Below are 111,593 nucleotides of genomic sequence, written 5' to 3'. Positions count from 1 at the left end.
TAGCTTCACGAAATATTCGGGAAGCCTATGGAACAAAAGGTCTTTGTTGCTCCCTGGTAACACGCGCTGAACAATCACAGCTGCGTCACCGCCATCGGGCAACCCAAATGCGGCCATGATGTTCACTAGATGTCGCAAACGAATAACGGGGACGTCCCATGAAACGCTTTTTTTTAAGTGCAGTGGCTTTGACCGCTTTGGCTGCCCCGGCGTTCGCCGCCGACATGCCCGCGCGCACCTACACCAAGGCGCCCATCTACACCCCGCCGCAGGCCATCTATAACTGGACCGGCTTCTATGTCGGCGGTCACCTCGGCGGCGCCTTCGCCGGCAACAACAGTCTCGAAGGCAACAGCGGTCGCTTCCTTGGTGGTGTCCAGGGCGGCTTCGACTACCAGTTCGCGCCGAACTGGGTGCTGGGCATCGAGGCCCAGTACAGCTGGATGGACCGCAACACGACCAATTTCGGCTTCCCCGGCGCAACCGTCGTGAGCTCCACCGGCGCCAACCAGCTCGGCTCCGTGACCGGCCGCCTCGGCTACACCTGGGGACCTGCTCTGGTCTACGCGAAGGGCGGTTATGCCTGGCGTGACGGCAATGGTCTCGGCGTGAGCGTCGCCGGCGTGCCTGCCGGCTTCACCACCAACGGCAACACCAAGGACGGCTACACGGTCGGCGCCGGCCTGGAATACATGTTCGCGCCGAGCTGGTCGGCCAAGGCCGAGTACCAGTACTACAATTTCGGCAATACCACCTTCACGGGTGGTCCGGCACCGGTCGTGGGCAGCCGCTTCAACAGCGACGAGCATACGGTCAAGGTCGGCGTGAACTATCGCTTTGGCTGGGGTGGTCCGGTCGCCAGCAAGTACTGACCCGGCAGGCGCCGATCTGACGCGCCGACCTGACGGTGGGCGCCCAATGCCGGCGAAGATCTGTTCAGACCAGAATTGGAAACCGCCCGCGCCCTCCGGCGCGGGCGTCTTGCTATCGGCTGGTCCTGGTCAATGTGGTTTCAGGTTGGCTCACGCAGTGCAAAAATATTTTCAAACCTTCGTGAAACTTTCGCCATCACTTGGTATTATGAGTTCGCCGGTTTGATGGATCATCCCACATGCGTATCTTGGTATCCGTGCTGTTGTTGTCCGCGGCTGTTTTGCCGTGCTCCGCCCAGACCATTCTGAAGTCCGAACCGTTGATGCTGGCCCCCTACGAGGTCGCGCTGGTGCAAACCGCGTTCTGCCCGTCGGGAAGGGTACTGAAGGTGACCGGTGCAATCCGCGGTGTCAGCCGCAAGCGCGCCTGTGTCGCACTTCCGTCCGAAACCGCATCGCTGGCGACGGCGACGCCGTAGAGAGCGGACTTCATGGCGACCATCCATGCGGACGGCTGCGGCTGCCCGCTGAGAGTGGTTCTGTCGCTCCGGGCGACCGTCTTAAAAGTTTCAGTTCGTGAACGTATCGATGCGGGCGGGCTCTCGCATCGATCGCCCGACTGTCCGGCGGTCTTAGCTCACGGCGGCCACGCCGATGCCAATCGCGAGGGAAGGGCGCAGCCTCGCCCGAACCATCAGGACGAGAACGGGATGTTGAAGTCCTGCTCGGCGTCGGCTCGATTGCGCCAGGGATCCTCCTCCGGCTCGGCGGAACAGGCCCTGATCTCATAATCATTGTCGAGCTGCAGATGGACCGACGACCGGCGTGCGCTGATCGTCACGTCCACCACCAACCCGCTCTGCCGCGCCAGCCTCCAGACGTCGGCCTCGGTCGGGTAGGCCTTGCTCAATTTGGCATCGTTGCAGAACAGGGCGTAGGGCATTCCAAACAGCTCCAGAGAAGCGAAGGATGAACCGAGGATGAACAGGGGTTGTAGCCGGACACAGGCGTGTTCTGGGCCGGAAAGCGACCTTTTTTGGCGCGGCCGAGTCGTAAACGAGTCCTAAATTTTTGGAAAAAGAATCCGTGGGACTCCGGTGCCAGAATCGCCGGATGGTTAAGCCATGGGAACCGATCTCAACATCTTCTGCGGTGGGATCCAGCTCACGCTCAGCGTGGGGTTGCTGCTCGCCTGCGTTGCAAATGTGGCGCTGCTGTGCGCCTGGATGTGAGGCTGCCGGCGAGTGGATTTTCGAATGTCCTGGTTCGTCTTGAAGCCAGATCGGCAAAGGCGCGCGGGCTGCGAGTGACTCACTCCTCTGGAGCGGCGAGCCCAGTTCCGGAAGCCTTCAGCCGGGCAAGTTCCGCACTGAAATATTCCTGGCGTTCACGGTTGAAGCGCTCCTGATGAGCGCGGAAGCGGGCGACGCGCGAGCGGATTTCCGCCTGCATGTCCCGCTGTAGATCGAGCTGTGAGGCGATGCTGGTGAAGCGTTCCGGCGCGACGGGGGCTGCCCGGGCTGGACCAGGCATCGAGAGCCCCGGCTGATGCGATCCTGCCCTGGCGGAGTCCGGCCGGACCGCGGTGCCCTGGAGTTCGCTAGCCTGCGGCTGCACGCGCTGACCCGCCGGGTCTGCGTGGGCCGCGGATGCACGCTCTGCTGCGTCGGACACTCCGCGCCCGGTCACGGCCTGCTGGGGCGCTACTGGGGTTGCGACCGGAACGACAGGCAAAGCGAACTGGGCGAAGTCGGCCGGCTTGCCGGTGACCGACTGCACGAAGGCCATGGTCTGCGCGATCAGCGCATCACGCTCTTCCTTCCACGTCATGGCGGTCGTCCCCCGGAATGCCTCAATTGCAACAAAAGCTCGTCCGGAAATCAAGTTGGAACACCAATAACTTCTGGGGATAGGCGCGAGTCGTGCATGAGATGTGACAATGTTGTTGCCACAGTTGAGGCGGCCGTGCTTCCCCACGCGCGCAAGGCGATACCTTCAATCGGATCGCGCGCAGATTGTTCCAGCGCATGGCAACATCACGACGTCTGCACGCGGCTTGACAGAGGAGGGTGCCTCTCGCCTATGAGGAGGGCATGGGCAGCCCCGGTGGCGGGGCCTCTCCTGCTCGCAACCCGATGCGCCGCCCGGCACCTCAAGTCTCCGATGGACAATCCTTCACGCTCCGAGCGGTCGCGCAAGGCGGCCGTCACCGCCGCCCTCACCATCATCGCCCGGGATGGTCCGGGGCGGTTGACGCTGGACGCCATCGCGCGCGAAAGCGGGCTCAGCAAAGGCGGGCTGATGCACCAGTTTCCCAACAAGGAAGCGGTGCTTAAGGCTCTGCTTGAACAGCAGTTTGCGCATTTCGAGGAATTCGCCAACAAATTCAGGGCTGAAGCTGGCGAAGCGGCGAGCCAGCCCGAACTCGCCACCCAGATCTCGATCTCGCGCGAGCTGATCGCTCAGCAATATTCCGTGGCGCAGGCGATGCTGGGGGCGCTCGCTCAGGAGCCTGGCCTGCTGGCGGATGCCCGCGGCAAGGACGCCGAGCGGGTGGCCGAGATCCGGGCCGAGGCCCGCGACGCCGATCTCGCGGTGCTGCGCTGGGCAGCGGCCCGTGGTCTTGCGCTGATGACCATGCTGCGCGTTTCGCCACTGCCGCAGCCGGACCTGGATAGGCTGTTCGCGCGGTTGCTCGACGACGATCAGTGGATGGCATTCGAGCAGCCCGGAGCGCCCCGCGACCGGTGACCTCCTCCCAGGCCCCCCTCGGGGCAGGGCGACCTTCGCCCTCCCTGAAGTGTGCTGTTGCGCCGCACCGCCGCCGTTAACCTCGTCTTGACCGAGCTTCTTTACAAGCCGTCTGGTCGGTTTTAATGCTAGGTCCGGTGGTTGTGCTTCGCAACAGCCCTGCGATGGAATGGAGGAGAAGGAGATGACGGTTCGATCCCGGGCGTCCGGACTTGCGGCAATTGCCGTGGCGGGCCTTTGCGGCGGCTGCAACACGATGACGCCGGTGGCCTATTCCGAGGTCGCATCGGCGCGCTACCTGGCGCCGAATGCGTCCGATTCATCGGGGCGCGTGCCCTACCGCTACGCCGCATCCGCGGACTGGCGCAGCTATGACAGGGCCATGCTCGACCCGGTCGTGATCTATCGCGGCCGCGATCACCAGTTCGGCGACATGTCCGAGCAGGACAAGGTGAAGCTCGCCGCCTACATGCGGTCGCGCTTTCTGGAAAGCCTTTCGGCGCGCTTCCAGCTCGTCAATCAGCGCGGCCCGAACACCCTGCGGGTGCGGCTTACCTTGACCGGCGCCGTCACCAACACGCCGGTGCTCGGCACGGCCTCGCGCTTCGATTTCGCGGGCGCCGTCTATAACGGCGTGCAGAGCGCGCGCGACGGCGAGGGGCTGCTGACCGGCTCGGTGTTCTACGCCGCGGAGATCTTCGATGCCGCGAACGGGCGGCTGCTGAACGCCTTCGTCAGCAAGCAGTATCCGACGCCCTACGACATCAAGGCCAGCGTCGGCGCGCTCGCGGCGGCTGAAGCCGGGATCGACAAGGGCGCCGACGCCCTGGTCGCACAGCTCCAGTGAGCGGCCGATGCGGACGGATGCTCCGATCCCGCCGGCCGCATCGTGTCGCGGCACCTTCGTTTGCGAACGTTGGGATCGAGGGCACGGGCAGGTGCCGGGAAGCCGCCGGCAACTTCAAGCGCGCCGCGCCAGTGCGTGGCTCGAGGCCCTGGAGACAACGAGGTTCCTGGACATGACATTGAGATTCGTGCTGCGCGTCAGCCTGCGCATCGTCGTCAGCCTGCTGCTGTCGATGGCGGAAAGCCGTGGCCACGCCGCCCCGGCCAGCGATCCGACCGGCACCTGGCTCACCGAAGACGGGCGCGCCCGTGTTCGCATCGAGCGCTGCGGCGCAATGCCCGATCGCCTCTGCGGCTACATCGTCTGGGCGAAGGAGGCGGCGGACGCTAGGGGACAGCCGTTTCGCGATCGGCTGAACCCGGATCCGGCCAAGCGCAGCCGGCTGCTGCTCGGCCACCAGATGCTGCTCGGCCTGAAGCCGAACCCGGACGGCCGCTATGCGGGCGAGGTCTACAATGCCGAGGACGGCAAGACCTACAGCGTCTCGATCTGGCGCGAGGGACCGAAGATGCTGGCCGTCAAAGGCTGCCTGCTCGGACTGTTCTGCGCCACCCAGGGCTGGGCGCAGGTGACGGATCTGGTGCCGGGCCAGCTGGTGGCCGCGACCGGCGAGGGCGGCGGGCCGGTGCCGGATCGGGAATGGGCCGCGCCGAAGCCGCCGGTGACGGCCGGGGCCGCCAAGCCGCCCCCGCCGGGGGCGATCAAGACGAAGGCGAATTGAGAAACGTCGCGCGTTGAAGCGATGGGTTGAAACGCAGCGGATCGAAACGCGACGGTCGGTGGTGCCGGCTGAGGGGATTGAACCCCCGACCTTCGGTTTACAAAACCGCTGCTCTACCGCTGAGCTAAGCCGGCGAATGCACCGTGGGTGGTGGAGCTCTCGTCCAGCCGTTGCGGCGAGGTTCTCCGAAGCGCGGTGTTCCTACCAGAGTTGATGCACTGAGGCTACTGGTGTCGTACACGCCCAGGACTTTCAGTCCAGAGCGCAAAAAGGGCGGCCTTGAGGCCGCCCCTGTCGAAACCAACCGCAGCGTCGGCTTACTGGCAGATGTGCATCAGGCCGTCGCTGCCCTTGAAGACGGAGCCGGGGCGGCAGACCAGACCGTTGCGCGTCGCGTAGCTGTTCCAGTCGCCATAGTAGCCGTTCGGGCCGCGATCATAGCCGGGCTGTTCGTAGCGGTAGGGACCGGGATCATAGGCATAGGCGTCCGCGGTGCGGAACGGTGCCGTGGCAATGGCGCCGGCCGTGCCGATGGCCGCGCCGGCGATGCCGGCAGCGGCGCCGACTGCGCCCGCTGCGACGTTCGCCGGCCAGAAGCCGCTGTTGCGTCGATCCCAGCCATTATTGTTCCAACCGGTGTTCCAGCCGGCGTCGGAGCGCTGCTGCATCATCGGCCCGCCCTGGCGGTCCATGTGCCCGTGCTGCATCATTCCTTCATGCTGGTGACCCATGTGGTGCCGGTGGTGCATGTCGCGCGCCATGGCAGGGCCGGCGAGCGCCGTTGCGAGAACTGCAGCCCCGAGAATTGCAAATCGTGTCATGGAATACTCCGTCGTTGCGCCCCACCTGCTAAGTGCAGGCTGGCCCTGTCGTTCCCCGCTCGCCGGAATGTTTTGGAACGAGTGATGCGGGCCGGCGAGGCGGATGCTGCGCCGGCTGGCCCGCGGCTTGCTCTGTCCCGGAAGACTGCTAGGCTGAAGACAGGGTAGGCGGGGTTGATGCTGGCAATATTGTCTCTGGGGTTTCTGTTGGGCTTGCAGCATGCGCTCGAGGCCGACCACATCGCGGCCGTGTCGAGCATTGCGGCCCGCCGCAGCGACGTCTCCGACATCGTCAAGCACGGCCTCACCTGGGGGCTCGGTCATACGCTGACGCTGTTCGCCTTTGCCGGCGCCGCGCTCCTGCTCGGCCATGTCATCCCGGAGGTGCTGTCGCGCCGGCTGGAGACCGCCGTCGGCATCATGCTGGTCGGGCTCGGCGTGCACGTGCTGTGGCGGCTGTGGCGCGACCGAATCCATTTCCACCGCCATAGCCACCGCGACGGCAGCGCCCATTTTCATGCCCACAGCCATGCCGGCGAACGGATGCCGCATGGTCGCGCGCCACACGATCATTCCCATCGGTTTCGCTGGCGAACCCTGCTCATCGGCCTGATGCACGGGATGGCCGGCTCGGCGGCGCTGCTGGTGCTGGCGGTCGCCGAGGCTCCGACGCCGGCCGCGGGCCTTGCCTACATCCTGCTGTTCGGCGTCGGCTCCATGATCGGCATGGGCGCGCTCTCGACCCTGATCGCGGTGCCGATCGCGATCTCCGCGCGCGGGCTCACCATGGCCAACCAGGTCCTGCAGGGCGGCGTCGGGCTGATCACGATGGCGATCGGCCTGCGCGCCATCCTTGTCACAACGCTCGGATGATGATCCGGCATTAACCCTCCCGCGCGAACCCGGCTTGCGGCATTAACCCCGGCGAATGGCCTGTGCGTTAGCCTTACCCGCAGATTGATGCGCGCGCTTAACCCATGGCGGCGCGCGTTGCGGTATTTGTAGCGTGGCAACCAGGGCGTGAATTCATGCGTTTTGCAACAGCTCTCGCGATTCTGATCGGGACGGGGTCCGCTTCGCTCGCCAGCGAAGGTTTCGAGATCGTCATCCCGCAACGGCCCGGCGTGCCCGTCGTCATCAACGGCATCGATGCCTCCTATGCCGTCGTCGAGGGCCAGGCCGGGCTCGGCAAGGGCAACTATATGCAGCCCTCGCTCTATGGCGGCCGGCCGGTCGAGCCGGAGCCGCCGGTCGGCCACTACTATCCGACCCTCGGAGCGAAGCCCGGCTACGGCCGGGTCGAGATCGAGCCGCCGGCCAATCGCAAGCTGCCGCAGCCGCCGGAAAGCTATTCCCGATCCTGGGGCGCTCAATCCAATATGCAGCCGGCGCAGCCGCCGGTGCCGATGGAGCCGCCGGCCGTGATCCTCGCGCCGCGCGAAGGCGGAGGCCCGCGCGACTACGCAGATCCGCCGGGCTATCGCCGCTAGTTCAGCGTGGGACTTGGACGAAATTCGAAAACAAGAAACAGATCAGACAGGAGAGAGTAATGCGTGGAACGATTTCAGGACTTGTCGCCATTGTCGGCCTCGCTTTCGCAGGCAGCGCGCCCGCAATGGCCTGCGGCTCGTCCGCCTGTGCGCCGTGCGGCTACGCGAGCCCGTGCGCACCGACCGTCACGGCCTACCCCTATCAGCCGGCTTATACCTATCATCCCGGCTACACCTACGGCTATGCGAGCGGCTATTCGGGCTGCGGCGCCTGCGGCGCCCGTTACGAGCGGCTGCCCGAGCCGACGCGGCAGTACTACTATGTGAACCAGGGCCCGACCTACAGCGGTCCCGGCGCGTTCGCGCCGTATCCCGCCTATCAGGAGAGCGCGATCCCGGTCTATCGCTATCACCATCGTCACCACGCCTATGAGGAGACGCTCGTCGCTCCGCCGGTGGTGTACGGCCATCCCCAGGGTGCCTATCGCTGGGGCGCCTCGTCCTACTATCATGGCCGGCGCGTGCTGCGCCGCTATTACTGACCGCCACAACCCGGTTCGTCGCCAACGCCCGCCCGCGGCCTGCGCGCGGGCGTTTCGTCATTTGGGCATCAACCCGAGCCGGCTCGCGCCGATATAGAGCGCGAGCACGGCGGCGTTGGAGACGTTGAGGCTCTTGATGGCGCCGGGCATGTCGAGCCGCGCCACCACGCTGCAGGTCTCCCGCGTCAATTGCCGCAGTCCCTTGCCCTCGGCGCCGAGCACGAGCGCCAAGGGCTCGCGCAGCGCGACCGCCGCGATGTCCTCGCCGCCGGCGCTGTCGAGGCCTACGGTCAGGAAGCCGCGCTCGTTGAGCCGGGTCAGCGCGCGGGCGAGATTCTGCACCGTGATGATCGGCACCAGCTCCAGCGCACCCGAGGCGGACTTGGCCAGCACGCCGGTCGCTTCCGGGCTGTGGCGCGCAGTGGTCACGATGGCCTTGACGTCGAACGCTGCCGCCGAGCGCAGGATGGCGCCGACATTGTGCGGATCAGTGATCTGGTCGAGCACCAGGATCATGCCCTCGGCCGCCAGCGTATCGATGTCCGGCGAGGGCAGGGGATCGGTTTCCGCGAGCAGGCCCTGGTGCACGGCGTCCGGACCGAGCCGCTGGTCGATCTGGCCGGGACGCACGATCTCCGGCGTCACGCGGGTCTCGATCCCTTCCTCGGCGAGCCGGCGCGCCGCATTCTCGGTCAGGTAAAGCTTGCGGATGGCGCGCCGGGGATTGCCGAGCGCCAGGGTCACGGTATGCCAGCCGTAGAGGATGACGGGGCCGTCACTGCCGGCCTCGCGCTCCCGCCATGGCTGCGGCCGGTCGAAACCGCGCGGTTTGCCGGGAAATTTACCGCCCGGGCGGCGGAAAGGGGGCTTTCGATCGCGTTCGCTCATGGGATGAGTTTCTGTCACGGCCTGCGGATTCTGGCAATTTGGCACCGCGGGCCGGGAAAATTCGTCGTCCCTTGGTTGACTTTACGGCCCCGCTGCGATCATAAGGGCCCCGGCCGCGCGCGCCCGTCATCCGGGCTCCGCGGTCTTACCGTCTCCATGGCGCTGATGGTCGCTCAACCGCTGTTCCGCGGCCGGCCTCAACTGCCATCGACACGGGGGAGTGTCCCGAGTGGCAAAGGGAGCTGACTGTAAATCAGCCGCCTCATGGCTTCGCAGGTTCGAGTCCTGCCTCCCCCACCATCCCTGCAGATAAGCTGTTGATTTGTGATGCCGAAAAACTCCCGCACCTTATCGGTGGGTGAGGGAATAGGGCGTCGGCCAGTCTGGCAATTATCTGTACAGTGTACAAATATCGGTACAATGTATGCTCGGGCACTGCAGGAGGAGGGTGCAAATGACTCACGTTTCTTACAGCGAGCTTCGGAATAACCTTGCAACCTACATGGACGCCGTTTGTGACGGTCGCGCTCCGCTCGTTGTCACGCGCCAGAATGCAAGAAGCGTCGTGCTGATGTCGGAGGAGGAGTATGAGGGTCTCATGGAGACCGTCCATCTCTTGAAGAGCCCGGCAAACGCCGCCCGTCTGCTGCGCTCGATCAAGGAGGCCGACGAAGCCAAGTTGACTGGGCACGAGCTGGTCGAGCCGACGAAGGCGGGTTGAGCGGTGGCATGATCACCGCGTGGACCGAAGACGCCTGGCAAGAATATCTCGGATGGCAGAAGGAGGACGAGAGAGTTCTCGAAGCGATCAACGCCCTGATCAAGGACATCAAGCGCGATCCGTTCAAGGGGCTCGGGAAGCCGGAGCCCCTTAAGCATGCCCTGCAAGGCTGGTGGTCTCGCCGGATCACCGGCGAACATAGGCTGGTCTATCGCGTCACTGGCAAGGGCGAGACGCAACAGCTCGAAATTGCTCAATGCAAATATCACTATTGAGCCTCCAAGAAGGTGTGGGGCGTCGCCGCATTTCCTCTTTCAACTCAATGTCCGCCATTTCCCCTCACTTTGACGTAAGATACTGAGACGACGATCGCATCGGCGTCGTGCGTTCCATCGGGCCAATTCCGCCGCGCCGTCGCCGGCCTGCCGTCATCGGATGGATCCGGTGACGTCATGACTGTTTCCCGTTGCTGCCATTCGTGTCTGAACATATCGTGCGCCGCAAAACGGGCGCGAGGTGGACGGAGTTGGATCGCAGTTATCGGGCGGACATCGATGGCCTCAGGGCGATCGCGGTCTGCATCGTCGTTCTGTTTCATCTGAGAGTTGGCGGCTTCGGTGGCGGCTTTGCCGGGGTCGATGTCTTCTTCGTCATCTCCGGCTATCTGATCACCGGTCATATCCTCCGCGACATCGAACTCGGCAGCTTTTCGTTCGCCGCATTCTATGCGCGCCGCGCGCGGCGTATTCTGCCTGCGCTGATCGTGACCATCATGCTGACCTTCGCCGTCGGCTGGCTGTGGCTGCCGCCGGACGCGTTGCGCCAGCTCGCCAAGGAGGCGACGCACGGTCTGCTGTCGATCGCCAACATTCAATATTGGCGGGAGGCCAACCAGTATTTCGCGCCGAGCGCGGATCAGCTCGGGCTGTTGCACCTGTGGTCGCTGTCGGCCGAAGAGCAGTTCTATCTCTTCAGCCCACTGTTCCTGGTGCTGCTCAGCCGGACGCGCCATGTGTTCGCGGGCATCGCGCTGGCCGGGCTGTTGTCGCTCGCGGCGGCGATCATCTGGCTCCCCAGAGATCCAGAGGCCGTGTTCTTCCTGACGCCGTTTCGCGTCTTCGAATTCGTGCTCGGCGCGTTGGCGATCGCGCTGGAGCGGCGCATCACGACCAGGCCGACGGCCCGAACCATGGCGGCGTGGGCCGGCTACATCGTGCTCGGCGGCAGCCTCCTGGTCATCGAGCGCTTCCAGCGGGACGCCGGGCTCGGTGCCTTGCCGCCGAGCATCGCGACGGCCGTCATCATTGCGGCCAACCGGCCGACGCGCCTGCTCGCAAATCGGGGCGTTCTGGCCATCGGCCGTTCATCCTACTCGCTCTATCTCGTGCACTGGCCGGTGATCTACTTCGCAAACTTCATTTTCGGAGAGCTGGCCGGCAGCACAACGGGCCTGATCGTGGAGTTGCTGATCATGGCGGCGCTGACCGCGGCCATGTTCTTTCTCGTCGAGCAGCCCATCCGTCGTCTCAGCACCGCGCAGTGGACGCAGGCGACCGCCTTTGCGGCGGTGATCGGCCTCTGTGCCGCCGCCGCTCACGCGACGTTCAAGGCCGACGGCGTGACATGGCGACTGCCGGCGGAGCAGCGCGCGCGGCTCGAGCTCCAGCGCTTCGGCATGAGCCCCTGCACGCGTTCGGGCGATCACTGCGAATTCGGCGCTTCCGTGGGCTCGCGCACGCTGGCGCTGCTCGGCGATTCCTACGTTCAGCAATACGTTGCCGCGTTGGACGAGCATCTCAAGGCGCGCGATATCCGCGGCGTGACCTCGACGGTCGGCGGCTGTCCGATGCTGATCGGCCTTGCTCCGCTCCCCCCGCGTGCAGCCGAATGCATGGCGCTGCGCGATCGCGAGCTGGCGCGCGTCAAGGCTTCGTCGGCCGATCTGGTTGTGATCGGGCAGGCCTGGCACCTCTATCTGACCGGCGATGGCGATCGCAATGAGCGAAGAGCGGCCGAGATCCGCGACGGCCTGCAGGCTCTGCTGCGCCTGCTCGATCGGCCGGGGCGTCGCTTCCTGATCATCGGCGGTCAGGTGAGGCCCGTGACGTGCAGCTTCGACCAGGTGCGGATGCAGCCTGGCCCGCTGTGGCATGCGCCGCCGGCGGACTGCGCGCCGTTCGCTGCAGCCAAGGCACGCGCCGCCACCAGCGAGATCGATGGCCTGTTGGAGTCCGTGGTGATGGAGCACCACAACGCCGTGCTGCTGCGGCCAGCCGAACTGTATTGCGACGAGGATTGTCCGGTCGTGCGCGGCGATGGCGTCTGGTTGTTTCTCGATCCGGGCCATTTCACCGTGGCCGGTGCGCGGCTGATGGGCCAGCGCGCGGCTGCCATGATCTCCCAGTTCTTGTCCGAACAGGCCAAGCCGTAGCGGGACGAAAGGTCCGCCGGCAAACTTGGCCACTCTGCGGCCCCGCCACAGCGCGGCCCGTTCTCCGACATCAGATGGGTCCGATGGCGTCATGCCTGTTTCCCGTTGCTGCCATTCGTGTCTGCGCATGTCTGTCGCCTCACGACAGGCGCGGAGTGGACCGAGTTGGAACGCAGTCACCGGGCGGACATCGACGGTCTCAGGGCGATCGCCGTCGTCATCGTCATCCTGTACCATCTGAAGATCGCCGGCTTCGAGGCGGGCTATGCCGGCGTCGACATCTTCTTCGTCATCTCCGGCTATCTCATCACGGGCCAGATCCTGCGCGATGTTGTTGCGCGACGCTTCTCGCTGTCCGACTTCTATCTGCGGCGGGCGCGGCGCATCCTGCCCGCGCTGATCATGACGATCGCAGCGAGCTTTGCCGTCGGCTGGCTGTTTCTGTCACCCGAATCCCTGCGCCAGCTGGCAAAGGAGGCGACCCACGGGCTGCTGTCGATCGCCAACATCCAGTACTGGCGCGAGGCAAGCGCCTATTTCGCTCCCACTGCGGATGAGCTGCCGCTGCTGCATCTGTGGTCGCTGTCGCTGGAGGTGCAGTTCTATACGCTGGCGCCGCTGCTGCTGATGTGGTTGGGCTGCAGCCGGCATCTGTTCCGCGCGATCGCCGCGGTCGCATTGTTGTCGCTCGCTGCCGCCGCAATCTGGCTGCCGCATGATGCGGACGCCGTGTTCTTCCTGACGCCGTTCCGGGTGTTCGAATTCGCGCTCGGCGCGCTCGCCATTCCGCTCGAAGCGCGTCTGTCGTCGTCGCCGCGCGTACGCGCCGTCGTGGCCGCATGCGGCGACGTCGTCCTGCTCGGCAGCCTTCTGCTCATCGGTCGCTACCAGGCCTATGCGGGCGTCGCCGCACTTCTGCCCTGCATTGCCACCGCCATCATCATCGCGGCCAACGCACCGACATCGCTGATGACGGCCGATCCGGTACTGGCCGTCGGCCGGGCGTCCTATTCGCTCTATCTGGTCCACTGGCCGGTGATCTTCTTTGCCCGTTTCGTCTTCGGCGAGGCCGCGCAGACGGCGGCCGGAGTGGCGATGCAGCTCGCGCTGATGGCCACGCTGACCACGCTCATGCTGATGCTGGTCGAGCAGCCGCTGCGCCGGCTGCCGTGGCCGCGCTGGACGCAGGCGGCAGGCTTCGCCACCGCGCTCATCGTCTGTGCCGGGCTCGCGCACGCGACGTTCCGCGCCAACGGCGTCGCCTCCCGGCTGCCGCGTGATCAGCTCGCGCTGTTCCAGCTGCAGGGCTTCGGCCTGAACAAATGCGAGCGCACCATCGGCCGGCTGTGCGCATTCGGCGATCTCGACGGCACGCGCGGGGTCGAGCTGCTCGGCGACTCCTATGTCCAGCAATATGTCGCGGCGCTCGATACGACCCTGAAGCGGCGCGGCATGATCGGGCACGTCTCGACCATGAGCGGCTGCCCGACGCTCGCCGGTCTGACCGCGCAAGAGCCTCGCACGCAGGTCTGTGCCGCGTTGCGCGACAGCGAGCTGCCGCGGATCAGGCAGTCGCAGGCCGATTTCGTCGTGATCGGGCAGGCCTGGCAGAACTATCTCGACCTCGGCGGCGGACCGCAGGCAGAGGCGCGCAACGCCGAGGTGGCCGCTCATCTCGCTGACACGATTCGCCTGCTCGACCGGCCGGGGCGGCACTTCCTCGTCATCGGCGGCCAGGTCAGGCCGGTGAACTGCGCCTTCGACCAGCTGCGCATGCTGCCCGGGCCGCGCTGGCATGCGCCGGCCAAGCCGTGCGACGCCGTGCCGAAGAGCGAGGCGGTCGCGACCAACCACGTCATCGATGCCGTGCTGGCGCAGGCGATCCGGCCATTCGCCAAGGTAGCGCTGCTGAAGCCCTCGGAGGTCTATTGCGACCAGGATTGTCCCGTGGTGCAGGATGGCGTGTGGCTGTTCCAGGATGCCGGCCATTTCACCGTCGCCGGCGCGCAGCGCATGGGCGAACGCGCCGCGCCGATGTTCGCGACATTCCTTTCGGACGACTGATAATTCGTCTCAGCGGGCGCTCAGCGGGTCCGGCGTGCCTGACAGCCGCTGGATCGACCGAATCAGCGGGATGATGTCGGCGTCCCATCGTGCGTCGCTGATAGCGATCGCGTTTCGATAGCTCAGCTCGCGAATGTCGGCGGGGAGCTCGGATTCCGCCGGCATCGTTGCGCCGCCGACCAGAACCGGAATCACGGTCTTGTTCTTCTGCAGCGCAGTCATGATCTCGAGCCGAACGATGTCGCTGGTGTCGGTCAGCCGACCCGACTGCGACCAGCCCGGCCCGATGACGACCAGCACCACATCCGACTGCGCAATCAGGTTGTCGGCGATCCGGCGCAAGTTGGCGCCGAGGGGAAGGGAGTCCCAGTCGAAGGTCAGGTTCTCTCGGCCGATGACACTTCTGAGCGCTTCGGCAAGACGGCCAGCCCTGGCGGCTTCGTCCCGGCGGAAGCTGACATAGACTGAGACGTTGCGCATTGGGCGCTTGTCGCCTGGATGCGCCAGAACCGGTTCCACGGTGTCGCGCAACCGCTCCAGCGCGTCCTCTTTGTCATAGGGCGCGAGCTTGAGTCTGAAAGCCTGGATGGCCCCGAAGACTTTGGACACATCGGCCATGAGCGTCGGTGCTCTTCCAAGGACCGCCGACTCGACGCTGAACAGCACGGTTGCTATCACCGATAGCGCCGCCACGACGGTGGACTTGCCTTCGAAGAGGGATGGCGCGAGCGCAAAGAAGGCCACGGCTGCACTTGCGATCGTGCCTGCAATTCTCGCTGCAAAGGAGCCGATCGTGAAGCGTCGTGCCCTTGTCCTCAGCTGATCCAGGGCCTGTTCCGCTTGACGGAGGTAGGCTGCGCTGGTCTGTTCTCTGATCCGCTCATACACGTTGGTGAGATCATCGACGTCCTCGGCCAAGGCCTCGCTCTCCGCTGGCGCAGTCGCCCAGGGGAGCTGACCGGCGGCGAGCATCGCGCTGAAGCGCTGAAAGCTGCGCGTCAGCGACAGCCGGTCGGCGGTGCCTTCGGCCAGAACCGCGATCTCCTCGCCATAGGCATATTTCGGCACGTGCTGGATCTGCACGTCGTCGAAATAGGTGCGAAGACTGCAGGAGGGGAGGTCGTAGATCTGCTTGAAGACGTCTTCGAACTCGCGCTGGAATCCCACGATCTCGGCGCTGGCATCGCCCATGCGCCACTGCTGCCGCAGCGTCGGCTCGGAGGCCTCGATGCGGGATGGCAAGGGATAGATGACGAGGGGCCTCAGGTCGTCGGAGCGGGCGCGATATCGCCCGGCTTCGCGAACCAGATTGATGACGCCTGCGAGGCTCTGGCGGTTGGGCGTGAAGACGGTAACCAGGATTTCCGGCAGCAGCATCGTGCAGATGCCGCTGGTGTCGGTGAGCCCGGTCCGGGAATCGATCAGCACATAGCGGTAGTCGGCGGCCAGGCGCGCCGCCAGATGTCGCAGCAGGGAGGGCGAACGGGCGTAGAGGCTGGTCCAGTTGAAGCTGCCGACCTTTTGGGGGTAGTCGCCGTCGAACTGGCCGGCCTTGATGAGGTCAAGGCCGGGAATGTCGGTGGTGATGATGTAGTCCTTGAGCGGAAGGCTCGCGATCAGTTCCGCCGCGCCTTGGTCGTCTTGCGGGAGCATCTCGTCGAGGCGCTGCTGGATCGCGATGAAGAGATCGATCAGGCCGGGCGTCTTGTCCTGGCGCTCTTCGCTGCCGTGAAAGGCGGCGAAGAAGTGCTTGCGGAAATAGCGATGCAGGCCGGGCGCCTCGAGGTCCCAGTCGATCATGAGCACCGGGCGTCCAGCGGTCTCCCGCGCGAGCAGACAGGCGATGTTGGCCATCGCCATGCTGCGGCCCGTGCCGCCCTTGAACGAGTAGAATGCAACGACCTTGCCGGGCTCGGCGACGTTTGCCATGGTCAGCCCGCCCGGAACGGAAACGGGCTGGTCGGCTGGATCATCTGATCCAGCCAGGGCTGGATTTCCGCCTCCGACGGCAGGTCGAAGGCATCGCAGTCGCAGGTGATGGCATCGGCGATCGGCACGAACAGCTGCCAGCGCGAATGAACCGCTGCCGCGATGTTCCTGATCTCGCGCTCGAAGGTCGCGTTGCGGGCGAGGCTGCGGGACGTCAGGGAGAAGCGCTCGAACGTATAGTAATGCCGGTTGTTCTTGATCGCACCGGGCATCAGATCTTCCCCACGCAGCACGATCGGGATGATGAGGCCGTGCTCGCGGTCGAGCCGTCGTTGAAGGCGCCCCAGCCGCAACTGCTCGAGCGCTTCCATCGCGCGATATTCGCGGGCGCAATAGGTATGCCGCTTGCTGAAATAGGTCGGCGTATAGACGACGATCATGCAGGCGCTTTGGCACAGCGCGCGCGCCAGCGCCGGATTGTACAGTGCGCCGGCACGCAGACCCTCGCGATCGACGAACAGATCCTCCTCGATCCTCAGCGCCAATTCGTTGCGCAACGCCTCGCACAGATCGGTAATGAACCGCTCCGCAATCTCGCTCTGGTCGTGATTGCGGTAGCTGATGAAACAGGGGTGCTGAAATGGCATAGATGGCCGCATGCTGCGACGGGACTATTCGCGCTAGAATTGCACTTGCGTTCGGCGCATGCAACCATTTCCATGCGCATGGCGCCGCCGCTACTCGCTCTTGCGCGGGGGCGTCGCGGGTGTGCTCAGCGTCGGTGACGCCGCGACGATACGCGAGACCGCGAGCTCCGAGCCCTGCGCGGTGAAATGGCCATCGTCCCAGGCGAGCGGCGCGCCGTCGGATGTCTGCAGCACGCAGTCGCTGCCGGTGCAGAGCAGGGTGAGCAGCGACACGTAGTCCGTCCGCGGCACGTCCTTCACTAGAGCGCGCAGGAACGCATCGACTTCGGCGAAGAAGGTCAGCATGTGGCCCTCGCTGGTGACGCCGAAGCGTGATGTTGCGATCAGCAGGTCCGGCAGCGGACGATCGAATTGCGGGCTGGGGCCGATCACCACCACTCTGCTGCCGGCCTCCGTGATCGCCTCGATCGTGGCAAGCAGGCTCGCCTGCGCCACCGGAGCCATCGCGGTGCGGGTCCAATTGCCCGAGAGGACGACGATGTCGGGCGCGAGATCGCGCGCCAGGCCAGGCAGCCGGCCATTGAACTCCGTGCAGGCCGCCGACTGGCCCGGTTCATCATAGGGCGTGCATTGCGCCATCGTGGCCCGCATCAGCGTCGCCTGCGGCAGCGCGCGCCTGAAGCCGTGGATGAGATGCGCGGCATGGCTGTCGCCCCACAGCAGGATGTTGGGGCCGGGGCCCTTCGCGAGGCAGGCCGGCTGCAATGCGTCGAATGTCTGATCCGGATTCAGGAAGCAACTGCCGTTCTCGTAGACGTTCTTGTGGTCGTAGCCGATGAAGTCGGCCATGGCCCGCTCCTGCGGCGAGAAGCGGTCGGGAAAACCGGACGACCAGATCATGATCGCCGCAGCCGACAGCGCAACTGCGCCCGTCGCCGCGAGCGTGCGTGCCGTGACCGGCCATGCGGCGCGGCGCGCCGGCTGCTCGACCAGGTAGAAGCTCGCCAGCGCCAGCGTCGTGCAGGCACCGAGCAGCGCGAGCTTGTCCATGACCGAGATCGGCGGCCCCCACACGGCGGTCGCAAACGAGACGACGGGCCAGTGCCAGAGGTAGAGCGAGTAGGACCACAGCCCGATCGCGATCATCGGCCGCGTTATCGTCAGCACGGTCCTGCTCAGCGCCGGCCGGCCCCAGATCACCGCGGCGGTGCCGAGGCACGGCATGAGCGCTGCGACGCCGGGATAGGGCGTGCGCGGCGAGAACAGATTGGTGGAGACGCCGAGCGCGATCCAACCCAATGTCGCCGCTGCGATCCTGAGCCACTGGTTGCGCAGCGGGGGGAATGCGTCGACCGCCAGCAGCGCGCCGAACGCAAGCTGCCAGGCGCGCGCCGGCAGCAGATAGAACGCGGCGGCCGGCTGGATCCGGGTCTGGATCACGCAGAGCAGGAACGAGGCTGCGCAGACCGCGACCAGGCTCGCGAGCATCAGCGAACGCCGCAGCGCGAACACGGCCAGCGTCAGCACCGGAAACAGCACGTAGTACTGCTCCTCGACGCCGAGTGACCAGGTGTGCAGCAGCGGCTTGGTGATGGCGGCCGCGTCGAAATAGCCCTGCTGCGACCAGAACAGGATGTTGGAGGAGAAGGTCAGCACCGCGAGCGCCTGCTGCGCCGCCGACACCGTTTCCTGCGGCAGCAGGATCACGCTCGCGCCGAGCAGGGTCGCGCACAGCATCGCGAAGGCGGCGGGCAGGATGCGCCGGGCGCGGCGCCGGTAGAAGGCCGCGAACGAGAACGTTCCGGCGAGCATCTCGGCATGAATGATCCGCGTGATCAGGAAGCCGGAGATGACGAAGAACACGTCGACGCCGATATAGCCGCTGCGAAACGGCGAGACGTCGTAGTGGAACGCGATCACCGACATGACCGCGAAGGCACGCAGACAATCGATGTCGGGACGATAATCGGTCGAACTCAAGATGACTGTCCGGGGGCTCGCATGCGGCTGCCGTGATGTCGCGGCCGGTTACCGCGCGGGGGCGCGACCCTGGCACGCTCCGATTGCAACCGCAATGCGGGATACCGTTCGGACCCGCACGATCGTGCAGGCAAGACACAATGCCACTGAATTGACATCGCCGTGAGGTCGGGCGGCTTGCCTTCACAGACTTGCCTCAATGCCGTGATGGCCTTGCAGAAGTTGGTAGGTCAAGCGAGCGTGTCATGCGTATGTTGGGGCTGAAGGCCGGCCGGGCTGGTTTGTTGTGTGGCGTATTTCTATTTCAGGTTGCAGCCGGCGTCACCGTTGCGCAAAGCGCTGAGCCGGGGGGCTCGCCGCCGTCCGCGGGCGAGGTGGCCGGGGATGCGGCCAAGGGCGGCGGGCCGTTCGGCGGGTGCGAGCCGATCGGGCTGACCGCGTCGGGCGAGCTGGTGTTTCCGCTCGAATGCAAGAAGGTCATCAAGAAGCCGGCCGAGGCTCCGGTCGCGGCCGACGACAAGACCGCAGCCGAGGACAAGACCGCGTCGACCGAGGCGAGGCCCGCCGTGCCGAACCAGTCTGCTGCCGCCGCCGACAAGCCGGCCGCCACCGACGCAAAGCCGGCGGCCAACGAGGCGGCTGCTGCAGCTGCAGCGTCCCCTGTGTCCGCCGAGCCGAAGCTCCCGGTGGGGGCCGACAAGCCCGCGTCGGTTCACAAGGCTGCCTCTCTCGATCCGGCGGCCGTCTCCAAGCCATCCATGGGCAAGCCGTCCATGAGCAAGGCTCCGGCGAGCAGGCCCGTCGCGGGCAATCCGGCCTCGACCAGGGCCGCCTCCGGCAAGCCGATGTCATTGAGCTCGGCGTCGAGCAAGACCGCATCGGGCAAGCCATCGTCGAGCAAGACGATGGTCGTCGCCGTCAAGGACCCGGCGCCCAAGAGCGGGCAGATCGAGCCCAGGACCGATCCGAAGGCTGCGAGCAAGGACGCGGGCAAGGACATCGGCAAGCCCACGGCGTTGTCGGCGATCAAATCGATGATCGTGATGGCGAGGCCCTCTGCGGCCGCAACGCCGGTCGCGGCCCGATCGGCGTCCGAGGACAGGCCGCGGCTGCGCACCGCCGGCATGTCCGCCTGCGTCCAGTTCCGCAGCTACAATCCGGCCACGCGCAGCTATCGGGGCTTCGACGGTCATATCTACGCCTGCCGATGAGCGGCAGGCGTAGACTGCGACGGAGGCGCGCAGTCGCGGCGGTGACGTGACGGCGCGCGCAGCGCCGTCTGTGGGCAGGCGCGGGTCACCGCGCCCAAGACCTGCTATAGATCTAAGATCTGCCATAGAGCGCGCGAGCCTTCACCCGCCTGCGTGCCCGCTTCCGAATTGACATGACCGAGCCTCAATCCGACCTGTTCGAGATGCGCCGGCTGGAATCGCTCTCCAACACCATCTTTGGTGTGGCGATGACGCTGCTGGCCTACGACCTGCCGAAGCCGAATTTCGCCGAGCTGCCCGGCTGGATCGACCTGGTCCACACCTATTCGGGTCGGCTGGCCGGGCTCGTGCTCAGCTTCATCATCGCCGGCGTGTTCTGGATCAGCCATCAACGGCGGCTGGCGCGGCAGCCGCTCGGCAGCCGAACCGTCGTGATGTTGAACCTGTTCTTCCTGCTGTCGATCGTGCTCCTGCCGGTGACCAACAGCCTCTACGGCAACTACCGGCTGAGCAGCGCGGTGGCCGTGCTCTATGGCCTGCATCTGACCATCATCGCGTCCTTGAACGCCGTGCTGTGGTGGCTCGCGACCGGCGGCGGCCGCCATGCCGAGATCGTCGGCGCGATCTTTCCCGTCGTCGTGTTCGTGCCGGGCGTCGTGATCGCGGCGCTGGCGCCGGAGTATGTCCAGTATTTCTGGATGCTCGGTTTCGGCGGGCTGGTGGCGCGCCGCTTCGTGCGCCCCAAGCCAATGCAGCCGCCGGTCGATCCGGCCCCCCGCGCATAAAAAAACGCGGCGGGCACGTGAGGCCCGCCGCGCTTCCGATCTTGAACTCGCTGGTCCAGGGCCGAGACCGCCCCGTATGCCGAGCTGCGATGCGTGATTCGAGACGCGAATCACAAGCTCAAACGTCGCTCAGCGGGCGATCCCAGCGAGGTGACAGCGCTTGGTGAAAGACACTGGATCACCTCCTTTCGTGGTTGTTGGGACCGTCAATATAGGTCCGCCCGGGGCGCGAGGATAGGGGGGACGATTACGGAACCCTAAGGGCCGCTCCGGGTCCTGCGGCGGGATGTCGTGGTCGTCCGGGCCGTTGGTTCGGGGGCCGTCGCCCCGCTGGGCCGATCCGCGCGCGCCCCTCATCCGCTGACGGACCTCCCCCGAAGAGGTTGAGACCCGCCACAGACCATGTTAGGGAACGGCGCGACGCGGGTGTAGCTCAATGGTAGAGCAGCAGCCTTCCAAGCTGAATACGAGGGTTCGATTCCCTTCACCCGCTCCAATGCTATTTCAAACACTTGTTGCATAGTCAGCTTTCCATTCGGACAAGAATGCTGGCGCTCATTCGGACAATTGGCCGTCTTTTCGCGACGCGCGACGTTTCTTGGCCCCGTTCATCACCTGTCGCGTCGTTCGGCAGCACCTTGGCCGTCGTATGCCGCCCTTGTGCCGGCATCTCGCGGTCGGTCAATTCGGCGTCGCCGCCCTCGGTGAATCCGCCGTGACGGAATGACGTGAAGGACAATTCATCCCGCAACTTGGCGCCGCGAATCACTTCTTCGACCTTGCGGCTTAGACGCGTGAAATCCGGTTGATCGGGCTTAGGCCAAGTCGGCCACGGACCACGGTCGCCCCAATCGCGGCACAGCATCAAGCCGCCGATGCGCTTGCGCTTGATGGCGTCGAGTTCGGCCATCAGTTCGGGATAGAGCGGCACGCCAACATCATCGATCAGCGGAATCCAGCTTTCCTGTTTGGTTTTTTCGTCCATCACGCGGACCATGTTCGGACGCTCTGTCGGTCGATAGTGCGACACGTCGAACGTGGCGAAGCTATCGGTTTCGCGTTGCAGCCATTCCCAAAGGTCCGAAACGAAAGCCGCGATGTTGGCGCGGGCGATCATGATCGTATCGTTGCCGAGCGCGTCTTGCTGCCGCAGGATGACGTTGCCCCGGTGAATCTCAATTGTGATTTCAGATTGCGCCGCAAAATTTTCGCCGAATGTCTGCGCAGATTGCGCAGCGCTTTGCCCGCGACAATCTTCAAACCGCCGCCGAGGACAAGACCAGGATCGGCGACGGCTCGCGGACCACGAAATGCGCCAGGGCGCCGATCAGAGTCGCGGTGTGGCCAATCCTCGCCGATTTCAGGACAGAGACGCGCTCTATCGCCGGGTCGCCGATCGCATCGCAAATTCCGCGCTGATAGCTGAAAAGCCGCATCAGCCTCGGCTTCGCCGTCGTCCCCCCGGGCAAGATGACGCTCGCCTCGATCCACTCGGGCAGCGATTGCGGGCGCTTGGCAATGACGCGGACTATTTTGCATTCCGCTGTTGGGCGCGCCCTGCCTAGAGTATTGGCGCACCGCAAGCTCTGCCAGTTCGTAATCTACTTCGTCTGCTCCGTGCACTCTGCGTCGTCTCGGTCGCACTTCGGGCAATTCGGAAATTCTGTATCGCTAGTCCAAGTGTGTCCGCAGTAAGGGCATCCGCAATCGTATTTTTTTGAATTGTCGCCGTCGCCATTGTCGTTGTCATCCTTGACGCATAATACTACGTCCTCTTTGCCGCAGGATGGGCATTTCGTTTCTTCGCCAGTATCACTGGTCCAAGTGGCCTTGCATTCAGCATTAGCGCACCCGCAAGTCCATTGTTCCTTCTTCGCCGACTTCTGTTTAGGCATCTGACGCTCTTCCTTGCGTACGCGTTGCACGAATATAATACTGCACGCTGCGCGGGTGTTGATTTGCGTCAAGGGCGGCCGAAGCCTTCATCGAAAGTCAAAATGCCTGCTGCTTTTGTGGCACATATCTCGGACCTCACACGATGTCCGACTTGAGTCCGCTGTGCGTGCCAAAGCGGACAACTTAGCAATGATCTTGCGTGGTCATTGAAATTCTGCGGCTTCTGCCCCCCCCCGCTTATAGCGTGGGCAGGAAGGACCCGCAGGCTCGCAGGCAGGTTAGTGTGGGTCCCATCGAAAATCGGCCAAGATCTTCTCTTCAGGATCAAGCAAATAGCGATGGAAACCGCAATTTATCAGGATTTCGTCCATGCGGCTCTTGTTGTCTGGCTTTACCTCGGCGAAGAGTGGCAATCCGTGATTCTTCTCGGCCTCGACTAATTGCCGGAAAACACCGTTCCCTTTTGCTTCGGCGGTCACGCCTGCGTAGGCCAAATAGATATACCGTAGTTCGTTAGCGGCGATCTTTTCCTGAGCCAACTGAAAGCCTACGATCACGCCATCAATGTCTACAGCGGCAACAGAGAAGCGATTGAGATAACAGTTGTTGATCTTCTCCCTCATCGCTTGAACATGCTCGCTCGTGCTCAGATCGATCGGAATCTGACAGGCGACCTTCCTGAATATTTGCAGGATTGTCTCAACGTCCGACGGGCGCAATGAGCGGATTTGCATTGGTTGCCTCGCCGGCCCTTTTGGTCCCGCCGCCCATAGATCGTCGATCCGGTCATTCAGCATCGGGTCGGTGGTCGGAGCAAAAGTGGGGGCGTCCCTACTTTTTGCCGCTGCCCTCGCTGCCCTTGCCTTGCGTCCATTGGGACGGCGCGTCGAACGTACGATGACCTCGGGGACGAACGCCTGCCGATGCCCGCATGATCTGCAGCGCAGTTGCCTTGCCGCCAGATCGGCGGTCGCGGCAATGATGGTGCCCCTGTGATGGCAGCGGGCACAGCGGACGCGCCAAGTATGGCCAAGCGGCAGAAGCATAGGCGTTACGTTACGCCGAGAGCGTTACGGTGTCATGTGTTACGGTCGATTCATTACGGTCTGTCACGGCGCGCGCCAAGTTTTAGACAGGCTCCGCCCTTTCTCCCGTGGATATGGCAGAGACCAGAGCACCAAACCCTCCTGATGTTCGCCAACCACGCTCCGGCATGAGGGGAGCGGCATTTGCGCCGCCGGATACTCAGTTGCCCTTCGCCTTCGGCGCACCGCCTTTTGGGCGGCGTCTTCGTCGCGCTTTTTTCGGCGCGCGACCAGCGCTTTTGTGCTCAAGGAGCCATGCCGTACTCCCGCGCTGCGTATCACCGAGCCGGGCTACTCACCCGGCGACCGTCGCACTTCTGCTTGGTCTCCACGGTCCGGGTCGCAAGTGGCACAGCGTTGCCCGGAATTGTTTGGTTCCGGGGATTGAGCGCCCCGGCGGCGCTGCGGTCATTCATCACGGCGCTTTCGCTACCGGCGGCGGGGTCATGGCCGATCTCGACCCGCCGCTATTCTCGCGGGCGCGGGCGGGATGTTGGGGAGCGAAGCGGGAGCCTCTGAGCGGACCTTCGCGCCAACAAACCAACCGCGCGGGCGCGGCTCGTTTTCAGTTGGCGCAGCCTCCCTGGCGATGGCGGCGGATACGTCGCGCGATCAGTGAGATTTCAGAATCGGTATAATCGAAACGCTGCACTGCGATGCTGCGAAACTCGGCTTCAATGATCGCGCCGCTCACGATGGCGTCGTAGAACGCGTTGAATTCGCCGATGGCGTTGGTCTTGTCATCGCCCCGATTGGGCGCATATGGCGTGCGTCGGCCATTTTCAATCTCCATTGGTGGTGGTTGACGGCATAGCAAATTGCCCGCGCACGGATGCCGCCGTTGCGCGGGTTTTCTTTTTGCGGGGATGGGTGAATGGGGGCCCGGTCGCCGTTCGGACAAGGCGGAAAAGCCGTTATGGCTCAGTGGCGGAATTTGGGCTGATTTGTCCGGATGGGCGTTGAAAGTATTCAGCCCGCGAAACCCTTCCAAGCTGAATACGAGGGTTCGATTCCCTTCACCCGCTCCAACCTCTTCCTGCCACGAGCAGCCCGTTTCGTCGGTCGGGCCGGGTGGGCCAGCTAGTCGCAAGAGACACGATTGCCAATTCGCCGGCAGGACCTGCCATCACTGAAGTAGGTCGTGTTCCCAATCGTCTGGGATGACGTGCCGTCGCTGAAATAGGTGTGATTGCCGATCTGCTGCGAGCTGGTGCCGTCGCTGCTGTAGGTGAAGCGCCCGACCTGCTGTGACGAGGAGCCGTCGCTCCAATAGGTGGTGTTGCCGATCCGCTGTCCGGACGTGCCATCATCGCACTGGATCTGATTGCCGATGCGCTGACAATTCTCAGCCTGCGCCGCGGTCGTTGCCCACAGGCTGAATGCGATCGCGAGAACCTTGCGCATGCCGGCCTCTCCTCATGCCGCAACATCCAATCGCAACCAGGGCGCGCGCGCAACCCAAAACGATCGGCGCGGACGCGGGCGCCGTCAGCGGTCGCCGGCACGCGCCCTTGTCTTGCTTGCCGCTTCCCACACCCTGAAAGCCCGCATCTGGCCGCTCAGGAAGCGCAGCAGGTGACCGGCGGCATGCGGCAGCTCGCGGCCGCGCCGGGTGATGACGCAGGCCTCACTCGACGCCAGCAGGCGGTTGTCGATGGGGACGGCGGCGAGCGAGCCGTCGGCAAGATCCGCGGCGATCGCGAACGCCGGTAGCAGCGTCAGCCCGAGGCCGCTCTTGACGAAATGCCGGAGCACATTGATCGAGCTGGTCGTGAGCTTCGGCGCCAGCGCGATGCGCTCGGCGGCTTCCGCCATCGCCACGATCTGTCGCGTGCCGTAGCTCGGGTGCATCAGGCCGAGCGGATGGTCGGCCAGTTCGCGCAGGCGTAAGGGGCGGCCGAGGCGCGCGAGCGCATGATCGAGCGGCACGATGGCGCACAGCGGCTGCCGGCTCGCGGTGGCGACGCGGATGCGCGGGTCGGCGCCGGGATTGAACACCAGCCCGATGTGGTAGCGGTCCTCGGCCACGGCGTTGACGACCTCATTGGTGCCGGCGAGATCGAACGACATCGTCAGATCTGGGTGGCGCTGCCAGAACCGGCCGAGCGGGCCCGACATCAGATCGCTGACAAAACCTTCGCCGAGCACGATGTCGACGTGGCCGCGCTTGAGGCCCACAAGCTCGCGCAGCTTGGCGACGGTGTCGGCCTGGTCGGCCTGCCATTGCCGGAAGCGCTCGACCAGCAGCGCGCCGGCGTCGGTGGCGCGGATGCCGCGGCTGAGCCGCTCGACCAGCGTCAGCCCGAGCTCCTTTTCCAGCAGCGCGATCTGCCGGCTGATCACCGAGGCGTTGATGTCGAGCGCTTCGGCGGCGGCGCGGACCGAGCCGAGCCGGATGGCCTCGTGCAGGTAATGCAGGCGGTGATGATCGAGCAGGGCGGCGGACACGGCGCAATCCAAGTGTTGACTTGAAGTCAACAGTAGCGACACAGCCCGCTGATGTCTGCCGCAAACTGAGGCGGTTACGTTTGCCGGGCAATCTTGGCAGGAGGCCTCGTGACCGCGGTCGGCATCATCGGACTTGGCAATATGGGGCGGGGCATGGCGCTGACGCTCAGGAGCGCGGGCTTTGCCGTCACCGGCTACGACGCGCTGCAAGCCACGCGCGACGCGCTGGCGGCCGAGGGCATCGCGGTCGCCGCCTCGATCGGCGCAGTCGTGGCCGCCGCCGACATCGTGATCCTGTCGCTGCCGACCGCCGAGATCGTGGCCCGCGTGGTGGAAGGCGCTGATGGCATTTTCGCGCATGCGCGGCCCGGCGTCGTCATCGTCGACACCTCGACGTCGCATCCCGAGACCTCGCGCCGGCTAGCTGCTCTCCTGAAGGCGCGCGGCATGGCGTTCATCGATGCGCCGGTCAGCGGCGGGCCAAAGGGCGCGGCGACGGGCACCATGACCATGGTGATCGGTGCCGAAGACGCAGACCTCGTGCGCGTCATGCCGGTGCTGGAGCGCATGAGCGCCAAGCGCGTGCATGTCGGCGGCGTCGGCGCCGGCAACGTCGCCAAGATCGTCAACAACCTGCTGTGCGCCGCGCATCTGCTCACCGCCGCGGAAGCGCTGCGTATCGCCGATGCCGCCGGCGTCGACGCCGAGCGGCTGCTCGAGGGACTGAACGCGGGCTCGGGGCGCTCCGGCGTGACGCTGGTCAACGTGCCGAACTGGATCCTGAACGGCGCGTTCGATTCCGGCTTCACGATGCAGCTGATGCGCAAGGACATCAGGCTCGCTTCGCAGCTCATCGGCGAGCTCGGCCTGGCGCTGCCGATCGCGGCCGACACCGCGCGCATCTGGGCCGAGAGCGCCGCGACCATAGGTGACAAAGAGGATTTCAATCGCATCGTCGAGCTGCAGCTCGGCCCGCTGTCGAAGCCATGAGAGGGACGCCATGACGCATTTCATCGATCCTCGGCTGCGCGCGGCGACCTTGCCGTTCTGGCCTGATTTCGAGATCATCGGCTCGCATGTCGGCGGTGAGCTCGTCATCGGCAACGGCGCGACCGTCACCGTGAACGATCCCGCGACCGGCAAGGTGCTGTTCAGCTATGCCGATGCCGGTGCCGATGTCGCCGCGAAGGCGGCGCAGGCCGCTGTCATCGGGCAGGCGGAGTGGGCGCGTTTCACGGCTGCTGGCCGCGGCCGCATCATGCAGGCGGTGGCGCGTGCGGTCCTCGCCAACGCCGAGCCGCTGGCGCAACTGGAGTCGCTTTCCGCCGGCAAGCCGATCCGCGACACACGTGGCGAGGTCGCCAAGGTCGCGGAGATGTTCGAGTACTACGCGGGCTGGGCCGACAAATTCCACGGCGACGTCATTCCGGTGCCTTCAAGCCATCTCAACTACACGCGCCGCGAGCCGATGGGCGTGGTGCTGCAGATCACGCCGTGGAATGCCCCGGTCTTCACGGCGGGATGGCAGATAGCGCCCGCGATCAGCATGGGCAATGCGGTGCTGCTGAAGCCGTCGGAGCTGACGCCTTTGACCTCGCTGGCGCTGGCGGTGATTGCGGAAGCCGCGGGCCTGCCGAAGGGCGTCGTCAACGTGCTCGCCGGCTACGGCCACACCACGGGGCAGGCGGCGCTGGCCCAGCCCGCGGTGAAGAAGGTGGTGTTCGTCGGCTCGGTGCCGACCGGGCGGCTGATCGGCGAGGCTGCGGCGCGGCGGCTGTTGCCCTCGGTGCTGGAGCTCGGCGGCAAGTCGGCCAACATTGTGTTCGCCGATGCCGATCTCGAACGCGCCGCTGTCGGCGCGCAGGCCGCGATCTTCGGCGGCGCCGGCCAGAGTTGTGTGGCGGGCTCGCGGCTGCTGGTGCAGAGCGCGGTGTATGACCGCTTCGTCGATCTGGTCGCGCAGGGCGCGGCGAAGATCAGATGCGGCGATCCGCTGTCGGCGGAGACCGAGATCGGTCCGATCAACAACGCCAGGCAATATGAGCACGTGCTGTCGCTGATCCGAGAGGGCGCGGCGGAGGGCGCCGAGATTATCACCGGCGCACATGGGGCGGCAAAGGACGGCGGCTATTTCGTCAGCCCCACGGTGTTGAAGAACGTCACCAACGCGATGGGCATCGCGCGCAAGGAAGTGTTCGGCCCTGTCGTCGCCGCGATCCGCTTCGAGACCGAGGAGGAGGCGATCCAAATCGCCAATGACAGCGAGTTCGGGCTGGCCGGTGCGGTGTGGACCAGGGACGTCGCGCGCGCGCATCGCGTTGCCGCACACGTCAAGGCCGGCACGTTCTGGATCAACGCCTACAAGACCATCAACGTGGCCTCGCCGTTCGGCGGCTACAACAACAGCGGCCATGGCCGCTCCTCCGGCGTCGAGGCGCTGTACGAATATACGCAGGTGAAGAGCGTCTGGGTCGAGACCGCGGCCGAGCCGGCCGTCGCCTTTGGTTACGCACCGGGCCTTCGTGAATGAAGGCTTCGCGAATGAGGCGCTTGCGCTGACAGGGCTGCATGGCATGATCAGTGCAGGAGCTGCGCGCCCACAGAACATCCACTCAGTTCCGAAATGAGGAACATGTCATGCCGCGCTTCGTCAACGTCGCCATCGGCCAGCTCGGGCCGATCGCCAAGAGCGAGGCGCGACCTTCCGTCGTCGCGCGCCTGATGGCGCTCATGCGCCAGGCCCACGCCAACGGCTGCGACCTGATCGTCTATCCCGAGCTCGCGCTGACGACCTTCTTCCCGCGCTGGTACATGGCCGATCAGGCCGAGATCGACACTTATTTCGAGCGCGAGATGCCGGGGCCGGAGACCCAAGCCTTGTTCGCATTGGCGAAGGATCTGCGCATCGGCTTCTGCCTCGGCTATGCCGAGCTCACGGTCGAAGACGGCATCGTGCACCGCTACAACACCGCCATTCTCGTCGACAAGACCGGCACGATCGTCTCGAAATACCGCAAGGTGCATCTGCCGGGGCATGCCGAGCACGAGCCGTGGCGCAAGTTCCAGCATCTGGAAAAGCGCTATTTCGAGCCGGGCAAGAAATTCGGCGTCGCAGCCGCGTTCGGTGGCGTCATCGGCATGGCGATCTGCAACGATCGCCGCTGGCCGGAGACCTATCGCGTCATGGGCCTGCAGGGCGTCGAGATGGTGCTGATCGGCTACAACACGCCGGTGCACAATCCGCCCGCGCCGGAGCATGACGACCTCTCGCTGTTCCACAACCGCCTCGTGATGCAGTCCGGTGCCTATCAGAATGGCACCTGGGTCATCGGCGTCGCCAAGGGCGGCATCGAGGAGGGCATCGACCACATCGCCGGCAGCTGCATCATCGCACCCTCGGGCGAGATCGTGGCGGCCTGCGCCACCAAGGGCGACGAGATCGCGCTGGCGCGCTGCGACCTCGATTTGTGCAAATCCTATAAGCAGACGATCTTCAATTTCGACGTCCACCGCCAGCCGCAGGCTTACGGCATGATCGTCGAACGCAAGGGCGAGACGCTGATGGCCGACGGTTCGCGCGTGCGAAAGCCGTGATATGGCCAAATGGCACGCTGCGTAGGGTGGGCAAAGGCGCAGCCGTGCTGCTTCCAAACGCGAGATCGCAATGGCGCCGTGCCCACCATCTTGCAGCGGAGTGTGCGGCGCGATGGTGGGCACGGCGCCACGGTGACCTCGGACGTGGAGAGATCATCGCATCGCCTTTGCCCACCCTACCGCACCTCGGCCCTTGCGCAGGGTGCCTCATTTGCGTTCAAATGAATCGCCTTCGCGCGCATGGCATGGGCCTTGCTTACAATTTCGGCAATTGAACTCAGGCAAGTTGCATCAGGAGCAGACATGGATCGCAGGACGGTATTGAAGGGGTTGGCGGGCGCGGGCGGCCTGGCGCTGACGGGTTTCGCGGCGCCGGCGATCGCGCAGGGCGCAGCGGCGCGCACCTTGCGCTTCGTGCCGCAGGCCAATCTCGCCAATTTCGATCCGATCTGGGGCACGCAATATGTCGTGCGCAACGCCGCCGCGATGGTGTGGGATACGCTGTACGGCATCGACGACCAGTTCGTGCCGCAGCGCCAGATGGTGGAATCCGAGGAGGTCTCGTCTGACGGCCTGACCTGGACCTTCAAGCTGCGTCCCGGCCTCAAATTCCATGACGGCGAGCCGGTGCTCGCCAAGGACGTCGTCGCCAGCCTGACGCGCTGGTCGGCGCGCGACCCGATGGGCCTGATGCTCAAGGCGATCCAGAGCGAGCTCGTGGCGGTCGACGACAAGACCTTCAAATGGGTGCTGAAGCAGCCTTATCCGAAGATGCTGTTCGCGCTCGGCAAGGGCAATGCGCCGTGCGCCTTCATCATGCCCGAGCGCCTCGCGCAGACCGATCCGTTCAAGCAGATCGCCGAATATGTCGGCTCCGGCCCGTTCAAGTTCGCCAAGAGCGAATGGGTGCCGGGCGCCAAGGCCGTGTTCGAGAAGTTCACCGACTACGTGCCGCGCCAGGAGAAGCCGGTCTGGCTCGCCGGCGGCAAGCAGGTGCTGATGGATCGCGTCGAATGGGTCATCATGCCCGATCCCGCGACTGCGGCAGCCGCGCTGCAGAACGGCGAGGTCGACTGGTGGGAGAACCCGATCACCGATCTCGTGCCGGTGCTGAAGGGCAACAAGAACATTGGCGTCGACATCGGCGATCCCCTCGGCAATGTCGGCTCGTTCCGCATGAATCACCTGCATGCCCCCTTCAACAACGTGAAGGCGCGCCAGGCGATCCTGATGGCGCTGAGCCAGGAAGACTACATGCGCGCGCTGGTCGGCGACGACAACTCGCTGTGGAAGCCGCTGCCCGGCTTCTTCACGCCGGACACGCCGCTCTACACCGAAGCGGGCGGCGACATCCTGAAAGGCAAGCGCGATTTCGCTGCCGCCAAGAAGCTGCTCGAGGAAGCCGGCTACAAGGGTGAGCCGATCACCTGCGTCGTCGCGCAGGACCAGCCGATCACCAAGGCGTTCGGCGACGTCACCGCGGATCTTCTCAAGAAGCTCGGCATGAATGTCGACTTCGTCGCCACCGACTGGGGCACCGTCGGCGCCCGCCGCGCCCAGAAGACGCCGCCGTCCCAGGGCGGCTGGCACGTGTTCCACACCTGGCACGCCGGTGCCGACTGCATCAACCCGGCCGCCTACACCGCGCTGCGCGCCAATGGCGACAAGGCCTGGTTCGGCTGGCCGACCAGCGAGCCGGTGGAAAAGGAGATCACCAACTGGTTCGCCGCCAAGTCGCTCGACGAGGAGAAGGCGGTCGCCGCGCGCATCAACAAGGCCGCGATCGACGACGTCGTGTTCGCGCCGACCGGCTTCTTCCTCGGCTACACCGCGTGGCGCAAGAACGTCGCCGGCGTGACCAAGGGGCCGATCCCGTTGTTCTGGGGCGTGTCGAAGACCGCATAGGGCACTGATATCTCATGCTCGCTTATGCGCTCCGACGAGTCCTGTCGACCTTGCCGGTGATGGCGTTCGTCGCGCTGTTCGTCTTCAGCCTGCTCTACATCGCGCCGGGCGATCCGGCCGTTGTGATCGCCGGCGATCAGGCGAGCCCTGCGGATGTCGAGCGCATCCGCGCCAATCTCGGGCTGGACCAGCCATTCCTGGTCCAGTTCGGCAGCTGGGTGTGGCGTCTGCTGCACTTTGATCTGGGCACTTCGATCTTCACCAATCTTCCGGTTGCGTCGATGATCGCCCAGCGCCTGGAGCCGACGCTGTCGCTGATGATGGTGACCTTGCTCCTCACCATCATCGTCGCGGTGCCGCTCGGCGTCATCGCGGCGTGGAAGGCGGGCACCTGGATCGACCGCATCATCATGGCGTTCGCCGTGTTCGGCTTCTCGGTGCCGGTGTTCGTGGTCGGCTACATCCTGGCCTATGTGTTCGCCCTGAAGTTCGATTGGCTGCCGGTGCAGGGCTACACGCCGCTGTCGCAAGGCGTCTGGCCGTGGCTGCAGAACCTGATCCTGCCCGCGGTCGCGCTCGGCTGCGTCTATATCGCGCTGATCGCGCGCATCACCCGTGCCGCCATGCTCGAGGTGCTGCAGCAGGACTATATCCGCACCGCGCGCGCCAAGGGGCTCGGGCAGGGCGGCATCCTGTTCATCCACGCGCTGAAGAATGCCGCGGTGCCGATCGTCACCGTGGTCGGCATCGGCATTGCGCTTCTGATCGGCGGCGCGGTCGTCACCGAGAGCGTGTTCGCGATCCCAGGTCTCGGCCGGCTGACCATCGATGCCATCCTGCGCCGTGACTATCCGGTGATCCAGGGCATCGTGCTGCTGTTCAGCTTCGTCTACGTGCTCGTCAATCTCCTGATCGACATCACCTACACCCTGGTCGACCCGAGGATCCGCTATTGACCGCAACGACCACAACATCGCCGCCGCCGGGCCTCGTCATCGCGCCTCGCCTGCCGGACTTGATGGCGGCGCCGAAGATCAGGCGCGGCGCCATCGGCTTCCTGCGCAATCATCCGACGGTCGCGATCGGCGGCGCGCTGCTGCTGCTGCTCGTCATCCTCGGCGTGTTCGCGCCGTTCTTCGGCACCGTCGATCCGACCGCGATCGCGCCGGCCAAGCGCACCCGGCTGCCGTCGGCCGATTTCTGGTTCGGCACCGACGCGCTCGGACGCGACATCTATTCGCGCGTGCTCTACGGCACCCGCGTCTCACTGACGGTCGGGCTCTCGGTGGCGCTCGCGGCCTCGGTGATCGGGCTCACGATCGGCCTCGTCGCCGGCTTCGTGCGCTGGGCCGACGGCGTCTTGATGCGCTGCATGGACGGGCTGATGTCGATCCCGCCGATTTTGCTGGCGGTGGCGCTGATGGCGCTGACGCGCGGCAGCGTCGGCAACGTCATCCTCGCCATCACCATCGCGGAGATTCCGCGTGTCGCACGGTTGGTGCGCGGCGTCGTGCTGAGCCTGCGCGAGCAGCCCTATGTCGATGGCGCCATAGCCTCCGGCACGCGCACGCCGATGGTGATCCTGCGCCACATCCTGCCGAACACGACCGCACCGATGCTGGTGCAAGCGACCTATATCTGCGCCAGCGCCATGATCACCGAGGCGATCCTCTCCTTCATCGGCGCCGGCACGCCGCCGACCATTCCGTCCTGGGGCAACATCATGGCCGAGGGCCGCGCGCTGTGGCAGGTCAAGCCCTATATCGTGTTCTTCCCGGCGGCGTTCCTGTCGGTGACGGTGCTCGCGGTGAATCTCGTCGGCGACGGCCTGCGCGACGCGCTCGATCCGCGCATGGCGAAGATGCCATGAGGGATGGCGTGATGAGGAGGATGTCCAGCGCACTCGCACCGTCCGCGTCAACACGCGCGCTGCGTCAGACGCGCTCAACTCTCTCCGCCCGTCATTCCGGGGCAGCCCGCAGGGCTGAGCCCGGAATCCATAACCACAGGCAGATGATGCAGGGTGAGATGCAACGACGTGTGTGCTTCACACGTCATTCCGGGATTATGGGTTCCGGGCTCGCGCTGACGCGCGCCCCGGAACGACGCATGGGGGGAGCGGAGCACGCGCCTGATTTAGTGACAACGAGCGAGCTCATCTGCGACAACGCATCCGCCGGCCAGGAGCTGAACTGATGCCGCTGCTCGAGGTCGAGAATCTTCAGGTCCATTTCCGCACTCCCACCGGCATTAACCGCGCCGTTGACGGCGTGTCGTTCGATGTCAATCCCGGCGAGACGCTCGCCATCGTCGGCGAATCCGGCTGCGGCAAGTCGGTGACCTCGATGTCGATGATGCGGCTGATCCCGGAGCCGCCCGGCAAGATCGCGGGCTCGATCCGGCTCGAGGGCAGGGAGCTCCTGAAGCTCTCCGACCGCGAGATGCGCCAGCTTCGCGGCAACGACATCTCGATGATCTTCCAGGAGCCGATGACGAGCCTCAATCCGGTGCTGACGGTCGGCCGCCAGATCGGCGAGACGCTGCGGCTGCATCAGGGGCTCGACCAGAAGCAGGCGGAGGCGCGCGCGGTGGAGATGCTGACGCTGGTCGGCATTCCCGAGCCGGCACGCCGCGTGCGCGAATATCCGCACCAGCTGTCGGGGGGCATGCGCCAGCGCGTGATGATCGCGATGGCGCTGGCCTGCAATCCGAAACTGCTGATCGCCGACGAGCCGACCACCGCGCTCGATGTCACGATCCAGGCGCAGATCCTCAAGCTGATGCTGGAGCTGAAGCAGCGCGTGGGTGCTGCGATCATCCTGATTACGCATGATCTCGGCGTCGTCGCCGAGGTCGCCGAGCGCGTGATGGTGATGTATGCGGGGCGTAAGGTCGAGGAGGCCCCGGTCAAGGAGCTGTTTCGTTCGCCAAGGCATCCCTACACGCAGGGCCTGCTCGGCGCGCTGCCCAAGCTCGGCTCCTCGTTGTCAGGCGCGGCGCGGCGGCTCGCCGAGATTCCGGGCCAGGTCCCGGACCTCAAGCAGCGCATCGAGGGCTGCGTGTTCGCCGGGCGCTGCGCGCTCGCCACCGACCTGTGCCGGCAATATGCGCCGGGGCTGGAGGAGAAGGCACCGCGCCACAGCGCCGCCTGCCATTTCGCTGCCAAGGAGCAGGCCGCCGCATGAGCGCTCCGCTGCTCCAGGTCAACGACCTCAAGAAGCATTTTCCGCTGAAGGGCGGCCTGTTCGGGCGCTCGACGGGCAAGGTGCACGCCGTCGACGGCGTGTCGTTCGAGATCGCGCACGGCGAGACCTTGTCGCTGGTCGGTGAATCCGGCTGCGGCAAGTCCACGGTCGGCCGCGCCATCCTGCGGCTGTTCGACATCACCGCCGGCCAGATCGTGCTCGACGGCAAGCGCATCGACGATCTCGGCCCGGGCAGCCTGCGCGAGATGCGCCGCCGCGTGCAGGTGGTGTTCCAGGATCCGTTCTCCAGTCTCAATCCGCGCATGCGGATCCGCGACATCCTGGCCGAGCCCATCAACAATTTCGGCCTCGCCAAGACTGCGGCCGAGCGCGATGCGCGCATCGCTGAGCTGATGGACATCGTGCGGCTGCCGCGCGACGCGGTGAGCCGACGGCCGCATGAATTCTCCGGCGGCCAGCGCCAGCGCATCGGCATCGCCCGCGCGCTCGCCGCCAAGCCCGACCTGATCGTCTGCGACGAGGCGGTGTCGGCGCTCGACGTCTCCGTCAAGGCGCAGATCGTCAATCTCCTGCAGGACCTGCAGCGCGAGTTCGGCCTCGCGCTGCTGTTCATCAGCCACGACCTCGCCATCGTCGAGCACATGACGCACCGCGTCGCGGTGATGTATCTCGGCAAGATCGTCGAGATGGCGCCAAGGCAGCAGATCTTCGCCTCGCCGGGTCATCCCTACACCAAGGCACTGCTGTCGGCCGTGCCGGTGCCCGAGCCCGGCGCGGCGCGCCATCCCATCATCCTCAAGGGCGACGTCCCGAGTCCGGTCAATCCGCCGAAAGGCTGCCGCTTCAACACCCGCTGTCCTCTGGTCTTCGACCGCTGCCGCAGCGAGGCGCCGGAGCTGAGGCTGAAGGGTGAGGACCAGTGGGTGGCGTGCCATCTGGAGAATGTGTAGTTGTCGTGGTGTAGGGTGGGCAAAGACGCTGCGCGGCGAAGCCGCGAAGCGACGTGCCCACCGTGCCAGGCCGATGACGGCTTGACCGAATTCAGTTCGACAACGACAACATGCTCCCATGACCGACCAATCGAAGGTTGAGCAATTCATCCAAGGAATCCTGGCTGGCGCCTCACAAGCGCAGCTCGAAATCGAGTCCAAGGAACTCGATTTGAACGACGTCGGTCTACACGGTCGAACTCCCCTTATGGTCTCCGCCGCTGAAGGTCTGCTTGCGACGGTGGAGACATTGGTGCGGAGCGGCGCCTCGGTGCATGCGACTGGTCGCTATGGAATGACGGCTTTGCATGAGGCCGCCGCAAATGGCCAGACGGCCGTCGCCAACTATCTTCTATCCGCAGGCGCAGACGCCAACGCCGACACGGCCGATGGCGTCACCCCGCTGATGTGCGCGGCGGCCTGGGGATACACCGATTGTGCAAGGCTATTGTTGGAGTACCATGCGGACCCGGCAAAGACTGATCGCAGTGGTGCAACGCCCGCCGATACGGCGCGCGAGAAAGGCGAGGACGATACCGCGGATATGATCCACGCATACGCGTCGCGGAGTGGCGCAGGTTAGCGTTTCTCCGAGCATGTGCTTCTCGCTCGTAGGCATGTGGGACGTGGGCTCGTAGGAAGCTGGAAAACAACTTGCTCACCAGCGCAGACGATGGACCGCGGTGGGCACGCCATCGCGCGGCATGCGCCGCGCGCTGTCTTTGCCCACCCTACGATATCGTGGCCGACACATGATCGGTATTCAGATTGAAAGAAATTGCTTTACGAATATCAGAAAATGTGCTCTATTGCCGCCATCCCGCCTCGACACGGAGGGGCGTAGCGCGCGATCGTCACGACACGCGGGGCGGGGAGCGATGGCCGCGAGGCTGCCGGCAGCGTAGCTTGCTACGCCGACGAACCGCAGGGCGCGGACGCGAAGTCGCAGCGTGCTGACACCCCGATGCTGGTGTTACGTTCGCGATGGCGCTTGAGGCGCCGTGCGGATCATGGTGGCCAACAAGCCCGGCGCACCAGGCAGACTGCGTATAAGCGTGAAGACCGTCGCGCAGGGAATGCCGGTTTGATCGGCTAAACCTGTGGTACCTGCCGCCTGCACTTTCTTCCGCAGGCGGGCCATGGGCGAGGCCATCGTCCGGCATTCCCTGCGCCCTCCGGCTTTTCGAGGGCGAGAGCGATCGGCAAAACCCGGGCATGCGTGCCGCGGGGATGCGATCGTTTGTCTGCAGCGTATGAGGGAGGTGTCATTGGAGCACGAGACGGCCGCCACATCCGTCATTGCGAGCGCAGCGAAGCAATCCAGAATCCTTCCGCGGCCCGAGTCTGGATTGCTTCGCTGCTGTTCAGCCCGGGGACATGGCTGACAGGTGTTCGGAGACATGGTTGACACGTCAAAATCGGCTCGATTCGTCAAGCAAAGGGGCGAGCGATGCCGTGGCGAGAGGTGTCTGTCATGGACCAACGACGAGAGTTTGTGATGCTTGCCAAGCAGGAGGGAGTGAACCGGCGGAAGCTGTGCCGGCAGTTCGGCATCAGCGCTCAGACCGGCTACAAGTGGATCCAGCGGCATGATGCCGGCGATACAACGCTGGCGGATCGGTCGCGGCGGCCTCATCGCAGTCCGGAGCGCACCGCAGCTGCGACTGAGCAGCAGATTGTCGCATTGCGCGATGCTCACCCAGCCTGGGGAGCGCGCAAGCTCGCGCGTCGTCTCGATCGCGACGGGCAAGCCGTTCCCGCGATATCGACGGTGCACAATATCCTGTGCCGTTACGATCGGGTGACGGAGCCTGCGGGCACGCCTGGGCAGCCCTACAAACGGTTCGAGAAGGATGCGCCCAATCAGCTTTGGCAAATGGACTTCAAGGGGCACAGCGCGCTGGAGAACGGCGTGTCCTGTCATCCGCTGACGGCGTTGGACGACCACTCGCGCTTTTCCTTGTGCCTGGCAGCTTGTGACAACGAACGAGGCTCGACGGTACGAGGACATCTGGAGACGACGTTCCACCGCTACGGACTGCCGGATGCGATGTTCGTCGACAACGGCGGCCCCTGGGGCTTCACCCTTGAAGATCCCTGGACCACGCTGACAGTATGGCTTCTGAAGCTCGGTATCCGAACGATCCACAGCCGCCCCTACCATCCCCAGAGCCGGGGCAAGAACGAACGCTTCCATCGCACCCTGAAGGCCGAGGTCTTTGCCTTCAGGCGCTACCGCGACCTTGACGATGTCCAGCGGGCACTCGACGAATGGCGAGCCGTCTACAATCTCGACCGGCCGCACGAGGCGTTGGACTTCGATGTGCCGGCAAGCCGCTATCGACCCAGCCAGCGCACGATGCCGGATCGCCTTCCAACGGTGGAGTACGACGAGGGCGAGGTCGTCCGTTCCGTTTCTACGACGAAGGCCTACGTCAGCTTCAAGGGACGTCTCTGGAAAGTGCCGCAAGCCTTTCGTGGCGAGCGGCTCGCCATTCGCCCGCTCAGTAGCGACGGGAAGTTCGGAATATTCTTTGCCGCAAATCAGATCGCAGCCATCGATTTGCGCGACCCGAAAAGTGTCAACTATGTCTCCGAACAGGTGTAAGCTATGTGCCCGGTCTGAACACTGCGCTCGCAATGACGGAGGAGAGGGTGCGATGCTCTCTACCACTTTTTCGCAGGATGCATTTCATTGTGCCGCGAGACTGCCGCAACAAGGCTCGGCGCGCCGTCGACCTCCACTGTCGTCCCGGGCAAGCCGCGACGGCGCGAAGCGGCCGCGGGACGCCGACCCGGGATCCATATCCCAGGCAGCAGTTGGCTTGCGCAAGTCCGGCCATCTCGCGCGACGATTCCGGCCGCTGGTTATGGGGGTCCTGCGTGCGCAGGGATGACAGCGGAGTGTGCGGGGAGTGCGCGGCTCTGCTGGGACGACGCCGAGACGATGGCCGAGCGTGTGGCACGTCCTGCGTCCCATCGGCCACACCGGCCTCGCCAATCGCCGGCATGGCGGGCCGTCCCCAAGGCGGTGCATTGTCACCGTCCGAGCCGGCGACTAGAAATTGATCCGGTTGAGGAATCTCAAGTCCAGGCCGTGCCGGGAACCACCACTCCCGCGCGGCGCGTCACGCGTTCGATGAGGCCGCCATGCATTTGTCCCACGATCCCACGGCACCGGCGGCAGCCCAGATCAGCTTCGACCAGTTCCTGAGCGTCGACATCCGCGTCGGCACCATCGTCGCCGCCGATCCCTATCCGGAGGCGCGCAAGCCCTCGCTCAAGCTCACCATCGATTTCGGCCCCGGCATCGGCACCAAGCGCTCCAGCGCCCAGATTGCGACGCTGTACGATCCCGCGACCCTGGTCGGCCGCCAGGTCGCAGGCGTCGTCAACTTCCCGCCGCGCCAGATCGGCAAGTTCATGTCCGAGGTGCTGACGCTCGGCTTCCCCGATGAGCAGGGGAACGTCGTGCTGTTCCAGCCCGACAAGGCCGTGCCGAACGGCGCGCGGCTGTTCTGAGTGAGACGGGGACGCTGACTGTCATGGATATGCTGCTCGAACCTGTTACGCTGCCGCCGTTCCCTGAAGGCATCAGGATTTCGCTGAGGCAGATGCATCTTCTCCAGGCACCCATGGGCGGCACCCTGGTGACCGGCGGCGCCACCTTCCGCGTGTTCGCGCCGCACGCCAAGGCCATCTACGTCTCCGGTCCGTTCAACGGCTGGGCGCAGGATGCGAGCTGCCGGCTCGCGCCGATCGGCAACGGCCATTGGGCGATCTTCGTGCCCGGCCTCAAGGACGGCGACGCCTACATGTATTTCGTCGAGGGCGAGGGCTCATCCGGCTACAAGCGCGATCCGCATGCGCGGCTCTTGACCGTCGATCCGCCGTTCCCGCAATCGCATTCCGTGCTGCGCAATCCCGGCGCGTTTCCCTGGCACGATACGGCGTTCACGCCGCTGCCCTTCAATGAGCTCGTGATCTATCAGCTCCATGTCGGCACCTTCGACATGAAGGCGGGCAATCCCGACGGCTGCTTCTTCGACGTCATCGAGCGCGTGCCGCACCTTGCCAAGCTCGGCATCAATGCCATCGAGCTGCTGCCGGTGCAGGAATTCCCGACAATGTTCAGCATGGGCTACAACGGCACCGACCTGTTCAGCCCGGAAACCGAATATGGCGAGGCCGAGGAGGCGCATCTCGCCGCCTATGTCGCGCGCACCAACGAAATCCTGATCGCTGCGGGCGCCGCGCCCTACACAGGCGTCGAGGTGCTGCGTCATTGCGACGACCAGTTGCGGGCGCTGATCGACGTCTGTCATATCCACGGCATCGCCGTGCTGTTCGACGTCGTCTACAACCATGGCGGCGGCGGCTTCGACGAGAACAGCATCTGGTTCTTCGACCGCCAGCCGTATGGCGATCCCAACAGGAGCGTGTATTTCACCGACCAGGGCTGGGCCGGCGGGCAGGTGTTCGCCTATTGGAACGCGGACGTGCGGCAATACCTGGTCGACAACGCGATCATGTTTTATCGCGAGTATCACGCCGACGGCCTGCGCTTCGACGAGGTCAGCGTGATGGACCGCTTCGGCGGCTGGGCGACCTGTCAGCAGCTCACCGAGGCGCTGCGCGCGGAGAAGCCGGATGCGATCCAGATCGCCGAATACTGGCCGGTCAATCCGTGGGTGGTGAGGGATATCGCGAAAGGCGGCGCCGGCTTCGATGCGACCTGGAGCGATGGCTTGCGGCTGTCGGTGCGCGGCGCGATCGCAACCGCGGCCGGCGGCGCAGGCGCTGTCGTTGCGATGCAGCCGATCGCGGCGGCGATCACCGATCTCAGCCTCGACAAGCGCTGGCGCGCGGTCAATTCGATCGAGAACCACGACATCGTCTATGCCGGTCGCGAGCCGCGCATTCCGCGCCTCGCCGATCCGGTCGACAGCCGCGGCTGGTATGCGCGCAGCCGCAGCCGCGTCGCCACCGGCTTGCTCCTGACCGCGCCGGGCATCCCGATGCTGTTCATGGGCCAGGAGCTGCTCGAGGACAAACCGTGGAGCGACACGCCGAACCCGGACACGACGATCTCCTGGGCGCTGCTCGACGGCGAGGACAAGGTCACGGCCGACGCCATGCGCTTCACGGCCGAGCTGATCGCGATCCGCCGCACCCATCCGGCGCTGACGGGCGAAGGCTGCGCCATCGTCCACGTTCATGACGGCAACCGCGTGCTCGCCTTCCATCGCTGGGACGGCGTCGGCGACGACGTCATCGTGATCGTGAGCCTGAGCGAAACGCCGTGGCGCGACTACGCGATCGGCTTCCCTGCCGCGGGGCAGTGGAAAGAGGTGTTCAACAGCGACGTCTACGACAATTGGGTCAATCCGGGTGTCGTCGGCAACAACGGGGCCGTGACTGCAGGCGGCCCGGCGCTGCACGGCCAGCCGTGCTCGGCCATGGTGACCATCCCGGCGAACGGCGTGCTGGTGTTTGCGCGGGCGTGATGGCCGTAGGGTGGGCAAAGGCGCAGCCGTGCTCGCTCCACGAACGAGATCGTTGTGGCGCTGTGCCCACCATCTTTGCTGATGAGCTCGCGGATCGGCGGTGGGCACGCTGCCGCCTTCGGCGGCTGCTTTGCCCACCCTACGGCAGCGTGCCCGCAGCCGGCGACACGTGGGACACGGACGCTCGGTCTCTCCACCGTCATTGCGAGCGCAGCGACGCAATCCAGGCTGTCTCTGCGGAAAGATTCTGGATTGCATCGCTGCGCTCGCAATGACGTGGTGAGAGCATGTCGTCACAGGAGCGCCATATACGGCGCCTGTCTAGACGATCAGCCGTCCCTGGCGCTCCGCGATGCCGATGACCGCCTCGGTCCCAGCATTGAAATCCAGGTGGTCGGCCTCGATGCCGTCGGAGAAGATCACGCCGTTCTCGGGCATCAGCGAGCGCAGGCGCAGGGTCTCGGTGCCGGTGAGACCGCCGCAGACCAGCGAGGTCTGCGAGGTCTTGCTCGGGAACGGCTCGCGCACGGCGAAACGCAAGCTCCGGGCGTCCCAGGGCAGGGCGGTGTAGTCGCCGCCGGTCGCGTGGCTGCCAAAGCTGCCGGCGATGGCGAGCGCGCCGGTGACGATGCTCTTGAACCAGGCGGTAGAGCCGAGCCCGGTCGCCACGATGAGGCCGCTGGAGGACTGCTGCTCATGGCCATCGCGCGTCGCGATCTCGTAACGTGCCGAGACATGCGTGCGCGCGCCGATGAAGAGGTCGTTGACCGCATGCAGCACCTGGCCATCGGGCAGGCTCGCGCGTACCATGGTCACCGCCTTGGCCGCGCGCTTGTCGGCAGCGACCTCCGGCAGGAGGCTCGCGAGGTCGGCCGGCTCGAACGGCAGCAGCACGCCGTCATGGCGCTGAGCGTCCGGGTTGAGTCCGAGCAGCGGCTGCCCGTCGAGATATTTCATGGTGTTGGCGACCAGCCCGTCCTGGCCGAGCGCGGCGACGATGTCGGCGGGGCCGAAGATGAAGTTCGGCAGGAAGCTGCGGTCGACGATCTGGTAGCGGCCCCAGCGCTCCAGGGTCTGCATGGTGGTGGCGCGCGCGGCCTGGTAGGCCGCGTGCTCGCGCTCATAGTCGGAGAAGTCGGCGCCGAGATGCTCGACGTAGAAGCGGGCCTGGTCAGCGGTGAGGAACTTTGCGATCAGCTCCTCGAGCCGCGTTCTCCTGACGACCAGGACCACCTTGCGGTCATTGCCGGACACGGGCGGCCTCCGCGGGCTTCTGCATCAGGCTGTTCAGCAGCTCCGGCGAGACGTTCAGCTGCCCGATTTTCTCGGCCTTCTCGGCGAGACCAGAGAACGCCTGCGCGATCAGCTGTCCCGGCTGCATGCCGGTCGCGGCCAACGCCTGGATCACGCGGGTGTCGACGCCCTCGAAGATCTTCATCAGTGCGCCGACGCGATAGGCTTCGGCATCCGCCAAGGTGCGGGTGTTCGATGCGTTCAGCGCGACGAAGTCCTTGCGCCTGGCCTCGAGCCCGATGTCGGCGACCATGCCGGCCTCGCGCAGCTCGTTCTTTTTGGCAGCGACGCTGGCCTCCGCATCCATCTGGGTCTCGCGGATCGAGCGCTTCTTCTGCTCGACCGCAATCTCCGTGTCGAGCTCGCTCTCGCGGATGGCCCGTTCGCGCTCGACCGCGAAATTGCGCCGGGCGAAGATCGCTTCATCCGCGGTCTTCAGGATCGCCTCGCGTGCTTCGGCCTCCAGCGCCTTGGCCGTCTCCGGCGTCGGCTTCACCGCGCGGACGGCGACGCCGAGAATCTCCAGCCCGAGCGCATCGATGTCGGCGCGGCGCTTCAATCCGATCGCAATCGCCTCGGCGATGCGGTCGGAGGCGCGCAGCGCTTCTTTCAGGGTCATGTCCTTGACCGCCTGCTGCGCCAGCACCTCGACCGCGCCGAGCACGCGCTGTGGCAGCTGTTCCGGGTCGTCGGACTCGTATGTCTTGCCGTCGCGCTTGAGGGTGAAGTTCAGCATGGCCGCCGCCTTCTTCGGCTCGCCGACGCGGTAGGTGACCTGGCCCTGGATCGTCAGCGTCTGAAAGTCGCGGGCGATCTGCTGGAAGATGAAGGCGGCATCGCGGCTGCCGATGGGGATCGCGACCAGCGAGGTCGCGGGCCCGTAATAGAAGGTGGAGAGCCCGGCGCCCTCGGCGACGACGCTGCCGGCGCGGTATTGGAGGAGATAAATGGTGGGTTGGGCCTTGATGAAGCGAATGCCGAACATGGCGGCCTCCTATAAGTGTGTTACGCCAACTAAGTAAGTTGGACAGTACAACTAAGTATGCTAGTGTCAAGCGGCAAAGTGGACGGGCAGGCGGCAAGGTGGGCGGTATGGCAGGACGGCAGGGGCAGGCCGGCGGGGCGCCGGTGAAGGGACAGAGCCGGGATGCGTCCGGCCTCGATTTCCCGCGGCCGCTGACGACGGTCGACATCGTCATCTTCACGATCCGTCTGGAGGCGCTGCACGTGCTGCTGGTGCGCCGCGGGCACGGCGAGGGGGAGCCGTTCCCGGACGCTCTCGCCTTGCCGGGCGGCTTCGTCGATGTCGACAAGGATGTCGATCTCGAAGCCTGCGCGCGGCGCAAGCTCGCCGAGAAGACCGGCGTCGTCAGTCCGTATCTGGAGCAGCTCGGCAGCTGGGGCAGCGCGAGCCGTGATCCGCGCGGCTGGTCGGCGACGCATGCCTATTTCGCGCTGATCCCGGCATCAGCGGCCGAGACCGCGCTCGCGGCGGACGCGCAGTGGTTTCCGCTCGCAGGCGTCGGCGTGAAGCCGAAGCTCGCGTTCGACCACGGCGAGATCCTCCAGGCGGCGGTGCAGCGGCTGCGCAACAAGGTCGAATACACCTCGCTGCCGGCCTATCTGATGGCGGAGGAGTTCACCTTGCCGGAGCTGCAGCGGACCTACGAGATCGTGCTGGACCGTCCGCTGGAAAAGAGCGCATTCCGCACCCGCATGCTGTCGGCCGACCTGATCGAGCCGGTCGCCAGAATGCGCAAGGGACCGAACCGGCCGGCGCAGCTCTATCGGCTGAAGAAGGCCGCGGCGCCGGTGTATTTCGCGCGGACCTTCAACGCGCCGGAATGAGTGGAGGAGAAAGCGAGCGTCCGGCCAGGGGCTGGGACAGCGTGCTGGCCGGACGCTGGTCGATGGCGGTGCAGGGGGCCACGCCGCCATCGATCATGGGGTGGCCGGTCTCAGGCCGAGAAGTCCACCACCAACGATTTGCTGGACGAACCCGACGAGCTCGTCCCGCTGGCGCTGTAGGAGGAATTCTTGCTGCTGTTCGAGCTCTGCAGCGCGTCGAGCAGCTTCTTCAGGAGCTCCTCGACGGTAGACGAACTGCTCGACGAGGACGATGACGTGCTCGACGTGGTGTCGGTGTCGGAATCGTTGCTCGACGAAGACGGCGGCGGACCGCCCGCGCCACCCGCGCCGCCCGGCCCGCCGGAAAACGCGCTGGCGAACACGGTCTTCAATTCGCTGGCCTGGTCGGAGGTGAGCTTGCCGCTGTCGACCTCGCTCTGGATGAGATCGTCGATCTTCGACTGCATCTCCTTGGGCGAGGGCGGCGTGCTGGAGCTCGACGAGGACGACGAGCTGCTGCCGCCGGCCTTCAGTGCGGAATCGATGTCGTCGAGCGCTGACGACAGCGCGGTCTGGTCGGTCGAGCTGACCTTGCCGGCCGAGACTTCCTTGGTCAGTTCCTGCTTGAGCAGGTCGAGCGGCGAATAACCGCTCATGGAGGATGCAGAGATCGATGTCATGGCGTGCTCCAGGGTTGAAACATCAAACCTGGGTCCAGGTGCGATTGTAACGCTTAACAGCTCCTTGTTCCGTGTTTCCGGACGTGTCTGGACTCGAGTCGCACACAAAACGAAGCAAGAAACTTGGCGAATCTCCGTGGATTTGCTGGGTTTTCCTCGCCGACGAACTCAAGAAACGACGCTCCCGCAGCCCGGATGAGCGCAGCCGCATCCGGCTTCTCCGGCACCGCTGGTGAAGACCCCCGGATGTCGCTGCGTTCTTCCGGCGACGTCTCTGGCGACCGCGTCGGGCCGGCAGGGCGGCATGCCTGCAGCGCAATGCTTCGGCGCGCGAAATGGTGTATCCGCAGGTGACGGCGGCGCCCTCGCCAGGGGATGTCCGCGACAAGAAATAAGCTCCCGGAGGAACATCCATGTCGGCCCTGCCGCTTTCTGGCATCAAGATTCTCGATCTGACGCGCGTGCTGGCCGGACCCTTGTCCGCCCAGATGCTGGCCGATCTCGGCGCCGAGGTGATCAAGATCGAGCGGCCCGGCACCGGCGACGACGCGCGCGCCTTCGGCCCGCCCTACCTCGAGGATCCCGACGGCAAGGCCAACAACAACAACTCGTTCTACATCTGCGCCAACCGCAACAAGAAGTCGGTCACGGTCAACATCGCAAGCCCAGAGGGCCAGGAGATCATCCGCGCGCTGGCGAAAGACTGCGACGTCTTCATGGAGAATTACAAGGTCGGCGATCTCAAGCGCTATGGCCTCGACTATGAGGCGATCCGCGCCGTCAATCCGGACGTGATCTACTGCTCCGTCACCGGCTTCGGCCAGACCGGGCCGTATGCGCCGCGCGCCGGCTATGACGCGATCTTCCAGGCGATGGGCGGGCTGATGAGCGTCACCGGTCACATGGACGGCGAGCCGGGGGCGGGGCCGATGAAGGTCGGCCCCTCGATCGTCGACTACATGACCGGCATGAACACCTCGACCGGGATTCTCGCCGCGCTGTATCACCGCGACGTCAATGGCGGCGGCGGCCAGCACATCGACGTCTGCCTGTTCGACACGGTGATTGCCTCACTGTCGCACTATGCCCAGATCTTCCTGGTCAACGGCAAATCGCCGCCGCGCCGCGGCACCTGGGGCAATGGCGGCATGCCCGCTGGCGTGTTCCGCTGCACCGACGGCGAATTGATGCTGGTGGTTGGCAACGATGCGCAGTTCGCGCGCACCTGCGCCGTGCTCGGCGCGCCGGAACTCGCCACCGACCCGAAATTCGTCAGGAACAACGACCGCGTCGTCAACGGCAAGGAGATCATGGTTGTCTATGCCGGGCTGTTCCTGAAGAACTCGGTCGCATATTGGCTGGAGGAGCTGGAGAAGGCGGGCGTGCCTTGCGGGCCCGTCAACGATTTCGCCCACGTCTTCGCCGATCCGCATGTCCGCTCGCGCGGCATGGAGGTGAAGGTCGAGCATCCGTTCGAGCCGCAGCTGTCGCTGATCCGCAATGCGCTGACCTTTTCGGGCACGCCGATCACGGACTATCGCGCGCCGCCGCTGCTCGGGGCCGACACGCAGGATGTGCTGTCGCAGCTCGGCTATGATGAAGCGAAGATCGTGGCGCTGAAGCAGCAGGGCGTGGTGTAGCGCATAGTTCGTCGTTCGTAGGGTGGGCAAAGGCGCAGCCGTGCTATCTCTCCATGCGAGATCGCAATGGCGCCGTGCCCACCATCTCGCCGCGGAACGCGCTGATCGACGGTGGGCACGCTGCCGCCTTCGGCGGCTGCTTTGCCCACCCTACGGCACCGTGCGCTCAATGCGCGTGGTGGTGCCGGTGCCGCTTCATCCTGGCCCTTGCCGGAGCAGGCGCCGGTTGCAGCTCGGGCGCTCCGAGCTGCTGCCGCGATTCCTGCAGGCGGCGCTGGTAGCCCGGCGAGTTCATCAGGTTGGCGGCGGCGCCGCGCGCCAGAACCGGCTCGCTCGCCATGATTGTCGTGAGCGCCGCGGCTGTGGCCGCCAGGATCCATCGCGAAACGATCGTCATGCTGCGTGTTCCCTCGCTGCCAGCGGCCTGTCGGGACCAGCGCTGATCAGCGCGTCTCCCTGGCCGACAATCTAGCCGGGGACTTGGCCGCCGTCTCGCTCGCCGTCAGGCCGAGAGCTGCGCTACGCACCACGCGCGCGATCACATCCTCGACATCGTCGAGATCGCAGCGGCCGTCGGACAGCTTGGTCAGGCGCTCGCTCTCGCGGATGGTGTGGTGCGCCATGGCGAGCGCGAAATGCAGCCCCCAGAACAGCTCGACCTCGGAGCGGTCGGGAAGTGCGCGCTTCATCGCCGCGGCGAATTTCCGTAAGTGATCGATCTCCTTGTTCTTGATGCGGCGGATCGGTGGCACCGATTCGATCGAGGCGCGGATCATGAAGCGCGCCACGGCGGAGCGCTGGTTCTCCGGCCCGAGGCAGCCGCGCAGGATCGGGCCGACCAGCGCGCGCAGAATGGCGTGGATGTCGGCGCGGCCGCCGCCCGAATCCTCGGCTGCGCGCAGATCGCGCAGGCGTTCGCGATTGAGCGCGATCGAGCGCGTCACGAACAGCTCGGCGATCAGCTCGTCCTTGGAGCCGAAATGATAGTTCACCGCGGCGAGGTTGACGTTCGCCTCCGCCACGATGTCGCGCAAGGTCACCTCGGAAAAGCCGCGATCGGCATAGAGCCGCTCGGCAGCGACGAGGATCGCAGTCCGGGTCTGGTCGCTCGCCATGGGGCAGGCTCGCCTGATGCGTCGGGGCCCGACGGAGTTGCGTTTCAAACAATTGTATGAAACTATTGTTTGAGACGGCCGGAATGTCAATCGCGGAGCTTCCGCGGGACGACATTTCGGCGCTGCAGCGAAAGCGCCGCGTGATCGTGCCGCGCAAGATCACTCTTGCGCTGACGCGGCGGGCGGACCGACACTGCGGTCAAACAATTTCGAGGAAACACCCAAGGAGAGTCCCATGGACTTCACGATGTCGGCGAAGCAGCAGGAATGGCTGGAGCGCGTGCGCAGCTTCATGACCAAGCATGTCCGCCCGGCGGTGCCGATCTACAAGCAGCAGGACGCCGAGGGCAATCGCTGGAAGGTGATCCCGATCCTGGAGGACCTCAAGGCCAAGGCGAAAGCCGAGGGCCTCTGGAACATGTTCATGCCGCCGTCGCCGCACGAGGATGACGAGTTCCGCGGCGCCGGCCTCACCAATCTCGAATACGCGCTGCTGTCGGAGGAGATGGGCCACATCTCCTGGGCCTCCGAGGTGTTCAACTGCTCGGCGCCCGACACCGGCAACATGGAGGTGTTCATCCGCTACGGCACCAAGGAGCAGAAGCGCAAATGGCTGCGCCCCCTGATGGACGGCGAGATCCGCTCCGCCTTCCTGATGACCGAGCCGGCGGTGGCGTCGTCCGACGCCACCAACATCGAGACCCGCATCGCGCGCGACGGCGATCACTACGTCATCAACGGCCGCAAATGGTGGTCGTCGGGCGTCGGCGATCCCCGCTGCAAGATCGCGATCCTGATGGGTAAGACCGATCCGTCGGCGGCCAAGCATCAGCAGCAGTCGCAGATCCTGGTGCCGCTCGACACCCCCGGCATCAAGGTCGAGAAGATGCTGCCGGTGTTCGGCTTCGACGACGCGCCGCATGGCCACGCCCAGGTGCTGCTCGAGAACGTCAAGGTGCCCAAAGAGAACATCCTGCTCGGCGAGGGCCGCGGCTTCGAGATCGCGCAGGGCCGTCTTGGTCCGGGCCGCATCCATCATTGCATGCGCACCATCGGCAAGGCCGAGGAGTCGCTGGAGAAGATGGTGCGCCGGCTGATGACGCGCAGCGCCTTCGGCAAGAAGATCATCGAGCATTCGGTGTGGGAGCAGCGCATCGGCGAGGCCCGCACCAACATCGAGATGACGCGGCTGCTCTGCCTCAAGGCCGCCGATATGATGGACAAGGTCGGCAACAAGACCGCGCAGGGCGAGATCGCGATGATCAAGGTCGCCGCCCCCAACATGGCGCTGAAGATCATCGACGACGCGATCCAGGCCTTCGGCGGCGCCGGCGTCTCCGACGAGGCGGGGCTGGCGAAGGATTACGCCGGCATCCGCACGCTGCGGCTCGCCGACGGTCCGGACGAGGTGCACAACCGCGCCATCGCCCGGCTCGAAATGAAGAAATACGCCAACGAGCCGCGCCATTGAGGTAGGTCTGGTAGGGACTTGTAGGGTGGGCAAAGCGTCCGGCTGGGCTCGAAGAGCGCAGCCGGACGCGTGCCCACCGTTCCAACCGCAGCGCGACACGGTGGGCACGGCGCATCGCGCCTTTGCCCACCCTACGTAGCAATCAAAGGAGCTTCGTCGTGGCCGACGGCGTGAGAAAAGACGAAGATTTCTCCGGCACCAAGCCGGTCGAGGAGCGGCATCGCTTCGACGAGGCCAAGCTCGCGGCCTGGATGGCGGAGCATGTCGAGGGCTATCAAGGCCCACTCACGGTCGCACAGTTCAAGGGCGGCCAGTCGAACCCGACCTATCGGCTGAACACGCCCGGCCGCTCCTACGTGCTGCGTCGAAAACCGTTCGGCAAGCTGCTGCCGTCGGCGCATGCGGTCGATCGCGAATTCCGCGTCATCGCGGCGCTCGGCAAGCAGGGCTTTCCGGTCGCCAAGGCTTACGCGCTGTGCACTGACGACAGCGTCATCGGCGCCGCCTTCTACATCATGTCGATGGAGGAGGGCCGGGTGTTCTGGGATCCGACCCTGCCGCATGTCGACGCGCCGCAGCGGCGCGCGATCTTCACCAGCAAGATCGAGACGCTGGCGAAGCTGCACACCTATGATCCCGCTACGATCGGCCTCGCCGACTTCGGCAAGCCCGGCAACTATTTCGCCCGCCAGGTCGACCGCTGGACCAAGCAGTACCGGGCGTCCGAGACCGAGCATCTGCCGGAGATGGAGAAGCTGATCGAATGGCTGCCGCGCACTTTGCCGGTGCAGGAGCGCGTCTCGATCGTTCATGGCGACTACCGGCTCGACAACATGATCTTCCATGCGACCGAGCCGCGCGTCACCGCCGTGCTCGACTGGGAGCTGTCGACGCTGGGCGATCCCATGGCCGACTTCACCTATCTCTTGATGCAGTGGATCATGCCCGGGCTCGACGGCGTCGACCTCAAGGCCTTGAACATTCCGACCATGGAGGAGGCGGCCGCGATCTATTGCGGTGTCACGGGTGTCAAGCTGCCCGACCTCAACTGGTACTTCGCCTACAATCTGTTCCGTCTCGCCGGCATTCTGCAGGGCATCGTCGGCCGCATCCGCGACGGCACCGCCGCCAACGACAAGGCGATCGAATCCGTCAAGCGCATGGTGCCGATGACCAAGCAGGCCTGGGCCTACGCGCAGAAGGCGGGGGCGGCGTAAGGCGCGGGCGATCCCCTCGTTCCGTAGCCCGCATGAGCGCAGCGACATGCGGGTTCACACGAGGCGCAAGTGAGACCCCGGATATCGCCGCGCTGATCCGGCCACCGGGGTTGAGATCGGAGAATTCTGCTCGCAATGACGGGGAGAGATCGTGCGTTCGTCGCGTGGATCGTGGTGCAGCGGGGAGCCCGCATGAGCGCAGCGACATGCGGGGTCATACGGGGCGCAGGTGAGACCCCGGATATTGCTGCGCTCATCCGGCCACCGCCGCGGCATGCGCTAGCGGCCGCCGCCACCGCCACCACCGCCGCCGCCGCCGCCACCGCCCCCACCGGCCGTGGTCATCGCGCTGCTGTAGCGCGGGTCGGTCTGCTTCATGTAGGTGGGCGAGGTGTCGCGGTTGCGCGACCGGGAGGCCTCTTGAAACGGCGTTTCGGGTGTGCCGCACGGGCCCCACGAGACCAGCTCACAGCGCGGCAACTGGACCTCGCGCGCGCTGGCGCTCGTTGCGGCCGCGCCGGCTGCCATGGCGCCGATCAAGGCGAGCAGGGGTAGTTTCGGTATCCTCGACATGTGATCCATCCTTCGGTTCGGCGAGGCCGGAATGGTCCGCTTGCGAGGTTCGACGGAGCCTCGGAGCAGCCGGTTCGAGAGGCGACTGGAAAAAATCGCCGCCAGTGCTGCCATCGGCGCTTGAACCAGACCGTCGCAAGTTGCGACATGACGCGGCCCCGTAGCCCGCATGAGCGCAGCGACATGCGGGTTCACACGAGGAGCACGTGAGACCCCGGATATCGCTGCGCTCATCCGGGCTACGCGTTCGGCCGCTGCCGCACACAAAGAGGAGGGCGGAAGCGACACGCAGGGACGAAACCTTGGTCGCGAAACATCAGCGGCGTACATTCGTTTGCAGGCTGCTGCGTCGCCCGTTGCTGGCGCGCGGCGGACTGTCTATCTGGCGCGAGGGAGAGCCGCCATGATCCATCAACTTCGCATCTACGAAATATTCGAGCACAACAAGGCGGCGTTTCATGCCCGCTTCCGCGACCACGCCGCGCGCATCATGCGGACGCGCTACGGTTTTCAGATCGTTGCGATGTGGGAGAGCCGGTTTGGCGACCGCACCGAGTTCATCTATGTGCTGGAATGGCCGGACGAGGCGGCGAAGACGGCAGGGTGGGCGGCTTTCATGGCCGACGCCGAATGGGCCGAGATCAAGCGCGTGACCCATGCCGAGCACGGTTTCATGGTCGGTCAGATCGAGGACCGGCTGCTCACGCCGGTCGATTATTCGCCGGCATGGGGGCGGAGCCTTGCGGCCGGCTGATGTCCTTGGCCCCGGGGGGATCACCGTGGCCGTTGCCCGACGGGCGACGCAGACCGGGTGACACGCGGTTCAGGTGCGGCGGCAAGCGCCGTCGAAGCTCGCGAACCGGATGCGCCGACCGCCGAAGTTTGTGCAGTCCTTCAACGGGATGAGCGCTGCCGGCCTCTCGTGCTTGAAGATTTTACTTTCGTTTTTTCGGAAACCGTGCTTTGATGCGCGCATCCCGCCTCACTCGAAGGGGCGTTGCGCGCGATCGTCACGACACGCGAGGCGGGGAGCGATGGCCGCGATGGAGCCGCAGCGTGTCCCTGGGATGCGCGGACGAACGGCTTTGCTGCGGACGTGAAGTCGCAGCGTGCTGACACCCCGATGCTGGTGTCCCGCGCAATGTGCTCAAAGCGCATTGTGCGCATGGTGGCCAACAAGCCCGGTGCACCAGGCAGACTGCGTATAAGCGTGAAGACCATCGCGCAGGGAAGGCCGGGCGTTCTCGGCTGCACCTGTGGTACCTGCCGCCTGCATTTTTTTCGCAGGCGGGCCGCAGGCGTCAGCCGACGCCTGGCCTTCCCTGCGCCCTTCGATTGAGAGGGCGGTGAATTCGGCAGCACTCGGGCGCAAGGGCGTCGCGGGAAGAATTGTGCATGATTACATTCCGTCATTGCGAGCGCAGCGAAGCAATCCAGAGTCCTGGTTGTTGCTCCTGGATTGCTCCGCTGCGCTCGCAATGACGGTTGCAACAAAGACTGTCGTCCCGGCCAAGCACTGATAGCGCGAATGCGCTGTCGGTGCGCCGAGCCGGGATCCATAACCACAGGCTGTCGTGTGATGGGCAACTGCCAGTTATGTCCTCGCGAGATTTCGCGGTATGGGTCCCCGCGTTCGCGGGGACGACACCGGTGTTTGTGGCGGCAGCTCGCCTAGATCGGCTTGCCCGCATACGGCATCGACGCGGTGAGGCCGCCGTCGACCGGGAAGGCCTGGCCGTTGACGTAGGACGCCTCGTCGCTGGCGAGGAACAGGGCCATGGCGGCGATCTCGTGCGGCTGGCCGGCGCGCTTCAGGGGATTGAGCTGGCCGATCTTGCCCTCGGTGCCGCGCTCCTTGGCGCCGTCGAAGATCGGCTTGGTCATGCCGGTCTCGATCAGGCCGGGACAGACCGCGTTGATACGCACGCCGGTGCCGGACAGCGAATAGGCCGTGGTCTGCACCAGGCTGATCACGCCGGCCTTGCTGGCGGCGTACGGATGGCCCGACGCGCCGGATTTCAATCCTGCGACCGAGGCGGTGCAGACGATGGCACCACGCTGCTGCCGCACCATGTGCGGCATCGCGTATTTGATCGCCAGGAACGGGCCGATCAAGTTGATGCGCAGGATCTCCTGCCAGTGCTCGACGGTCTGCTCGGCGATCGGTATCAAGCCGCCGGAGATGCCGGCATTGGCCCAGATCACGTCGAGCCGGCCGTAGGTCGCGACCGCGCGATCGATGAAGCCGCTCACGTCGGCCTCGGAGCCGGCGTCGGCCATCACAGCCTCCGCGATGCCGCCCTGCTGCTTGACGAGCTCGACCGTCTCCTTGACGCCCTCGCTGCGATCGACTGCGATCAGCCGCGCGCCTTCTTTCGTGAACAACAGCGACGCCGCGCGGCCGATACCGCTGCCGGCGCCGGTGATGATGACGGATTTTCCTTCGAGGCGGCCCATGTTTCCTCCTGCATGATTTGTGATCAGTTGCGTGCCGCGCAACGGAATTCAAACGCCGTTTCAAACATGCCGGCGTCACGACGCCGACGAACTGACTTGAGACGGGTTGGCTCATCACGTACAGCGAGAGGACAGCGGAGGGAAGGGTGAGCGATGTCCGATAACGGGAATAGTCCTTCTGTCGTCACCACGCGCTGGTGGTGGGTGCGTCACGCACCGGTGCGCAATGATGGCGGCAACATTTACGGTCAGTCCGACATTGCCTGCGACACCAGCGACCGCGACGTCTTCGAGGCCGTCGCCAAGATCCTGCCGCGCGGCGCGGTCTGGTATGCGAGCAATTTGATGCGCACGCATCAGACCGCCGAGGCGGTCTGGGCCGCCGGCTTTCCGCGGCCCGAGACGATGACCAAGGAAGCCGCCTTTGCCGAGCAGAATCTCGGCCAATGGCAGGGCATGAACCGCGCCGCCTTCCTGGCGAGCCAGCCTGCCGGGAGCAACTGGTTCGCCGGCATCGACCAGCCGGCGCCCGGCGGCGAGAGCTACATGGATCTCTACATCCGCGTGACCGCCGCCGTCGCGCGCATCACGGAGGCGGAAGCGGGCCGCGACGTCGTCGCGGTCGGCCATGGCGGGACGATCAAGGCCGCGGTCGGCTTTGCGCTGGGCGGCCTGGTCGAGAAGGGGCTCGCCTTCGACATCGACAACTGCTCGGTGACGCGGCTCGACCACATCGTGGGCGGCGAGACCAGCACATGGCGGCTGCCGATGGTCAATCAGCAGCCCTGGATCGCCGATGCCGCGCACAAGGCGATGCATCAGCCGGCCGGGCCGGAGGTAACGACGAGCAAGCTGGCGTGAGGGGATCACGAGTTGGATTTGCTCAATGTCCTGTTCACAGACACGATTTGAACCATGCGGCGTTCTCAACTCATCTCGCCACGCGGGCAGTGCACCCTCTCCCCTTGTGGGAGAGGGTGGCATGATCGCGCATAGCGCGATCATGCCGGGTGAGGGGTTTGCCTCCACAGAGACGATGCTTGTGGAGACAAACCCCTCACCCGAGTGAGTATGACGCTGGTGCCGGTGCTGCCCTCTCCCACAAGGGGAGAGGGCGCAGTCACTGGCACCGTAAAGAGGGTGCACCGAGTTCGCGGCCATCATTTTCGACCCACAACAACTAATAGGAGGACTCCCCATGACCCTGTTCGACATGACCGGCAAGGTCGCCGTCGTCACCGGCTCGACCCGCGGCATCGGGCTCGCCATCGCCGAGCGCATGGCCGAGCATGGCGCCAAGGTGGTGATCTCATCGCGCAAGGCCGATGTCTGCGAGGCCGTCGCGAAGGAGCTCAACGATCGGTTCGGCGCGGGCACCGCGGCTGCGGTCGCCGCCAACATCTCCAGCAAGGAGAATCTGCAGAATCTCGTCGACGAGGCCAACCGCATCTATGGCCAGATCGACGTGCTGGTCTGCAACGCCGCGTCGAACCCGTATTACGGGCCGCTCGCCGGCATTTCCGATGATCAGTTCCGCAAGATCCTCGACAACAACATCGTCGCCAACAACTGGCTGATCAGCATGGTCGTGCCGCAGATGATCGCGCGCAAGGACGGCTCGGTCATCATCGTGTCATCGATTGGCGGCCTCAAGGGCTCGACCATCCTCGGCGCCTACGCAATCTCCAAGGCCGCGGACATGCAGCTCGCGCGCAACCTCGCCTGCGAATACGGTCCGCACAACATCCGCGTGAACTGCATCGCGCCGGGCCTGATCAAGACCGACTTCGCGAAAGCGCTGTGGGACAATCCGGAGAATTTGAAGGCCTCGACCGCGCGCACGCCGCTGCTCCGCATCGGCATCCCCGACGAGATCGCGGGCGCGGCGGTGTTCCTGGGCTCTGCGGCCGGCAACTTCATGACCGGCCAGACCATGGTGATCGACGGCGGCGCCACGATCAGTTGAGGTCAATGCGAGCGTGGCGCGCGGTGCGGCCACGCTCTCCACTGTCGTCCCGGCGAACGCCGGGACCCATACCGCGTGATCTGTCGAGGGACGTCACTGCCAGTTGCCTGTCACATTCCCGGCGGTGGTTATGGGTCCCGGCGTTCGCCGGGACGACAGCTGCGGTTGTCGCGACACCACGGCAGACGATGGTCCTGCGTGGGCCGGGACGGCGAGGGGGCGCCGCCCTTACTCCACCGCCGCATACACCACGTCGCGCACCAGCGTGCGCAGGTAGTCGCGCTGGCCGGGACCTTGCGCCATGAACACCGCGAACAGCTCCTCCTTCGGGTCGATCCAGAAGAAGGTGCCGGCGATGCCGCTCCAGAAGAAGGTGCCGGCCGAGCCGGGGAAGGGGGCGATCCCGGCCTGTCTCCGCACCGCGAAGCCGAGGCCGAAGCCGTGGCCCGGCGACAGGATCGTGCCCTGGACCTCGACGTGCGGCCCGAGATGATCGGAGGCCATCAGCTCGAGCGTCTTGCGGCCGACCAGCCGCGTGCCATCGAGGCTGCCGCCATTGAGCAGCATCTGGCAGAAGCGGGCATAGTCCATCGTGGTGGACACCAGCCCGCCGCCGCCGGATTCCATCACCGGCTGCTCGGTCATGTTGAACAGGCTGACCGGCTCGCCGGTCCAGGGATCGCTGGCAAACGGCTCGGCCAGGCGGTTGGCGTTGGCCTCGGCCGTGAAGAAGCCGGTCTCGTTCATGCCGAGCGGCTTGAGGATGCGCTCGCCAAGGAAGGCGCCGAGCGGCTTGCCGGAAACGACCTCGATGACCCGACCGAGGATGTCGGTGGAGCGGCTATAGTTGAACGCCGCGCCGGGCTGGCAGATCAGCGGCAGGCCGGCCACGATCGCGGCATGCTCGGCATTGGTGATCTTGCGGCTGCGCACCCGCGACTGCTGGTAGAGCTGGTGCACCGGCGAGGTGCCGGTGTGCTCGTAGGCGATCCCGGAGGTGTGGCGCAGCAGGTCCTGGATCGTCATCGGCTGCGCGACCGGCACCAGCGTCAGCTGGCCGCCATTGTCGATGCCGAGCTTCTGGTCGGCGAATTCCGGGATGAACTTGGCCACGGGATCGCTGAGCAGCAGCTCACCGTCCTCGACCAGCATCATGATCCCGATCGAGACGATCGGCTTGGTCATCGAGAAGATGCGGAAGATCGAGTCGGGCCGCATCGGCGTGTCGGCGCCAGGGCCCTGGCGGCCGATCGCGTCGAACCAGCCGATCCGGCCGCGCCGGGCGACGAGCAAGGTCGCGCCGGGGATGGTTCCCTTGTCGACCTCGCGCTTGAAGGCGTCGGAGGCCCGCTGCAGCCGGACCGGCGACAGGCCGAGCGAGCCGGGCTTGGCGTCCGGCAGAGGCGGGGTCAGGGAACGGAGCGCGGCAAGAGGCACGCTGGGTGCGGCGGGTGGCGGGGTCATGGGCTCTCCCTGGAGGCGCGTTGTCGGTTTGCATCAAGTCTGGCGCGGAAGTTGTGGTCTGACCAGTCGATTTGCCCCATTGCACCCTTGCATTCGGGGGGAGGTCTATGCTTGAAACGGCGCGAACCGGCGACGCAGTCCCGGCTCGCTAGGAGTGTAGCTCAATTGGTAGAGCACCGGTCTCCAAAACCGGGGGTTGGGAGTTCGAGCCTCTCCACTCCTGCCAGCGAGATCAAGCACTTAAGCCGAAAATCGACAGAGATGGTTGGACCGGGGCCCGCGACACGCGAGCCCCGAATGCATTTTGGCAACCGCTTATTGCTTCACATAAGGACAGTTGCCGTCCTTGAGCGGCCGGAACGCCTGGTCGCCCGGCACCTCCGCCAGCACCTTGTAATAATCCCACGGCGCCTTCGATTCCTCGGGCTTCTTCACCTCGAACAGGAACATCGAGTGCACCATGCGGCCGTCCTCGCGGAGGACGCCGTTGTCGGTGAAGGCGTCGCGCACCGGGGTCTCGCGCATCTTGGCCAGCACCGGCTTGGTGTCGCGGGTGCCGGCGGCCTTGACCGCGTTGAGATAGTGCAGGGTGGCGCTGTAGGTCGCCGCCTGATTCATGGTCGGCATCCGCTTCATGCGCTCGAAGAACTTCTTGCCGAACGCCCGCGTGCGGTCGTTGAGATCCCAGTAATAGGCCTCGGTGATGATCAGGCCTTGCGCGAGCTTCAGGCCGAGGCTGTGGATGTCCGAGATGAACATCACGATGCCGGCGAGGTTCTGGCCGCCCGCGACAATGCCGAACTCGGCCGCCTGCTTGATGGTGTTGATGGTATCGCCACCGCCGTTGGCCATGCCGATGATCTTGGCCTTGGAGGCCTGGGCCTGCAGCAGGAAGGACGAGAAGTCCTGGTTGTTCAGGGGATGCCGGGCGCTGCCGACCACCGTGCCCCCGGCGGCGCGCACGACGTCGCCGGTGTCGCGCTCGATCGAGTGGCCGAACAGATAGTCGGCGGTGATGAAGAACCAGCTGGTGCCGCCGTTCTTGACGATGGCGCTGCCGACGGTGTGCGCGTTGCCGTAGGTGTCGTAGGTCCAGTGCACGGTGTAGGGCGAGCACGCCTTGCCGGTGATGTCGGAGCTCGCCGCGTCCGTCACGATCATCAGCTTCTCGAATTGCTTCGACATCTCCATGCCGGCGAGCGCGGTGGCCGAGGTCGGCATGTCGATGATCATGTCGACGCCTTCGTTCTCGTACCATTTGCGGGCGATCGAGGCGGCGATGTCGGCCTTGTTCTGCGGATCGGCGCTGATGACCTCGATCGGCTTGCCGAACATCGAGCCGCCGAACTCCTCGATCGCGAGCTTGGTCGCCTCGAGATTGCCCTGGCCGCCGATGTCCGAATAGACCGACGAGAAGTCGCTGAGCACGCCGATCTTGAGCGGGGCCTGGGCTCGAGCGGGAATGGCTGTGAGGCCGAGGCTGGCAAGGCCGATGGCCGCAAGGCTCATCAGTCCCTTGCGCGTGGCAAGAGTCATGGGCTTCCTCCGGATCATTGTGTTTATGAGCAGCAGCATGAGGGCACCGATTACGCCGGGCAAGCGTGGGCTTTGAATGAACCACGGCATTTCGTCGCGGCGAACGGTCGTTGTCCCATCGTGCGGAAAGACGCTCGTGGCGGCGGTACTCGGTGGCCAGCAATGCGGCGAGTCGCACCGGTTGACCCAGCCCGCGGGTTCTTGGCCCGGCGGGCGGTTTTTCCGCTGCCGCGAATCCCGCAAGACGCTAGACTCACGTTCAACCCAGCATCGATCTTGCGAAAGGGTTTGCGGGCATGAGGATTTTTTCTGCGGCGCTCGTGCGGGGCGGCATCGCCCTCGCTCTTGCTCACCTTCCTGCGTTGGTCCCACATGCGTCTGCGGAAAATAAGCCCGCGCAAGAGATCAAGCTCTCCTATTCGCCGTGGTCGAAAGCCTGTACGCGCGATGCCGACGTGGACGGCAAGCAGATCTGCTTCACGACCAAGACCGCGCGGGCCGTCGAGGGCGAAATGTCGGTTGTGGCTGTGCTCGTCGAGAAAGACGGAGACACCCGGAAGGTCTTGAGGGTCGTTCTCCCGCTCGGCATGCAAACCGTTCACGGGACACGGATCCTCGTCGACGCCGAAAAACCGATGCAGAGCCCTTATTTGTTCTGCGCAGCGGAGGGGTGTGTATCGGACTATAGCGCGACCCCTGAACTGATCGACATGCTCAAAAAGGGGAAAAGCCTGGTCGTTCAGGCCATCAATTCGAATGGCGCTCCACTGTCGTTTCCGCTTCCGCTCGCCGATCTCGAACAGGTTCTCGCTGCCAAGACTCTGAGCTGGAAAGCCGTCGACGAGCAGCAAAGGAAAATGCTCGTCGCCTTGTTCAAGATCAGGAACGACAAGAACCTCGCGATTTTGAAGCCCGATCTCGTCGCCATGCCGCCCTGGACCAAGTTCTGTCTGAAAGGCAAGGACGCCGATGCCAAGCAGGTCTGCTTTACGGGCAAGGATGCCAGGATAGACTCTGGACAACCGGTGGTCGCGGCCGTGGTCATCGAGCCGGAAGCCGATCCGAAGAAATTGCTGCGGCTGACACTGCCGCTGGGAATGGACATCGCCACGGGCACCCGCTTGCTGATCGGCGACGACGTGACGATGCAGAAGCCGTTCGTCATCTGCTTCAAGAACGGCTGCATGTCGGATTACGAATTCACGCCGGAGCTGCTCGGGAGCCTCCGGCGTGGGCAGGCCATGACCATTCAGGCGACCCTCAATACCGGTCGGGTGGTTTCCATGAGCCTCCCCTTGCGCGACTTCAACAAGGCATATGACGGGGCTCCGGTCGATCCGAAGGCGTATGAAGCCTATCAGAAGAAGCTGCAGCAGGAGATGGCGCAACGCGCGGGAGCGAAGCAGCAGGCCAACCGCAATGATGGGACAGGTTCTGAGGCTTCGCCCCCGGCCACGGAAAGCAAGCCGGCGCCGGTTGCGGCGTTGCTCGTGCCCCGTTCACCTGGCCGGCGGGTCGCACTGGTGATCGGCAATTCTGCCTATCAGAATGTTCCGGCGCTTCCCAATCCGGGGCGGGACGCGATCCTGGTGGCGGACGCGCTGCGCCGGGCCAATTTTCAGATGGTGACGCTCCAGAATGACCTGAACAGGGAGCAGCTCGTCGGCGCGCTACGGGAGTTCGCAAGACAGGCTGAGTCTGCAGATTGGGCCGTCGTCTACTACGCCGGGCACGGCATGGAGGTGGCCGGCGTCAACTATCTCGTTCCCGTCGATGCCAGGATCGGCAGCGATCGCGACGTCAGCCTCGAAGCGGTCTCGATCGATCAGGTGCTCAACTCTGCGGAACGCGCAAAACGCCTCCGCCTGGTGCTGCTGGATGCCTGTCGCGACAACCCGTTCGCAAGCCAGATGAAGCGAACGATGACCGTGGCCTCGCGGTCCGTCAGCCGCGGGTTGGCGCAGATGGAGCCAGATCCCGGGACCCTGGTCGTTTTTGCCGCGAAACACGGCGAAACCGCACTCGACGGTGATGCGGCAAATTCTCCCTTTGCGACTGCGTTCGTCAAGAACATGCAGGTGCCGGGTGTCGAGGTTCGCCGCCTGTTCGACAACGTACGGGACGATGTGATGGACATGACCGAGCGTCGGCAACAGCCATATACCTATGGCTCGGTGCCGGGGCGGGTCGATTTCTATTTTGCCACGTCCAAGTGATAACGGGGGGGCCGACGCATCCCGGGCGGATCGGGAGAGGGCCGAGCTGGGGTTTCACGGGTCCCGTAATCCCTTGCGGTATCTTGACCTTTGACCGGCCCGACAGTAAATATCCGAGCAACCTGCAGCCGGCCCGCGACAAAAGCGGATATCCGGCGCGGCTTTTCACTCCCCGAACAAGCGAGCCCGTGGATCGGCTCATCTCTCCGACAAGAGGGTGGGCCAAGGACGGCTGTTCGGTTTTCCCTGTAAACTCTTCAATCGTCTGATGACGGACGCGGACCCCTGACGATGGCTACCAGCCCGTTCAAATTCCTGCAGGAAGTGCGCTCGGAGACCGCCAAGGTCACCTGGCCGACCCGTCGCGAGGTCACGATCACCACGATCATGGTGTTCGTGATGGTGGCGCTGGCCTCGGTGTTCTTCTTCGCCGCCGATCAGATCATCCGTTATCTCATCACCCTCGTGCTGGGCATTCACTGATGGCAACCGCAACGCAATCGTCCGACAAGCGCTGGTACATCGTTCACGCCTATTCGAACTTCGAGAAGAAGGTCGCCGAGTCGATCCGCGAGCAGGCCAAGCAGCGCAATCTCGAGGACCTGTTCGAGCAGGTCCTGGTGCCGATCGAGAAGTTCACCGAGGTGCGTCGCGGCCGCAAGATCGATGCCGAGCGGAAGTTCTTCCCCGGCTACGTGCTGGTGAAGATGAAGCTGACCGACGAGGCGTTTCATCTGATCAAGAACACGCCCAAGGTGACCGGCTTCCTCGGCGCCGAGAACAAGCCGATGCCGATCTCCGAAGGCGAGGCGATGCGCATCCTGAACCAGATGCAGGAAGGCGTGGAGCGGCCGAAATCCTCGGTGTCGTTCGAGATCGGCGAGAACGTCCGCGTGGCCGATGGTCCGTTCGCCTCGTTCTCCGGCGTGGTCGAGGAGATCGACGAGGCGCGCTCGCGCGTCAAGGTCGCGGTGTCGATCTTCGGCCGTGCGACCCCGGTCGAGCTCGAGTTCAACCAGGTCGAGAAGGTCGTCGGCTGAGCCGGCCAGGCGCCGGAATGGCGTGGCGTTAACCCGTTAACACCCGCGCCGCCGGCGCGGGCGCTAGCTTCCTCCGACAAGTCCGCGCAGCGGACGCAAGCGGAGGAGGCCAAGCATGAGCGGCAAGCGCATTCTGATGATCGTCGGCGATTTCGGCGAGGACTATGAGATCATGGTCCCGTTCCAGGCGCTGCTCGCGGTCGGCCACACCGTCCACGCGGTGTGTCCGGACAAGACGGCGGGCGACAGCATCGCTACCTCGATCCACGACTTCGAGGGGCAGCAGACCTACTCCGAGAAGCGCGGCCACAATTTCGCGCTCAACGCGACCTTCGCCGAGGTCGATCCCGCCAGATATGATGCGCTGGTGATCCCCGGCGGGCGCGCCCCGGAGTATCTCCGGCTCAACGCCAAGGTCGTCGAGATCGTGCAGCACTTCTTCGCGCAGGCGAAGCCGGTGGCCGCGATCTGCCACGGCCCGCAGATCCTGGCCGGCGCCGGCGTGCTCAAGGGGCGAACCTGCGCAGCCTATCCGGCCTGCAAGCCCGAGGTCGAACTCGCCGGCGGCGTCTATGCCGACATTCCGATCGACGGTGCCGTGACCGACGGCAACCTGGTCAGCGCCCCGGCCTGGCCGGCGCATCCGGCCTGGATCGCGCAGTTCCTGAAGGTGCTGGGCACGTCGATCAGCCATTCCGAGCTGTCGAAGGCGGCCTGATTTCGGTCTGGCGGGGAAGGCCGATGCTGCCTAAGTTCGAGGGCATCGGCCGGCAGATCGGGGAGGGTGCCGTCATGTGCAGGCTCTTTATCAATGCGGATCCGCAGCTGTGGGAGACCCGGCTGCGCTCGGTGCGGATGGAGGGGTTCTCCACCAGCATCCGGCTCGAGAATCTCTATTGGGGCGTGCTGCAAGAGATCGCGGCGCGCGACCATATGACCCTGACGCAGCTGCTCGTGAAGCTGCATGGCGAGCTGCTGGAGGCCCATGGCCGGGTCGACAATTTCGCCTCTTTCCTGCGGGTGTGCTGCGGCCGCTATCTAATGCTTCAGCTCGCCGGAGACATCCCGCAGGATGGGGCCACGCCGATCCGTGGGCTCGATGCCGACGCGATCCTGGCGCGGGAAAGCCGGCGGCTCGGCAGGGCTGCACCCCTATCGTCGGTGGCCTGACGTCCGGCTCAGGCCGATTTCGCCGGCCGATAGACTTTCCTTTTCGCCCGATCTCGTGTATCGGGCGCGCTTCGCCTCCCTTGCGGGGGCGATTTCGTTCGTGGGAGGCACGGCCGGCCCTGCCAGCCGGATCCAGCGTGCCGTACCACGGTCCCAAACCACCGCCGCGGGTTTTGTCGCCCCTGGCGTGCGTTCGCAGATGGCAAGCTTGCGAACGCGTTGGAGAGTCATATGGCAAAGAAAGTAACCGGTTACCTGAAGCTTCAGGTCCCGGCCGGCGCGGCCAACCCGTCGCCGCCGATCGGCCCCGCGCTCGGTCAGCGCGGTCTCAACATCATGGAGTTCTGCAAGGCGTTCAACGCCCAGACCCAGAAGGAAGAGAAGAACACTCCGATCCCGGTCGTGATCACGATCTATGCGGACCGGTCCTTCACCTTCGAGATGAAGACCCCGCCGATGTCCTTCTTCCTCAAGCAGGCCGCCAAGATCCAGTCCGGCTCCAAGGCTCCGGGCCGCGACAAGGCGGGCGCGGTGACCAAGGCGCAGGTGCGCGAGATCGCCGAGAAGAAGATGAAGGACCTGAATTGCGACTCCATCGAAGCGGCCATGAAGATGGTCGAGGGCTCCGCCCGTTCGATGGGTCTGGAAGTTGCGGGGTAAGGCGCCATGGCTATCGGAAAGCGTTTGAAGAAGGCCCGCGAGGGTATCGACCGCACCAAGCTCTACCCGCTTGCTGACGCGATCAAGATGATCAAGGAACGGGCCGTCTCGAAGTTCGACGAGACCATCGAGGTCTCGATCAACCTCGGCGTCGATCCGCGTCACGCCGACCAGATGGTCCGTGGCGTCGTCATGCTGCCGAACGGCACCGGCCGGACGCTCCGTGTCGGCGTGTTCGCTCGTGGTGCCAAGGCCGACGAAGCCAGGGCCGCCGGTGCCGACGTGGTCGGCGCGGAGGACCTGGTCGAGAAGGTCCAGAACGGCAACATCGACTTCGATCGCTGTATCGCCACCCCCGACATGATGCCGCTGGTCGGCCGTCTCGGTAAGGTGCTCGGTCCGCGCGGCATGATGCCGAACCCGAAGATCGGCACGGTGACCATGGACGTCACCGGCGCCGTCAAGGGCGCCAAGGGCGGCTCGGTCGAGTTCCGCGTCGAGAAGGCCGGCATCATCCAGGCCGGCGTCGGCAAGGCCTCGTTCGCCGAGGACAAGCTGGTCGAGAACATCAAGGCGCTGGCGGATGCGGTCGTGAAGGCCAAGCCGGCAGGCGCCAAAGGCACCTATGTCCAGCGCGTCGCGGTGTCGTCGACGATGGGCCCGGGCGTCAAGGTCGAGCCGGGCACCTTGCTCGCGTAAAGCGGGTCAGGCGAAGTGAGATGAAGCAAAGCGGGATCGGGCAACCGGTCCCGCTTTTGCGTTGGTGACAGCCCGGCATTCGCGGCCCCGGTGGTGCGTCGCCCGGGAGAGCGAAGCGAGCCCGGGCCGGACATCGTCCCGCATATCGCTCCGCTCATGCTGGCTATGCGCCGTCATTCCGGGGCGCGCTCCGGAACGACGAAGAGGATAACGACGAAGGGGATAGAGTGGCATCATCACGCTATCCGATGAGAGAGTGCCCGCCGCGATGTCCGACAAGGTCCTGATCTATTCCCGCCTGCCGAAGTCACTGACGCAGCGTTTCGCCGATCGCTTCGAGCTGCTCGACAGCGGCGGCAAGCCGGCGCACGAGGTGTTGCCGGCGGACGAGGTTGCGCAGATCAGGGCGCTGATCACGGCCGGCGGCACGCCGCTGGGCGCTGACGACATGGACCGGCTGCCGGCGCTGGGCGCGATCGTCTGCTACGGCACCGGCTATGACGGCGTCGACCTGAAGGCGGCGGCTGTGCGCAACATCGCGGTCGGCCATAGCCCGGGTGCCAACGCTGCGGCTGTGGCGGACGTTGCGCTCATGCTGATGCTGGCGAGCGTGCGGCGGCTGATGGTCGCCGATCCCTATGTCCGCAACGGCGGCTGGGCCGAGGCCAAGCCGTCGCCGTTGATGAAGCCGCCGCCGAGCCTGTCGGGCTGCAAGATCGGCGTCTACGGCATGGGCGAGATCGGCCGCAAGATCGCCGCGCGCGTTGCCGCGTTCGAGACCGAAATCGGCTATTTCAACCGCACCCGCTACGACGATCTGCCGTATCAGTATTTCCCGAGCCTCGATGCGCTTGCCGAATGGTGCACCGTGCTGATGATCGCGGTCCGCGCCGGCGCCGACACCACGCACGTCGTCAATGCCGACATCCTCAAGAAGCTGGGTGCCGACGGCCACGTCATCAACATCTCGCGCGGCTCCGTCATCGACGAGGGGGCGCTGGTGGCGGCGCTGAAGGGTGGCACGATCGCCGGCGCCGGCCTCGACGTGTTCGAGACCGAGCCTCATGTGCCGGGTGAACTGACGTCGCTGCCCAACCTGGTGGTGACGCCGCATATCGGTGGCAACACCAGGGAGTCGCACGTCGCGATGCAGGCCTGCGTGGTGGCCAATCTCACGGCATTCTTCGCCGGGCAAAGGTTGCCCTATCAGGTGAAGTAGCTCGGGTCCCGCATGAGCGAAGCGACATGCGGGACCGGTGTTCCCCGGGGTCGCTTCGCTCGCCCGGGCTACGGGGCGTCATTCCGGGGAACGCATGCGCAAGCCGCCAAATTGTTCCTCCCCTGCGCAGAAATATTTAGATGCACTGCACATCTCTGTGAATTGCGAACCATTCTCGAACCCATCTAACTCGTCGTCTTCGGACGAAGGACAGAGAGAGCGGCAATGGCGACGTTCACCCTCAAAATCAATGGGCGCGAGCATCAGATCGATGTCGATCCCGGCACGCCCTTGCTGTGGGCCATCCGCGACAATGTCGGGCTGACCGGAACGAAATATGGCTGCGGCGTCGCCCAATGCGGGGCCTGCACCGTCTATCTCGATGGCCAGACCGTGCGCTCATGTTCGCTGCCCGTGTCGGCAGTCGGCAAGAGTGAGGTCACGACCATCGAGGGGCTGAACAGTAAGGAAGCCGCCGCGATTCAGAAGGCCTGGGCCGCGCACGACGTGCCCCAATGCGGCTATTGCCAGTCGGGACAGGTCATGAGCGCTGCCGCGCTGCTCGGTCTCAATCCCAAACCCACTGACCAGGACATCGACCTCGCGATGACCGGCAACATCTGCCGCTGCGCCACCTACGTCCGCATCCGCGCCGCGATCCATTCCGCGGCCAAGACGTTGGAGGGGTGATCATGAACGCGCATGTGAAGCCTGCCGCCCGCGCTGCGTCATTGTCCCGCCGCTCGCTATTGAAGGCGGGCGCCGGTCTGGTTCTCGCCACCTACGTCGCCCGCAACGGCATCGCTTACGCGCAGGACGCCGCGGCAGCGAAATCCGTGAACATTGCGCCGAACACGTTCCTGGTGATCGGCCCGGACGACACCGTCACGGTGCTGTGCAAGCACATCGAGTTCGGGCAGGGGCCGTTCACGGGCATGGCCACCCTGGTGGCCGAGGAACTCGATGCCGACTGGGCGCAGATGCGCGCCGATCACGCCCCATCCAACCCGGTCCTCTATAAGAATCTGCTGTTCGGTGTGCAAGGCACGGGCGGATCGAGCGCGATCGCCAATTCCTACGAGCAGATGCGCAAGGTGGGCGCCGCCGCGCGCGCGATGCTGGTGGCAGCCGCCGCTGACGAATGGAAGGTGCCGGCCGGGGAGATCACGGTCGAGAAAGGCATCATCCGGCATTCGTCCGGCAAGCAGAGTGGCTTCGGGGCGCTGGCCGCGAAGGCGATGCAGCAGCCGATGCCGGCGAACCCGCCGCTGAAGGATCCCGCTGCCTTCAAGCTGATCGGCAAGGAAGGCGTCGTGTCCCGTCTCGACAGCGTGGCGAAGTCGAATGGGTCGGCCGAGTATACGCTCGACATCAAGGATCCGGGCACGCTGACCGTGCTGGTGGCGCGCTCGCCGCGCTTTGGCGGCAAGGTCGCCTCGTTCGATGACTCAGCCGCGAAGGCGGTGCCGGGAATAGTCGACATCAAGGAGGTGCCGAACGGCGTTGCCGTCTATGCCGAAGGCTTCTGGCCGGCCAAGACCGCCCGCGACCTGCTCAAGATCAGCTGGGACGACAGCAAGGCGGAGACGCGCGGCACCGCGCAGCTGCTGGAGGAGTTCCGCGCGCGTGCGAAGAAGCAGGGCGCGTTGGTGAAGCAGGAGGGCGATGTCGATGCCGAGATCGCCAAGGGCGGCCGGCTGATCGAGACCGAGTTCGTCTTTCCCTATCTCGCCCATGCGCCGATGGAGCCGATCAACGCTTTCATCCATTGGAAGGGCGAGACCGCCTCGGCGCGCTACGGCAGTCAGTTTCCGACGCCTGACCATGCGGTGATCGCGCAGGTGCTGGGGCTCGACATCGCCAAGGTCGATCTCAAGACGATCCTGGCCGGCGGCAGCTTCGGCCGGCGCGCGCAGCAATCGACCCACGTCGCCCTGGAGTTGGCCCAGGTCGCCAAGGCGATCGGGCCGGGCCGTCCGGTCAAGCTGGTGTGGACCCGCGAGGACGACATGCGCGGCGGCTACTACCGGCCGTTCAGCCTGCATCGCATGCGCGGCGTGGTCCGCGACGGCAAGATCGTGGCGTGGTCGGATACGATCGTCGGCCAGTCGATCATGAAGGGCTCGCCGTTCGAGGCGATGACCCTGAAGAACGGCCTCGATTCGACCGCCTATGAGGGATCGAACGAGATCCCGTACCAGGTGCCGAACTTCCGTTGTGACCTGCATCAGGTCGATGTCGGCGTGCCCGTGCTGTGGTGGCGCTCGGTCGGCCACACCCATACCGGCTATGCGGTCGAGGCGTTCGTCGATCAGCTGCTCGAAGCTGCCGGCCAGGACCCGGTCGAGGGGCGGCTCGCAATGATGGCCGACAAGCCGCGCCATGCCGGCGTGCTCAAGGCGGTCGCCGAGCTTGCCAACTGGAAGGGCGCGAAGGTCGAAGCCGGCCGCGCCCGCGGCGTGGCGGTGGTCGAGAGCTTCAATACCTTCGTGGCCCAGGTGGTCGAGCTGTCGATGGGCGCCGATGGGCCGGTCGTGCACAAGGTGTGGTGTGCCGTCGACTGCGGCGTTGCGGTCAACCCGGACATCATCCGGGCGCAGATGGAGGGCGGCATCGGCTTTGCCCTCGGACACATCCTCTATGCCCAGCAGCCGCTCGACGAAGGCCGTCCGGTCTCCGGCAATTTCGATACCTACCGGTCGCTGCGCATCAACGAGATGCCGGAGATCGAGGTCGCCATCGTGTCGTCGACCGAAAAGCCATCGGGGGTCGGCGAGCCCGGCGTGCCGCCGCTCGGACCCGCCGTCGCCAATGCGATGGCCAAGCTCGGCCTGCCGCGACCGACACAATTGCCGATCCGGCCGGGAGACACGGCATGACGCTGGCAAAGCTTGGCGCTGCCGCGCTGCTCGCCGGCAGCCTTTCCGCGGCCGCCCTCGTCGTGTTCACTGCGCCCGAGCGCGCCGATGCCGCTCCCGAGCCGACTAGGCTCGCTGCGGACCTGAAGCCGGCGTCGGCTTTCACGGACATAAAAAGCCGCGACCTGCGCGCTGTGGCGCTGTTCGAGGAGGCCAGCAAGGTGTTGCAGTCGCCGCGCTGCATGAACTGCCATCCGGCCGGCGATCGGCCGACGCAGACCGATCGGATGATTCCGCATCAGCCGCTGGTGGTCCGTGGTGAGGCCGGCATGGGCGCTCCCAGCGGACTCGCCTGTACGACCTGTCACCACGAGGCCAACTTCGACGCGGCCCGTGTACCCGGCAATCCGAAGTGGCAGCTGGCGCCGATCGAGATGGCTTGGCAGGGCCGGTCGCTCGGCCAGATCTGCGCGCAGATCAAGGATCCCAAGCTCAACGGCGGCAAGACCATGGCCGAGCTGGTTCACCATATGGCTGAGGATGAGCTGGTCGGCTGGGGATGGAATCCGGGGGCGGGGCGAACGCCGGCGCCGGGCACTCAGAAGCAGTTCGGCGAGCTGATCAAGGCCTGGGTCGACGCTGGCGCCGCTTGCCCGAAGGGTTGACCGGATCGCGTTGCGGCGTCAGTCTGCTGAACGTCGGTCGGCTGCGCAACGCCGAGCGGTCCGGGCGCGCGGAATGAGCTGGCGATTTGCCAGCTCATGCGAACTGGTGCGATTTTTGCTCTTGGCAAGTCGCGATCGAGGGGTTAAAGAACCGTCCTCCGAGCGGGCTGGCTTTTGCTGGCACGCTCGTGCGTGCATTCCGAAAGTTGAGGGGAGCCACATTCCTTTTGAGGATATCCGCTTTGGATGACTCGGAAGGAAGGAGGACCTTTCTGCTCTCGAAAATGCCGCAGGGGAGATCGGTTCGCCGATCACTCCGATCCTGTCCGAGACTGCAGGCGCCGGCGCGGAAATCCAATTTCCTCAACGGCTTAATCATGCGGCCTGCATAGACGGGTGAAGACCGGATTTCGGCATCTCCGCAGCGCTCGTCGCGGTGGAATGCGTGTTTGGTTCGAACCTCGACACTCCCTGGGCCGAGAGGCCTTCGGAAGGGCAGGCTATTCATCGTCGCGCTGCCTGACGTGTCCTTGGGGTCATTGTGTCCAGAGGTCGGGTTTGGCGGGGCGGCGGGTTTAACCCGGCGGTCCCGCTTTCGGGCGAAGGCCGCCAACCGGAGAGAGCTTGCTGTGGAACGAGCGGCAAAGAAAGAGGCGGTCGAGGAGCTGCACGAGGTCTTCAAGACCACGGGCGTCGCGGTCGTCGCTCACTATTCCGGCCTCACCGTGGCCCAGATGCAGAAGCTGCGCACGCAGATGAGGCAGGCTGGTGCGACCGTGAAGGTCTCGAAGAACCGTCTCGCCAAAATTGCTCTTGAAGGCACGGACGTCGTCGGCATCGGTCCCCTGTTGAAGGGGCCGACCGTGATCGCAACTTCGAACGATCCTGTCGCGGCGCCCAAGGTTGCCATGGAATTCGCCAAGGCGAACGAAAAGTTCGTCATCCTCGGCGGTTCGATGGGTAAAACCGTCCTGAATGTCGACAGCGTCAAGGCGCTTGCCTCGCTGCCGTCGCTGGACGAACTGCGCGCCAAGCTCGTCGGCCTGATCCAGGCTCCGGCGACCAAGCTCGCTCAGCTCGCCAACGCACCCGCGGCCAAGGTCGCGCGCGTCATTCAGGCTCATGCCTCAAAGGGCGAAGCGGCCTGACGCCCTTCGCAAACACTCAAAACCTGGTTTCGAACCGAACCATCTTAAGGAAGTAGATCAATGGCTGACTTGCAGAAAATCGTCGACGACCTGTCCTCGCTCACCGTTCTCGAGGCCGCCGAGCTCGCGAAGCTCCTGGAAGAGAAGTGGGGCGTGTCCGCCGCTGCCGCCGTTGCGGTTGCTGGCCCGGCCGCTGCCGCCGCCGCTCCGGTGGAAGAGAAGACCGAGTTCACCGTTGTCCTGGCCGGCGCCGGCGACAAGAAGATCGAGGTCATCAAGGAAGTCCGCGCCATCACCGGCCTGGGCCTGAAGGAAGCCAAGGACCTGGTCGAGGGCGCGCCGAAGCCGGTCAAGGAAGGCGTCAACAAGGACGAGGCCGAGAAGATCAAGGGTCAGCTCGAGAAGGCTGGCGCCAAGGTCGAGCTCAAGTAATCGAAAGATTGCCTGAGAGGAACCCGCGGCAGCCGTGCGGCGAGCGTGTGGTTCCCAGAGAATATGGTGATCGGGCGGTAACATCGCCCGGTCATCGTCGAGGAGAGGAGTTTTGCAGGGGTGTCGGGCTCGGCCCGGAATTGCTGCAAAAGGCGTGCAACGGGACCGCCTGTTGTGGGTCGAACACGAAAAAGTGTGGAGATCGTGGGGCTTCCCCCTCGAATCTCGGTTGCGGTCGGCCCATATTGGGTCGGCAGCACGAAAAGCCGGTTGATCGGGGGAGTCGCGTCTCCGTCCGTGGCCGTTGGGAGATAGGCAATTTCGGGCTTTTGCAGTCCGTGACGAGATGGTTATGACGAGCGGGTGCGTCCTCGCGCCTCGCGCGTCGTTTTGCGTTTTGGCGGTTTGAAGAACAGATCTGGGACGTTTCCGTTCCGCGATTCGGGCTTCTGACCTTTGAGATGGATCGAAATTCAACCCGAAGGGGCGGTGGCAGCCGCTGTTTCGGAAGGTTCGCCCCTCCGGGCGACGAAATGAGAGGCCACGATGGCGCAGCAGACATTCACCGGTCGCAAACGCGTTCGCAAGTTCTTTGGACACATCAAGGAAGTCGCGGAGATGCCGAACCTCATCGAGGTTCAGAAGGCGTCATACGATCAGTTCTTGATGGTCGACGAACCTACGGGCGGGCGGGCCGATGAGGGCTTGCAGGCGGTGTTCCGCTCGGTGTTCCCGATTTCCGATTTTTCGGGCACCTCGATGCTGGAATTCGTCCGCTACGAGTTCGAGCCGCCGAAATACGACGTCGACGAGTGCCGCCAGCGCGGCATGACTTTCGCTGCGCCGCTCAAGGTGACGCTGCGCCTCATCGTGTTCGATATCGACGAGGAAACCGGCGCGAAGTCGGTCAAGGACATCAAGGAGCAGGACGTGTACATGGGCGACATTCCGCTCATGACCATGAACGGCACCTTCATCGTCAACGGCACCGAGCGCGTCATCGTTTCGCAGATGCACCGCTCGCCGGGCGTGTTCTTCGACCATGACAAGGGCAAGACCCACTCCTCGGGCAAGCTGCTGTTCGCCGCCCGCGTCATCCCGTATCGCGGCTCCTGGCTCGACATCGAGTTCGACGCCAAGGACATCGTGTTCGCGCGCATCGACCGTCGCCGCAAGCTGCCGGTGACGTCGCTGATGTTCGCGCTCGGCCTCGACGGCGAGCAGATCCTGTCGACCTTCTACAAGAAGCTGATCTACAAGCGCATCAAGGAAGGCTGGCGCGTTCCGTTCGACGCCAACCGTTTCCGCGGCTATTCGACCGTCAACGATCTGATCGATGCCGACACCGGCAAGGTCGTGCTCGAGGCCGGCAAGAAGCTCACCGTCCGCGTCGCCCGCCAGCTCCAGGAGAAGGGGCTGAAGGCGCTGCGCATGTCGGATGAGGAGTTGCTCGGCAACTACATCGCCGAGGATCTCGTCAATCCGAAGACCGGCGAGATCCACGCCGAGGCCGGCGAGGAGATCACCGACAAGCTGTTCAAGGTGCTGAACGAGCAGGGCTACAAGGACCTGCCGCTGCTCGACATCGACCACGTCAATGTCGGCCCCTACATCCGCAACACGCTGTCCGCCGACAAGAACATGACGCGTGAGGACGCGCTGTTTGACATCTACCGCGTGATGCGTCCGGGCGAGCCGCCGACGCTCGATTCCGCGCAGGCGATGTTCCAGTCGCTGTTCTTCGATGCCGAGCGCTACGACCTCTCCGCGGTCGGCCGCGTCAAGATGAACATGCGCCTCGAGCTCGATGCGCCCGACACCCAGCGCACGCTGCGCAAGGAAGACATCCTCTCCGTCATCAAGACACTGGTCGACCTGCGTGACGGCAAGGGCGAGATCGACGACATCGATCATCTCGGCAACCGCCGCGTCCGGTCGGTCGGCGAGCTGATGGAGAATCAGTATCGCATCGGCCTGCTGCGCATGGAGCGCGCCATCAAGGAGCGCATGTCGAGCGTCGACATCGACACCGTGATGCCGCAGGACCTGATCAACGCCAAGCCGGCGGCGGCCGCCGTGCGCGAGTTCTTCGGCTCGTCGCAGCTGTCGCAGTTCATGGACCAGACCAACCCGCTGTCGGAGATCACCCACAAGCGCCGTCTGTCGGCGCTCGGACCGGGCGGTCTGACCCGCGAGCGCGCCGGCTTCGAGGTGCGCGACGTGCATCCGACGCATTACGGCCGCATCTGCCCGATCGAGACGCCGGAAGGTCCGAACATCGGCCTGATCAACTCGCTCGCGACCTTCGCGCGCGTCAACAAGTATGGCTTCGTCGAGACGCCGTACCGCAAGGTCAAGGACGGCCGGGTCACCGACGAGGTGATCTACCTCTCGGCCATGGAGGAGGGGCGTTACCGCGTCGCTCAGGCCAACGTGCCGCTCGATGCCAAGGGCCGCTTCACCGAGGACCTGGTGGTCTGCCGTCATGCCGGCGAAGTGTTGCCGGTGACGCCGGACAAGGTCGACTACATGGACGTGTCGCCGAAGCAGCTGGTTTCGGTCGCCGCGGCGCTGATCCCGTTCCTCGAGAACGACGACGCCAACCGCGCGCTGATGGGCTCGAACATGCAGCGCCAGGCGGTGCCGCTGGTTCGCGCCGAGGCGCCGTTCGTCGGCACCGGCATGGAAGGCGTGGTCGCCCGTGACTCGGGTGCTGCGATCGCGGCGCGACGCTCCGGCGTGATCGACCAGATCGACGCCACCCGCGTCGTCATCCGCGCCACCGAGGATCTCGATCCGACCAAGTCGGGCGTCGATATCTACCGGCTGATGAAGTACCAGCGCTCGAACCAGTCGACCTGTATCAACCAGCGTCCGCTGGTGAAGGTCGGCGACATCGTCAAGAAGGGCGACATCATCGCTGACGGTCCGTCGACCGATCTCGGCGAGCTCGCGCTCGGCCGCAACGTGCTGGTCGCGTTCATGCCGTGGAACGGCTACAACTTCGAGGACTCCATCCTGCTGTCCGAGCGCATCGTGAAGGAGGACGTCTTCACCTCGATCCACATCGAGGAATTCGAGGTGATGGCCCGCGACACCAAGCTGGGGCCGGAGGAAATCACGCGCGACATTCCGAACGTGTCGGAAGAGGCGCTGAAGAACCTCGACGAAGCCGGCATCGTCTACATCGGCGCGGAAGTGCGTGCCGGCGACATCCTGGTCGGCAAGATCACGCCGAAGGGCGAAAGCCCGATGACGCCGGAAGAGAAGCTGCTGCGCGCCATCTTCGGCGAAAAGGCCTCCGACGTGCGCGACACCTCGTTGCGGGTGCCGCCGGGCGTGCAGGGCACGATCGTCGAGGTCCGCGTGTTCAACCGTCACGGCGTCGACAAGGACGAGCGTGCGCTGGCGATCGAGCGGGAAGAGATCGAGCGTCTGGCCAAGGACCGTGACGACGAGCAGGCGATCCTGGACCGCAACGTCTACAGCCGTCTCGCCGACATGCTGGACGGCCGCCAGGGCATCTCCGGCCCGAAGGGCTTCAAGAAGGACACCAAGATCACCCGTGCGGTGCTCGACGAGTATCCGAAGTCGCAGTGGTGGCTGTTCGCCTCGGCCAACGACAAGCTGATGGCCGAGATCGAGGCCATGCGGAAGCAGTACGACGAGTCGAAGAAGGGGCTGGAACAGCGCTTCCTCGACAAGGTCGAGAAGCTGCAGCGCGGCGACGAGCTGCCGCCCGGCGTGATGAAGATGGTCAAGGTCTTCGTCGCGGTGAAGCGCAAGATCCAGCCGGGCGACAAGATGGCCGGCCGTCACGGCAACAAGGGCGTCGTGTCCAAGATCGTGCCGATCGAGGACATGCCATTCCTGGAGGACGGCACCCACGCGGACATCGTGCTGAACCCGCTGGGCGTGCCCTCGCGCATGAACGTCGGCCAGATCCTCGAGACGCATCTCGGCTGGGCTTGCGCGGGTCTCGGCAAGCGCATCGCCCAGACGGTCGATGCCTATCTGTCGAAGCAGGACGTCAAGCCGCTGAAGGAGACCTTGAAGCGGATCTACGGCGAGGACGAGACGATCAAGTCGCTCAACGACAACGAGCTGATCGAGCTCGGTCACAATCTGAGCCGCGGCGTGCCGATCGCCACGCCGGTGTTCGACGGTGCCAAGGAAGCCGACATCGAAGAGATGCTGAAGCTCGCCGGTCTCGACGCCTCTGGTCAGTCGACCGTCTATGACGGCCGCACCGGCGACGCGTTCGATCGCAAGGTGACGGTGGGCTACATCTATATGCTGAAGCTGCACCATCTGGTCGACGACAAGATCCATGCGCGTTCGATCGGTCCGTACTCGCTGGTCACCCAGCAGCCGCTGGGCGGCAAGGCCCAGTTCGGCGGCCAGCGCTTCGGCGAAATGGAGGTGTGGGCGCTCGAAGCTTACGGCGCGGCCTACACGCTGCAGGAGATGCTGACGGTGAAGTCGGACGACGTCGCCGGCCGCACCAAGGTCTACGAGGCGATCGTGCGCGGCGACGACACGTTCGAGGCCGGTATTCCGGAATCGTTCAACGTGCTGGTCAAGGAAATGCGCTCGCTCGGCCTCAACGTCGACCTGCACAACTCCAAGCTCGGACCGGCGCCGACGTCGGAAGCCGCTGAGTAAGCCAAGACATCAGGCCCGGCCGTCACGGACGGCCGGGTGCCGGCGCCTTCTCCGCGGGTCAGGACAGGGCGTCGCCTGCAAGAGATCTTCGAATTTGCGGCCGACCCCCGATCGGCCTGCGAGGAGAATACGATGAACCAAGAAATTATGAATCTCTTCAATCCGACGACGCCGGCTCAGGTCTTCGACCAGATCCGGATCTCGATTGCGTCGCCAGAGAAGATTCTGTCATGGTCCTACGGCGAGATCAAGAAGCCGGAAACCATCAACTACCGCACCTTCAAGCCCGAGCGCGACGGCCTGTTCTGCGCCCGCATCTTCGGGCCGATCAAGGACTACGAGTGCTTGTGCGGCAAGTACAAGCGGATGAAGTACAAGGGCATCATCTGCGAGAAGTGCTCGGTCGAGGTCACGCTGTCGCGCGTCCGGCGCGAGCGCATGGGCCACATCGAGCTCGCAGCCCCCGTCGCGCACATCTGGTTCCTGAAGTCGCTGCCGTCGCGCATCGGCCTGCTGCTCGACATGACGCTGAAGGATCTCGAGCGGATCCTCTACTTCGAATACTACGTCGTCCTCGAGCCGGGCCTCACCGCGCTGAAGGACCGCCAGCTGCTGTCTGAAGACGAGTATCTGAAGGCGCAGGACGAGTACGGCCAGGACAGCTTCACCGCCATGATCGGCGCCGAGGCGATCCGCGAGCTGCTGCGCGGCCTCGAGTTGGAGAAGCTCGAGCAGACGCTGCGTGCCGACATGCAGGAGACCGACTCCGACATCAAGCACAAGAAGCTCGCCAAGCGCCTGAAGATCGTCGAGGCGTTCCGTCACTCCGGCAACAAGCCGGAATGGATGATCATGACCGTGGTCCCGGTGATCCCGCCGGATCTGCGGCCGCTGGTGCCGCTCGACGGTGGCCGCTTTGCGACCTCCGACCTCAACGATCTCTACCGCCGCGTCATCAACCGCAACAACCGCCTGAAGCGGCTGATGGAGCTGCGCGCGCCGGACATCATCATCCGCAACGAGAAGCGCATGCTGCAGGAGGCCGTCGACGCGCTGTTCGACAACGGCCGCCGTGGTCGCGTCATCACCGGCGCCAACAAGCGTCCGCTGAAGTCGCTCGCCGACATGCTGAAGGGCAAGCAGGGCCGCTTCCGCCAGAACCTGCTCGGCAAGCGCGTCGACTATTCCGGCCGCTCGGTGATCGTGGTCGGTCCGGAGCTGCGCCTGCATCAGTGCGGCCTGCCGAAGAAGATGGCGCTCGAGCTGTTCAAGCCGTTCATCTATTCGCGGCTCGACGCCAAGGGTCTGTCGACGACGGTCAAGCAGGCCAAGAAGCTGGTCGAGAAGGAGCGTCCCGAGGTCTGGGACATCCTGGACGAGGTCATCCGCGAGCATCCGGTGCTCCTGAACCGCGCGCCGACCCTGCACCGCCTCGGCATCCAGGCCTTCGAGCCGGTGCTGATCGAGGGCAAGGCGATCCAGCTGCACCCGCTGGTCTGCGCCGCCTTCAACGCCGACTTCGACGGCGACCAGATGGCCGTGCACGTCCCGCTGTCGCTCGAAGCGCAGCTGGAAGCGCGCGTGCTGATGATGTCGACCAACAACATCCTGCACCCGGCCAACGGTCAGCCGATCATCGTGCCGTCGCAGGACATCGTGCTCGGTCTGTACTATCTCTCGATCCTGCGCGAAGGCATGAACGGTGAGGGCATGAAGTTCGGCAACATGGCCGAGCTCGAGCATGCGCTGCACGCCAAGGTCATCCACCTCCACAGCAAGATCAAGTATCGCTGGGATGGCATGGATGAGACCGGCAAGGTCTCCAGGCGCTGGATCGAGACCACGGCGGGCCGCGTGATGCTCGGCAACGTGCTGCCGAAGCACACCCGCATTTCGTACGAGATCATCAACAAGCTGATGACCAAGCGCGAAATCTCCGGCGTGATCGATCAGGTCTACCGTCACTGCGGCCAGAAGGAGACGGTGATCTTCTGCGATCGCATCATGGCGCTCGGCTTCTACAACGCCTTCAAGGCAGGCATCTCGTTCGGCAAGGACGACATGGTCGTGCCGGCGGGCAAGTGGAAGATCGTCGACACGACCCGTACGCTGGCGAAGGATTTCGAGCAGCAGTACAATGACGGTCTGATCACCCATGGCGAGAAGTACAACAAGGTCGTCGACGCCTGGTCGAAGGCGACCGAGGAAATCGCCAAGGAGATGATGAAGGAGATCTCCTCGACCAAGAAGAACGCCAATGGCGCCGATGCGGACATCAACTCGATCTACATGATGGCCCATTCCGGTGCGCGTGGTTCGCCGGCCCAGATGCGTCAGCTCGCGGGCATGCGCGGCCTCATGGCCAAGCCGTCGGGCGAGATCATCGAGACGCCGATCATCTCGAACTTCAAGGAAGGCCTCTCGGTGCTCGAGTACTTCAACTCGACCCACGGCGCCCGCAAGGGCCTCGCGGACACGGCGTTGAAGACCGCGAACTCGGGTTATCTGACTCGCCGTCTGGTCGACGTCGCGCAGGACTGCATCATCACGCAGGACGATTGCGGCACCCATCTCGGCATCAAGATGCGCGCCATCATCGATGCCGGCACGGTCGTGGCCTCGCTCGGCTCGCGCATCCTGGGCCGCGTGCCCTGCGATGACGTGCGCGATCCCGCGACCAACAACGTGCTGGTCAAGGCCGGCACGCTGATGGAGGAGAGCCATGTCGACGCCATCCAGCAGGCCGGCGTCCAGGAGGTCAAGATCCGCTCGGCGCTGACCTGCGAGCTGGTCAACGGCATCTGCAAGATGTGCTACGGCCGCGACCTCGCGCGCGGCACGCCGGTCAACCACGGTGAGGCTGTCGGCGTCATCGCCGCGCAGTCGATCGGTGAGCCCGGCACCCAGCTGACGATGCGCACCTTCCACATCGGCGGTGCGGCGCAGCTGAACGAGCAGTCCTTCGTGGAATCGAACTTCGAAGGCAGGGTGGCCATCAAGAACAAGGCGATCTCCCGCAACAGCGAGGGGCACCTGGTCGCGATGGTCCGCAACATGGTCGTGTCGGTCGTCGACCCCGACGGCACCGAGCGTGCGACGCACCGTATCCAGTACGGTTCGCGCATGCATGTCGACGATGGCGACATGATCAAGCGCGGCCAGCGCATTGCCGAATGGGATCCGTACACCCGTCCGGTGCTGTCGGAGGCCGAGGGCACGATCGGGTTCGAGGATCTGGTCGAGGGCCAGTCGATCTCGGAAACGCTCGACGAGTCCACCGGTATTGCGAAACGCGTCGTCATCGACTGGCGCAGTTCGCGCGGTGGTGCCGATCTGCGCCCGGCGATCGTGGTCAAGGGCAAGGACGGCAAGGTGCTCAAGCTCGCCCGTGGCGGCGATGCCCGGTACATGTTGTCGGTCGATGCCATTCTGTCGGTCGATCTCGGGTCGACGATCAAGTCGGGCGACATTCTTGCTCGTATCTCGACCGAAAGCGCCAAGACACGCGACATCACCGGCGGTCTGCCGCGGGTGGCGGAGCTGTTCGAAGCGCGCAAGCCGAAGGATGCTGCGATCATCGCCGAGATCGCCGGCACCATCCGGTTCGGCCGCGACTACAAGAACAAGCGTCGCATCTCGATCGAGCCGGTCGACAAGACGGAGGAGGCGCGCGAGTACCTGATCCCGAAGGGCAAGCACATCCATCTGCAGGATGGCGATATCGTCGAGAAGGGTGACTTCATCGTCGAAGGTAACCCGGCGCCGCACGACATCCTGGCGATCAAGGGCATCGAGGAGCTCGCGGCCTATCTGGTCAACGAGATCCAGGAGGTCTACCGGCTGCAGGGCGTGCTCATCAACGACAAGCACATCGAGGTGATTGTCCGTCAGATGCTGCAGAAGATGGAGGTCACCGACCAGGGCGACACCGACATGATCTCGGGCGAACAGGTCGACAAGATCGAGTTCGACTTGCTCAACGCGAAGGCGAAGGAGGAGGGCAAGAAGCCCGCCACCGGCACCCCGGTTCTGCTCGGCATCACCAAGGCGAGCCTGCAGACCCGGTCGTTCTTCTCGGCGGCGTCGTTCCAGGAGACCACCCGCGTCCTCACCGAGGCGGCGGTCAACGGCAAGATCGACCCGCTCGAAGGCCTGAAGGAGAACGTCATCGTCGGTCGTCTGATCCCGGCCGGCACCGGCGCCTCGATGGCCCGTATCCGCGAAGTCGCGTTGAAGCGCGACAAGCTGATTCTGGACGAGCGCGAGAAGCAGACGCCGATCGTGCCGTCGCAGCCCGAGCCTCAGCCTCTGGCGCTGCCGCCGGCGGAGTAAACGGACGTCGACGGCGGACCCGGAACGGTGCCGGGGTCTGCCGTACGTTCATCGACCATAGAAAAGGCCGGCGCTTGCCGGCCTTTTTTTGACATTTTCTTCTCCTGTTGCCGCGCTGCAGCCCCGTTGTTCATCTTCCCTTCAGGGACAGAGGCGCTTTTGGGATGATCTGATACGCCGAAGTGATTTCCGTCGACGGCAATGATGATGCGCCGATTTGCTCGAGCGCAAACGCTGTGCGAACCGGTTACGCTATGGCCGATCGAGCCCCAGGGTGGCGGGACCCGTGACATGGAAGACCGGCGACGTCGTGGACGACCGGAGATAGCGGAACTTCGATGCTTGACCTTGCGATTGTTGGTGGCGGTCCCGGCGGCCTGATGAGCGCCTGGTATTTGAGGCGCAAACTCGGCGATCTCTGCAAGGTGACGATCTTCGAAGCGTCCGATCGGCTTGGCGGCAAGATCGTCACGCGCAAGTTCGACAGTGCACCGGCCATGTACGAGGCTGGCGTCGCCGAAATCTACGACTACTCGATGACCGGTCCCGATCCGCTGCGTGAGCTGATCCAGCATTTCGGCCTGCAGACCATTCCAATGGACGCGCTGCAGGTTCAGCTCGATGGCGAGCTACTCGACGACGTGCCCGGGCTGCGCCGCAAATACGGGCCGAAAACGGCGGCGGCGGTCGAGGCGTTTCGCAAGCGCTGCACCGAGGTGATGTCACCGGTCCAATACTATGAGGGTGTCGGCGCCCACGACAACGAGCACCCGTGGGCGTTCGTCACCTGCGAGGAACTGCTCGACAAGGAGGTCGAGGATCCCACGGCGAAGCGCTTCTTCAAGGTGATGTCACGCTCGGACCTCGCAACCGAGGCGCACAACACCAACGGGCTCAATGCGCTCAAGAACTTCGTGATGGATATCGACAACTATATCGGCCTGTACTCGATCCAGAACGGCAACGAGCAGCTGATCGAGTGCCTCCGCTCCGAGGTTGACGCCGACATCCAGCTCAATCATCGCGTGCTCCGCGTCGGCAAGACGGACTCCGGCCGCTACCGGCTCAACATGATGAACGGCAAGGGACCGGAGACGCGCGAGTTCGATCTCGTGCTGATCTGTCTGCCGCATTCCTGGTTGTCGACCGTCGGCTGGGAGGGCGAGGGCCTGCGCAAGTCGATGGTCAAGCACGTCGCCTATTTCGACCGTCCCGCGCACTACCTGCGCGTCTCGATCCTGTTCGACGCGCCGTTCTGGGGCGATAAGATTCCCGGCTCCTGGTTCATGTCCGAGGCCTTCGGCGGCTGCTGCATCTACAATGAGGGCTCGCGCCACGACGTCGGCAAGCATGGTGTGTTGAACTGGCTCATCGCCGGCTCCGACGCGCTGGCCTTTGCCAACCTCTCGGACGAGGAGCTGATCGAGGCCGCGCTGAAGTCGCTCCCCGCGGCGCTGGGCGATGCGCGGGCGCATTTCATGGAAGGCAGGATCCATCGCTGGCTGTCGTCGGTGAATGCGCTCCCTGGCGGATTGCCCGCGCGCGACGTGATGACGAATCACCGGCCCGAGCCCAAGGAGCATCCTGGGATCGTGGTGGTCGGCGACTATCTGTTCGATTCGACGCTGAACGGGCTACTCGATTCGTCCGATGCCGCGACCGACATCATCCTGACCGAGATGATGCGGCTGCGCCGTGCCCGTTCGCAGGCCGAGACGCCGCTGTCGGACAAGATCGATCGTGGCTATTTCGACAATTATCGCGGGCAGGGCCCCTACAGCGAGGCTTGGGCGCACTTCACGGACCCGGATTACCTGACAAATCTGATCAAGATCGTTTGGAACAAGGGCAAAGGCTACAAGTTGCTGGTGGCCGGCTCCGCCAGCGGCGAGCTGGTGGGCGCCTTGCGCGAGCGTGGAATCGACGCCTGGGGCATCGAGAACAACCGCTACATCCACGGCAAGACGCCCAAGGCGCTCAGGAAGTACAACAAGCTCGGCTCGATCATCGACATGCCGTTCAAGGCCGGCGAGTTCGACTTCGTTTTCGAGACCAGCCTCTGCCACCTCGGCGACAAACAGGTTGCGCGAGCGATTCGTGAGCTCAATCGCGTGGTCAAGACCGGCCTGGTGTTCGGCTCGATCACCTCTGACATGGCGCCGGCGCTCGTCGACCGCTACGACCTGCTGCGCGGTGTCAAGAAGCTCGGCACCTGGTGGGAGTGGTCGGAGCTGTTCTTCGGCAACGGCTTCGATCTCGCAATGCATCGCCGCGACTGTACCGACGAGGTATGGGCCGCGACGCTCGCGGCCAACAAGGGGCCGGGCCAGTGGTATGCGGACGCGGACAGCCTGCGCTACTCCTTCTTCGACAAGATCGAGGACGACGAGGACTAGGCGGGGACGGTGCGTCGTCGCTCCCAGTCGCGCTCCGAAACTCACCGACTGTGCTGATTGCGCGACAGCGGCGCGCCGTGGTCGGAGCCGGTGCGGCGCCGTGTCGCGAGAATGCTGGCGGCAGGCAGACACAGATGTTAAAGCCGGGCCGCTTTAATCCGTGACGGTCATGCTGGCCGTGCAGGATCGGTTCGTTGCATGGCGCCCAAATCTTCAGTGCCGGAAAATCGGAAGTCCGCTTCGGCAGTTGATCCTGCTGATGATCTGGACATGCGGCGGACGGGCCAGCCGGCGGCGGCCAAGCCCGCGGTTCCAAAACCCGGGACGACGAAGGCGCCAACCGCCGACAAGGCGCCAGCCGTCGATGATGAGGATGACGACGAGGAGGAGGACGGCGAAGAGGCCGACCTCGATCTCGACGATGATGACGACGACGAGGAACTCGTCGTCTATACGGCCCGCGAGGCCGCCGGCGCGCTTGCCACCATCTACGGCTTCGTCTCGCCGCTGCTTGCCAAATACAAGAAGATGATGGCTTTGGTGGCGATCGGCGTCCTGATCGAGACGCTGTTCAACGTCATCATGCCGCTCAGCCTGAAGTTCCTGATCGACGACGCGCTCGGCGAGGAGGATTTCGAGGCGCTCTATCGGATCCTCGGGGTGCTGGCCGCGGCCGGCATCTTCACCTCGATCGTTGCCGTCGTTTACGAGCGGTGGGACGCGCGCCTTGCGGCCTGCGTCATCTCCGACGTCCGCACGCGTCTGTTCGATCACGTGCAGAACCTGCCTGCGGCCTATTTCCAGCGCACCAAGCGCGGTGAGATCCTGTCGCGCTTCTCGGTCGACATGTCGGCCTTCGAGGGTGTGGTCAAGACCTTCGCCAACAGTGCCGCGCTGCCGCTCCTCGAGCTTATTGCCGGCATCATCCTGATGCTGTTCCTGAACTGGCAGCTCGCCGTGATCGCGCTCCTGGTGTTTCCGATCACCCTGATCGGCCCGCGCATCCTGACGCCGAAGGCGGTGCAGGCCAATTACGAGCAGAAGCTCAACGAGGCGTCGCTGCTCGGCGTCATCCAGGAGAACGTCGCGGCGCAGGCGGTCATCAAGGCCTTCAGCCTGCATCGCAAGGTGTTCGGCTGGTTCACCTTCCGCAACGACGAGGCGCGGCGGAAGATTGCGGACGCGATGTTCCTCTCGACCATGGTCGAACGCACCGTCACTATCGCCGTGCTGCTGCTGCACCTGGTCGTGCTCGCCCTCGGCGCCTATCTGGCCACCAAGGGCCAGATCACGATCGGCACCTTCGTGACCTTCGAGAGCGCGTTCTGGGAGGTGTCCTACAACATCGCCCACGTCATGCATTTCCTCCCGGTCTCGATCTCCTCGGCGGCCGCGATCCGCCACATGCAGGAGCTCCTGGACGAGCCGACCCGGGGCGCCGACAGGCCGGGCGCGCCGGATCTGCCACGCATCAGTCACGACATCACCTTCGAGCGCGTCAGCTTTCAGTATGAGGGCAGCGAGACGCCGGTGCTCGACAATCTCAGCCTCAGGCTGGACGTTGGCAAGCGGATCGCGATCGTCGGTCCCTCGGGCTCCGGCAAGAGCACGCTGCTCAACCTGATTCTGCGGCTGTATGTGCCCGACGATGGGCGGGTCACGATCGATGGCGTCGACATCCGGAAAGTGACGCGCGATTCGCTGCGCGGCAGCATGGCCGTGGTGTTCCAGGACAACATGCTGTTCAACATGTCGCTGCGCGAAAACATCCGGCTCGGCAAGGAGGGCGCGACCGACGCGGAGGTCGAGGAGGCCGCGAGGAAGGCCGAGATCCACCGCTACATCATGAGCCTGCCGCAGAAATACGACACGCTCGTCGGCGAGCGCGGTGACACGCTGTCCGGCGGCCAGCGCCAGCGCATCGCGATCGCGCGCGCCATCATCCGCAATCCGTCCGTGCTCCTGCTCGACGAGGCGACATCGGCGCTCGACCAGACCACGGAAGCCGCGATCAACCGCACGCTGCTCAAGGTTGCCAAGGGGCGCACCATGATCTGGTCGACCCACCGGCTGACGTCAGTGGTCGAGATGGACGAGATCATCGTCATCTCCGGGGGACGGGCGATCGAGCGCGGCAGCCACGCCGAGCTGCTGGCCAAGAATGGCGTCTATCGCAAGCTGTGGGACGACCAGGGCCGTCAGCCGAGCCGGCTCGATCAGGCGGACGACGACAGCGACGACGATGATGATGATGATGATGACGATGATGACGAGGAATAGGCGCTGAGCGGTCCGCTCGGCGCGGTCAGCCGGTGCCGCACGCCGCGCCCCAGCGAGACTGCAAACCGCGCCCAGCGCTGGCCCAGCCAATAGGGCCCGGTCTCGATCGAGACGGAGCGGAAATGCTGGGCGTTGTCGAGCGACCATGCATCGCAGGCGGTCTTGGCGGGATCGGCATAGAAGGCTCCGATCTTGGCCTCCGTCATACCTTCAGTCGCCAGCCAGCGCGGGATATGGACGTTGCAGAGGCGCTCGACGTCGGTGAACACCTTGTCGGAGCCGGTGCCGGTCACGGGGCAGGTGGTGCAGAACGCGTCACCGACGAGCACGACGCCCGGCATGCGGGTGCCGCTATTGATGATGAGGTCGGCCGGCCGCACCTTGACCTCGCCGCCGACCGTGTAGTCGCCGGTGATCCGCCTCAAGCCGGGTAGGGCCGCATCCAGCATCGCGACCGGGCTGCGGCGGATGGCGCGCAGCCATGGATCATCGACCTCGCGATAGGCGAACAGGTTGGCCCGCATTCGGTCCCCGATCGGGAACAGGGTGATGTAGGGAACGCGCGCGCTGGCCCGTTCCTGGAAGTAGGTCATGGCCGGGAACGGGAAGGCTGGACGGCCGATCGGCATCACATCGAAGCCGACCGAGATGGAATGGGCCGGGCTGATGATCTTGCGCGTGATTCCCAGCAGGTGGCGGAGCCCGACGTTCAGCCCGTTGGCGAGCACGACCAGACGGGCCGAGATCGTCTGCCCGCTGGAGAGCACGACCAGCTGGCGTTCCTCGCTCGGGCTGATGGCCACGGCCTTGGCTACGATTCGCGCGACGGAGCCGGGGATCTCTCCGCGTACGGCCGCCACCAGCGCGTCATAAGTGATGCCGTATTGCTGGACCGGTGCCCTGTCCAGGACATGACCGAATCGGGCGATCCAGTTCTCGCTGGCCAGCGTCGCCTGGCGCAGCGCCTGATCGGCAACGCCGGTGCGCCGGAATCGGGCGATCTGCTCGGCGCCCGAGATCTTTTCGATTCGAAAGTCGGGCGGGTAGACGGCGCGGGGATCGACGAGAATCGCAGAGATGCCGGCCTTTCCGAGCATGGCAGCCGTGATCGAGCCGGCCAGGCCGCCGCCAATGATCGCGATGTCGGTATATTGGGTCACTCGGGCGCCTCGTCAGCGCGCCATCCTTGGCCCCGAAACCCGAAAAAAGCCTTATCTTCAATGTTTCGGAACATTGTGCCGGGGCATAGAGGGGCGGTTTGCCGGGGTCCCACGCAAGGGCACGGTCTGCCGATACCTCGGGCGCGAGTCGTGGTCGGAGCGGAAACCGTAGCGGTCAGAAGCGCTTCTTTGCGCACCTGCGGCGTCGTTTTGCTTGACTTGGATATTTACCGCTTATAAAAGGCGGCCACTCAACGACAGGCGGTGAGCTTCGCTAGCGTCGGTACGGATCACCCAGACCACCCCGAAACGGGCGGGACGGGCACCAACCTCGACGAATGCCGCTCAAACGCTGTCGATTATAGCTAGGCACTGCCAGAACGATTTTAGATCTCTCGAGCTCGTTCTCTTGAGACCAAATTCGGATGCATGACCTCGGTGAGCCGACCTCCAGCGCAAGCTGACAGGTCGTGATCGCGGTCCTCTGTGGCGTCAAGCGCTTTCCGTTCAGTGATGAGCGGTTGGCGCGCTTTCGCTTTGCGCGACGTTTTTTCGCGCAGGGCGGACCGGTGAGGCGGGGAACCTCGAGCAGAATTTGCGGAAACCGGTCGCGGTTTCCGTTCGAACGTTGAGAAGGGTGAAGGCCAAGATGCCGACGATCAACCAGCTGATCGCAAATCCGCGCGAAGTGCAGAAGTCGCGCAAGAAGGTGCCGGCGCTGCAGCAGTCGCCGCAGAAGCGGGGCGTTTGCACGCGCGTCTACACCACGACCCCGAAGAAGCCGAACTCGGCGCTTCGTAAGGTCGCCAAGGTGCGCCTGACCAACGGCTTCGAGGTGATCGGCTACATCCCGGGTGAGGGCCATAACCTGCAGGAGCACTCGGTGGTGATGATCCGCGGCGGCCGCGTCAAGGACTTGCCGGGCGTGCGCTACCACATCCTCCGCGGCGTGCTGGATACCCAGGGCGTCAAGAACCGTAAGCAGCGCCGTTCGAAGTACGGCGCGAAGCGTCCGAAGTAAGACGTTCGAGATAAAGCGGGAACAGATCACATGTCGCGTCGCCATTCAGCCGAAAAGCGTGAAGTGCTTCCGGATCCGAAGTTCGGGAACATCATCGTCACCAAGTTCATGAATTCGGTGATGTACGCCGGCAAGAAGTCGGTCGCCGAAGGTATCGTCTACGGTGCGTTCGGTCTCATCGAGTCCAAGACCAAGCAGAGCCCGCTGACGGTGTTCGAGCAGGCGCTCGATAACGTCATGCCGACGATCGAAGTGCGCTCGCGCCGCGTCGGTGGTGCGACCTATCAGGTTCCGGTCGAAGTGCGCTCGACCCGCCGGCAGGCGCTCGGCATTCGCTGGCTGATCTCGGCTGCGCGCGACCGCAACGAGAAGACCATGACCGAGCGGCTTTCGGCGGAGCTGCTCGATGCCTCCAACAACCGGGGCAACGCCGTGAAGAAGCGTGAAGACGTGCATCGGATGGCGGAAGCCAACCGCGCCTTCTCGCACTATCGCTGGTAACGGCGAAACCGACGGAAATCAGGGAACAAGCCCATGCCCCGCCAACATGCCATCGAGGATTACCGTAATTTCGGTATCATGGCGCATATCGACGCCGGTAAGACCACGACCACCGAGCGCATCCTCTATTATACCGGCAAGAGCCACAAGATCGGCGAAGTGCACGAGGGTGCCGCGACGATGGACTGGATGGAGCAGGAGCAGGAGCGTGGCATCACGATCACCTCGGCTGCCACCACCGCGTTCTGGAACGGCAAGCGCCTGAACATCATCGACACGCCCGGCCACGTCGACTTCACCATCGAAGTCGAGCGTTCGCTTCGCGTGCTCGACGGCGCCGTCTGCGTGCTCGACTCCAACCAGGGTGTGGAGCCCCAGACCGAGACCGTCTGGCGCCAGGGCGACAAGTACAAAGTGCCGCGCATCGTCTTCGCCAACAAGATGGACAAGACCGGCGCCGACTTCTTCAAGTGCCTGGCCGACATCGTCGACCGCCTGGGCGCGAAGCCGATTGCGATCCAGCTGCCGATCGGTGCCGAGAACAACTTCAAGGGCTGCATCGATCTGGTGAAGATGGAAGCCATCGTCTGGAACGACGAGGCGCTCGGTGCGAAGTTCGACCATGTCGAGATTCCGGCTGATCTGGTCGATCAGGCCAAGGAGTATCGCGAGAAGCTGGTGGAAGCCGCCGTCGAGCTCGACGACGACGCTCTGGCTGCTTTCCTGGACGGCAACGAGCCGGACGAGGCGACCCTGAAGCGGCTGATCCGCAAGGCGGTGCTGACCGGCGCGTTCTACCCGGTGCTGTGCGGCTCGGCCTTCAAGAACAAGGGCGTGCAGCCTCTGCTCGACGCCGTCGTCGACTATCTGCCGTCGCCGCTCGACGTGCCCGCGATCAAGGGCACCGACGACCGCGGCAACGAGGTCGTGCGCAAGGCGGACGACAAGGAGCCGCTGGCTCTGCTCGCGTTCAAGATCATGGACGACCCGTTCGTCGGCACGATCACCTTCTGCCGCATCTATTCGGGCATCCTGAGCTCGGGCACGGGCGTCGTGAACTCGACGCGCGAGAAGAAGGAGCGTATCGGCCGCATGCTCCTGATGCATGCGAACAACCGCGAGGACATCAAGGAGGCCTATGCCGGCGACATCGTCGCTCTCGCTGGTCTCAAGGAAGCCCGCACCGGTGACACGCTGTGCGATCCGTCCCACCAGGTGATCCTGGAGAAGATGGAATTCCCGGAGCCGGTCATCGAGATCGCGATCGAGCCGAAGTCGAAGGCCGACCAGGAGAAGCTGGGCGTCGCGCTGGCGAAGCTCGCGGCGGAGGATCCGTCGTTCCGCGTGTCGACCGATCAGGAGTCCGGCCAGACCATTCTGAAGGGCATGGGCGAACTCCATCTCGACATCAAGGTCGACATTCTCCGGCGGACCTACAAGGTCGATGCCAATATCGGCGCGCCGCAGGTGGCGTTCCGCGAGCGGATCACCAAGAACGCCGAGGTCAAGTACACCCACAAGAAGCAGACCGGTGGTACCGGTCAGTTCGCTGAAGTGTCGATCATCGTCGAGCCGAACGAGCCGGGCGGTGGTTACGTGTTCGAATCCAAGATCGTCGGTGGTGCGGTTCCGAAGGAATACATCCCCGGCGTCGAAAAGGGCATCGAGAGCGTGCTGGGCGCGGGCGTCGTTGCCGGCTTCCCGGTGGTCGACGTCAAGGTGTCGCTGGTCGACGGCAAGTATCACGACGTCGACTCGTCGGCACTGGCCTTCGAAATCGCCTCTCGCGCGGCTTTCCGCGAGGCGCTGCAGAAGGGCAAGTCGGTTCTGCTCGAGCCGATCATGAAGGTCGAGGTGGTGACCCCGGAAGACTACACCGGTTCGGTCATCGGCGACCTGAACTCGCGTCGTGGCCAGATCCAGGGCCAGGACATGCGCGGCAATGCCAACGTGATCAACGCGATGGTGCCGCTCATGAACATGTTCGGTTACGTGAACAACCTGCGCTCCATGAGCCAGGGGCGCGCGACCTTCACGATGCAGTTCTCGCACTACGCGGAAGCGCCGGCCAACGTGTCGGCAGAAGTCCAGAAGAAGTTTGCCTGATTGTCGTTAGCTCAGCTTAGCGACTGAACGGAGAGTCAAATGGCCAAAGCAAAGTTTGAACGTAACAAACCGCACTGCAACATCGGCACGATCGGTCACGTCGACCACGGCAAGACCTCGCTGACCGCTGCAATCACCAAGATCCTGGCCGAGACGGGCGGTGCGACGTTCACTGCCTACGACCAGATCGACAAGGCGCCGGAAGAGAAGGCCCGCGGCATCACCATCTCGACCGCACACGTCGAGTACGAGACCAAGAACCGCCACTACGCGCACGTCGACTGCCCCGGCCACGCCGACTACGTGAAGAACATGATCACCGGCGCTGCCCAGATGGACGGCGCGATCCTGGTCGTGTCGGCCGCTGACGGCCCGATGCCGCAGACCCGTGAGCACATCCTGCTCGCCCGCCAGGTCGGCGTGCCGGCGCTGGTCGTGTTCCTCAACAAGTGCGACATGGTCGACGATCCGGAACTGCTCGAGCTCGTCGAGCTCGAGGTTCGCGAGCTGCTCTCGAAGTACGAATTCCCGGGCGACAAGATCCCGATCATCAAGGGCTCGGCGCTGGCCGCTCTGGAAGACTCGGACAAGAAGCTCGGTCACGACGCGATCCTCGAGCTGATGAAGAATGTCGACGAGTACATTCCGCAGCCGGAGCGTCCGATCGATCAGCCCTTCCTGATGCCGGTCGAAGACGTGTTCTCGATCTCGGGCCGCGGCACCGTGGTGACCGGCCGTGTCGAGCGCGGCATCGTGCGGGTCGGTGACGAAATCGAGATCGTCGGCATCCGTCCGACCCAGAAGACCACCGTCACCGGCGTCGAGATGTTCCGCAAGCTGCTCGATCAGGGCCAGGCGGGCGACAACATCGGCGCGCTGCTGCGCGGTACCAAGCGCGAGGACGTCGAGCGCGGCCAGGTGCTGTGCAAGCCGGGTTCGGTCAAGCCGCACACCAAGTTCAAGGCCGAGGCTTACATCCTCACCAAGGAAGAGGGCGGCCGTCACACCCCGTTCTTCACCAACTATCGTCCGCAGTTCTACTTCCGCACCACCGACGTGACCGGCGTCGTTCACCTGCCGGAAGGCACCGAGATGGTGATGCCGGGCGACAACATCGCCATGGAAGTGCATCTGATCGTGCCGATCGCGATGGAAGAGAAGCTGCGCTTCGCCATCCGTGAAGGCGGCCGCACCGTCGGCGCCGGCGTCGTCGCCTCGATCATCGAGTAACAACAGCGAATAGGGAATGGCGGGTGGCGAATGGAGAGATCCACTCGCCGTTCGCTACTCGCCACTCACTACTCAAAGAAAGATACGGCAATGAACGGCCAAAATATCCGCATCCGTCTCAAGGCGTTCGACCATCGGATCCTCGATACGTCGACGCGCGAGATCGTCAATACGGCGAAGCGGACCGGCGCGCAGGTTCGCGGACCCATTCCGCTGCCGACCCGCATCGAGAAGTTCACCGTGAACCGTTCGCCGCACGTCGACAAGAAGAGCCGCGAGCAGTTCGAGATGCGCACCCACAAGCGCCTGCTCGACATCGTCGATCCGACCCCCCAGACCGTCGATGCTCTCATGAAGCTCGATCTGGCCGCGGGCGTCGACGTCGAGATCAAGCTCTAAGTTTTTGGATTCACGTTCGCTCTTTCGCGGACATAGAGAAGAACAGGAAGCACGCCGATGCGCTCCGGAGTGATCGCACAAAAGGTCGGGATGACGCGGGTCTTCACGGAGGCCGGCGAACATATCCCTGTGACCGTGCTGAAGCTCGGCAATTGCCAGGTGGTTGGTCACCGTACCACTGAGAAGAACGGCTACGTCGCGCTGCAGCTCGGCGCCGGCAGCCGCAAGACGGTCTACTTGCCGAAGGCTGAGCGCGGTCAGTTCGCCGTCGCCAAGGTCGAGCCCAAGCGCAAGGTCGCCGAGTTCCGGGTCAGCGAAGACTCGCTGATTCCGGTCGGTGCCGAGATCCTGGCCGACCACTTCGTCGTCGGCCAGTTCGTCGATGTCACCGGCACCTCGATCGGTAAGGGGTTCGCCGGCGGTATGAAGCGCTGGAACTTCGGCGGTCTGCGCGCCACCCACGGTGTGTCAGTCTCGCATCGTTCGATCGGCTCGACCGGTGGTCGTCAGGACCCCGGCAAGACCTGGAAGAACAAGAAGATGCCTGGTCACATGGGCGTCGATCGCATCACCACGCTGAACCTGCGTGTGGTGCAGACGGACGTCGAGCGCGGCCTGATCCTGGTGGAAGGCGCGGTGCCCGGCTCCAAGGGTGGCTGGATCTCGGTGCGCGACGCCGTGAAGAAGCCGCTGCCGAAGGAAGCGCCGAAGCCCGGCAAGTTCAAGGTCGCGGGTGAGCAGGCTGCCGAAGCGCCGGCCGTGCAGGAGGGCGCATAAATGGAACTGAAAGTCACAACCCTCGAGGGCAAGGACGCCGGTTCGGTCCAGCTGTCCGACGCCATCTTCGGTCTGGAGCCGCGCGCCGATATCATCCAGCGCTGCGTCCAGTGGCAGCTGAACAAGCGTCAGGCCGGCACCCACAAGGCCAAGGGCCGCGCCGAGATCTGGCGCACCGGCAAGAAGATGTACAAGCAGAAGGGCACCGGCGGCGCCCGTCACGGGTCGGCCCGCGTGCCGCAGTTCCGCGGCGGTGGTCGTGCCTTCGGTCCGGTCGTGCGCTCGCACGCCACCGACCTGCCGAAGAAGGTTCGGGCGATGGCGCTGAAGCATGCGCTGTCCGCCAAGGCCAAGGACGGCGACCTCGTTGTGCTGGAGAACGCCGCGCTCGAGGCCGCGAAGACCAAGGCGCTGATCGGTCATTTCTCGGGTCTCGGCCTGACCAATGCGCTGATCATCGACGGCGCCGAGCTGCACACCGGCTTCGCCAATGCGGCCCGCAACATTCCGAACATGGACGTGCTGCCGATCCAGGGCATCAACGTCTACGACATCCTGCGCCGCCAGAAGCTCGTGCTGACCAAGGCGGCGATCGATGCGCTGGAGGCGCGCTTCAAATGAAGACCATCGATCCGCGCCACTACGACATCATCATCGCGCCGGTGGTGACCGAGAAGGCGACGTTCGCGTCGGAGCACAACAAGGTTCTGTTCAAGGTGGCCGCCAAGGCGACCAAGCCGCAGATCAAAGAGGCGATCGAGAAGCTGTTCGACGTCAAGGTCAAGAGCGTCAATACGCTCGTCCGCAAGGGCAAGACCAAGGTGTTCCGCGGCCATTTCGGTTCGCAATCGGACAGCAAGCGGGCGATCGTGACCCTCGAAGAGGGCCACCGGATCGACGTCACCACCGGACTGTAAGGCTGAGCTGCCATGGCATTGAAGACATTCAACCCCACGACGCCGGGCCAGCGCCAGCTGGTGATGGTCGATCGTTCGGCCCTCTACAAGGGCAAGCCGGTCAAGGCGCTGACCGAGGGCAAGCAGTCGAGCGGCGGCCGCAACAACACCGGCCGCATCACGGTTCGCTTCCTCGGCGGCGGCCACAAGCAGTCGTACCGCACGGTCGATTTCAAGCGCGACAAGGTCGACGTTCCGGCCACCGTCGAGCGGCTGGAATATGATCCGAACCGCACGGCCTTCATCGCCCTGGTCAAGTATCAGGACGGCGAGCTTGCCTACATTCTGGCGCCGCAGCGGCTCGCGGTCGGCGATACGATCATCGCCGGCAACTATGTCGACGTGAAGCCGGGCAATGTCATGCCGCTCGGCAACATGCCGGTCGGCACGATCGTGCACAACATCGAGGTCAAGATCGGCAAGGGCGGCCAGCTCGCGCGTTCGGCCGGCACCTATGCCCAGCTCGTCGGTCGCGACCACGACTACGTCATCGTGCGCCTGAACTCGGGCGAGCAGCGCCTGGTGCACGGCCGTTGCCGCGGCACCATCGGTGCGGTGTCGAACCCGGACCACATGAACACCTCGATTGGCAAGGCCGGTCGCACGCGTTGGCTGGGTCGTCGCCCGCACAACCGCGGCGTCTCGATGAACCCGATCGACCATCCGCACGGCGGCGGCGAAGGCCGTACTTCGGGCGGTCGTCACCCGGTCACTCCGTGGGGCAAGCCTACCAAGGGCAAGAAGACCCGCACGAACAAGTCGACCGACAAATTCATTCTCTTGAGCCGCCACAAGCGGAAGAAGTAAGGAACGACGGACATGGTTCGTTCAGTCTGGAAAGGCCCGTTCGTCGAGGCGTCGCTGCTCAAGAAGGCAGATGCGTCGCGCGCGTCCGGCCGTCACGACGTCATCAAGATCTGGAGCCGCCGCTCGACCATCCTGCCGCAGTTCGTCGGCCTGACGTTCGGCGTCTACAATGGCCAGAAGCATGTGCCGGTGGCGATCAACGAGGAGATGGTCGGCCACAAGTTCGGCGAGTTCTCGCCGACCCGGACCTTCCACGGCCATTCGGGCGATAAGAAAGCCAAGAAGGGTTGAGGATTAAGCGATGAGCAAACCAAAGCGCGAACGGAGCCTCCCGGACAACGAGGCCAAGGCCGTCGCCCGGATGCTTCGGGTGAGCCCGCAGAAGCTGAACCTGGTGGCCCAGATGATCCGCGGCCGCAAGGCGTCTTCGGCCCTCGCCGACCTGCAGTTCTCGCGCAAGCGGATTGCAGTCGACGTCAAGAAGTGCCTGGAATCGGCGATCGCCAATGCCGAGAACAACCACGACCTCGAGGTCGACGATCTCGTCGTCACGCAGGCCTTTGTCGGCAAGGGCATCGTGATGAAGCGTTTCTCGCCGCGCGGCCGTGGCCGTTCGGGCCGCATTTTCAAACCGTTTTCGCAGCTGACGATCATTGTTCGTCAGGTCGAGGCGAGCGCTTAAAGCAGGCGCTGGGAGAATACGATGGGTCAAAAGATCAATCCGATCGGTCTGCGTCTCGGCATCAACCGGACCTGGGATTCGCGCTGGTTCGCCGGCAAGGCCGAGTACGGCAAGCTGCTGCATGAAGACGTCAAGATCCGTGAGATCCTGCACAAGGAGCTCAAGCAGGCCGCCGTCGCCCGCATCGTGATCGAGCGTCCGCACAAGAAGTGCCGCGTCACGATCCACTCGGCGCGTCCGGGTGTCGTGATCGGCAAGAAGGGCGCCGACATCGACAAGCTGCGCAAGCGCGTCGCCGACATCACCTCGTCGGACGTCGTCATCAACATCGTCGAGATCCGCAAGCCGGAGCTCGATGCGACCCTGGTGGCCGAATCGATCGCGCAGCAGCTCGAGCGCCGCGTCGCGTTCCGCCGCGCCATGAAGCGCGCCGTGCAGTCGGCGATGCGCCTCGGCGCCGAGGGCATCCGCATCAACTGCTCGGGTCGTCTGGGCGGCGCGGAAATCGCCCGCATGGAGTGGTATCGCGAGGGCCGGGTGCCGCTGCACACGCTGCGCGCCGACATCGACTACGGTGTGGCCACCGCATTCACGACTTTCGGTACCTGCGGCGTGAAGGTCTGGATCTTCAAGGGCGAGATCCTCGAGCACGATCCGATGGCGCAGGACAAGCGGATGGCCGAGGGCGACACCGGTGGTGGCGGCGGCGACCGTGGTGGCCGTTCGCGCCGCGACGCGGCCTGATCGTTGGCCGCAAGACACAGGTTTGAGGGCTTACAGCCATGATGCAACCAAAGAAGACCAAGTTCCGAAAGGCGCATAAGGGCCGTATCCACGGCGTTGCGTCCTCGGGCGCGACGCTGGCCTTCGGCCAGTTCGGGCTGAAGGCGATGGAGCCGGATCGCGTCACCGCGAGGCAGATCGAGGCCGCCCGCCGCGCCTTGACCCGTCACATGAAGCGCGCCGGCCGCGTCTGGATCCGCGTGTTCCCGGACCTGCCGGTGTCGAAGAAGCCGGCCGAAGTCCGCATGGGCTCCGGCAAGGGCTCGCCGGAATTGTGGGTGGCCCGCGTCAAGCCGGGCCGGGTGATGTTCGAGATCGACGGCGTGAGCAACCAGATCGCGCGCGAGGCGCTGCTGCTGGCGGCCGCCAAGCTGCCGATCAAGACGCGCTTCGTCGAACGCATTGCGGAGTAATGGTCATGGCCGAGATGAAGATTGCCGACGTTCGCGCGATGAGCCCCGATCAGATGGACGACGCCATCGTCAATCTGAAGAAGGAGCGCTTCAACCTGCGCTTCCAGCGCGCCACCGGGCAGCTTGAGAACACTTCGCGCCTGCGTGAGGCGCGCCGCGACATCGCCCGTATCAAGACCATCGCCGCGCAGCAGCGCGCCAAGACGAAGTAAGAGGCTCGACATGCCGAAACGGACCCTCCAGGGCGTTGTCGTCAGCGACAAGCAGGCCAAGACTGTGGTCGTGCGCGTCGACCGGCGCTTCACCCACCCGATCTACAAGAAGACCATCCGCCGCTCGAAGAACTACCACGCCCACGACGAGAGCAACGAGTTCAAGCCGGGCGACATGGTGTGGATCGAGGAGAGCAAGCCGATCTCGAAGCTGAAGCGCTGGACCGTCGTCCGGGGCGAGCACAAGAAAACCGCCTGAGGCGCGCAACGCGGCCCTTCTCGAAGGGGCCGGTTTCGCTTTCGGGATCAAACAAGGCGCAGCTTTCCTGCGCAGCAGATGAAGAGGACGAGGTGCATCAATGATTCAGATGCAGACCAACCTCGACGTGGCCGATAATTCCGGCGCACGCCGTGTCATGTGTATCAAGGTGCTCGGCGGTTCGAAGCGCCGCTATGCCACCGTCGGCGACATCATCGTGGTGTCGATCAAGGAAGCCATTCCGCGCGGCAAGGTGAAGAAGGGCGACGTCATGAAAGCCGTCGTGGTGCGCGTCCGTAAGGACATCCGCCGCGCCGACGGCTCGGTGATCCGCTTCGACCGCAACGCCGCGGTGCTCATCAACAACCAGTCGGAGCCGGTCGGCACCCGTATCTTCGGGCCGGTGCCGCGCGAGCTGCGCGCCAAGAACCACATGAAGATCATCTCGCTTGCGCCGGAGGTGCTGTGATGGCTGCCAAGATCCGCAAGGGCGACAAGGTGATCGTCCTGACCGGACGCGACAAGGGTCGCACCGGCGAGGTGTTCGAGGTGCGTCCGACCGAGGGGACGGCGCTGGTGCGCGGCGTCAACCTGGTGAAGCGTCACCAGAAGCAGACCCAGAATCAGGAGGGCGGCATCATCTCGAAAGAGGCGCCGATCCAACTGTCGAACGTTGCGTATGTCGGCAAGGACGGCAAGCCGACGCGCGTTGGATTCAAAGTTCAGGCGGACGGCAAGAAGGTCCGCGTTGCCAAGAGCTCGGGAGCAGAGATCGATGGCTGAGACCGCTTACACGCCGCGCCTGCGCGCGGAATATGATCGCGACATCAAGAGCCAGCTGACCGAAAAGTTCGGCTACGCCAACGTCATGCAGGTGCCGCGGCTGGACAAGGTCGTGCTCAACATGGGCATCGGCGAGGCCGTCAACGACCGCAAGAAGGCGGAGACGGCGGCTGCCGACCTGTCGCTGATCGCCGGCCAGAAGGCGGTCGTGACCTATTCGCGCGTTGCGATCGCGACCTTCAAGCTGCGTGAGAACCAGCCGATCGGCTGCAAGGTCACGCTGCGCAAGACCAAGATGTACGAGTTCATCGATCGCCTGATCAACGTCGCGCTGCCGCGCGTCCGCGACTTCCGTGGCCTGAACCCGAAGAGCTTCGACGGTCGCGGCAACTATTCGCTCGGCATCAAGGAGCACATCATTTTCCCCGAGATCGACTTCGACAAGGCCGGGGAGAGCTGGGGCATGGACATCACGGTGTGCACCACTGCAGCCTCGGACGACGAGGCGCGTGCCCTTCTGACCGCATTCAATTTCCCGTTCCGGCAGTGAGCAGCTGATCTTTCAGCCTCTCAAACGCGGATACCCAGGAGCCAAGCATGGCAAAGAAGAGTTCAGTCGAGAAGAACAACCGGCGCAAGCGGATGAGCAAGAATGCCGCTCCGAAGCGCGCGCGGTTGAAGGCGATCATCGCCGACAAGACCAAGCCGATGGAGGAGCGCTTCGCCGCGACCCTGAAGCTTGCAGAGATGCCGCGCAATTCATCGGCGACCCGCATCCGCAACCGCTGCGAGCTGACGGGACGTCCCCGCTCGGTCTATCGCAAGAACAAGCTCAGCCGTATCGCGCTGCGCGAGCTTGGGTCCAAGGGCCTGATCCCGGGCCTCGTGAAGTCGAGCTGGTAAGGAGGGTCGCATCATGTCAACACACGATCCCATCAGCGATCTGATCACCCGCATCCGCAACGCGCAGATGCGCTCGAAGTCGAAGGTTTCGACCCCCGGCTCGAAGATGCGCGCCAGCGTGCTCGAGGTGCTGAAGTCCGAAGGCTACATCCGCGGCTACGCCACGGTGGAGCATCCGTCGGGCCGCAGCGAGCTCGAGATCGAACTGAAATATTTCGATGGCGAGCCCGTGATCCGGGAGATCGAGCGCGTCTCCAAGCCTGGCCGGCGTGTCTACACCTCGGTGAAGAACCTGCCGCGCGTGAACAACGGGCTCGGAATTTCAGTTTTGTCGACACCGAAGGGAATCATGGCCGATCATGACGCGCGAGACGCGAATGTCGGCGGTGAAGTCCTCTTCACGGTGTTCTAAGAAGGATTGAGCCATGTCACGTATTGGCAAGAAGCCTGTGACGGTGCCGTCCGGTGTGACCGCAACCGTCGACGGACAAACCGTCAAGATGAAGGGGCCGAAGGGCCAGCTTCAGTTCATCGTCCATGACGATGTGGACGTGAAGTTCGAGAGCGGCCAGGTCAAGGTCGCTCCGCGCGCCGAGACCAAGCGCGCCCGCGCGCTGTACGGCACCGCTCGCGCCCAGATCGCGAATCTGGTCGAAGGCGTCACCAAGGGCTTCGAGAGGAAGCTCGAGATCACCGGCGTCGGCTACCGCGCCGCGATGCAGGGCAAGAACCTGCAGCTCGCGCTCGGCTATAGCCACGACGTAGTCTATCAGATCCCGGAAGGCATCACGATCACCGTGGGCAAGCCGACCGAGATCACGGTCGCGGGAACGGATGCGCAGCGCGTCGGCCAGGTGGCCGCCGAGATCCGCGCCTACCGTCCGCCGGAGCCCTATAAGGGCAAGGGCGTGAAGTACGCGGGTGAATTCATCTTCCGCAAAGAAGGCAAGAAGAAGTAACGGAGCCGGACATGTCGAGAGCCAAGGTTACGAATGCCCGGCGCAAGCAGCGTGTGAGGCTGTCGCTGCGCCGCTCCGCCGGCGGCCGGCCGCGCCTGTCGGTGTTCCGCTCGTCGAAGCACATCTACGCGCAGGTCATCGACGATCAGAAGGGCGAGACGCTCGCCTCTGCCTCGTCGATGGAGAAAGAGATGCGCACGGCCGGCAACACCGGTGCCGACATCGATGCCGCGAAGGCGGTGGGCAAGCTGCTCGCCGAACGCGCGGTGAAGGCCGGCATCAAGGAAGTCGTGTTCGATCGCGGCGGCTATCTCTATCACGGTCGCGTCAAGGCCCTGGCCGATGCGGCGCGCGAGAGCGGGCTGAGCTTCTAACATCAATGGATTTGGGCGTCAGAGCCCCTCAGAAGATTGGATAGCACCATGGCAGGTGAACGCGAACGCGGCGGCCGCGAACGGAGCAGGGAGCGCGAGGAGCGCGACAGCGAGTTCGTCGACAAGCTCGTCCACATCAATCGTGTCGCGAAGGTCGTGAAGGGCGGTAAGCGCTTCGGTTTCGCGGCACTGGTCGTCATCGGCGACCAGAAGGGCCGGGTCGGTTTCGGTCACGGCAAGGCGCGCGAGGTGCCGGAGGCGATCCGCAAGGCCACCGACTCCGCCAAGCGCAACCTGACCCGTGTGGCGCTGCGCGAGGGCCGGACCCTGCATCACGACATCTTCGGCCGTCATGGTGCTGGCCGCGTCTATCTGCGTGCCGCCCCGGCCGGTACCGGTATCATTGCCGGCGGTCCGATGCGCGCCGTGTTCGAGACGCTCGGCATCCAGGACGTGGTGGCGAAGTCGATCGGCTCGTCGAACCCGTACAACATGGTCCGTGCGACCTTCGACGCGCTGAAGCACCAAGATTCGCCGCGCTCGGTTGCCGCGCGTCGCAACATCAAGGTGTCGACCCTGCAGGCCCGTCGGGTCGGCGGCGATGCCGAGGCCGCTGCCGACTGAGGTTGGGCCGACTAACGAACGCGCGCCGTCAACGCACGGCGCATCTCGGAGTGAAGACCAATGGCTAGCGCCAAGACGATCAAGATCGAGCAGATCGGCAGCCCGATCCGCCGGCATCACTCGCAGCGCGAAACGCTGATCGGGTTGAAGCTCAACAAGATCGGCCGGGTGACCGAGCTGCCGGATACCCCGTCGGTCCGCGGCATGATCACCAAGGTTCATCATCTCGTCCGCATCGTCGACGAGAAGTAAGGAGAAGGGCGATGAAGCTCAGCGATATCGCCGACAACGCCGGCGCGCGCAAGAAGCGAATGCGCGTCGGCCGCGGCATCGGCTCCGGCAAGGGCAAGACCTCGGGCCGCGGCGGCAAGGGCCAGACTGCGCGCTCGGGCGTGCGGATCAAGGGCTTCGAGGGCGGTCAGATGCCGATGCATCGCCGTCTGCCGAAGCGTGGTTTCACCAACGTGTTCCGCCTGGACTTCGTCGAGATCAATCTCGACCGGATCCAGCAGGCGATCGATGCCAAGAAGCTCGACGCCGGCAGCGTGATCAACGCCGAGTCCCTGGTGAAGTCCGGGGCGCTGCGCCGCGCCAAGGACGGCGTCCGGTTGCTCGGTCGTGGCGAGATCACCTCCAAGGTGACCATCGAGGTGCATGGCGCCTCGAAGGCGGCGATCGCAGCGGTCGAGAAGGCCGGCGGCTCCGTCAAGCTCCTGGCGCCTGCCAAGGACGAAGGCGAAGCGGCGTAACATCTGCGTCATCGCCCTGCCGTCGGCATGTGCCAGACCGGGCAGGGCGATGGACAGGACGCGCCTGCGCACCAAATAATATCCGACGTCTGCCCGGCCCCGCGAGCCCTCGCGGGGCGCATGCGGTGAAGGAAGGGCGGCGGGAGAAAGCCAAACATGGTCTCAGCAGCGGAACAACTGGCGGCAAACCTCAATTTCGGCGCGCTCGCGAAGGCCGATGAGCTGAAGAAGCGCATCTGGTTCACCCTCGGCGCGCTGCTGGTCTACCGCCTCGGGACCTATATTCCGCTGCCGGGTATCGATCCCAACATCTGGGAGCAGGTGTTCCGGACCCAGGCCGGCGGCATTCTCGGCATGTTCAACATGTTCGCCGGCGGCGGCATCCACCGCATGGCGATCTTCGCGCTGAACATCATGCCGTACATCTCGGCATCGATCATCATTCAGCTGCTGACCACCGTCTCGCCCCAGCTCGAAGCCCTCAAGAAGGAGGGCGAGTCGGGTCGCAAGATGCTGAACCAGTACACCCGCTATCTCACCGTGATTCTCGCCGCGGTGCAGTCCTACGGCATCGCCGTCGGTCTCGAGGGCGCGGGCAACGTGGTCGCCGATCCCGGCCTGTTCTTCCGCCTCTCGACCGCGATCACGCTGACCGGCGGGACCATGTTCCTGATGTGGCTGGGCGAACAGATCACCTCGCGCGGCATCGGCAACGGCATTTCGCTGATCATCCTGTCCGGCATCGTGGCGGAGCTGCCGTCGGCGCTCGCCAACATGCTCGAGCTCGGACGCCAGGGCGCGCTGTCGACCGGCCTGATCCTGGTCGTCATCGTGATGGCGGTCGCCGTGATCGCCTTCATCGTGTTCATGGAGCGCGCCCAGCGCCGGCTCCTGATCCAGTATCCGAAGCGCCAGGTCGGCAACAAGATGTTCGAGGGCCAGTCCTCGCATCTGCCGCTGAAGCTGAACACCTCGGGCGTGATCCCGCCGATCTTCGCCTCGTCGCTGCTGCTGCTGCCGACCACGGTCGCAAACTTCAACGCAGGCAAGGGACCGGAGTGGTTCCAGTGGATCACGACCCAGCTCGGGCACGGCCGTCCGCTGTTCCTGGTGCTCTATCTGGCCCTGATCCTGTTCTTCGCCTTCTTCTACACCGCGATCGTGTTCAACCCGACCGAGACCGCCGATAACCTGAAGAAGCATGGCGGCTTCATTCCGGGCATCAGGCCGGGCGAGCGCACTGCGGAATATATCGATTATGTGCTGTCGCGGATCACGGTGCTGGGCGCCGTCTACCTGGCGATCGTCTGTCTGATCCCCGAAATTCTCATTTCCTATGCTTCCGTCCCGTTCTACTTTGGTGGCACTTCGCTTCTGATCGTGGTCAGCGTTACGATGGACACCGTTGCGCAGGTTCAGGGTTATCTGCTCGCCCATCAGTATGAAGGGCTGATCAGGAAGTCGAAGTTGAGGGGGCGCCGTCGCGGTTAGCGGCGGGTCGCGGCCCGGGAACCAAGACGCAAAGAACAAGGTGCGCGGGAGGGTCGCCCACCGTGTGCCGGGGGGCGGAATTCGATGAGACTTATTCTTCTGGGACCGCCGGGGTCGGGCAAGGGAACGCAGGCGCAGCGCCTGGTCCAGCAGCACGGTATCGTCCAGCTGTCGACCGGTGACATGCTCCGCGCCGCCGTGGCCGCGCAGACGCCGATCGGGCTGAAGGCCAAGGACATCATGGCGGCAGGCGGTCTCGTTCCGGACGAGGTCGTGGTCGGCATCATTGCCGACCGAATCGAGCAGCCGGACGCCGTCAATGGCTTCATCCTGGATGGTTTCCCGCGCACCGTGCCCCAGGCCGAGGCGTTGGACGAGCTTCTGAAGAAGAAGCGGATGACGCTCGACGCAGTCATCGAGCTCAGGGTCAACGAAGGGGTGCTGCTGGAGCGCGTCGAGCGCCGGGCGGCAGAGACGCGGGCGCGCGGCGAGGCGGTCCGGCAGGATGATACTCCCGAGGTGCTGACCAAGCGCCTGGCGAGCTATCGCGACCAGACCGAACCCCTGATCCATTATTATTCCGATCATCGGATGCTCGCGACCGTCGACGGCATGATGCCGATCGAGCAGGTCACCGCGGAGATCAGCCGGATCCTGGCCGCCGTCGGCAAGGGCGGCACCAGCCGGGCGGCCAAGAAGCCGAGCCCCGCCAAGCGCAGCGCCAAAGCGCCGGCGAAATCCGCCAAGAAGGCCACCAAAAAGGCCGCCAAAGCGGTTGCGCCGGCCAAGAAGGCCGGAAAGACGGCCAAGAAGGCAGCAAAGTCCGTAAAGAAGGCGCCGAAGAAGGCTTCCAAGGCCGCCGCCAAGGCTTCCAAGGCGACCAAAGGAACCCGGAAAACCTCTGCAAAATCTGCAAAAAAGCATGCAAAGAGGTGACCGAATCCACCCGGGGCGGTTGACGGCCGCCCCATGAATCCATTAATAAGCCCGCATCCAAGTCGGATAGTTTTCAAAAAGATGCCGGGCCTCACGAATCGAGGGGTGGGCGTCTTGTTCGCGTTTGCGGACGTCTGCCCGAGATAGCGAGAACGAAGGCCGGTCTGCCCCGCAACCGGTGACAGGAGAGAAGTCCGTGGCCCGTATTGCCGGTGTCAATATCCCGACCAACAAGCGCGTCCTGATCGCGCTCCAGTACATCCATGGCATCGGCCCGAAGATCGCGGCCGACATCATAGAGAAGGTCAAGATTGCCGAGGAGCGCCGCGTCAATCAGCTGAGCGACCAGGAAGTCCTGCAGATCCGCGAAGTCATCGACCGCGACTACGTCGTCGAGGGCGACCTGCGGCGCGAGACCGGCATCAACATCAAGCGGCTGATGGACCTCGGCTGCTATCGCGGCCTGCGTCATCGCCGTGGTCTGCCGGTGCGCGGCCAGCGCACCCACACCAATGCGCGCACGCGCAAGGGGCCGGCCAAGGCGATTGCCGGCAAGAAGAAGTAATCTGGCGAACAGGAACTGGCGGGTAGCGAATAGGGGTGACCCCATTCGCTATTCGCCATTTACCATTCGCCCGTTTGGTGTAGCCGCTGGCATTACGGCGGCGTTGAGATCTCAAGAAAGGTACTTATATGGCCAAAGAAGCCACACGTGTCCGCCGTCGTGAGCGCAAGAACATCGCCTCCGGCGTCGCGCATGTGAACTCGTCGTTCAACAACACCACCATCACCATCACGGACGCGCAGGGCAACACCATTGCCTGGTCGTCCGCCGGTACGATGGGCTTCAAAGGGTCGCGCAAGTCGACTCCTTATGCTGCGCAGGTTGCGGCGGAGGACGTGTCCAAGAAGGCCCAGGAGCACGGCATGCGCACCCTCGAGGTCGAGGTTGCGGGTCCGGGCTCCGGCCGCGAATCGGCCCTGCGTGCGCTGCAGGCTGCGGGCTTCACCGTCACCTCGATCCGCGACGTGACGACGATCCCGCACAATGGCTGCCGACCGCGCAAGCGCCGGCGCGTCTGATGTGAAGATGTGAAAGAGGCGGACAGCATGTCCGCCTCGTCGTGCTTTTGAGACATTTCGATTGCCGCGGTCTGATGCGCGGTTCTCCAACGCCAGTCAGTCAGACCCGGCTAGACTGGCCCATGGGTGAAACAGTGACGATCCAGAAGAATTGGCAAGAATTGATTCGGCCGAACAAGCTCCAGGTCACGCCGGGCTCCGACGCGACCCGTTTCGCCACCGTGGTTGCCGAGCCGCTGGAGCGCGGCTTCGGCCAGACGTTGGGCAACGCGCTGCGCCGCATCCTGCTGTCGTCGCTGCAGGGCGCCGCCGTGCAGTCGGTGCACATCGACGGCGTGCTGCACGAGTTCTCCTCGATTGCCGGTGTCCGCGAGGACGTCACCGACATCGTGCTGAACATCAAAGACATCGCGATCAAGATGCAGGGCGAAGGCCCCAAGCGGATGGTCGTGAAGAAGCAGGGCCCCGGCGCCGTGGTGGCCGGCGACATCCAGACTGTCGGCGACGTCGTGGTGCTCAATCCCGACCTGCAGCTGTGCACGCTGGACGAGGGCGCCGAGATCCGCATGGAGTTCACGGTCGCGACCGGCAAGGGCTACGTCGCCGCCGATCGCAACCGGCCCGAGGACGCGCCGATCGGCCTGATCCCGGTCGACAGCCTGTTCTCGCCTGTCCGCAAGGTCTCCTACAAGGTCGAGAACACCCGCGAGGGCCAGATCCTCGACTACGACAAGCTGACCATGACGATCGAGACCAACGGCGCGATCTCGCCGGAGGACTCGGTGGCCTATGCCGCCCGCATCCTGCAGGATCAGCTCAACGTCTTCGTCAACTTCGAAGAGCCGCGCAAGGAAGTCACCCAGGAGATCATTCCGGATCTCGCCTTCAACCCGGCCTTCCTCAAGAAGGTGGACGAGCTCGAGCTTTCGGTGCGTTCGGCGAACTGCCTGAAGAACGACAACATCGTCTACATCGGCGACCTCGTGCAGAAGTCGGAAGCAGAGATGCTGCGCACCCCGAACTTCGGCCGCAAGTCGTTGAACGAGATCAAGGAAGTGCTGGCCCAGATGGGTCTGCATCTCGGCATGGAAGTGCCGGGCTGGCCGCCGGAGAACATCGACGAGCTCGCCAAGCGCTTCGAGGATCATTACTGAGATTTCGTCATTCCGGGGCGATGCGAAGCATCGAGCCCGGAATCTCGAGTTTCCGGGTTCGCGACGTCGTCGCGCCCCGGAATGACTGCCCGGGCGAACGCAGGCAGCCCACCTGAGCAACATGTCCGACGAACCGTCGCGGCAGATTGAATGAGAAAGATACGACAATGCGTCACGGCAAGGTTCATCGGAAGCTCAACCGCACGGCCGAGCATCGCAAGGCGATGTTCGCGAATATGTGCGCCGCGCTGATCAAGCACGAGCAGATCGTCACCACGCTGCCGAAGGCCAAGGAGCTGCGGCCGATCGTCGAGAAGCTGGTCACCCTCGGCAAGAAGGGCGGGCTGGCGCTGCGCCGCCAGGCCATCTCCGAGATGCGCGACATCGACCAGGTCAAGAAGCTGTTCGACGTGCTGGCGCCCCGCTACAAGGACCGCCAGGGCGGCTACACCCGCATCATCAAGGCCGGCTTCCGTTATGGCGACAACGCCGCGATGGCCGTGATCGAGTTCGTCGATCGCGACGTCGATGCCAAGGGCCTGGACTCGGGTCCGGTCCAGGAGACCTCGGAAGCCGCGTAAGCGGATCCGGTCAAGATTTTCAAAGCGGCGCCTTCGGGCGCCGTTTTCATTTGAGGAGCCGTAGCCCGGATGAGCGAAGCGACATCCGGGTTCAGCCGTACAGCTCGTGCGAACCCGGATATCGCTTCGCTCATCCGGGCTACGAGCCCTCACCGCGCCGCTCTGCCTGGAGCCTAACGAGAAAAAGGGATCAGCTCTGCGCGTAGCGCGTTGGGTGGCGGCGTGACGAGGCCCCACATCCGTTGCTTCAGCACAACGGAGAGCTGCTCATGCACATCGACCTTTCGGGAAAAACTGCGCTCGTCACCGGTTCCACCGCCGGCATCGGCTTCGCCATTGCCAAGGGATTGGCCGCCTCGGGCGCCGAGGTCGTCCTGAACGGTCGGAGCACGGACCGCGTCGACGCGGCTGTCGCGAAGCTGAAGCAGGCGGTTCCAGAGGCGAAGCTGCGCGGCGTCGCCGGCGATGTCGCCGATATCGAAGGCTGCAACGCCATCGTCGCCGCGCTCCCCGAGGTCGACATCCTCATCAACAATGCCGGCATCTTCGAGCCGAAGGACTTCTTCGAGATTCCCGACGAGGACTGGAGCCGCTTTTTCGAGGTCAACGTGATGTCCGGCGTGCGCATGGCGCGCGCCTACATGCAGGGGATGCTGAAGCGCAACTGGGGCCGCATCGTCTTCATCTCCTCGGAGTCGGCGATCAACATTCCGACCGAGATGATCCACTACGGCATGACCAAGACCGCGCAGCTTTCAGTCTCGCGTGGGCTCGCCAAGCTGACGCGCGGCACCGGCGTCACCGTCAATGCCGTGTTGCCGGGACCGACGATGTCGGAAGGCGTCGCGACCTTCGTCAAGGATCTCGCGCGGCAGAACGGCCAGTCGGAAGAGGAGGCGGCGTCCTCCTTCGTCAGGCAGCACCGGCCGGCCTCGCTGCTGCAGCGCTTCGCCAGCGTCGACGAGATTGCCAACCTCGTGGTCTATGCCGCCTCGAAGCAGGCCTCCGCGACCAACGGCGCGGCGCTGCGGGTCGAGGGCGGTATCCTCGACACCATCGCCTGAGGCCGCCATCGTCGCTTGCATCATCTCCGAGGTCGAGATTCGCGACGCCGAGGCGGCGGAGCGCTACCGCACTTGTGCGGCGCGCTCGATCGCGCAGTATGGCGGCCGCTATCTGGTCCGCGGCGGACTGTCGGCCAAGTCCCTCATCATCGTGGAGTTCGCGTCGATGGCGCGGCTCCGCCAATGGTATGCGTCGCCCGAATATGCCGAGGCCCTGGGCGAACGCCGGAAGGCGCTGGACCGCCGGCTGATTTTCGTCGAGGGTGCTGCACCTGCGTAATGATCGGACCGTGCCGCGCCCATGCTGAAGATCACCCCCCGCCGTAAGCGTTGGCTCAAGCTGACCTCGGCGCGGTGGCAGCGGCGGGTGCTGTTCGTGGCCGGCGGGCTTGTGGTCGGCGCCGCGGCGGTGGCGCTGGCGGAGCTCGCCGACCAGGCGCAGCTGGCCTTCAACTGGCTCTTGTCGAAATCGCGCTATGCCTCGCTGATCGTCACGCCGGCCGGTTTCGCGCTGTCGGTCTATCTGACCCAGCGCTTCTTCCCGAACGCGCAAGGCAGCGGCATTCCCCAAGCGATCGCCGCGCGCCACCTGACGGATACGCGGGCCCGCAGCCCGCTGGTGTCGCTGCGCGTCGCCCTCGGCAAGGTCATGTTGACCCTGCTCGGGCTGCTCTGCGGCGCATCGGTCGGCCGCGAGGGGCCGACGGTGCAGGTCGGCGCCTCGATCATGTTCGCGCTCGGCCGGCTGTCGCCGCGCCGCCAACCGGGATTGATCCTGGCCGGTGCCGCGGCCGGGGTGGCGGCTGCCTTCAACACGCCGCTCGCCGGCATCGTGTTCGGTATCGAGGAGATGAGCCGCGCCTTCGAGACCCGAACGTCGAGCCTCGTGATCGCCACCGTGATCGCTGCGGGCCTGACCTCGCTGGCCTTGATGGGCAACTACGCCTATTTTGGCTCGACCCCGATCGCGCTCGGCAAAGGTATCGATTGGCTCGCGGTGCCAGTCTGTGGGGTCATCGGCGGCGCCGCCGGCGGCCTGTTCAGCCGCATCCTGATCACGATGGCGCGCGGACTTCCCGGCGCGACCGGCCGCGTCATCAAGCGCCAGCGGCTGCCGTTCGCGGTCGTCTGCGGACTTGCCGTTGCGCTGTGCGGCCTCGCCTCGGGCGACACGATCTACGGCACCGGCTATGCTCAGGTGAAGGCGGCGCTGGAGACCGGCACTCCGTTGCCGCAAGATTTCGGCGTGCTGAAATTCCTGGCCACCACCTTCGCCGCGATCAGCGGCATTCCCGGCGGCATCTTCGCGCCGTCGCTCGCGGTCGGGGCCGGCATCGGCGCCAACGTCGCGAGCCTGTTCCAGCACACCCCGCTGGCGCCGATCATGCTGCTCGGCATGGTCGCCTATTTCGCCGGCGTGGTGCAGGCGCCGATCACCGCCTTCGTCATCGTCACCGAGATGACCGACAACCACGCCATGGTGGTGCCGCTGATGACGGCCTCGCTGATCGCCTACGGCACCTCGCGGCTGATCTGCGAGGAGGGTCTCTACCACGCGCTCGCCAAGGGCTTCGTGGCCAAAGCTGAGACGGCGCGCGAGCGGGAATCGCTCGCGACGCCTGCGTGAGACCGAGCTCATCCTCATGCTCTGCTGGACGTTTGGAACTGGCGAGCGTTCAAGGACTTGGGTGCAGCTTTTGAGACGTTGCGATCGGCTTGCCGTGCCATGCACGATCTTCGTTGACAGAGCACCGTCACTCCGGCGGCTTTGCCACTCTACGAGGCTGGAGCTTCGAACCGAACGATGAGCGTTGCGCCGCTATCACGAACAGGCACATCAATAGCGCCACGGGCGGTGCCGTAGGGTGGGCAAAGCGCCGCCGCAAGGCGGCGCGTGCCCACCGTCGATCAGCACGCGCATCGGCGAGATGGTGGGCACGGCGCCATCGCGATCTCCAACGTGGAGAGACCGCGGCAGCGCCTTTGCCCACCCTCATATGGGGTCTTGTGAGTCAAGTCTCGTTCGATAGGTCGAGTTTTTTTTCGAGGATGCCGTTCGTTTCCTTAGAGGTGGTGTGTTCGGCGGAGCAAAGCCGACGTCCGCGCGCTCTCGATTTTGCGCCGTAGCGGACGGCGGCTTTGCGGGTGGGCAGGGCGACGTCTGGCGCCACGAACCTGCGGTCTCGGTCGAGGACTGGCTTGCGAAGATTCTGCAGCTGTCCGCTGCATCACCTCATATCCGGTCGGATGAAGTCATCCGGGCCCATGTTCCGCATGCTTGCGGCGAGAAGCCAAAGAGGATGAGACCCATCTACAAGACGGCTGGTGGTACGGCCCTAGGGTGGCACGGTCATCATCCATCCTCGCAAGACCGCGGCGAACCGCGGGCCTGATCGCGAAGTTCGTTTACGCCTTCATCAGGGCCTCCTCGGGCACGAGGCCGGTCTCGAGATAGCGCCACAGCGCCACGACGAGCTTGCGCGCCAGCGCCACGATCGCAATGCGCCTGACACGCTTGCCGGTGTTGAGCGTGCGGGTCTGGAACCAGCGGCTGAGCGCGCTGTCCGGCTGATGGCGGACCCAGAGCCAAGCCAGCTCGATCGTCTTCAGGCGGACGTGCGGATTGCCCGCCTTGCTGATGCCCTGCTCACGATCGATGCCGCCGCTCTTCCATGGGCTCGGTGTCAGGCCGCAATAGCTGGCGACCTCGCGCCGGTTGCGGAAGTCCTTGTAGAACAGCTCGCCCGCCAATGTCGTGGCGAAGGCCGGCCCGAGCCCCTTGAGCCGCTGCAGCTGCTCCCGCCGCTTGGCCATCGCCTCCGGAACGACAGCCGCCTGCGCGGCCTCCTGGCTCTGCTCCAGCGCCGCGAGCTGCTCGCGCACCAGCATCAGACGCGCGTGCTCGCGCTTGACCTCGGCCAGAACGTGGGGCGGCAGCGGCTCACCCTGCCAGTCGCGTTGCTGCTCCAGCCAGGTGAGCCAGTTGCGGCGGCGCGGCGCGCCGACCTCCAGGCCGGACAGCCGCAGCAGCGCCTTGATCCGGTTGGTGTGGGCCGTCTGCTCCGTGACCAGCCGGTCGCGCTCGCGGCTGACCCGCCGGGCGTCCTCCTGCTCCACCGTCGGCACCCGGACGATCCGGACCACCCGGGGCTCGCCGCGCAAATAGGCCATCAGCGTGCGCAGCAACAGCTCGCCGTCGATCCGATCCGTCTTTGCCCGCCGTGCGCGCTGCTCGACCGCGATGCTTGCCGGATCGAACACCAGATTGTCGATTCCGTTCGCGACCAGCAACCGGTGCAGCCAGAAGCCGTCATAGCCGGCCTCGTAGCAGCTCGCCACGCGCGGCTCCGATCCGAGCTTCTGCGCCGCCCGGGCCCGCGTCTTGGCGATCAACGCCAGCAACCCGACCTGATCGACTCCGTCGAGCTTGTGCCGCGACATCCGTCCCTGATCGGGACTGTGCAACGTGATCAGCCAGCTCTTCTGGCTGAGTTCAATTGCAACGAAAATCGTGCCAGTATCTCCGGCGGTGAGCGTGCCTTGGGTCGAAGCTTGCATCTGACTCTCCGAGGGTTCGAGTGTGGAAACCCAAACCTATCGGAAGGGCTCGCTCACCGCTCCCCCATGGAATCTACGGTTCGTCGGCTGTTAGTCAGCCCCACCCCTCCAGCACGATCTTGCCGCGCGAGGTGTTGCTCTCGATCAGCGCGTGGGCGCGCTTGAGGTTGGCGGCGTTGATGGTGCCGTAGTTGTCGCCCAGGGTGGTGCGGATGACGCCCTTGTCGATGAGATCCGAAACGTCGTTGAGCAGATTGTGCTGCGCGATCATGTCGGGCGTCGTGAACATCGAGCGCGTGAACATCGATTCCCAGTGGATCGAGATCGCCTTGCCCTTGAAGGCTGCGAGCGAGAACTCGGCGGGATCGTCGATCAGGCCGAACTTGCCCTGCGGCGCCAGGAACTCGGCGATCGCCTTGTAGTGCTGGTCGCTGTGGGTGAGACTCGCCACCAAGGCCACCGGCGGCAGATTGAGCGCGTCGATCTGCTCTTTCATCGGCTTGCCGTGGTCGATCACCGCATGGGCGCCGAGCGCAAGGCACCAGTCGCGCGACTCCGGCCGCGTCGCGGTCGCGAGCACGGTCAGCCCGGTGAGGCGGCGCGCCAGCTGGATCAGGATCGAGCCGACGCCGCCGGCGGCGCCCGTGACGAGCAGCGTGCGGTCATCGAGGCTCTTGCCGGGGATGACGCCGAGCCGGTCGAACAGCAGCTCCCAGGCGGTGATCGAGGTCAGCGGCAAGGCTGCGGCCTCGGCGAACGACAGGCTCTTGGGCTTGCGGCCGACGATGCGCTCGTCGACCAGATGGAATTCGGCATTGGTGCCCTGGCGCAGGATCGAGCCGGCGTAGAACACCTCGTCGCCGACCTTGAACAGCGTCACGTCAGGGCCGACGGCCTCGACCACGCCGGCGGCGTCATAGCCGAGGATCTTGGTCTCGCCGGCCGGCGCGGCGGCGCGCTTGCGCACCTTGGTGTCGACGGGGTTGACCGAGACTGCCTTCACCGCGACGCGGATGTCGCGCCCTTTGGGCTCGGGTTTTGGAGCCTCGAAATCGAACAGCGCGTCCTTGTCCGCGATGGGCAGCGATGTCTGGTAACCGACGGCCTTCATGACAACCTCCTGGCTGGCCTCTGATGAGGGCCTACTTGTCCTGCTGGCGTCATAATCGCAAGTACTGTAAAAATGGGGAACTAGTCCCCGTTTGGATACTATTGGGCAAAACAGCGATGAAGCGGAAGAATTTCACCCGCCGTCCGGGCTGCGCGGTCGAAGCCACGCTCGACTTGATCGACGGGAAGTGGAAGGGCGTCATTCTGTATCACCTGCAGGGCGGCAGCCAGCGCTTCGGCGAGCTCAGGCGGCTGATGCCCGGCATCACCCAGCGCATGCTGACCAAGCAGCTGCGGGCGCTGGAGGAGGACGGGCTGGTCATCCGCAAGGTCTATGCTGAGGTGCCGCCGCGGGTGGACTACAGCCTGTCCGAGGTCGGGGAGAGCCTGCGGCCGGTGATCGAGGTCCTGAGGACGTGGGGCGAGCGGCACCAGGACCGGCTGTCCTGTGCCCCCATTGCCGACACCATCGAAACGCCGCATCCGTC

General features: G+C 64.8%; 111 protein-coding genes and 4 tRNA genes (1 of these 115 running past the window's edge). 89 read left to right on the top strand and 26 right to left on the bottom strand.

The genetic code is table 11. The annotated features are described in order from the left end of the window. Window positions 1-158 precede the first annotated feature (158 nt). The gene (locus LQG66_RS09630) at window positions 159-872 is read left to right on the top strand and encodes an outer membrane protein (protein WP_231325878.1); all 714 of its coding nucleotides are present in this window, start codon (window positions 159-161) and stop codon (window positions 870-872) included. Between the two features lie 239 nt (window positions 873-1,111). Next, window positions 1,112-1,351: a hypothetical protein gene (locus tag LQG66_RS09625; RefSeq protein WP_231325877.1), complete on the top strand. Its 240-nt coding sequence runs from the start codon at window positions 1,112-1,114 to the stop codon at window positions 1,349-1,351. Window positions 1,352-1,566: 215 nt separating this feature from the next. Here LQG66_RS09625 and LQG66_RS09620 read toward each other — a convergent pair whose 3' ends face one another. Next, window positions 1,567-1,815 (bottom strand): hypothetical protein, encoded by a 249-nt coding sequence (locus LQG66_RS09620; protein WP_231325876.1) that lies wholly within the window; start codon window positions 1,813-1,815, stop codon window positions 1,567-1,569. A gap of 181 nt (window positions 1,816-1,996) precedes the next feature. On the opposite strand from LQG66_RS09620, the gene LQG66_RS09615 reads away from it, so the two are divergent. Continuing rightward, window positions 1,997-2,104 carry a glucose transporter gene (locus tag LQG66_RS09615; RefSeq protein ID WP_231325875.1) on the top strand — a complete coding sequence of 36 codons (108 nt, stop codon included), beginning with the start codon at window positions 1,997-1,999 and terminating at the stop codon, window positions 2,102-2,104. A gap of 79 nt (window positions 2,105-2,183) precedes the next feature. Here LQG66_RS09615 and LQG66_RS09610 read toward each other — a convergent pair whose 3' ends face one another. Next, window positions 2,184-2,702 carry a hypothetical protein gene (locus tag LQG66_RS09610; RefSeq protein WP_231325874.1) on the bottom strand — a complete coding sequence of 173 codons (519 nt, stop codon included), beginning with the start codon at window positions 2,700-2,702 and terminating at the stop codon, window positions 2,184-2,186. Window positions 2,703-3,035: 333 nt separating this feature from the next. Between LQG66_RS09610 and LQG66_RS09605 the strand changes: the two genes are divergently transcribed. The 3 genes from LQG66_RS09605 to LQG66_RS09595 all read left to right on the top strand — a co-directional run bounded on the left by LQG66_RS09605 (window position 3,036) and on the right by LQG66_RS09595 (window position 5,251). Next, the gene (locus LQG66_RS09605; protein WP_425601334.1) at window positions 3,036-3,623 is read left to right on the top strand and encodes a TetR/AcrR family transcriptional regulator; all 588 of its coding nucleotides are present in this window, start codon (window positions 3,036-3,038) and stop codon (window positions 3,621-3,623) included. 184 nt (window positions 3,624-3,807) lie between these two features. After that, window positions 3,808-4,470, top strand: a complete 663-nt coding sequence (locus LQG66_RS09600) for a DUF3313 domain-containing protein (RefSeq protein WP_231325872.1) — start codon at window positions 3,808-3,810, stop codon at window positions 4,468-4,470. 172 nt (window positions 4,471-4,642) lie between these two features. Then, complete coding sequence (locus LQG66_RS09595; protein ID WP_231325871.1) at window positions 4,643-5,251, top strand: DUF2147 domain-containing protein; 609 nt, start codon at window positions 4,643-4,645, stop codon at window positions 5,249-5,251. A 59-nt stretch (window positions 5,252-5,310) separates the two neighbouring features. Here LQG66_RS09595 and LQG66_RS09590 read toward each other — a convergent pair. Next, window positions 5,311-5,385, bottom strand: a tRNA-Thr gene (locus LQG66_RS09590). A gap of 183 nt (window positions 5,386-5,568) precedes the next feature. Beyond that, window positions 5,569-6,072, bottom strand: coding sequence for a hypothetical protein (locus tag LQG66_RS09585; RefSeq protein ID WP_231325868.1), 504 nt, complete (start codon window positions 6,070-6,072; stop codon window positions 5,569-5,571). A gap of 177 nt (window positions 6,073-6,249) precedes the next feature. Between LQG66_RS09585 and LQG66_RS09580 the strand changes: the two genes are divergently transcribed. The 3 genes from LQG66_RS09580 (at window position 6,250) to LQG66_RS09570 (ending at window position 8,104) form a co-directional block, all read left to right on the top strand. Continuing rightward, window positions 6,250-6,945 carry a HoxN/HupN/NixA family nickel/cobalt transporter gene (locus LQG66_RS09580; RefSeq protein ID WP_231325866.1) on the top strand — a complete coding sequence of 232 codons (696 nt, stop codon included), beginning with the start codon at window positions 6,250-6,252 and terminating at the stop codon, window positions 6,943-6,945. 155 nt (window positions 6,946-7,100) lie between these two features. Beyond that, entirely contained in the window at window positions 7,101-7,562 is a 462-nt protein-coding gene (locus LQG66_RS09575) for a hypothetical protein (protein ID WP_231325864.1), read from the top strand. 59 nt (window positions 7,563-7,621) lie between these two features. Further along, window positions 7,622-8,104, top strand: coding sequence for a hypothetical protein (locus LQG66_RS09570; RefSeq protein ID WP_231325861.1), 483 nt, complete (start codon window positions 7,622-7,624; stop codon window positions 8,102-8,104). Between the two features lie 57 nt (window positions 8,105-8,161). On the opposite strand, the gene rlmB is transcribed toward LQG66_RS09570, so the two are convergent. Further along, window positions 8,162-8,992 (bottom strand): 23S rRNA (guanosine(2251)-2'-O)-methyltransferase RlmB, encoded by an 831-nt coding sequence (rlmB, locus tag LQG66_RS09565; RefSeq protein WP_231325859.1) that lies wholly within the window; start codon window positions 8,990-8,992, stop codon window positions 8,162-8,164. Window positions 8,993-9,206: 214 nt separating this feature from the next. Here rlmB and LQG66_RS09560 point away from each other — a divergent pair. The 5 genes from LQG66_RS09560 to LQG66_RS09540 all read left to right on the top strand — a co-directional run bounded on the left by LQG66_RS09560 (window position 9,207) and on the right by LQG66_RS09540 (window position 14,208). Continuing rightward, window positions 9,207-9,292 (top strand) — tRNA-Tyr (locus LQG66_RS09560). A gap of 154 nt (window positions 9,293-9,446) precedes the next feature. Next, window positions 9,447-9,713, top strand: coding sequence for a type II toxin-antitoxin system Phd/YefM family antitoxin (locus tag LQG66_RS09555; protein ID WP_231325857.1), 267 nt, complete (start codon window positions 9,447-9,449; stop codon window positions 9,711-9,713). An 8-nt stretch (window positions 9,714-9,721) separates the two neighbouring features. Beyond that, on the top strand, window positions 9,722-9,988 hold the full coding sequence (locus LQG66_RS09550) for a Txe/YoeB family addiction module toxin (RefSeq protein WP_231325854.1): 267 nt from the start codon (window positions 9,722-9,724) through the stop codon (window positions 9,986-9,988). A gap of 251 nt (window positions 9,989-10,239) precedes the next feature. After that, a complete protein-coding gene (locus LQG66_RS09545) occupies window positions 10,240-12,144 on the top strand; it encodes an acyltransferase family protein (protein ID WP_231325852.1) in 1,905 nt (634 codons plus the stop codon). 165 nt (window positions 12,145-12,309) lie between these two features. Then, window positions 12,310-14,208 carry an acyltransferase family protein gene (locus tag LQG66_RS09540; RefSeq protein WP_231325851.1) on the top strand — a complete coding sequence of 633 codons (1,899 nt, stop codon included), beginning with the start codon at window positions 12,310-12,312 and terminating at the stop codon, window positions 14,206-14,208. Between the two features lie 9 nt (window positions 14,209-14,217). On the opposite strand, the gene LQG66_RS09535 is transcribed toward LQG66_RS09540, so the two are convergent. The 3 genes from LQG66_RS09535 to LQG66_RS09525 form a co-directional block, all read right to left on the bottom strand. Continuing rightward, the gene (locus LQG66_RS09535) at window positions 14,218-16,137 is read right to left on the bottom strand and encodes a KGGVGR-motif variant AAA ATPase (protein WP_231325850.1); all 1,920 of its coding nucleotides are present in this window, start codon (window positions 16,135-16,137) and stop codon (window positions 14,218-14,220) included. A 2-nt stretch (window positions 16,138-16,139) separates the two neighbouring features. Next, entirely contained in the window at window positions 16,140-16,784 is a 645-nt protein-coding gene (locus tag LQG66_RS09530; protein ID WP_231325849.1) for a toll/interleukin-1 receptor domain-containing protein, read from the bottom strand. Between the two features lie 90 nt (window positions 16,785-16,874). Beyond that, window positions 16,875-18,764: an acyltransferase family protein gene (locus LQG66_RS09525; RefSeq protein ID WP_231325847.1), complete on the bottom strand. Its 1,890-nt coding sequence runs from the start codon at window positions 18,762-18,764 to the stop codon at window positions 16,875-16,877. Window positions 18,765-19,009: 245 nt separating this feature from the next. Between LQG66_RS09525 and LQG66_RS09520 the strand changes: the two genes are divergently transcribed. From LQG66_RS09520 to LQG66_RS09510, 3 genes are all read left to right on the top strand, one after another. Next, window positions 19,010-19,975, top strand: coding sequence for a BA14K family protein (locus tag LQG66_RS09520; RefSeq protein ID WP_231325845.1), 966 nt, complete (start codon window positions 19,010-19,012; stop codon window positions 19,973-19,975). Between the two features lie 173 nt (window positions 19,976-20,148). Continuing rightward, window positions 20,149-20,760 carry a TMEM175 family protein gene (locus LQG66_RS09515; RefSeq protein WP_231325843.1) on the top strand — a complete coding sequence of 204 codons (612 nt, stop codon included), beginning with the start codon at window positions 20,149-20,151 and terminating at the stop codon, window positions 20,758-20,760. 422 nt (window positions 20,761-21,182) lie between these two features. Continuing rightward, window positions 21,183-21,256 (top strand) — tRNA-Gly (locus LQG66_RS09510). Between the two features lie 27 nt (window positions 21,257-21,283). On the opposite strand, the gene LQG66_RS09505 is transcribed toward LQG66_RS09510, so the two are convergent. The 6 genes from LQG66_RS09505 to LQG66_RS09480 all read right to left on the bottom strand — a co-directional run bounded on the left by LQG66_RS09505 (window position 21,284) and on the right by LQG66_RS09480 (window position 26,189). After that, entirely contained in the window at window positions 21,284-21,877 is a 594-nt protein-coding gene (locus LQG66_RS09505) for a hypothetical protein (protein ID WP_231325833.1), read from the bottom strand. A 139-nt stretch (window positions 21,878-22,016) separates the two neighbouring features. Further along, on the bottom strand, window positions 22,017-22,196 hold the full coding sequence (locus LQG66_RS09500) for a phage terminase large subunit family protein (RefSeq protein WP_231325831.1): 180 nt from the start codon (window positions 22,194-22,196) through the stop codon (window positions 22,017-22,019). Window positions 22,197-22,934: 738 nt separating this feature from the next. Then, on the bottom strand, window positions 22,935-23,702 hold the full coding sequence (locus tag LQG66_RS09495) for a GNAT family N-acetyltransferase (protein ID WP_231325829.1): 768 nt from the start codon (window positions 23,700-23,702) through the stop codon (window positions 22,935-22,937). A gap of 604 nt (window positions 23,703-24,306) precedes the next feature. After that, on the bottom strand, window positions 24,307-24,732 hold the full coding sequence (locus LQG66_RS09490) for a hypothetical protein (protein WP_231325827.1): 426 nt from the start codon (window positions 24,730-24,732) through the stop codon (window positions 24,307-24,309). An 89-nt stretch (window positions 24,733-24,821) separates the two neighbouring features. Next, window positions 24,822-25,145: a hypothetical protein gene (locus LQG66_RS09485; protein ID WP_231325825.1), complete on the bottom strand. Its 324-nt coding sequence runs from the start codon at window positions 25,143-25,145 to the stop codon at window positions 24,822-24,824. Between the two features lie 84 nt (window positions 25,146-25,229). Further along, entirely contained in the window at window positions 25,230-26,189 is a 960-nt protein-coding gene (locus LQG66_RS09480; protein ID WP_231325823.1) for a LysR family transcriptional regulator, read from the bottom strand. 108 nt (window positions 26,190-26,297) lie between these two features. On the opposite strand from LQG66_RS09480, the gene LQG66_RS09475 reads away from it, so the two are divergent. The 12 genes from LQG66_RS09475 to LQG66_RS09420 all read left to right on the top strand — a co-directional run bounded on the left by LQG66_RS09475 (window position 26,298) and on the right by LQG66_RS09420 (window position 41,390). Further along, the gene (locus LQG66_RS09475; RefSeq protein WP_231325821.1) at window positions 26,298-27,179 is read left to right on the top strand and encodes an NAD(P)-dependent oxidoreductase; all 882 of its coding nucleotides are present in this window, start codon (window positions 26,298-26,300) and stop codon (window positions 27,177-27,179) included. 10 nt (window positions 27,180-27,189) lie between these two features. After that, a complete protein-coding gene (locus LQG66_RS09470; RefSeq protein WP_231325811.1) occupies window positions 27,190-28,719 on the top strand; it encodes an aldehyde dehydrogenase family protein in 1,530 nt (509 codons plus the stop codon). A gap of 107 nt (window positions 28,720-28,826) precedes the next feature. After that, complete coding sequence (locus tag LQG66_RS09465; protein WP_231325809.1) at window positions 28,827-29,783, top strand: N-carbamoyl-D-amino-acid hydrolase; 957 nt, start codon at window positions 28,827-28,829, stop codon at window positions 29,781-29,783. A gap of 303 nt (window positions 29,784-30,086) precedes the next feature. Then, window positions 30,087-31,688, top strand: coding sequence for an ABC transporter substrate-binding protein (locus LQG66_RS09460; RefSeq protein WP_231325807.1), 1,602 nt, complete (start codon window positions 30,087-30,089; stop codon window positions 31,686-31,688). 14 nt (window positions 31,689-31,702) lie between these two features. After that, on the top strand, window positions 31,703-32,644 hold the full coding sequence (locus LQG66_RS09455) for an ABC transporter permease (protein ID WP_231325804.1): 942 nt from the start codon (window positions 31,703-31,705) through the stop codon (window positions 32,642-32,644). Further along, the gene (locus LQG66_RS09450) at window positions 32,641-33,558 is read left to right on the top strand and encodes an ABC transporter permease (RefSeq protein ID WP_231325795.1); all 918 of its coding nucleotides are present in this window, start codon (window positions 32,641-32,643) and stop codon (window positions 33,556-33,558) included. The genes LQG66_RS09455 and LQG66_RS09450 overlap by 4 nt, the downstream gene beginning before the upstream one ends. Window positions 33,559-33,883: 325 nt before the next feature. Continuing rightward, on the top strand, window positions 33,884-34,873 hold the full coding sequence (locus tag LQG66_RS09445; RefSeq protein WP_231325793.1) for an ABC transporter ATP-binding protein: 990 nt from the start codon (window positions 33,884-33,886) through the stop codon (window positions 34,871-34,873). Next, on the top strand, window positions 34,870-35,844 hold the full coding sequence (locus LQG66_RS09440) for an ABC transporter ATP-binding protein (RefSeq protein WP_231325790.1): 975 nt from the start codon (window positions 34,870-34,872) through the stop codon (window positions 35,842-35,844). The genes LQG66_RS09445 and LQG66_RS09440 overlap by 4 nt, the downstream gene beginning before the upstream one ends. Window positions 35,845-35,962: 118 nt before the next feature. Beyond that, window positions 35,963-36,466, top strand: a complete 504-nt coding sequence (locus LQG66_RS09435) for an ankyrin repeat domain-containing protein (RefSeq protein ID WP_231325788.1) — start codon at window positions 35,963-35,965, stop codon at window positions 36,464-36,466. Window positions 36,467-37,333: 867 nt separating this feature from the next. Then, window positions 37,334-38,491: an IS481 family transposase gene (locus tag LQG66_RS09430; RefSeq protein WP_256460584.1), complete on the top strand. Its 1,158-nt coding sequence runs from the start codon at window positions 37,334-37,336 to the stop codon at window positions 38,489-38,491. A gap of 542 nt (window positions 38,492-39,033) precedes the next feature. Then, window positions 39,034-39,405, top strand: coding sequence for a tRNA-binding protein (locus tag LQG66_RS09425; protein WP_231325786.1), 372 nt, complete (start codon window positions 39,034-39,036; stop codon window positions 39,403-39,405). 23 nt (window positions 39,406-39,428) lie between these two features. Continuing rightward, entirely contained in the window at window positions 39,429-41,390 is a 1,962-nt protein-coding gene (locus tag LQG66_RS09420; RefSeq protein WP_231325784.1) for an alpha amylase C-terminal domain-containing protein, read from the top strand. A 321-nt stretch (window positions 41,391-41,711) separates the two neighbouring features. On the opposite strand, the gene LQG66_RS09415 is transcribed toward LQG66_RS09420, so the two are convergent. Then, window positions 41,712-42,644: a diacylglycerol kinase catalytic domain-containing protein gene (locus LQG66_RS09415; protein ID WP_231325752.1), complete on the bottom strand. Its 933-nt coding sequence runs from the start codon at window positions 42,642-42,644 to the stop codon at window positions 41,712-41,714. Next, window positions 42,631-43,668, bottom strand: coding sequence for an SPFH domain-containing protein (locus LQG66_RS09410; protein ID WP_231325750.1), 1,038 nt, complete (start codon window positions 43,666-43,668; stop codon window positions 42,631-42,633). The genes LQG66_RS09415 and LQG66_RS09410 overlap by 14 nt, the downstream gene beginning before the upstream one ends. Before the next feature lie 107 nt (window positions 43,669-43,775). On the opposite strand from LQG66_RS09410, the gene LQG66_RS09405 reads away from it, so the two are divergent. Further along, window positions 43,776-44,531, top strand: coding sequence for an NUDIX hydrolase (locus tag LQG66_RS09405; protein WP_231325743.1), 756 nt, complete (start codon window positions 43,776-43,778; stop codon window positions 44,529-44,531). Window positions 44,532-44,641: 110 nt separating this feature from the next. Here LQG66_RS09405 and LQG66_RS09400 read toward each other — a convergent pair whose 3' ends face one another. Further along, entirely contained in the window at window positions 44,642-45,211 is a 570-nt protein-coding gene (locus LQG66_RS09400; protein WP_231325741.1) for a hypothetical protein, read from the bottom strand. A 413-nt stretch (window positions 45,212-45,624) separates the two neighbouring features. Between LQG66_RS09400 and LQG66_RS09395 the strand changes: the two genes are divergently transcribed. Further along, a complete protein-coding gene (locus tag LQG66_RS09395; protein ID WP_231325739.1) occupies window positions 45,625-46,851 on the top strand; it encodes a CaiB/BaiF CoA transferase family protein in 1,227 nt (408 codons plus the stop codon). A 166-nt stretch (window positions 46,852-47,017) separates the two neighbouring features. Here the strand turns inward: LQG66_RS09395 and LQG66_RS09390 are convergent, their stop codons facing one another. Together LQG66_RS09390 and LQG66_RS09385 are read right to left on the bottom strand one after the other, a co-directional pair. Beyond that, on the bottom strand, window positions 47,018-47,248 hold the full coding sequence (locus LQG66_RS09390) for a hypothetical protein (RefSeq protein WP_231325737.1): 231 nt from the start codon (window positions 47,246-47,248) through the stop codon (window positions 47,018-47,020). Window positions 47,249-47,294: 46 nt separating this feature from the next. Continuing rightward, window positions 47,295-47,966, bottom strand: coding sequence for a TetR/AcrR family transcriptional regulator (locus LQG66_RS09385; RefSeq protein WP_231325730.1), 672 nt, complete (start codon window positions 47,964-47,966; stop codon window positions 47,295-47,297). Between the two features lie 235 nt (window positions 47,967-48,201). On the opposite strand from LQG66_RS09385, the gene LQG66_RS09380 reads away from it, so the two are divergent. Together LQG66_RS09380 and LQG66_RS09375 are read left to right on the top strand one after the other, a co-directional pair. Then, window positions 48,202-49,437, top strand: coding sequence for an acyl-CoA dehydrogenase family protein (locus LQG66_RS09380; RefSeq protein WP_231325727.1), 1,236 nt, complete (start codon window positions 48,202-48,204; stop codon window positions 49,435-49,437). Window positions 49,438-49,595: 158 nt separating this feature from the next. Next, the gene (locus LQG66_RS09375; RefSeq protein WP_231325716.1) at window positions 49,596-50,654 is read left to right on the top strand and encodes a phosphotransferase family protein; all 1,059 of its coding nucleotides are present in this window, start codon (window positions 49,596-49,598) and stop codon (window positions 50,652-50,654) included. Between the two features lie 279 nt (window positions 50,655-50,933). Here LQG66_RS09375 and LQG66_RS09370 read toward each other — a convergent pair whose 3' ends face one another. Further along, complete coding sequence (locus LQG66_RS09370; RefSeq protein WP_231325714.1) at window positions 50,934-51,227, bottom strand: hypothetical protein; 294 nt, start codon at window positions 51,225-51,227, stop codon at window positions 50,934-50,936. Between the two features lie 403 nt (window positions 51,228-51,630). Between LQG66_RS09370 and LQG66_RS09365 the strand changes: the two genes are divergently transcribed. Then, window positions 51,631-51,981, top strand: coding sequence for an NIPSNAP family protein (locus LQG66_RS09365; RefSeq protein ID WP_231325712.1), 351 nt, complete (start codon window positions 51,631-51,633; stop codon window positions 51,979-51,981). Between the two features lie 917 nt (window positions 51,982-52,898). Here LQG66_RS09365 and LQG66_RS09360 read toward each other — a convergent pair. Continuing rightward, the gene (locus tag LQG66_RS09360; protein WP_231325709.1) at window positions 52,899-53,684 is read right to left on the bottom strand and encodes an SDR family NAD(P)-dependent oxidoreductase; all 786 of its coding nucleotides are present in this window, start codon (window positions 53,682-53,684) and stop codon (window positions 52,899-52,901) included. Between the two features lie 153 nt (window positions 53,685-53,837). Between LQG66_RS09360 and LQG66_RS09355 the strand changes: the two genes are divergently transcribed. Together LQG66_RS09355 and LQG66_RS09350 are read left to right on the top strand one after the other, a co-directional pair. Continuing rightward, window positions 53,838-54,545 carry a histidine phosphatase family protein gene (locus LQG66_RS09355; protein WP_231325707.1) on the top strand — a complete coding sequence of 236 codons (708 nt, stop codon included), beginning with the start codon at window positions 53,838-53,840 and terminating at the stop codon, window positions 54,543-54,545. Between the two features lie 337 nt (window positions 54,546-54,882). Continuing rightward, the gene (locus tag LQG66_RS09350) at window positions 54,883-55,650 is read left to right on the top strand and encodes an SDR family NAD(P)-dependent oxidoreductase (protein ID WP_231325705.1); all 768 of its coding nucleotides are present in this window, start codon (window positions 54,883-54,885) and stop codon (window positions 55,648-55,650) included. Between the two features lie 228 nt (window positions 55,651-55,878). Here LQG66_RS09350 and LQG66_RS09345 read toward each other — a convergent pair whose 3' ends face one another. Further along, entirely contained in the window at window positions 55,879-57,114 is a 1,236-nt protein-coding gene (locus LQG66_RS09345) for a serine hydrolase domain-containing protein (RefSeq protein WP_231325702.1), read from the bottom strand. Between the two features lie 150 nt (window positions 57,115-57,264). Here LQG66_RS09345 and LQG66_RS09340 point away from each other — a divergent pair. Continuing rightward, window positions 57,265-57,340: transfer RNA gene (locus LQG66_RS09340), tRNA-Trp, on the top strand. Window positions 57,341-57,429: 89 nt separating this feature from the next. On the opposite strand, the gene LQG66_RS09335 is transcribed toward LQG66_RS09340, so the two are convergent. Continuing rightward, window positions 57,430-58,650: an ABC transporter substrate-binding protein gene (locus LQG66_RS09335; RefSeq protein WP_231325699.1), complete on the bottom strand. Its 1,221-nt coding sequence runs from the start codon at window positions 58,648-58,650 to the stop codon at window positions 57,430-57,432. Between the two features lie 296 nt (window positions 58,651-58,946). Between LQG66_RS09335 and LQG66_RS09330 the strand changes: the two genes are divergently transcribed. The 17 genes from LQG66_RS09330 (at window position 58,947) to LQG66_RS09250 (ending at window position 84,430) form a co-directional block, all read left to right on the top strand. After that, complete coding sequence (locus tag LQG66_RS09330; protein ID WP_231325696.1) at window positions 58,947-60,866, top strand: invasion associated locus B family protein; 1,920 nt, start codon at window positions 58,947-58,949, stop codon at window positions 60,864-60,866. Window positions 60,867-61,157: 291 nt separating this feature from the next. Then, a complete protein-coding gene (gene secE, locus LQG66_RS09325) occupies window positions 61,158-61,349 on the top strand; it encodes a preprotein translocase subunit SecE (RefSeq protein ID WP_231325694.1) in 192 nt (63 codons plus the stop codon). Further along, complete coding sequence (gene nusG / locus LQG66_RS09320; RefSeq protein ID WP_231325684.1) at window positions 61,349-61,906, top strand: transcription termination/antitermination protein NusG; 558 nt, start codon at window positions 61,349-61,351, stop codon at window positions 61,904-61,906. The genes secE and nusG overlap by 1 nt, the downstream gene beginning before the upstream one ends. Before the next feature lie 115 nt (window positions 61,907-62,021). After that, window positions 62,022-62,624: a DJ-1/PfpI family protein gene (locus LQG66_RS09315; protein ID WP_231325682.1), complete on the top strand. Its 603-nt coding sequence runs from the start codon at window positions 62,022-62,024 to the stop codon at window positions 62,622-62,624. A gap of 74 nt (window positions 62,625-62,698) precedes the next feature. Continuing rightward, window positions 62,699-63,076, top strand: a complete 378-nt coding sequence (locus LQG66_RS09310; RefSeq protein ID WP_231325680.1) for a ribbon-helix-helix domain-containing protein — start codon at window positions 62,699-62,701, stop codon at window positions 63,074-63,076. 231 nt (window positions 63,077-63,307) lie between these two features. Continuing rightward, window positions 63,308-63,736 carry a 50S ribosomal protein L11 gene (rplK, locus tag LQG66_RS09305; protein WP_018456444.1) on the top strand — a complete coding sequence of 143 codons (429 nt, stop codon included), beginning with the start codon at window positions 63,308-63,310 and terminating at the stop codon, window positions 63,734-63,736. 6 nt (window positions 63,737-63,742) lie between these two features. After that, the gene (rplA, locus tag LQG66_RS09300) at window positions 63,743-64,435 is read left to right on the top strand and encodes a 50S ribosomal protein L1 (RefSeq protein WP_231325678.1); all 693 of its coding nucleotides are present in this window, start codon (window positions 63,743-63,745) and stop codon (window positions 64,433-64,435) included. A 268-nt stretch (window positions 64,436-64,703) separates the two neighbouring features. Beyond that, window positions 64,704-65,654: a 2-hydroxyacid dehydrogenase gene (locus tag LQG66_RS09295; protein ID WP_231325676.1), complete on the top strand. Its 951-nt coding sequence runs from the start codon at window positions 64,704-64,706 to the stop codon at window positions 65,652-65,654. Window positions 65,655-65,879: 225 nt separating this feature from the next. Further along, window positions 65,880-66,344, top strand: coding sequence for a (2Fe-2S)-binding protein (locus LQG66_RS09290; protein ID WP_231325673.1), 465 nt, complete (start codon window positions 65,880-65,882; stop codon window positions 66,342-66,344). Between the two features lie 2 nt (window positions 66,345-66,346). Further along, on the top strand, window positions 66,347-68,533 hold the full coding sequence (locus tag LQG66_RS09285) for a xanthine dehydrogenase family protein molybdopterin-binding subunit (RefSeq protein ID WP_231325671.1): 2,187 nt from the start codon (window positions 66,347-66,349) through the stop codon (window positions 68,531-68,533). Then, on the top strand, window positions 68,530-69,177 hold the full coding sequence (locus LQG66_RS09280; protein ID WP_231325669.1) for an Isoquinoline 1-oxidoreductase subunit: 648 nt from the start codon (window positions 68,530-68,532) through the stop codon (window positions 69,175-69,177). The genes LQG66_RS09285 and LQG66_RS09280 overlap by 4 nt, the downstream gene beginning before the upstream one ends. A 629-nt stretch (window positions 69,178-69,806) precedes the next feature. After that, a complete protein-coding gene (rplJ, locus tag LQG66_RS09275; protein ID WP_231327734.1) occupies window positions 69,807-70,325 on the top strand; it encodes a 50S ribosomal protein L10 in 519 nt (172 codons plus the stop codon). A 60-nt stretch (window positions 70,326-70,385) separates the two neighbouring features. Next, window positions 70,386-70,757, top strand: coding sequence for a 50S ribosomal protein L7/L12 (gene rplL / locus LQG66_RS09270; RefSeq protein ID WP_231325667.1), 372 nt, complete (start codon window positions 70,386-70,388; stop codon window positions 70,755-70,757). Window positions 70,758-71,303: 546 nt separating this feature from the next. After that, the gene (gene rpoB, locus LQG66_RS09265) at window positions 71,304-75,422 is read left to right on the top strand and encodes a DNA-directed RNA polymerase subunit beta (RefSeq protein ID WP_231325664.1); all 4,119 of its coding nucleotides are present in this window, start codon (window positions 71,304-71,306) and stop codon (window positions 75,420-75,422) included. 132 nt (window positions 75,423-75,554) lie between these two features. Then, window positions 75,555-79,754: a DNA-directed RNA polymerase subunit beta' gene (rpoC, locus tag LQG66_RS09260; RefSeq protein WP_231325662.1), complete on the top strand. Its 4,200-nt coding sequence runs from the start codon at window positions 75,555-75,557 to the stop codon at window positions 79,752-79,754. A gap of 338 nt (window positions 79,755-80,092) precedes the next feature. Beyond that, a complete protein-coding gene (locus LQG66_RS09255) occupies window positions 80,093-82,150 on the top strand; it encodes an FAD-dependent oxidoreductase (protein ID WP_231325651.1) in 2,058 nt (685 codons plus the stop codon). A 270-nt stretch (window positions 82,151-82,420) separates the two neighbouring features. Further along, window positions 82,421-84,430 carry an ABC transporter ATP-binding protein gene (locus LQG66_RS09250; RefSeq protein ID WP_425601299.1) on the top strand — a complete coding sequence of 670 codons (2,010 nt, stop codon included), beginning with the start codon at window positions 82,421-82,423 and terminating at the stop codon, window positions 84,428-84,430. On the opposite strand, the gene LQG66_RS09245 is transcribed toward LQG66_RS09250, so the two are convergent. Beyond that, complete coding sequence (locus tag LQG66_RS09245) at window positions 84,367-85,590, bottom strand: FAD-dependent oxidoreductase (RefSeq protein ID WP_231325646.1); 1,224 nt, start codon at window positions 85,588-85,590, stop codon at window positions 84,367-84,369. The two genes, LQG66_RS09250 and LQG66_RS09245, sit on opposite strands and share 64 nt — an antisense overlap. A gap of 649 nt (window positions 85,591-86,239) precedes the next feature. On the opposite strand from LQG66_RS09245, the gene rpsL reads away from it, so the two are divergent. The 34 genes from rpsL to LQG66_RS09075 all read left to right on the top strand — a co-directional run bounded on the left by rpsL (window position 86,240) and on the right by LQG66_RS09075 (window position 108,064). Further along, window positions 86,240-86,611 (top strand): 30S ribosomal protein S12, encoded by a 372-nt coding sequence (rpsL, locus tag LQG66_RS09240; RefSeq protein WP_006611834.1) that lies wholly within the window; start codon window positions 86,240-86,242, stop codon window positions 86,609-86,611. Between the two features lie 30 nt (window positions 86,612-86,641). Next, a complete protein-coding gene (gene rpsG, locus LQG66_RS09235; RefSeq protein WP_231325644.1) occupies window positions 86,642-87,112 on the top strand; it encodes a 30S ribosomal protein S7 in 471 nt (156 codons plus the stop codon). A gap of 33 nt (window positions 87,113-87,145) precedes the next feature. After that, complete coding sequence (gene fusA, locus LQG66_RS09230; protein ID WP_231325642.1) at window positions 87,146-89,218, top strand: elongation factor G; 2,073 nt, start codon at window positions 87,146-87,148, stop codon at window positions 89,216-89,218. 39 nt (window positions 89,219-89,257) lie between these two features. Beyond that, window positions 89,258-90,448 carry an elongation factor Tu gene (tuf, locus tag LQG66_RS09225; protein ID WP_231325640.1) on the top strand — a complete coding sequence of 397 codons (1,191 nt, stop codon included), beginning with the start codon at window positions 89,258-89,260 and terminating at the stop codon, window positions 90,446-90,448. Between the two features lie 90 nt (window positions 90,449-90,538). Next, complete coding sequence (rpsJ, locus tag LQG66_RS09220) at window positions 90,539-90,847, top strand: 30S ribosomal protein S10 (protein WP_002712302.1); 309 nt, start codon at window positions 90,539-90,541, stop codon at window positions 90,845-90,847. Between the two features lie 57 nt (window positions 90,848-90,904). Next, entirely contained in the window at window positions 90,905-91,624 is a 720-nt protein-coding gene (rplC, locus tag LQG66_RS09215; protein ID WP_231325638.1) for a 50S ribosomal protein L3, read from the top strand. Next, the gene (gene rplD / locus LQG66_RS09210; protein ID WP_231325636.1) at window positions 91,625-92,245 is read left to right on the top strand and encodes a 50S ribosomal protein L4; all 621 of its coding nucleotides are present in this window, start codon (window positions 91,625-91,627) and stop codon (window positions 92,243-92,245) included. Continuing rightward, complete coding sequence (locus LQG66_RS09205; RefSeq protein ID WP_231325634.1) at window positions 92,242-92,541, top strand: 50S ribosomal protein L23; 300 nt, start codon at window positions 92,242-92,244, stop codon at window positions 92,539-92,541. The genes rplD and LQG66_RS09205 overlap by 4 nt, the downstream gene beginning before the upstream one ends. 12 nt (window positions 92,542-92,553) lie before the next feature. Further along, entirely contained in the window at window positions 92,554-93,387 is an 834-nt protein-coding gene (rplB, locus tag LQG66_RS09200) for a 50S ribosomal protein L2 (RefSeq protein ID WP_231325631.1), read from the top strand. A gap of 12 nt (window positions 93,388-93,399) precedes the next feature. Then, complete coding sequence (gene rpsS, locus LQG66_RS09195; protein WP_231325629.1) at window positions 93,400-93,678, top strand: 30S ribosomal protein S19; 279 nt, start codon at window positions 93,400-93,402, stop codon at window positions 93,676-93,678. Between the two features lie 10 nt (window positions 93,679-93,688). Beyond that, window positions 93,689-94,069 (top strand): 50S ribosomal protein L22, encoded by a 381-nt coding sequence (gene rplV, locus LQG66_RS09190; RefSeq protein WP_231325626.1) that lies wholly within the window; start codon window positions 93,689-93,691, stop codon window positions 94,067-94,069. A gap of 21 nt (window positions 94,070-94,090) precedes the next feature. After that, complete coding sequence (rpsC, locus tag LQG66_RS09185; protein WP_015667615.1) at window positions 94,091-94,813, top strand: 30S ribosomal protein S3; 723 nt, start codon at window positions 94,091-94,093, stop codon at window positions 94,811-94,813. A gap of 38 nt (window positions 94,814-94,851) precedes the next feature. After that, the gene (gene rplP, locus LQG66_RS09180) at window positions 94,852-95,265 is read left to right on the top strand and encodes a 50S ribosomal protein L16 (protein ID WP_008963467.1); all 414 of its coding nucleotides are present in this window, start codon (window positions 94,852-94,854) and stop codon (window positions 95,263-95,265) included. A 5-nt stretch (window positions 95,266-95,270) separates the two neighbouring features. Beyond that, complete coding sequence (gene rpmC / locus LQG66_RS09175) at window positions 95,271-95,477, top strand: 50S ribosomal protein L29 (RefSeq protein WP_231325624.1); 207 nt, start codon at window positions 95,271-95,273, stop codon at window positions 95,475-95,477. 10 nt (window positions 95,478-95,487) lie between these two features. Next, window positions 95,488-95,736: a 30S ribosomal protein S17 gene (gene rpsQ, locus LQG66_RS09170; RefSeq protein ID WP_006611847.1), complete on the top strand. Its 249-nt coding sequence runs from the start codon at window positions 95,488-95,490 to the stop codon at window positions 95,734-95,736. A 100-nt stretch (window positions 95,737-95,836) separates the two neighbouring features. Beyond that, on the top strand, window positions 95,837-96,205 hold the full coding sequence (gene rplN, locus LQG66_RS09165) for a 50S ribosomal protein L14 (RefSeq protein ID WP_006611848.1): 369 nt from the start codon (window positions 95,837-95,839) through the stop codon (window positions 96,203-96,205). Further along, window positions 96,205-96,519: a 50S ribosomal protein L24 gene (gene rplX, locus LQG66_RS09160; protein ID WP_231325621.1), complete on the top strand. Its 315-nt coding sequence runs from the start codon at window positions 96,205-96,207 to the stop codon at window positions 96,517-96,519. Before rplN ends, rplX begins: the two co-directional genes overlap by 1 nt. Next, window positions 96,512-97,069 carry a 50S ribosomal protein L5 gene (rplE, locus tag LQG66_RS09155; protein ID WP_231325619.1) on the top strand — a complete coding sequence of 186 codons (558 nt, stop codon included), beginning with the start codon at window positions 96,512-96,514 and terminating at the stop codon, window positions 97,067-97,069. The genes rplX and rplE overlap by 8 nt, the downstream gene beginning before the upstream one ends. A gap of 47 nt (window positions 97,070-97,116) precedes the next feature. Then, window positions 97,117-97,422 (top strand): 30S ribosomal protein S14, encoded by a 306-nt coding sequence (rpsN, locus tag LQG66_RS09150; protein ID WP_231325617.1) that lies wholly within the window; start codon window positions 97,117-97,119, stop codon window positions 97,420-97,422. Between the two features lie 13 nt (window positions 97,423-97,435). After that, a complete protein-coding gene (gene rpsH, locus LQG66_RS09145; RefSeq protein WP_231325613.1) occupies window positions 97,436-97,834 on the top strand; it encodes a 30S ribosomal protein S8 in 399 nt (132 codons plus the stop codon). Between the two features lie 13 nt (window positions 97,835-97,847). Next, complete coding sequence (rplF, locus tag LQG66_RS09140; RefSeq protein ID WP_231325610.1) at window positions 97,848-98,381, top strand: 50S ribosomal protein L6; 534 nt, start codon at window positions 97,848-97,850, stop codon at window positions 98,379-98,381. A gap of 11 nt (window positions 98,382-98,392) precedes the next feature. Next, window positions 98,393-98,755, top strand: a complete 363-nt coding sequence (gene rplR, locus LQG66_RS09135; protein WP_231325608.1) for a 50S ribosomal protein L18 — start codon at window positions 98,393-98,395, stop codon at window positions 98,753-98,755. A gap of 48 nt (window positions 98,756-98,803) precedes the next feature. Beyond that, entirely contained in the window at window positions 98,804-99,379 is a 576-nt protein-coding gene (gene rpsE, locus LQG66_RS09130) for a 30S ribosomal protein S5 (protein WP_231325606.1), read from the top strand. A gap of 60 nt (window positions 99,380-99,439) precedes the next feature. Further along, window positions 99,440-99,631: a 50S ribosomal protein L30 gene (gene rpmD / locus LQG66_RS09125; RefSeq protein WP_231325604.1), complete on the top strand. Its 192-nt coding sequence runs from the start codon at window positions 99,440-99,442 to the stop codon at window positions 99,629-99,631. An 11-nt stretch (window positions 99,632-99,642) separates the two neighbouring features. Then, window positions 99,643-100,128 (top strand): 50S ribosomal protein L15, encoded by a 486-nt coding sequence (rplO, locus tag LQG66_RS09120; RefSeq protein ID WP_231325601.1) that lies wholly within the window; start codon window positions 99,643-99,645, stop codon window positions 100,126-100,128. Between the two features lie 156 nt (window positions 100,129-100,284). Beyond that, on the top strand, window positions 100,285-101,619 hold the full coding sequence (gene secY, locus LQG66_RS09115; RefSeq protein ID WP_231325599.1) for a preprotein translocase subunit SecY: 1,335 nt from the start codon (window positions 100,285-100,287) through the stop codon (window positions 101,617-101,619). Window positions 101,620-101,703: 84 nt separating this feature from the next. Next, window positions 101,704-102,555, top strand: coding sequence for an adenylate kinase (locus tag LQG66_RS09110; protein WP_231325597.1), 852 nt, complete (start codon window positions 101,704-101,706; stop codon window positions 102,553-102,555). Between the two features lie 196 nt (window positions 102,556-102,751). Then, window positions 102,752-103,120, top strand: a complete 369-nt coding sequence (rpsM, locus tag LQG66_RS09105) for a 30S ribosomal protein S13 (protein WP_231325595.1) — start codon at window positions 102,752-102,754, stop codon at window positions 103,118-103,120. Between the two features lie 128 nt (window positions 103,121-103,248). Then, window positions 103,249-103,638 (top strand): 30S ribosomal protein S11, encoded by a 390-nt coding sequence (gene rpsK / locus LQG66_RS09100; protein ID WP_012045029.1) that lies wholly within the window; start codon window positions 103,249-103,251, stop codon window positions 103,636-103,638. Between the two features lie 122 nt (window positions 103,639-103,760). Continuing rightward, a complete protein-coding gene (locus tag LQG66_RS09095; protein ID WP_231325593.1) occupies window positions 103,761-104,792 on the top strand; it encodes a DNA-directed RNA polymerase subunit alpha in 1,032 nt (343 codons plus the stop codon). Window positions 104,793-104,959: 167 nt separating this feature from the next. Further along, window positions 104,960-105,373, top strand: coding sequence for a 50S ribosomal protein L17 (gene rplQ / locus LQG66_RS09090; protein ID WP_231325591.1), 414 nt, complete (start codon window positions 104,960-104,962; stop codon window positions 105,371-105,373). 269 nt (window positions 105,374-105,642) lie between these two features. Next, window positions 105,643-106,437: an SDR family NAD(P)-dependent oxidoreductase gene (locus LQG66_RS09085; protein ID WP_231325589.1), complete on the top strand. Its 795-nt coding sequence runs from the start codon at window positions 105,643-105,645 to the stop codon at window positions 106,435-106,437. Window positions 106,438-106,444: 7 nt separating this feature from the next. Then, a complete protein-coding gene (locus LQG66_RS09080; protein ID WP_231327733.1) occupies window positions 106,445-106,717 on the top strand; it encodes a DUF1330 domain-containing protein in 273 nt (90 codons plus the stop codon). 21 nt (window positions 106,718-106,738) lie between these two features. Then, window positions 106,739-108,064, top strand: coding sequence for a chloride channel protein (locus tag LQG66_RS09075; protein WP_231325587.1), 1,326 nt, complete (start codon window positions 106,739-106,741; stop codon window positions 108,062-108,064). 779 nt (window positions 108,065-108,843) lie between these two features. Here the strand turns inward: LQG66_RS09075 and LQG66_RS09070 are convergent. Together LQG66_RS09070 and LQG66_RS09065 are read right to left on the bottom strand one after the other, a co-directional pair. After that, window positions 108,844-109,995: an IS110 family RNA-guided transposase gene (locus tag LQG66_RS09070; RefSeq protein ID WP_231317924.1), complete on the bottom strand. Its 1,152-nt coding sequence runs from the start codon at window positions 109,993-109,995 to the stop codon at window positions 108,844-108,846. A gap of 94 nt (window positions 109,996-110,089) precedes the next feature. After that, window positions 110,090-111,106 carry a zinc-binding alcohol dehydrogenase family protein gene (locus LQG66_RS09065; protein ID WP_231325585.1) on the bottom strand — a complete coding sequence of 339 codons (1,017 nt, stop codon included), beginning with the start codon at window positions 111,104-111,106 and terminating at the stop codon, window positions 110,090-110,092. A gap of 116 nt (window positions 111,107-111,222) precedes the next feature. Here LQG66_RS09065 and LQG66_RS09060 point away from each other — a divergent pair, with 116 nt between their 5' ends. Next, a protein-coding gene (locus tag LQG66_RS09060; RefSeq protein ID WP_231325582.1) for a winged helix-turn-helix transcriptional regulator crosses the window boundary here: on the top strand, window positions 111,223-111,593 show its 5' portion. 7 nt of this gene lie beyond the right edge of the window; the window shows 371 of its 378 coding nt (coding positions 1-371); it begins with the start codon at window positions 111,223-111,225; its stop codon lies beyond the right edge, outside the window.

The organism is Bradyrhizobium ontarionense, from assembly GCF_021088345.1.
GTDB lineage: Bacteria > Pseudomonadota > Alphaproteobacteria > Rhizobiales > Xanthobacteraceae > Bradyrhizobium > Bradyrhizobium ontarionense.
Note: the sequence above shows the minus strand (reverse complement) of the source record. Positions and strands in the feature narration are given on the sequence as shown.

Excerpts from the sequence above, each read along its gene's own strand:
- LQG66_RS09630 (WP_231325878.1), top strand. The coding sequence starts at position 159 with ATGAAACGCTTTTTTTTAAGTGCAGTGGCTTTGACCGCTTTGGCTGCC.
- LQG66_RS09625 (WP_231325877.1), top strand. The coding sequence starts at position 1,112 with ATGCGTATCTTGGTATCCGTGCTGTTGTTGTCCGCGGCTGTTTTGCCG.
- LQG66_RS09620 (WP_231325876.1), bottom strand. The coding sequence starts at position 1,815 with ATGCCCTACGCCCTGTTCTGCAACGATGCCAAATTGAGCAAGGCCTAC.
- LQG66_RS09615 (WP_231325875.1), top strand. The coding sequence starts at position 1,997 with ATGGGAACCGATCTCAACATCTTCTGCGGTGGGATCCAGCTCACGCTC.
- LQG66_RS09610 (WP_231325874.1), bottom strand. The coding sequence starts at position 2,702 with ATGACGTGGAAGGAAGAGCGTGATGCGCTGATCGCGCAGACCATGGCC.
- LQG66_RS09605 (WP_425601334.1), top strand. The coding sequence starts at position 3,036 with ATGGACAATCCTTCACGCTCCGAGCGGTCGCGCAAGGCGGCCGTCACC.
- LQG66_RS09600 (WP_231325872.1), top strand. The coding sequence starts at position 3,808 with ATGACGGTTCGATCCCGGGCGTCCGGACTTGCGGCAATTGCCGTGGCG.
- LQG66_RS09595 (WP_231325871.1), top strand. The coding sequence starts at position 4,643 with ATGACATTGAGATTCGTGCTGCGCGTCAGCCTGCGCATCGTCGTCAGC.
- LQG66_RS09585 (WP_231325868.1), bottom strand. The coding sequence starts at position 6,072 with ATGACACGATTTGCAATTCTCGGGGCTGCAGTTCTCGCAACGGCGCTC.
- LQG66_RS09580 (WP_231325866.1), top strand. The coding sequence starts at position 6,250 with ATGCTGGCAATATTGTCTCTGGGGTTTCTGTTGGGCTTGCAGCATGCG.
- LQG66_RS09575 (WP_231325864.1), top strand. The coding sequence starts at position 7,101 with ATGCGTTTTGCAACAGCTCTCGCGATTCTGATCGGGACGGGGTCCGCT.
- LQG66_RS09570 (WP_231325861.1), top strand. The coding sequence starts at position 7,622 with ATGCGTGGAACGATTTCAGGACTTGTCGCCATTGTCGGCCTCGCTTTC.
- rlmB (WP_231325859.1), bottom strand. The coding sequence starts at position 8,992 with ATGAGCGAACGCGATCGAAAGCCCCCTTTCCGCCGCCCGGGCGGTAAA.
- LQG66_RS09555 (WP_231325857.1), top strand. The coding sequence starts at position 9,447 with ATGACTCACGTTTCTTACAGCGAGCTTCGGAATAACCTTGCAACCTAC.
- LQG66_RS09550 (WP_231325854.1), top strand. The coding sequence starts at position 9,722 with ATGATCACCGCGTGGACCGAAGACGCCTGGCAAGAATATCTCGGATGG.
- LQG66_RS09535 (WP_231325850.1), bottom strand. The coding sequence starts at position 16,137 with ATGGCAAACGTCGCCGAGCCCGGCAAGGTCGTTGCATTCTACTCGTTC.
- LQG66_RS09530 (WP_231325849.1), bottom strand. The coding sequence starts at position 16,784 with ATGCCATTTCAGCACCCCTGTTTCATCAGCTACCGCAATCACGACCAG.
- LQG66_RS09520 (WP_231325845.1), top strand. The coding sequence starts at position 19,010 with ATGCGTATGTTGGGGCTGAAGGCCGGCCGGGCTGGTTTGTTGTGTGGC.
- LQG66_RS09515 (WP_231325843.1), top strand. The coding sequence starts at position 20,149 with ATGACCGAGCCTCAATCCGACCTGTTCGAGATGCGCCGGCTGGAATCG.
- LQG66_RS09505 (WP_231325833.1), bottom strand. The coding sequence starts at position 21,877 with ATGATCGCCCGCGCCAACATCGCGGCTTTCGTTTCGGACCTTTGGGAA.
- LQG66_RS09500 (WP_231325831.1), bottom strand. The coding sequence starts at position 22,196 with ATGCGGCTTTTCAGCTATCAGCGCGGAATTTGCGATGCGATCGGCGAC.
- LQG66_RS09495 (WP_231325829.1), bottom strand. The coding sequence starts at position 23,702 with ATGCTTCTGCCGCTTGGCCATACTTGGCGCGTCCGCTGTGCCCGCTGC.
- LQG66_RS09485 (WP_231325825.1), bottom strand. The coding sequence starts at position 25,145 with ATGCGCAAGGTTCTCGCGATCGCATTCAGCCTGTGGGCAACGACCGCG.
- LQG66_RS09470 (WP_231325811.1), top strand. The coding sequence starts at position 27,190 with ATGACGCATTTCATCGATCCTCGGCTGCGCGCGGCGACCTTGCCGTTC.
- LQG66_RS09465 (WP_231325809.1), top strand. The coding sequence starts at position 28,827 with ATGCCGCGCTTCGTCAACGTCGCCATCGGCCAGCTCGGGCCGATCGCC.
- LQG66_RS09460 (WP_231325807.1), top strand. The coding sequence starts at position 30,087 with ATGGATCGCAGGACGGTATTGAAGGGGTTGGCGGGCGCGGGCGGCCTG.
- LQG66_RS09455 (WP_231325804.1), top strand. The coding sequence starts at position 31,703 with ATGCTCGCTTATGCGCTCCGACGAGTCCTGTCGACCTTGCCGGTGATG.
- LQG66_RS09445 (WP_231325793.1), top strand. The coding sequence starts at position 33,884 with ATGCCGCTGCTCGAGGTCGAGAATCTTCAGGTCCATTTCCGCACTCCC.
- LQG66_RS09440 (WP_231325790.1), top strand. The coding sequence starts at position 34,870 with ATGAGCGCTCCGCTGCTCCAGGTCAACGACCTCAAGAAGCATTTTCCG.
- LQG66_RS09435 (WP_231325788.1), top strand. The coding sequence starts at position 35,963 with ATGACCGACCAATCGAAGGTTGAGCAATTCATCCAAGGAATCCTGGCT.
- LQG66_RS09430 (WP_256460584.1), top strand. The coding sequence starts at position 37,334 with ATGCCGTGGCGAGAGGTGTCTGTCATGGACCAACGACGAGAGTTTGTG.
- LQG66_RS09425 (WP_231325786.1), top strand. The coding sequence starts at position 39,034 with ATGCATTTGTCCCACGATCCCACGGCACCGGCGGCAGCCCAGATCAGC.
- LQG66_RS09420 (WP_231325784.1), top strand. The coding sequence starts at position 39,429 with ATGGATATGCTGCTCGAACCTGTTACGCTGCCGCCGTTCCCTGAAGGC.
- LQG66_RS09410 (WP_231325750.1), bottom strand. The coding sequence starts at position 43,668 with ATGTTCGGCATTCGCTTCATCAAGGCCCAACCCACCATTTATCTCCTC.
- LQG66_RS09405 (WP_231325743.1), top strand. The coding sequence starts at position 43,776 with ATGGCAGGACGGCAGGGGCAGGCCGGCGGGGCGCCGGTGAAGGGACAG.
- LQG66_RS09400 (WP_231325741.1), bottom strand. The coding sequence starts at position 45,211 with ATGACATCGATCTCTGCATCCTCCATGAGCGGTTATTCGCCGCTCGAC.
- LQG66_RS09395 (WP_231325739.1), top strand. The coding sequence starts at position 45,625 with ATGTCGGCCCTGCCGCTTTCTGGCATCAAGATTCTCGATCTGACGCGC.
- LQG66_RS09390 (WP_231325737.1), bottom strand. The coding sequence starts at position 47,248 with ATGACGATCGTTTCGCGATGGATCCTGGCGGCCACAGCCGCGGCGCTC.
- LQG66_RS09385 (WP_231325730.1), bottom strand. The coding sequence starts at position 47,966 with ATGGCGAGCGACCAGACCCGGACTGCGATCCTCGTCGCTGCCGAGCGG.
- LQG66_RS09380 (WP_231325727.1), top strand. The coding sequence starts at position 48,202 with ATGGACTTCACGATGTCGGCGAAGCAGCAGGAATGGCTGGAGCGCGTG.
- LQG66_RS09370 (WP_231325714.1), bottom strand. The coding sequence starts at position 51,227 with ATGTCGAGGATACCGAAACTACCCCTGCTCGCCTTGATCGGCGCCATG.
- LQG66_RS09365 (WP_231325712.1), top strand. The coding sequence starts at position 51,631 with ATGATCCATCAACTTCGCATCTACGAAATATTCGAGCACAACAAGGCG.
- LQG66_RS09360 (WP_231325709.1), bottom strand. The coding sequence starts at position 53,684 with ATGGGCCGCCTCGAAGGAAAATCCGTCATCATCACCGGCGCCGGCAGC.
- LQG66_RS09355 (WP_231325707.1), top strand. The coding sequence starts at position 53,838 with ATGTCCGATAACGGGAATAGTCCTTCTGTCGTCACCACGCGCTGGTGG.
- LQG66_RS09350 (WP_231325705.1), top strand. The coding sequence starts at position 54,883 with ATGACCCTGTTCGACATGACCGGCAAGGTCGCCGTCGTCACCGGCTCG.
- LQG66_RS09345 (WP_231325702.1), bottom strand. The coding sequence starts at position 57,114 with ATGACCCCGCCACCCGCCGCACCCAGCGTGCCTCTTGCCGCGCTCCGT.
- LQG66_RS09335 (WP_231325699.1), bottom strand. The coding sequence starts at position 58,650 with ATGACTCTTGCCACGCGCAAGGGACTGATGAGCCTTGCGGCCATCGGC.
- LQG66_RS09330 (WP_231325696.1), top strand. The coding sequence starts at position 58,947 with ATGAGGATTTTTTCTGCGGCGCTCGTGCGGGGCGGCATCGCCCTCGCT.
- secE (WP_231325694.1), top strand. The coding sequence starts at position 61,158 with ATGGCTACCAGCCCGTTCAAATTCCTGCAGGAAGTGCGCTCGGAGACC.
- nusG (WP_231325684.1), top strand. The coding sequence starts at position 61,349 with ATGGCAACCGCAACGCAATCGTCCGACAAGCGCTGGTACATCGTTCAC.
- LQG66_RS09315 (WP_231325682.1), top strand. The coding sequence starts at position 62,022 with ATGAGCGGCAAGCGCATTCTGATGATCGTCGGCGATTTCGGCGAGGAC.
- LQG66_RS09310 (WP_231325680.1), top strand. The coding sequence starts at position 62,699 with ATGTGCAGGCTCTTTATCAATGCGGATCCGCAGCTGTGGGAGACCCGG.
- rplK (WP_018456444.1), top strand. The coding sequence starts at position 63,308 with ATGGCAAAGAAAGTAACCGGTTACCTGAAGCTTCAGGTCCCGGCCGGC.
- rplA (WP_231325678.1), top strand. The coding sequence starts at position 63,743 with ATGGCTATCGGAAAGCGTTTGAAGAAGGCCCGCGAGGGTATCGACCGC.
- LQG66_RS09295 (WP_231325676.1), top strand. The coding sequence starts at position 64,704 with ATGTCCGACAAGGTCCTGATCTATTCCCGCCTGCCGAAGTCACTGACG.
- LQG66_RS09290 (WP_231325673.1), top strand. The coding sequence starts at position 65,880 with ATGGCGACGTTCACCCTCAAAATCAATGGGCGCGAGCATCAGATCGAT.
- LQG66_RS09285 (WP_231325671.1), top strand. The coding sequence starts at position 66,347 with ATGAACGCGCATGTGAAGCCTGCCGCCCGCGCTGCGTCATTGTCCCGC.
- LQG66_RS09280 (WP_231325669.1), top strand. The coding sequence starts at position 68,530 with ATGACGCTGGCAAAGCTTGGCGCTGCCGCGCTGCTCGCCGGCAGCCTT.
- rplL (WP_231325667.1), top strand. The coding sequence starts at position 70,386 with ATGGCTGACTTGCAGAAAATCGTCGACGACCTGTCCTCGCTCACCGTT.
- rpoB (WP_231325664.1), top strand. The coding sequence starts at position 71,304 with ATGGCGCAGCAGACATTCACCGGTCGCAAACGCGTTCGCAAGTTCTTT.
- rpoC (WP_231325662.1), top strand. The coding sequence starts at position 75,555 with ATGAACCAAGAAATTATGAATCTCTTCAATCCGACGACGCCGGCTCAG.
- LQG66_RS09255 (WP_231325651.1), top strand. The coding sequence starts at position 80,093 with ATGCTTGACCTTGCGATTGTTGGTGGCGGTCCCGGCGGCCTGATGAGC.
- LQG66_RS09250 (WP_425601299.1), top strand. The coding sequence starts at position 82,421 with ATGCGGCGGACGGGCCAGCCGGCGGCGGCCAAGCCCGCGGTTCCAAAA.
- rpsL (WP_006611834.1), top strand. The coding sequence starts at position 86,240 with ATGCCGACGATCAACCAGCTGATCGCAAATCCGCGCGAAGTGCAGAAG.
- rpsG (WP_231325644.1), top strand. The coding sequence starts at position 86,642 with ATGTCGCGTCGCCATTCAGCCGAAAAGCGTGAAGTGCTTCCGGATCCG.
- fusA (WP_231325642.1), top strand. The coding sequence starts at position 87,146 with ATGCCCCGCCAACATGCCATCGAGGATTACCGTAATTTCGGTATCATG.
- tuf (WP_231325640.1), top strand. The coding sequence starts at position 89,258 with ATGGCCAAAGCAAAGTTTGAACGTAACAAACCGCACTGCAACATCGGC.
- rpsJ (WP_002712302.1), top strand. The coding sequence starts at position 90,539 with ATGAACGGCCAAAATATCCGCATCCGTCTCAAGGCGTTCGACCATCGG.
- rplC (WP_231325638.1), top strand. The coding sequence starts at position 90,905 with ATGCGCTCCGGAGTGATCGCACAAAAGGTCGGGATGACGCGGGTCTTC.
- rplD (WP_231325636.1), top strand. The coding sequence starts at position 91,625 with ATGGAACTGAAAGTCACAACCCTCGAGGGCAAGGACGCCGGTTCGGTC.
- LQG66_RS09205 (WP_231325634.1), top strand. The coding sequence starts at position 92,242 with ATGAAGACCATCGATCCGCGCCACTACGACATCATCATCGCGCCGGTG.
- rplB (WP_231325631.1), top strand. The coding sequence starts at position 92,554 with ATGGCATTGAAGACATTCAACCCCACGACGCCGGGCCAGCGCCAGCTG.
- rpsS (WP_231325629.1), top strand. The coding sequence starts at position 93,400 with ATGGTTCGTTCAGTCTGGAAAGGCCCGTTCGTCGAGGCGTCGCTGCTC.
- rplV (WP_231325626.1), top strand. The coding sequence starts at position 93,689 with ATGAGCAAACCAAAGCGCGAACGGAGCCTCCCGGACAACGAGGCCAAG.
- rpsC (WP_015667615.1), top strand. The coding sequence starts at position 94,091 with ATGGGTCAAAAGATCAATCCGATCGGTCTGCGTCTCGGCATCAACCGG.
- rplP (WP_008963467.1), top strand. The coding sequence starts at position 94,852 with ATGATGCAACCAAAGAAGACCAAGTTCCGAAAGGCGCATAAGGGCCGT.
- rpmC (WP_231325624.1), top strand. The coding sequence starts at position 95,271 with ATGGCCGAGATGAAGATTGCCGACGTTCGCGCGATGAGCCCCGATCAG.
- rpsQ (WP_006611847.1), top strand. The coding sequence starts at position 95,488 with ATGCCGAAACGGACCCTCCAGGGCGTTGTCGTCAGCGACAAGCAGGCC.
- rplN (WP_006611848.1), top strand. The coding sequence starts at position 95,837 with ATGATTCAGATGCAGACCAACCTCGACGTGGCCGATAATTCCGGCGCA.
- rplX (WP_231325621.1), top strand. The coding sequence starts at position 96,205 with ATGGCTGCCAAGATCCGCAAGGGCGACAAGGTGATCGTCCTGACCGGA.
- rplE (WP_231325619.1), top strand. The coding sequence starts at position 96,512 with ATGGCTGAGACCGCTTACACGCCGCGCCTGCGCGCGGAATATGATCGC.
- rpsN (WP_231325617.1), top strand. The coding sequence starts at position 97,117 with ATGGCAAAGAAGAGTTCAGTCGAGAAGAACAACCGGCGCAAGCGGATG.
- rpsH (WP_231325613.1), top strand. The coding sequence starts at position 97,436 with ATGTCAACACACGATCCCATCAGCGATCTGATCACCCGCATCCGCAAC.
- rplF (WP_231325610.1), top strand. The coding sequence starts at position 97,848 with ATGTCACGTATTGGCAAGAAGCCTGTGACGGTGCCGTCCGGTGTGACC.
- rplR (WP_231325608.1), top strand. The coding sequence starts at position 98,393 with ATGTCGAGAGCCAAGGTTACGAATGCCCGGCGCAAGCAGCGTGTGAGG.
- rpsE (WP_231325606.1), top strand. The coding sequence starts at position 98,804 with ATGGCAGGTGAACGCGAACGCGGCGGCCGCGAACGGAGCAGGGAGCGC.
- rpmD (WP_231325604.1), top strand. The coding sequence starts at position 99,440 with ATGGCTAGCGCCAAGACGATCAAGATCGAGCAGATCGGCAGCCCGATC.
- rplO (WP_231325601.1), top strand. The coding sequence starts at position 99,643 with ATGAAGCTCAGCGATATCGCCGACAACGCCGGCGCGCGCAAGAAGCGA.
- secY (WP_231325599.1), top strand. The coding sequence starts at position 100,285 with ATGGTCTCAGCAGCGGAACAACTGGCGGCAAACCTCAATTTCGGCGCG.
- LQG66_RS09110 (WP_231325597.1), top strand. The coding sequence starts at position 101,704 with ATGAGACTTATTCTTCTGGGACCGCCGGGGTCGGGCAAGGGAACGCAG.
- rpsK (WP_012045029.1), top strand. The coding sequence starts at position 103,249 with ATGGCCAAAGAAGCCACACGTGTCCGCCGTCGTGAGCGCAAGAACATC.
- LQG66_RS09095 (WP_231325593.1), top strand. The coding sequence starts at position 103,761 with ATGGGTGAAACAGTGACGATCCAGAAGAATTGGCAAGAATTGATTCGG.
- rplQ (WP_231325591.1), top strand. The coding sequence starts at position 104,960 with ATGCGTCACGGCAAGGTTCATCGGAAGCTCAACCGCACGGCCGAGCAT.
- LQG66_RS09085 (WP_231325589.1), top strand. The coding sequence starts at position 105,643 with ATGCACATCGACCTTTCGGGAAAAACTGCGCTCGTCACCGGTTCCACC.
- LQG66_RS09075 (WP_231325587.1), top strand. The coding sequence starts at position 106,739 with ATGCTGAAGATCACCCCCCGCCGTAAGCGTTGGCTCAAGCTGACCTCG.
- LQG66_RS09070 (WP_231317924.1), bottom strand. The coding sequence starts at position 109,995 with ATGCAAGCTTCGACCCAAGGCACGCTCACCGCCGGAGATACTGGCACG.
- LQG66_RS09065 (WP_231325585.1), bottom strand. The coding sequence starts at position 111,106 with ATGAAGGCCGTCGGTTACCAGACATCGCTGCCCATCGCGGACAAGGAC.